Below are 85287 nucleotides of genomic sequence, written 5' to 3' on the forward strand. Positions count from 1 at the left end.
GTGTCGCGTCGTCGAGCTGTTCGGATCGCGACAGCACCGGCGCGGCGATCTCGATCCGGTCTTCGAAGGCGAGCTGGCGGATGATCCGCGGCGGCGCCTGGACCGGGGCGAGCCGCTGCGCCAGCAGCACCATGGCATTGCTCTCGATGTTCTCCACCAAACAGGTGAAGACGTCGTCGAACACCTCGATCTGCTCTTCGTTGTATTCGACGGCACCGAGAAACAGGTCGGTAACGCGCCGCAACGTCTCCACCCGGCGGGCCACGGTGCCATGGGCCAGCATCGCTTGCAATTCGTCGAGCAGACGGAGGGCGGGCCGCTTCGATCTCGAAATCATCACTCTGTCCTAGAGGGCTGACGCCTGCTTCTTCAGGCGCAGTCAATTCGTCGTCCGTTCAGGCCGTTTGTAAGTCGTCAGGCGTAGGCAATCTTGTTTCGTCCGTCGTGCTTGGCCTCGTACAGTGCCTGATCGGCACGCGACAGCACGGCTTCGGTGCTCTCGTCCAAGGTCATGGTGGTGATTCCCGCCGACAGCGTGACCGTCATGCTCGGCGAGAACGCGCTCCAATCCAGTTCAGCCACGATCATCCGCAGCCGCTCGATGATCAGCAGTGCCTCGCGCTTGTCGGTGTTGGGCAGGAGCAGCAGAAATTCTTCGCCGCCGTAGCGGCCGAAACGGTCGAAGTTGCGGATGTTGGCGAAGATCGTGATCGCGAAGGTGCGCAGCACCTCGTCGCCGATCGGGTGGCCGAAGGTGTCGTTGATCCGCTTGAACCAATCGAGATCGATCAGCGCCAGCGACAGCGGCTCGCCGTGCCGAGCCGCTCGCGCGATCTCGTTGTCGAGGTGCTGCATGATACAGCGGCGATTATAGGCACCGGTCAGTTCGTCGAGTTCGGCCAGTTCTTCGATGCGCTGATACGCCTCACGGAGCTGGACACCGCGTTTGTAGAGCGAATCTCGCATTGCCTTCGAGAAGGCGCCGATGAACATGCAACGGCCGACCGTCGATACCAGCGCCAGCAGGGTCGCAAACCGCTCCAGCGGCGATTGGTGCGGCAGGTCGATCGGCAAGTCGGTGAGCAGAAACAGCAGCGTCAATACGGACAGCAGAGCGGCCCAGCAGATCAGCGCCTGCCGCCGGTCCGCGCGCAGCGCTGCGAAGCCGAACACGACGAACAGCTCGAACAGCAAGACCGCGCCGATCTGCGGCGCCCAGGCGGCAAACCCGACGATCACGACCAGATGCGTGATGGTGGTCGGAACCGTCAGATAGTGGTCGGGGAAACGGTCGTTGAATCCGGATTCGGATAAGGCGAACAGGATGCTGCCCACGACGAGGCCGCAGACGGCAAAGGCCACTGCCACGACTGGTGGGATGGTGCCGGCCTGGACATAGATGATCAGGATGCCGGCATCGACCATGAAGCTGGCGGCGATCAGATCCAGCATGCGGCGTCTTTGCCGCATGCGTCGACCGCGGACGGCAGAGATTTGGGCGTCGTCTGCGCTGGTTGGCGCACCGGGCAGGGTGCCCGGAATCGCAGCAGTTGGTCCCATCGTCCGCCCGATCGTGTGTTTGTCTCGGGGAACCTACGGGGAAAAGCGTTTCGTTTTGGTATCTGCGCGGCGGCCTCAACCACAGCGCGCAGACGTTAGCCGTTTGATTCTGCCAGACTTCTTGTCAGGCCATGGGCCGGCGGAGGGCGCGCCGGCATCGAAAAATGTGGAAATGTCGCGCAGATCCGGTCTCGGCTTGCTAACGTCGCCCCGGTCAGAGCCGCCGACTCGCGGGGGCTGGCTGCGCGGTGCTGGTCGTCCCGAACCGGGGCGAACCGACTGCCTCGTTTCGCGTCACAATCTGGACCCTGCGACAATCCCGGGGATGTAAAATTTGCTTTTGTTTATCGAACCTTCCGCTGGGCCCGGTCGACCTAAGCCAAGAGATGGCCAGTGAGTACCAAGCAGGCTGCCACGGACGAGGTCCTGATCGCCAGGATCGCCCAGGGGGACCGGGTTGCGATGCAGGTTCTGTATGGCCGGCATCACGTCAAAGTCTTCCGTTTCGGACTGCGCTTGGTTCGGAACGAACAGATCGCCGAAGATCTTATCAACGAAGTGTTTCTCGACGTTTGGCGTCAGGCCGGCAAGTTCGAGGGGCGGTCTGCCGTTTCAACTTGGCTATTGGCGATCACGCGGTTCAAGGCGCTGTCGGCGCTGCGACGCCGTAAGGACGCTGAACTGGACGACGAGGCCGCCGCTGCAATCGAGGATCCTGCCGACGATCCCGAGATCGCAGTGCAGAAGAAGGATACGGGCGAAGCGTTACGGCAATGTCTGACGTCGCTGTCGCCCGAACATCGAGAGATCGTCGATCTGGTGTACTACCATGAGAAGTCCGTGCAAGAAGTCGCCGAGATCGTCGGAATTCCGGAGAACACCGTGAAAACCCGGCTGTTCTACGCGCGCAAGAAACTCGCCGACCTGCTGCTGGCGGCCGGTGTCCAGCGAGGCTGGCCATGATGGCGATGAGCAAGACGATGCCCGAGCACAGCGAGCCGGGCGATATTGAAGCATTGCTGCCGTGGTACGCTGCCGGGACGCTGGATCCGCGCGACACCCGCCGCGTCGCCGAGGCGCTCGACCGCGACCCGGAGTTGGCGCGGCAATATGCCGTGATCCTCGAGGAATATTCCGCGACGATCGAGTTGAACGAGAGTTTGGGAGCCCCTTCGTCGCGGACCATGCACAAGCTGTTCGCGGCGATCGACGCCGAGCCGGCGCAGCAGCCCGCCGGCGGTCCCGGTCTTGGAGAACGGTTCGCTGGCTTCTTTGCTGGTCTGTCGCCAAAAGCACTGGCCTGGTCGGCTGCGGCGGCCAGCGTCGCGCTGTTGCTGCAGGCCGGTCTGATCGGTGCGATGCTGGCTTGGCATCACCCCGGCACTGTGCAGACTGCCGCGTATCAGCCACAGAACGATGTCGCGCCGCCCGCCGCCGCGCCGCGCGAGCGCACCGCAGAAGCCGCGAAACCGGCGGCGCCGATGGTGATGGCGGAACGCTCGGGCGGCCCGGTGGTGCGCAGTCTGACGCCTCCGACAGCGCCGCGCGCCCTGGTCAAGTTCTCGCCCGACGCTCGTGCCGCCGAGATCTCGGCGCTGCTCGACCGCTATGATGCGGTGGTGGTCGATAGTTCGAGGGGCGGGGTGTTCCGGCTGCAGTTCGGCAATCACGCGCTGTCGAAGCAGGCTCAGGACGATCTGATCGCCCGCCTGCAGAAGGAGCCGATCGTCAACGTGGTGCTGTCCGCTCCCTAAACAGCGTCATCGAGCGAACGGTCCATCGCTTCGCTCGAAGGCAACACGTCGAAAGCAGGTCGAGGCCGCCCGATCAACGGATATCCGCGTCGAAACCGTCGCCGGACAGCCTCGGCGCGTGGGCGTTTTCCGTGTCCAAGCAGGGTGCGCGCTTCACCATGACGCGAGCTGCAAAAAAATCTGCAACTGGATTGAACGTCCGGCGTTGTCGACTGACCAATCGTTGTGGGAGCGGAGACCACCTCCCCAACGAGGCCGTATCCGGCGCGAGCGCCCATCCACCCCTGCGCTGATATGGCTTTTGACCCGCCCGGTTGTCCCCCCGGGCGGGTCTTTCATTTTAGGGGCGATTTGGCTTCCAGGTGAGCGCAGACGGCCGCATTCGGGTCATTTGATCCGCTTTGGCGAGGTCGGGCCGTTTCAAATTACCGTTGCGCTGGACATGGTAAATTTTTGTTAACAACATTGTCCTTAAGCTGCTCGTCGATTCGTAGGTTGCGTCGCGTTCCTTTCCCTCTCCTGGCGGACTGACCATGGAACAGACCGACGCCGAGCGCGGCCGTGCGCTCGTCGAGCGCTGGTGTGTGCTCGCCGAACAGCGGCTCGACTACCTGACTGAACTGTTCGAAAGCGGCCGGTGGCGCCGTTTCTTCGGCGAACGCGAATTTCTCACCAACGTCCAGGAAGCCAAGGCAGCGGTCGAGACGTGGCGCGATCTGTTGCGCCGCGAAGCGACGCTCGACAACCAGCCGGTCGATCTGTCCTGGCTCGGCCACAACAAGCAGGTTGCTCCTCGCGTCGCCTTCTATTTCGACGGCGAACCGGTCAACGCCTCGGCGTCACCGCCCAGGCCGTCAGCGGCCCGGACTGCGCGCGTCGCCGAGCCGGTCAAGCCGGTCGAACCGCCGGTGCGTCCGCGCCCGATCGCCGAATCTGCGCCGGCGATCGTGCCTGAAGACGTGCCGGTGTGGCTGCACGCGCTCGATCCGGAACGCCTCGAGCAGCGCTATTCGCTGTTGCGCAAAGCGGGCTGACGAGCACGCTGGAATCGAATCCCGCCTGTTCGACTATCCACAGGGTGGTCGACGCGACTTTCGTCTATTGGGTGGGGCGCCCATTGCGCGACCGATGCAATCTCCGCGGTCCCGCGTTCCTTTCTAACTTCAACTGCTGTTTCGGTTTTGTGACGACGGTCGAGGTCGATCGGTCGGTGCGCGCGATGCACCATGCCGCGATCGGTGCAAACTGGCGCCAATGATCGCCGAATTGTACCGCTGAGATTTAACCGATCGGAACGAATTCCGGCGCACCTGTTGCGTGCGGTCCGGTCCCGGAACCGTTCACAAGATGACATCTCAGAGGGGGGATTCGCGGCGACGTGCGCGGCATTGCCGTGCTGCGGATTTCCCTCTTATGCGCCGCTTCTCATGCGCCGCATGCAGCCACGCTTTCGAGCGTACTCATCGGGAAAGAGATCATGTCGCGTATCCCTTCGTCGCCCGTCCCGCCCAAAGTTGCGGGTCCGTTTTCGTTCTTCACCAACCGCAAGATCGGCGTCAAAATCGCCATCGGCTTCGCCGCCGTTCAGGTGCTGATGGCGGTGATGGCCGTGCTGAACTATTCGAGCTTCGGCAAAGTCGGCGTTGCCTTCACGGATTTCGATCAGCGCGTCGCTGTGGTCGACGCTGTGCGTAACGTCGAGCAGGACTTCAACGCCTTTCGCCGGGTCGTGCGCGAATACAGCCTCACCGGCGAGGACCACCTGATCGCCGAAGCCGGCAAGCGCAGCACCGAGCTGCAGGATCACATCAAGCAGGCGCTGCAGCAGATTCAAGCCGAGAACCGCCGCGTGGCGATGGTCGACCTGAGTAGCAAAGTCGATTCCTACGTGGCCCAGCTTGAAGGTCTCACGAAGGTGCGCCAGGACCAGAATAGGTTATCGCTGACGGTGCTGGGGCCTGTCGGGCAGCGTATCGTGGGCAAGCTCGAGCAATTGCAGGCCGCCACCATGCGCGGCGATGGCAACAGCGAGCAGGCACTGTTGGTCGGACAGTCGCTGAAGCAGTTCCTGCTGCTGCGGCTCGCCGCCAGCAAAGTGCTGGGAGTTCGGTTCGACAAGGCCGAGCAGGCCAACGCCGAGAAGGCGATGGGCGATTTCCGCACCACGCTGTCGACGATGAAGACCGTTCTGTCTGGCGCATCCGAACGCGAGCAACTGGCCGCGATCGAGTCCGACCTTGAGATCTACGCCGACGGCTTCCTGCAGTCGGTGCGCGACGTCAGCGAGATCGATACGACGATCGCGGCCATGATCAAGGTCGCAGAGTCGCTTGTGGGCGACGCGACCGCGATCAAGCAGTCCGGCATTGTCGATCAGAAGCAGATCGGCCACCAAACTGCAGCGCTGATTGGCGAGACCCAGAACCAGATCGTGTTCATCACCCTGGGAGCGATGGCGATCGGCCTGGTGCTCGCCTGGCTGATCGGGCGCGCGGTGTCGAAGCCGATCGTGGCGATGTCCGGCGTGATGAAGGAGCTCGCCGCCGGCAATAATAACGTGGAGATCGTCGGAGCCGGACGGCTCGATGAAATTGGGTTGATGGCGTGCACCGTAGAGGTGTTCAGGACGAACGCGATCGAATACGACCGGATGAAAGCCGAGCAGGAAGAGGCGGAGCGTCGCGTCGCTGCCGAGCACAAGGCGGAGATGCAGCGCCTCGCCGATCACTTCGAAAGCGCGGTCGGGGAGATCATCGATACCGTGACCTCGGCTTCGACCGAGCTCGAAGCCTCGGCCGGCACGCTGACGACGACCGCCGAACACGGACAGCAGCTCGCCGGCTCGGTCGCCGCGGCCTCCGAGCAAGCTACCGCCAATGTGCAGTCGGTGGCGTCGGCGACCGAGGAAATGGCGTCGTCGATCAACGAGATCAGCCGCCAGGTGCAGGAGGCGGCGCGCATCGCCAACGAGGCGGTGGAGCAGGCGCGCAAGACCAATGAACGGATCGGCACGCTGGCTCAGGCGGCGAATCGCATCGGCGACGTCGTCGAACTGATCAACACCATTGCCGGCCAGACCAATCTGCTGGCGCTCAACGCCACGATCGAGGCGGCGCGGGCCGGCGACGCCGGTCGCGGCTTCGCGGTGGTCGCCGCCGAGGTCAAGGCGCTCGCCGAACAGACCGGCAAGGCGACCGGCGAAATCAGCTCTCAGGTCGGCAGCATGCAGTCGGCGACGCAGGAGTCGGTTGGTGCCATCCGTGAGATCGGCGGCACCATCGAGCGGATGTCGGAGATCGCCTCGACCATTGCGTCGGCGGTGGAAGAGCAGGGCGCTGCCACGCAGGAGATCTCCCGCAACGTGCAGCAGGCGGCTCGCGGCACCCACGAGGTTTCGTCCAACATCGCCGACGTGCAGCGCGGCGCGACCGAGACCGGCTCGGCGTCGTCGCAGGTGCTGTCCGCCGCGCAGTCGCTGTCGCGCGACAGCACGCGCTTGAAGGACGAGGTCGATCGCTTCATGGAGACGGTGCGGGCGGCCTGACAGATCATTTGATCTGAGCCGGATTCGCTATTCGAAGCGTCGCGCCTGGGGTTCGCTCCGGGCGCGCGCTTGTGTCGACTGTGTTCAAATAGTGACATCTATTCCAAATGTCATGAAGTGCGGTATCACGTCACCGCACCGTATTGTTGCACCTTCGATGCTGTGATTACTTGGCCACGCAGACACTGGGGACGCGTGTGCTGAGGGCGTTACGGATGAGAGCGAAGGACAAGGCGTCGGCCGCGCATGCGCGTCGTCCGACCCTTGCGCTCGGGATGCGTCGCGATCGACCCTGGCCTGCGGTCGCAGTCCGCTTCGCGACCAGTTGGCTGGTCACCCTGGCTCTGCTGCTGCAGATTGCGCTGTCGGCGGCGCCGCTCCCGGGGGCAGGATCGCTCGACGTTCTCGCCAGCGCCGGCATCTGTCATTCGATCGACACCTCAGCCCCGGCAGACTCGCAGGATCGGGTCGTGGTGCACTTCAAGTGCATCGCCTGCGTTCTGGTGTGCAGCCTGCCGCCGCCGTCCTTGGTCGTCACCGCCGCGCCAAGCCTGTCCTGGGTCTGGCTGACGCAGCGTTGGCCGCTGACCGAGGCGGCGCCGCGCAGTGTCCCGGCTTCCTCTCATTCCGCCCGCGGACCTCCTGATCTTGCGTAACCGCACCGGTCGCTGATCGCGCGTCTTTCGCGCGGCGGCGATGCCTTGCCGTTTCGCTACTGCCACCGTCGCGTCCGCTTTGTCGCGCCGCACGGGGACAGATGTCCTGCGCCAGCCATGGGCTGCGCGCGCTCGATCTTCCGTGAGTTTCGTCATGTCATCCGTTCTGTCCGTCGGCTTGCGCCGGTCCTTGTTGCTGTCCACCTCGCTGCTGTCGTTGCCGTGTGCGGCGATCGCGTTCTCGGCCGTCTCGCTCTCGTCGGCGCCGGCTTCGGCCCAAACCGCGAGCACTCTGTCGACCGTCGTGGTCGAGCCCGCCACGCCGCGCGCCAAACCGCGTGTTCGTGCCACCACGCCGTCACCGCAGCGCGGGCCGGTGATCCGCGATGCTGCGGCGTCACCGCCGCCCGCCGCGCCATCGTCTGAGCCGGTGTCCGCCTCGGCCACGACGCTGCCGGGCTCGGCTGCGGTGACGCGCAGCCTCGGCACCAGCGACAGCGCCGCGCTGATCACCGACATTCCGGGCGGTGCAGTTTGGGGCGCCGGCGGCGTTTCCAGCCTGCCGGCGCTGAACGGCGTCGGTGCCGATCGTGTGCAAGTGGCGATCAACTCGATGCTGATCAGCCCGGCATGCCCGAACGAGATGAATCCGCCGCTGTCCTTCGTCAATCCACAGATGATCGCCAGCATGCGTGCCTATCTCGGCGTCGCGCCGGTCAGCGTAGGCGGCGACTACATCGGCGGCAAGATCGACGTCACCACCGCGCCGCCGCTGTTCGCAACGGGGCCGAGCCTTCTGACTACCGCGACGGTCTCCGGCTTCTATCGCAGCAACGGCAACGCCTACGGAGTCGATGCGCGTGCGACGATCGCCAATCAGGACACCAGCGTCACCTACACCGGCGGCTGGGCTCGTTCCGGCAACTACAAGGCCGGCAACGGCATGACCGTGAAGTCGACGCTGTGGGAGGTGCAGAACCACGCCGTCAGCATCTCGCGGCAGAGCGCCGGCAACCTGTTCACGCTGCAGGTCGGCGGGCAGTTCATCCCGTATCAGGGCTACGTCAACCAGTATATGGACATGGTGTCCAACCGTTCGATGTTTGTGAATGGACGTTATGACGGCGTGTTCGATTGGGGCAAGCTGGAGACGTCGGCGTTCTATCACCGCATCCGGCACACCATGGGCTTCATCGCGCCCGATAAGGTTGCGGACATGCCGATGGACACCCGCGGCACGGACCTCGGTTACAATATCAAGGCGTCGGTGATCGCCTCCGACCACGATCTGATCCGCATCGGCAACGAGACCCATGCGTATCGGCTCGACGATTGGTGGGATCCGGTGCCGGGCTCCGGCATGATGATGTCACCCAACACCTTCATCAATATCAACGACGGCCGTCGTACCCGGCTCGGCACCTTCGTCGAGTGGGAGCGGCACTGGAACCGGGAATGGACCACGCTGTTCGGCCTGCGTAACGACGTGGTGTGGATGGGCACCGGCAACGTCCAGGGCTACAGCTCGATGTACGCAGCCGATGCGTCGCGCTTCAATGGCCGCGACCGCGATCGCACCGACGTCAATTTCGACGGCTCGGCGCTGATCCGCTATGAACCCAACGCGATCAGCCAATTCGAACTCGGCTTCGCCCGCAAGACCCGCTCGCCGAACCTCTACGAGCGCTACACCTGGTCGAACACCGCGATGGCAATGAACATGATCGGCTGGTTCGGCGACGGTAACGGCTATGTCGGGAACGTCGATCTTGCTCCTGAGAAGGCTCACACGGTCAGCTTCACCGCAGCTTGGCACGATCCGGCCCAGAAGCTGTGGGAGGTCCGGGTCACACCGTATTACAGCTATGTGCAGGACTACATCGACGTGAACCGCTGCTTCATCGCGGGCAGCTCGACCTGCAATGCGGCGAACTTGACCAAGACCAACGCCTTCGTGTTCCTGCAATTCGCCAACCACGACGCCGAACTCTACGGCGTCAACCTCGACGGCCGGCTGACGGCGTGGGACAATGCAGCCTATGGCCGCGGCGTGCTGCGGGGGCAGTTCGCTTACGTACACGGCCAGCGCACCGACGGGATCAATTTGTATCGCGTGATGCCGGTCAACGCGAAGCTCGGGCTCGACCACGAGTTCGGCGGCTGGGTCAACGGCATCGAGCTGCAATTGGTCGGCGCCAAGACGCAGGTGAGCGAAGTGCGCAACGAGACCACGACCTCTGCCTACGCGCTGCTCAACCTGCGCACCGGCTATCGGTGGGAGAACGTGCGGCTCGACGTCGGCGTCGATAATGTGTTCGACAAGTTCTACACCCTGCCGCTCGGCGGAGCCGACCTCGTCGACTACCGCGCAGCCTCGATGATGGGTGGATCGTCGCCGATTTGGGGCTATGGCGTGCCGGGCATGGGGCGGTCGTTCAACACGCGTCTGACCGTGTCGTTCTGACCGCCCTCGGGGCCGCTTCCATTTGGGAGCGGCTTCGACTTGCGAGCCGGCGCATCGAGGGGCGGTTGCGGTCGACCCGCTCAACCGCCTTGCTCATTCGAACGAGACGCCGATCCGTTGTTCCTTTCGCCAGATCACGCGGCTGCGCCGCTTGATCTGATCGGTTGGGACATAGAGTGTGAAGCACTCGGGGATGGATAGTGGCGAGACGACATCCAGCGCCGCGCCGGCTTCCGAGATGTTCCTTACTTTGCAATCGATGGTGCCGCCGCCGAACTCGATCGTTGCAGCTTTCAGCACGCGCCGGCGCGGCGTTTTTCTCTGCTCATCCATTCTGCTGTTTGAGCACGGATATTTTATGTTTCTGTGAACGCATGCCTCAAAAGAACGACTGCAGTGCGACCGGCTGCGGACAACAAAGAACAAAGGCTGAGTTTCGTGCAGGATGCCGTCATGGCACTCGGTCACCTGGTGGTGTTGTGGCCGAGTGAAATCTGGGTGAACCGCGTCGCGCCCGGCGTCGTCAGATCCGGAGTCACGGGCTTCGCGTGATCGAGTCCGACCACTGCGCCGCGCGGGGCTTCGGCGATGACGTTGCCGGCGATCGTCGCGGTGCCTGCGCCGTCCATCACCGAGACGCCGATGCCGATGAAGGTCTTGCGCACGACGTTGCCGGTGATCGCGACGTCGCGCAGATATCTGCCCCAGCCGGCGACGATGCCGAACGAGGGAGCATTCTCGATTACGTTTCCCGAAACTGCGGTGTCGGCTTCGACATAGATGCCGATGCCGGCGTCGTCGTTCGGTGCGGTACCGATCGGCCGTTTCGGTCTCAGATTGCGGATGATGTTGCCCTGCACGGTGCTGAGCCGGCCGCCCTCATTGAAGTTGCAGACGGAGACGCCGAGCGCAGCGCCGTCGACGGTGTTGTTCGCGATCACCGCGCCTTCGAACGCGAACTCTGAATACAGCGCCACCTCGCGCACGTCGGACACGCTGTTGCCGGTGATCTGGATGTTCGAGGCCGAATTGCCGCGCACCGCGGAGTAATCGCAATTCTTGATGCGGTTGCCGCTGATCACCACGTTGCCGGCGCGAAATGCGTTGATCGCGTTGCCGTACTGGCCCGAGCCGCCGGGACCGGCTTTGATGTTCTCGATTCGATTGCCGGTGACGAGCGTGCCGTCGTCGCCGATTGCGGTGCGTAGGATTTCGATGCCGTTGTCGTTGGTGTCGATGATGGTGTTGTGGTCGACGCGCAGCTCCTTGGCGTCGAACGACACTACGCCGGTGACCGCTATTTTGGTCAGCGTGTTGTTGCTGATTGCGCCGGACGTTGCTTCGAGCCAGATGCCGGAGCCGCCGCTGGCGGTGATCGCGCAATCCTGGATTCGCAGATCCTGCGCGGCTATGCAGTGCACCAGTCCGCGCCGGCTCGGCAGCGCAATGCCGGCGCCGTCGAGCACGAGGCCGGACAGCGTCGCGTTCTCCGCGCCCTGGCTGTCGAACAGCGACGGTCCGCCGGTGAAGAGCAACGTGGTCGCGCCGCGAACGCCCGAGAGCTGGGCACCAGACGGCAGCCGCAAGGTCCCGGTGCGATAGGTGCCCGGGGGCAGCGCCAGCGGTACGCGGCGGGCGGCGGCATCATCGATGGCGCGCTGGAGCGCCGTGGTCTGGTCATCCGAGCTGTCGGGGCGGACGCCGGAGAGTGTGGCCTCGCGGCCGCGGCGCGAGGTCGGAGCGGCGGCCAGCGGCGGGGCGGCCAGAGCCAGCGCGCCGGTACTCGCCAAAGTGCCGAGGAAGTCGCGTCGGTGCAAAACCATGGCGCGCGTACTCCTATGCGACGACCTGCTATTGTCGAAACTAATGCAGAATCCGCCGTGGCGCTGTCGGTCGTGCTGCGCCGGAGCTGTGATGTTTGGCCGTAGGGTTAACCGGCTCAGCCGGTGGCGCCGCCTGCCGCGCGAGACAGCCTTATCAGCTCGAGCAGCATCGCTTCGCCGGCATCGACCAGTTGCTCTGCGGTGATACGGCTTCCCGGCCACGCCGTGCCGTCGCGGCTGATCAGCGGCACATGCACGAAGGCGGCGAGGCGAGGCCCGTTTGAGGCCCGCGTCGCTTCGATCGCCCGCCAGCACAGATAGTTGCAGAGATAGCGCCCGGCGTCGCGTGACAGCCGCGCGTCGATTCCGGTGAACTGCGCCGCGCGCGCCAACCGTGCGCTGTGCGGGCCAAAACTGCGCGCCTCTTCGCCCGGCGCGATGTGGCCGTGACGCAGGGTGACCTGGTCGGCGTCGGGCCACAGCGTCGTAAGGGCGTTGCGGGCGCGCGTCTCGATCCGGACGTGACGGGTCGAGGCGGCGAGGCCGAACATCAGCAGCGCGTCGGGACGGTGCTGCGCGAGGAGCGCCGGTAGGTCGCGATCGACCGCGCGGTAGCTGACGTTGAAGACGTGGCCGAGACGAGCCACGTCGTCGAACGCCGGCCGACGCAACTTGACGAGGCGATCGACCAAGGCTGGAGTCGGATTGAAGGGCGCACCGGGAAATGGCCCGAAACCGGTAATCAGAATGCGCAGGCCGCTCACCCGATCAGCTCCGCGATCTGGTCGGCGCCGAGCGTCGGCGTGATCGTGCCTTCGGCGACGGCGGCCTCAGTTGATCTGACCTTGGCGCGGATCGAAGGAACACTGCGCAGCTTCGCCTTCCAGCGGTCCTCCAGCAACGTCCACATCCATTTGACCTGCTGCTCGCGTCGCCGCGCGTCGAACTCGCCGGACGGTGTCGTCGCGGTGCGATGGTCGAGCACCGACTGCCACAGCTCTGCGATGCCGTTGCCGGTCGCGGCCGAATAGGTGATCACCGGCGGTTGCCAGTGCATCGAGCGCGGGGTGAGGATGTGCAGCGCCGCGCGATACTCGCCGGCAGCGAGATTGGCGCGGGCGATGTTGTCGCCGTCGGCCTTGTTGATGGCGATCATGTCGGCGAGCTCCACCAGGCCCTTCTTGATGCCCTGCAGCTCGTCGCCGGCGCCGGGCAGCATCAAAGCCAGGAAGAAGTCGGTCATGTCGCAGACAGCGGTTTCGGACTGTCCAATGCCGACGGTCTCGACCAGCACGACGTCGAAACCGGCAGCCTCGCACAGCAGCATCGCCTCGCGAGTCTTCGCCGCGACGCCGCCCAGCGTGCCGGAGGACGGCGAGGGGCGTATGAACGCTTCCGGCTCGGCGGACAGCCGCGCCATCCGGGTCTTGTCGCCGAGGATCGAGCCGCCGGTGCGTGCCGAGGACGGATCGACCGCCAGCACCGCGACCTTGTGACCCTGCTCGATCAGATACATGCCGAGCGCGTCGATCGTGGTCGACTTGCCGACGCCGGGTGAGCCGGTGATGCCGACGCGGATCGCACGGCCGGTTTCGGGCAGCAGATCCTGCACGAGCGCACGCGCGGAGGCCTGGTGGTCGCCGCGGCGGCTTTCGATCAGGGTGATGGCGCGCGCCAGCGCGGCGCGATGTCCGCTGCGGACCTCGCTGGCAAGATGGGCAATGTCGCCGGTGCGTCGGGCTGAATTCATGGCGCCCGTTTACAACGATTGGGCGCCAGGGGCGAGGGGAGTCCCGCGCGGAACGGCCGCGCGCCGATCTCCCTGTTGATGACGCCTCAGGCGGCAGGTTTGCCGGCGGCGCTGGCCTCGGCGACCTCGTCGAGCCGGCCGGTCTTCACGTCGTAGATGAAGCCGTAGATCGGGATGTGCTTCGGCACCAGCGGATGGCTGCGGATCCGCGCGACGTCCTCGGTGACGCTCTTGGCGTTGTCCTGGAACGTATGCCAATGCACGAAATGACCGGCGACCGAGCCGCCGCCGTGCTTCGGGTTGCTCCAATGGTGGCCGTCGAAGCTGGCGGTCTCGAGATTGTCCTCGAGCAGGTCGGCGATCACGTCACCAGTGAACAACTGCATCCCGCAATCGCTGTGATGGATCACGAACCATTCCTGGGTGCCGAGCAGCTTGTGGGAGATCACCAGCGACCGGATCGCGTCGTCGGAGGCGCGTCCGCCGGCGTTGCGGATGACGTGCGCGTCGCCTTCGGCGAGGCCGGCATATTTGGCAGGATCGAGCCGGGCGTCCATGCAGGTCAGGATCGCGAAATGCCGTGCCGGCGGCAGCGCCAGATTGGCCTTGTCGCCGAAGTCCTTCGCATACTGATTGTTGGCCGATAACACGGCGTCGTAATTGCCGGCTGGCTTGGTCATCTCGTCCACTCCGCAACATTGCTGAAAGCTCTCCATTCGCCACACCGCGCCGGCACAGCGAATGGAAATCGTCAGCGAATGAAGCAGACTTTGCGCAGAAGCGGCGTTCGTTGTTCGGCGCGGGGCAGAGGAGTTCTGCTGGAAAGCGCGCGCGCCACAGATGGCCTGTTCTCAACCGCCCGGGGACGTACCCTCTGGTTCATTCCGCCCTACGTTCCTGCTTCGGCCGGTCGCCACCGAAGATCGCTCGGCCTTCGTCCGACAGATACGGCTTCAACGCCGTCCACGGCACGAATGCCTCATATTCACCCTCCGCATAGGCTCCGACCGCGTAGGGTGCGTAGTGGAAGGTGAGGCCCGAGCTTTTCCCCGCGGTGGTCGACGGCGCCAGCGTCACCGGCCCGATCTTCAAAAGCTTCGGCTCGATGCTCTTGATGTAGGCGGCGTCCTCTTCATCGGCGCCGCGCTCCTTCTTTTCAGCCTTCAGCGCGGTGACGATGCCGTCGACCATCGCCCGCATTGCCGGGCTGCCGTCGGACAGGTCGGTGAAGAACGGGCGGATGCTGATACGCTTGCCGAGCTGCTTGTCCCACAGAATGGTGTCGATGTCGGTGTTGGGATGGGCGCCGCCGGTGTAGCTATAGTCGGTGCGCAGGATCGAGACGTAGCGATCCGCGACCAGAGAATCCGTCGTGTAGCTGCGCTCATAGGTCCACGGCCCGTTACGGAACAGCTCCGGATCGCTCTTGAATTCCGGCTCGGCCTCGGTGCGCCGCTCGGCGGTCCACTTCTTGCCCTCGGCCAGACAGTTCTCGGCCAGCTTGGCATCGGCCTTGATGCCGGCATCGAGCGTCACCGTGCCGTCGATCGCTTTGGTCTTCACGGCGAAGTCAGGCTTGGGCTTCGCCGGCTCGGCGAGGGCGGGGGAGAGGACGCAGACGCTGGCCAGAACCAGCACAGTGCGGAACAGGTTCGAAAAGCTCAACGGTCGGACTCCTTGCGTGCGCGAGAGACAAACTGCCGAAGTGGATCGAGATCACGCTGGATCATTTCCCACAACAGTCGGGCGTCTGTCGCGTGATAGGCATGTCGAAGCCAGTTGCCGAGGTCGGCCAATCGGCGCCAATTGATCGAGGGCTCACTCGCCTTCAATGCGTCGGGGATGTGTCTTGAAGATTCACTAATTCGCTCCAGAAATCTCTCGATTGCCGCCAGTACCAAACGGTCGGACTGGAAGTCGGCGAAATCCTTACCGCTCAGGACGTCGCGGATATTCTGGAGCTCTGTCTCGATATGACCCAGCCGATCGGAAATCGTCGGAGGCACCTCAAAACACCTCGACGAGGTCTTGTGCGATCCGTTCCGCGAATGCCGGCTCGATCGATCGGCGGATGGCGGCCTGAGCCCGGAGACCGGTCGCGTCGCTGACGATGTGCTCGACGCCGATGAGGTCGAGCAGGGAGAAGCGGGCCCCCGGAGCAGTGTCCACCAGCACGTCGAGGTCGCTGTCGGGGCGCGCATCGCCGCGCGCCCGAGAACCGAACACAAACAGCTTGGATACGCCTTCCGCACGCAATACGGCGGCCTGCTCGCGCAGCTTCGCGATGATCTTGTCCAGCGGTATGTCGGCGACGGCGGTCATCGTGTCAGTATAGCAGATTGCCTTTGGCGCTGCAGTCACACGGGAAGAATCTCGACGCCGCGCTGTCGCGCCGCTTTTCTCATCTGGCTGTCGAAGGTGAAGAGCGGAAGATTCCTGACTTCGGCCAGCCGGACATACAGCTCATCGTAATAGGTCAGTCCGGAATCCAGCGCCCTACGGACCGCACCGGCGATTTCGTCAAGTTCCGGGGGTGATTGCGTGATCATCTCGAGAATCTTCAGGTTGTGCAGCGCGTATTCGAGCTTGTCGGAAGGGAGCCGGCCGCGGCGCACGTTCGTGGTAAGCGCATTGCCGATTTCAGCATGCCAATGCGCCGGGACGACGAATTGCTGGTCCGCCAAGCTTTCAAACACCTCATCGTTGGCGAGGTGCTCGCGCTCATCCAGAAACATCGCCAGGGCGGCGGATGCGTCCATGACGATCAACGGCGTCCCTCGTTGATCCAGCTTTTGATCTCGTCGTGGGTCGGATTCAGCTTCAGGTCGCGCGCCAAGCTGCGCAAGTTGCGGATCGCCTGACGCCGTCGCGCGATCGTATCGGCCGACAACTCGCTACTCGCCTGAACCAGCCGTGCGACAGGCTTGCCGTGCCGCGTGATTGTCACTTCGGCGCCGTTTTCGACCTCGTCGAGAAGGCTCGACAGGTGGGTCTTCGCTTCGAAAATGCCGACCTGCTTCATGAAGACAAACTAGTCTGGTTAGACTAGTTCGTCAAATCAAGCCGGCATTGTCTTGAAGCCCGCAGCTACTCCGCCGCCTGGCTGGAGTGGCCGAGCCGGGCGTTGAGCTTGTGGATCAGCTCCTCGGCGGCGTCGGCGATCACGGTGCCGGGCGGGAAGATTGCCTCGGCGCCGGACTTGATCAGCGCGTCGTAGTCCTGCGGCGGGACCACGCCGCCGACGATGATCATGATGTCGTCGCGGCCCTGCTTCTTCAGCGCGGCCTTCAGTTCCGGCACCGCGGTGAGATGCGCGGCGGCGAGCGACGACACGCCGAGGATATGGACGTCGTTTTCGACCGCCTGCCGGGCGGCTTCCTCCGGCGTCGCGAACAGCGGCCCGATGTCGACGTCGAAGCCGATGTCGGCGAATGCCGAGGCGATCACTTTCTGGCCGCGGTCGTGGCCGTCCTGACCGATCTTGGCGACCAGGATGCGCGGGCGACGGCCCTCGGCGTCCTCGAACGCGTCGATCAGTGCCTGCACCTTCTCCATCCGGTCCGCCATCGATGCGACCTCCCGCTTGTAGACGCCGGTGATCGACTTGATCTCGGCGCGATGCCGGCCATAGACCTTCTCCAGCGCGTCGGAGATTTCGCCGACGGTGGCCTTCTTGCGCGCCGCGTCGATCGCCAGCGCCAGCAGGTTGCCGTTGCCTTCCGAAGCCGAGCGGGTCAGCGCCGACAGGGCGGCGTCGACGTCGGCCTGCACGCGCTCCTTCTTCAGCCGGGCGAGCTTGTCGATCTGCAGCCGGCGCACGGTCGAATTGTCGACCTTGAGCACGTCGATCGGAGCCTCGTCGGTCGGCTTGTACTTGTTGACGCCGATCACCGACTGCCGGCCGGTGTCGATGCGCGCCTGGGTCTTGGCGGCGGCTTCCTCGATGCGCAGCTTCGGCACGCCGGCTTCGATCGCCTTGGCCATGCCGCCGAGCGCTTCGACTTCCTGGATGTGAGCCCAAGCCTTGACGGCGATGTCGTGGGTCAGCCGCTCGACGTAGTACGAGCCACCCCACGGATCGATGATCCGGGTGGTGCCGCTCTCCTGCTGCAGGAACAACTGGGTGTTACGTGCGATCCGCGCCGAGAAGTCGGTCGGCAGCGCGAGCGCTTCGTCGAGCGCGTTGGTGTGGAGCGATTGGGTGTGGCCCTGAGTGGCCGCCATCGCTTCGATCGTGGTGCGCATCACGTTGTTGAACACATCCTGCGCGGTCAGCGACCAGCCGGAGGTCTGGCAGTGCGTGCGCAGGCTCAGCGACTTCTGCTGCTTCGGATCGAACTGCGTCAGCAGCTTGGCCCACAGCAGACGCGCGGCGCGCATCTTGGCGACTTCCATGAAGAAGTTCATGCCGATCGCCCAGAAGAACGACAGCCGCGGCGCGAACTTGTCGACGTCGAGACCGGCCGCGATGCCGGCGCGGACGTATTCGACGCCGTCGGCGAGCGTGTAGGCGAGCTCGAGGTCCTGCGTCGCGCCGGCTTCCTGCATGTGATAGCCGGAGATCGAAATCGAGTTGAACTTCGGCATCTTCTGCGAGGTGTAGGCGAAGATGTCGGAGATGATCCGCATCGAGGGCACCGGCGGATAGATGTAGGTGTTGCGCACCATGAACTCTTTCAGAATGTCGTTCTGAATGGTGCCCGACAGCTTCTCCGGGGAGACGCCCTGTTCCTCTGCGGCGGCGACATACAGCGCCAGGATCGGCAGCACCGCGCCGTTCATGGTCATCGACACGCTCATCTGGTCGAGCGGAATGCCGGCGAACAGCGTGCGCATGTCGTAGATCGAGTCGATCGCCACGCCGGCCATGCCGACGTCGCCGGCGACGCGCGGATGATCAGAGTCGTAGCCGCGGTGAGTGGCGAGGTCGAACGCCACCGACAGGCCCTTCTGACCGGCGGCGAGGTTGCGGCGATAGAACGCGTTGGAGTCCTCGGCGGTCGAGAAGCCGGCATATTGCCGGATCGTCCACGGCTGGTTGACGTACATGGTCGGGTAGGGGCCGCGCAGGAACGGCGCGACGCCCGGCCAGGTGTCGAGGAAATCGATGCCGGCGACATCCGCCTCGGAGTAGCCCGGCTTGACCAGAATGCCTTCGGGCGTCAGCCACGGCTGGGCCTCGCCTGCAGGAGCAGGGGCGGCGGTGGGCTGGAATGCGATCTCGGCGAAGTTCGGAATCTTGCTCATTTTTATCTGATCTCACTACAGCCCATCGTAGCACGGCTGCCGTTTCTCGTCATTTCGTCGGGTTAATCGTGGTCCGGCTGCTGATAGCTGAACACCTGTGCCAGCCTGTCGGGCCCGTAGTTCTGCAACGTGGTCTTGCTCGGCAGGTTCGCGATCGTGCCGGTCCAGCCGAGCCTCGCTTCTGTGCCGTATTGCATGGTCGGGACCACCCGGTCCGGCCGATCGAAAGTTCCGGTCAGGATCTCGATGCTGTCGCAGAACATCAGCCGATAGCCCAGCGGGGTGCCGCAGTCCTTGCAGAAGTCGCGCTCGGCCACCGAGGAGGAGCGGAACGACGCAGGCTGGCCGCGGGTCCAGGCAAAGTTGTCCTTGGCGACCTCGGCCATCGAGGCGAACGGTGCCCCGGTCGCCTTCTGGCACATTCGGCAATGGCACAGCGCCGTGCTCAGAGGCGGGGCCGACAGCGCGTAGCGGATCGCGCCGCACTGGCAGCCGCCGGAGAGCACCGCTTTGCCGGTCCCCGTCATGCCGCTTCGATGCCCTTCCAGGCGTCGCTGAGCGTCGCCAAGGCGTCGCCACCGGCGAACACGAACTCCTGCACCCCGGCTTCGCGCAGCGCGCTCTCCTGCTCGCCGGGGCGGCCGGCCAGATAGATCCGCTTCGCGCCCGCGGAGCGCAGCGCCTGGGCGGCGGCGGCCGCATAGGTCGGGTAGGTCTTGTCGGACGAGCACAGGCACGCGAACGCGGCGCCGGATGCCTTGAAGGCGTCGGCGAGCGCAGCGGCGTCGGTGAAGCCTTCGCTGTCGACCGCCTCGATGCCGCCGGTCTCGAAGAAGCTCTTGGTGAAGGTGGCGCGCGCGGTGAAGTCGGCGGGCGTGCCGAGATTGGCCAGGAACACCTTCGGCCGCGACGCCTTGGCGGCCAGCACGGCGTCGGACTTGTCACGCAGGGTCTCGAACGGGGTCGCCAGACGGATCGGCGTCAGCGCCGTGAAGCTGATCTTCGCCTCACCGGCGGGCGGCACCTCGGCCGGCTTGACGTCGAGCACCTTGGCCTGTGCCTCGTGCAGGTTCGGGAATTCGGAGGCGCCGGTCAGAACGTCGCGACGCTTGGCGATCGCCTTGTCGCGGGCCGCACGGCTGGCCGCGACCTTCGGCTGGATCAGCCCGGCCTGCAGGGCGGCCAGCGCGCCGCCGGCGCGCTCGATCTCCTGGAACTGGGCCCAGGCGGCGTCGCACAGCTCCTTGGTCAGCGCTTCGATGCCGCCGGCACCGGCAGCCGGATCGGCGACCTTATCGAGGTTGGATTCTTCCAGCAGGACCAGCTGCGTGTTGCGGGCGACGCGGCGGGCGAATGCGTCGGGCAGGCCGAGCGCCAGCGTGTGCGGCAGCACCTGCACCGAGTTCGCACCGCCGAGCGCGGCGGCGAAGGTCGCCATCGTGGCGCGCAGCATGTTCACGTAAGGATCGCGCTGGGTCAGCATCCGCCATGCGGTCTCGGCGGCGGCGACCAGCGGCTTCGGCGCGAGGCCGCAGGCCTGTTCGATCCGCGCCCACAAGAGGCGCAGCGCGCGGAACTTGGACAACGTCAGGAACTGATCGGCATCCGCGGACAGACGCGCATAGATCATGCCGCGGGCGGCATCCAGCGCGACGCCGGCGGCCTCCAGCGCGCGCAGATAGGCGACGCTGCAGCCGAGCACGTAGGCCAGCTCCTGCGCCTCCGAACCGCCGGCATCGTGGATCACGCGGCCGTCGGCGACCAGGAACGGGCCCTTGAAGCCGGCGCCGGCGAGGCCGGCGGCGACGTCGCCGAGGCCCTTGGCGATCTCGCTCCACTCGGTGGCGCTCGCGCCCTGCACGGCGCGCGCGCCGAGCGGATCGATGCCGAAGCGGATGTCACAGGCGGCCGGATCGGTGCCGCGGCTCTTGATCAGGTCGGCGAGGTGGCGGACCACGTCACAGGATTGCGGCGGGAACTGCAGTTCGATCGCGATGCCGGCGTCGAGGTGGACCCCCTCCAGCACCTGCGCGATCGCTTCCTGAGTGGCCGGCAGACCGAAGCCGCGCGCGCCGACGCTGCCCGCGAACACCAGCGTCAGGCCGGTGGCGCCGTTTTCGAGGTCCTGCAGAGCCTGCTTGTTGGCTTCCTTCGGCTCCGGGTGATCGACCCGCTGCATGATCCGCCACGGTGCCGCGGGAGCGCGGCCGGCGATCGGCGCGGCGTCGCGCGCCCGCACGTAGATCGGATCGATCTGGATGCCGTCGTAGCTCTTGCTGATAAGCTTCTCGAACGGTGCGCCCTTCAGCACGCCGTCGACCAGCTTGCGCCAGTCTTCATAGCCGGCCGGGGCGAAATCGGCGGCGAGCCGCAGCTCTTGGTTTGCAGAAGACATCGGTGAAATCGAACTCCCAGAATACCGGAACGTGATTTGGCCGGAAAATGCCACGTGCGGACGGCGATGCCAAACAGTTGTTTGAGGCAATAAGGACGAGATTGCGCCCTGTGCACTGCGGCGGACCGTGTTGCGGGATATTCCCAGAAGCAGCGGCTCAGCCGCGGTCCGGCAGCCGTTCGATCCCGGCCGTCGATAGCCCGGCGAGGACGTCTTTCAGCGAGCGGCCGGCGATCACCTGATCCGGCACGATGTCGAGCAGCGGCACCAGCACGAAGGCGCGCTCGAACAGCCGCGGATGCGGCAGCGTCAGGTCCGGCCGATTGATCACCGCGTCGTCGTAGGCGATCAGATCGAGATCGAGCGTCCGCGGTCCCCAGCGCCGTTCGTGGGCGCGGTCGCGACCGAAGCGCCTCTCGATCTTGTGCAGCGTAAATAAGAGCGCATGCGGATCGAGCGCAGTTTTGATTGCCACGCAGGCGTTGACGAAGCGGTCCTGCTGCTCATCGCCCCATGGCGGCGTCGCGTAGTCCGGGGAGCGCGCGAACAGTTCGGCCTGGGTCATGCCGCAGATGTTGGCGATCGCCTTGTCGAACGTGGCGCGGACGTCGCCGACATTGCCGCCGAGCGCGATCAGGGCGCGCGGCATCTCAGCTCCGCCTGCGGGTGATGATTACGCCGACGTCGTCGAAGATCGCGGGGATCGGTGCGTGCGGCTTGTGCACCGTCACCTTCACCGCGGTGATCTTGTCGAAGCTCGTCAGGATCGCATCGGCGACTGCGCCGGCTGCGCGTTCCAGCAGCCGGTAGTTGGCGTCCTTGAACGCCGCGGTGGTACACGCCACCACGTTCGAATACGATACTGTATCCGACAATTTGTCGGTACGAGAGGACTCGGACAGATCGGCGGTAAGCTCGAGGTCGATCACGAAGCGCTGGCCGACTTCGGTCTCGTGCTCCATCACGCCGTGGCGGGCGTGCAGCACCAGGCCTGTAACGAAGATGGTGTCGTTCATCGGCTGTCCCTGATGGCTTGTGCGACTTTCAATGCTTGCGACGTCGCGGCGACATCGTGCGCGCGGATGATCCTGGCGCCGTTCTCGACGGCGATCAGATGCGCGGCGAGCGAACCGCCGAGCCGCTGCTTCGGCTCGCTCGGCACGATCGTACTAATAAAGCGCTTGCGCGAGGCGCCGACCAACAGCGGCCTGCCGAACACTGCGAACTCGCGCAGCCGAGCCAGAGCGATCATGCTCTGCTGCGGCGTCTTGCCGAAGCCGATGCCGGGATCGAGCACGATCAGCTCCTCAGCGATGCCGGCCTTGGTGGCGATCGTCAGCGAGCGTTCGAAGAACGCGTTGATGTCGGCGACGATGTCGATGGCTGGATCGGCGGCGTCGCGGTTGTGCATCGCGATCACCGGGGTGCGGCGCGCAGCAATCACGCCCGCCATCTCCGGATCGCGCTGCAGTCCCCAGACGTCGTTGGCGATCGCCGCGCCATGGTCGAGCGCCCAGGCGGCGACCTCGGCCTTCATGGTGTCGATCGACACCGGCGTGCCGAGCGCAACCACCGCTTCCAGCACCGGCTGGAGCCGCCGCAGCTCTTCGGCCGCGGAGACCGGCTGGGAGCCGTAGGGGCGAGTGGACTCCGCACCGATGTCGATAATCTCGGCGCCATCCGCGATCATCTCGGCCGCATGGGCACGCGCCTGCTCGGGCGCGAGATAATCGCCGCCGTCGGAGAACGAGTCCGGCGTGACGTTGAGAATGCCCATCACCGCCGCGGCGGGACGCGCCAGCAGATCGCGCAGCTGTGGCGGCTTGGCCGGAGCGGCGGGCGATGCGGGCAGCGATGAGGAAGCGGTCATGCGCCAGCGCTTTGCGCGGTCCGCGAAAGCCTGTCAAGCGGTGGGCTGCGTGGGCGCGCCGGACCTTAGTAGGTGATTTTCAATGGCAGCTTGCGCGCCTGTTCGATCAGTTGACCGACTTCTTTCTCCGAGGGCAGCGAGCGCACCAGTTTGCGCTGGAGATTCGCCTCTTTCATATTTTGCGCCAGCCGCGCCGGGTTGCGGTGGGTGAACTCGCGCAGGGTCGAGACCCCGGCGGCGCGCAACAGGTCGGCCTTGGCCTTGCCGAGGCCGGGAACCCGCATGCAGTCGGCGAGGTTGGCCCATTGCAGCAATTGCTGCTCGGCCAGACCGGTCTTCGCGGCGAGCGCCTTGCGGCCCTTCACGGTCCGGGCGGCTTCGAGCAGCGCTTCGGTGGTGCGAATTCCTACCGATTTCAATTTGCTCGCGGCGACTTCGGTGATGCCGTCGAGCTGGGAAATTGGATATGTCATGGCACTCGATACGAGGTTCAGGTGAACTGGCGGAGCCCGGGCGTGCCTTCGATGATGGCGCCCATTTGATCCGCCCCGATTTTGTCGCGGCCGGCCTTGAATAGTTCGCGGGCAATCGTCTGGATTTCGGAGACGCTGAGTCCGAGCCCGAGCAGTCTGGTGCCCATCGCCATCACGCCGCCGCCGCCGATCAGGCGGCTCAATCCGCTGCGCGATGCGTCCGCAGCTTCGATTGCGGCTTCGGCGCCCGAAATGCTGTCGATCAAGGCCTGGACCGGTTGCTGCGGTCCTTCATTGCGGAGAAAGGCGAGAATAATGCCGATGGTTTTGCCGGCAACAGACCGGTCCAGACCGGCCTTGTCGGCCAGTCTTTCAATCAACTCGTCCATCACGCCCCCGCCACGCCGGCTGTTCGATGCCGGTCCATGTTGTCGGATCATCCTGATCCGCTCTGCCACGAAACACAAGCGACCCCCGTGATCGTGGCAGTCGCCGCGCGCGATTCGCTTCGTCAGTGTTGCAACATTGCAAAATCGCGGTGCCACATACTCTTTCGAGCAAGCGGGAATCTACGCACCAGACGTTGTTGCGCGTGGTAGGGTGAATATCGCGACAACGTCTCGCCGCGATCGTCGTTGAATGGTTCCGATGGCGCAGGCAGGATGCGTGCGGCACCGGGCGACCGATCGCCGGGAATTTCTGAGCGAGGAAACAACAAGATGGCGGCGAGCGGCATCGCGAGTGGTGATACCGACGGCAAGATTTTTATCGGGAAGGGCGAGCAGCCGGCGTGGCTGTCATTGAATCTCGCCAATCGCCACGGCTTGGTGACCGGGGCCACCGGCACCGGCAAAACCGTCTCGCTGCAGGTGATGGCGGAGGGCTTTGCCCGCGCCGGCGTGCCGGTGTTCGCGGCCGACATCAAAGGCGATCTGTCCGGCATCGCCGAGGTCGGCGAGGCCAAGGACTTCATCCTCAAGCGCGCCCAGGAGATCGGGCTGAAATTCCAGCCCGACCAGTTCACCACGGTGTTCTGGGACGTGTTCGGCGAGCAGGGCCATCCGGTGCGCGCCACCGTTTCCGAGATGGGACCGCTGCTGCTGTCGCGGATGCTCGATCTCAACGACGTGCAGGAGGGCGTGCTCAACGTCGCGTTCCGTGTCGCCGACGACATGGGCCTGCCGTTGATGGACATGAAGGATCTGCGCGCGATGCTCGATGCGATCGCGCCGATCGCGCAGAAGGTCGCCGAAGCCGGCGACGTCAATGCCGATATCCGCCAGGCCGCGCAGTCGCTGGGCAACGTCACCAAGCAGACCGTCGGCACCATCCAGCGTCAGCTTCTGGTCCTGGAAAATCAGGGCGGCGAGAAGTTCTTCGGCGAGCCGGCGCTGCAGCTCAAGGACTTCATCCGCACCGACAGCCAGGGCCGCGGCCTCGTCAACATTCTCGTCGCCGACAAGCTGATGAGTAATCCGCGGCTGTACGCCACGTTCCTGTTGTGGATGCTGTCGGAGCTGTTCGAGGAGCTGCCGGAAGTCGGCGATCCCGACAAGCCGAAGCTGGTGTTCTTCTTCGACGAGGCGCACCTGCTGTTCAATGACGCGCCGAAGCCGTTGATGGACAAAATTGAACAGGTGGTGCGGCTGATCCGCTCCAAGGGCGTCGGCGTGTACTTCATCACCCAGAACCCGATCGACGTGCCGGATCGGGTGCTGGCGCAGCTCGGCAATCGGGTGCAGCACGCGCTGCGTGCCTTCACGCCGCGCGATCAAAAATCAGTGGCGGCGGCCGCCGACACCTTCCGGCCGAACCCGAAGCTCGATACGGCGAAGGCGATCACCGAGCTCGGCAAGGGCGAGGCGCTGGTGTCGTTCCTCGAAGGCAACGGCACGCCGGCGATGGTCGAGCGCGTGCTGGTGCGGCCGCCGTCGGCGCGGATCGGACCGATCACGCCGGAGGAGCGCAAGGCGATCATCGCCGCGAGCCCGGTGCGAGGCAAATACGACACCGCGGTGGATTCAGAATCGGCCTATGAGAAGCTGCGCGCGCGGATCGAAGGCAAGTCCGCCGGTGACGAGGCCGAGCCCGGCAGCGGTGGCCTGTTCGGCCAGCTCGGCAGTATGGTCTCGACGATCTTTGGCACTAATACGCCGCGCGGCAAGCTCTCCACCGGCCAGGTGGTGGCGCGCAGCGTCGCCCGCACTGTCGCCACCACCGTGGTCGGCGGCCTCGCCGCCGAACTCGGCAAGAAGGTCGGCGGCTCGCTCGGCAGCTCGGTCGGCCGCTCGATCGTGCGGGGCACGCTGGGCGGAATGCTGCGACGGTGAGCGAGACGTCCGCGGTTTGGAAAGATGCGCGCGGCAGCATGGTTCGAGACGGCGCTGTGCGCCTCCTCACCATGAGGCTGTCCGAGATCGCCGCGTTCGCTGTTTGCGACATGTCGCAGCTTCCTCGTCCTGAGGAGCGGCCGTTACGCCGCGTCTCGAAGGGCGAGGCCGCGGTATCCGACACATCTGAAGAAGGAAGACACCATGTCCGCCAGCTCTCACGTTCAAACAGTGCTCGGCCGCGCCGATGCCGATTTCGACTCCGCCTTGCAGCGGCTGTTCGCACTGCTGCGGATCAAGTCGATCTCGGCTGATCCGGCGTTCGCGGCGGACTGTAAGGCGGCGGCGGAGCATCTTCGCGCCGACATCGCGTCGATCGGATTTGACGCCGAGGTGAGACCGACCGCCGGTCATCCGGCGATCGTGGCGAAGGCCAAGGGCAACACCGGCAACCGGCCGCACGCGCTGTTCTATGGCCACTACGACGTGCAGCCGGTCGATCCCCTGGAGCTGTGGCATCGGCCGCCATTCGAGCCGGTGATCGCCGACCATGCCGACGGCCGCAAGATCATCGTGGCGCGCGGTGCGCAGGACGACAAAGGCCAGCTCTCGACCTTCATCGAAGCTTGCCGGGCCTGGAAGGACGCCACCGGCGAACTGCCGATCGACCTGACCATCGTGATCGAGGGCGAGGAGGAGGTCGGCTCGAAGAACTTCGTGCCGTTCCTCGATTCGCATAAGAAGGACCTCGCCGCCGACTTCGCGCTGGTCTGCGACACCGGGATGTGGGACCCGGCGACGCCGGCGATCACCACCTCGCTGCGCGGCCTTGTCTATGAAGAGGTGAAGATCAAGGCGGCGAACCGCGATCTGCATTCCGGGGTTTATGGCGGCGGTGCGCAGAACCCGATCCGGGTGCTGACGCGGATTCTCGGCGGCTTGCACGACGAGCACGGCCGCATCACCATTCCGGGCTTCTACGACGGCGTGAAGGATTTGCCGCCGGAGATCCTGGCGCAGTGGAAGGGACTGAACCTGACCGCCGAGAGTTTTCTCGGCCCGATCGGGCTGTCGATTCCGGCCGGTGAGGACGATCGTCTGTTGATCGAGCAGCTGATCTCGCGACCGACCTGCGACATCAACGGCATCGTCGGCGGTTACACCGGCGAGGGATCGAAGACCGTGATCGCGGCGGAAGCCTCGGCCAAGGTGTCGTTCCGCATCGTCGAAGGGCAGGACCCCAACAAGATCCGCGATGCGTTCCGCGCTTATGTCACCGCCCGGCTGCCGGGCGATTGCCGCGCCGAGTTTCTCGATCACTCCAACGGCGCAGCGATCGCGCTGCCGTGGGACATGAAGCCGCTCACCGCGGCGAGCCGCGCGCTGACCGAGGAGTGGGGCAAGGAAGCGGTGCTGATCGGCTCCGGCGCGTCGATCCCGATCGTCGCCGATTTCAAGCGCACGCTCGGGCTCGACAGCGTGCTGATCGGCTTCGGTCTCGACGACGACAACATCCATTCGCCGAACGAGAAGTACAACCTCACCAGCTTCCAGAAGGGCATCCGTTCATGGGTGCGGATTCTCGGCGCGCTGGCTGACGCACCGCGCTGAAACACCTCCGCGTCAGATCGTCACCTCGCATTGCGCGAGTCCTGCTCCGGATTTGCGCCACCGCGCGCAAATCCGGAATCCTTCCAAATTGGTTCCATGGCTGTTTCGCTTCCGCGCGGTGAGTAGCAAACTGCGCGAAGCTGCGATGCGCCAAGGTGTTCCTTGGCGCCGGGTCGCCGCGTTGCATTCACCGGCGTGATACCGAGCGGAGAGGTCGTTTACTAGACTCGTTCTAAGCGCCGCGCGCTTGCTATGGGCGCGTGTATATCAATTCTAAATCGCATCCGTTGCCTCACCATCCCTCATCTCCTACCCGGACACCGACGAGTGACGGGGGCGTGGTGTGAGCAACTTCAAGGCTAGCAACAATCGTTTGTATTTGGGCGTCGCGACCGGCGTGCTGACGCTGTGCGCGGCCGGCCTCGCGCCATCCTCGGCACCTGCCCAGGAGTCCGAAGCGCGCGTGTTGCCGCCGGTCTCGGTCGACGCCCCGCAGCAGCGCGCGGCGACCCGCACCGCGCCGCCACGCGCCACGCCGCAGCGCGCCGCGCGGGTAGCGCCGCGCCGCGCCGCCGAGCCGCCGCCCCCACCGGCCGCGCCGCCGACAACGATGGGCTCGACCCGCACCATCGGCGCGCCGGCGCCGGCCTATGCGGGCGGCCAGGTGGCGCAGGGCGGCACGCTCGGCCTGCTCGGCGCGACCAGCGTGATGAACACGCCGTTCAGCACCGTCAATTTCACCTCGCAATTGATCGAGAACCAGCAGGCTCGCACCGCCGCCGACACGTTGATCAACGATTCCTCAGTGCGGCTGTCGACCGGTAGCGACGGCTTCGACGACACTTTCATCATCCGAGGCTTCGAGGTCAGGGCGACCGACGTTGGCCTCAACGGTCTGTATGGCCTCGCATCGTCGCAGCGCGTTCCGGCTCAGATCATCGAGCGGATCGAGTTGCTCAAGGGTCCAGGCGCGCTGATCAACGGCATCGCGCCGAGCGGAGCCGTCGGCGGCGGCATCAACATCGTCACCAAGCGTGCTACTGACGAGCCGTTCTCGCGACTGACGCCGTTCTTCATGAGCGCGGCGAATTACGGATTGCATCTCGAGACCAGCCAGCGGTTCGGCGCGAACAAGGAGTGGGGCGTTCGCTTCAACGGCGTTGGTCGTAACGGTGAAGCCTCGATCAGAGACGGAAATTTCCAGTCGGGTCTGGGTGCGGTGGCGATCGACTATCGCGGCGATCGGCTTCGCTGGACGCTCGATCTATTCTCGCAAAACGACAACACCGACAACTTCCGCCCGCAGATCAGCCTGCTGCCGACCGCCACCGCGATTCCGGCGCCGCCTGATGCACGCAGCAACTGGTATCCCGACACGAGGCTGCGCCAGAAGGACAACACGGCCGCAACCGCTTTGGAATACGACCTGACCGACTGGCTGACCGCCTATGCGGGCGTTGGCTATCGTGATGGCTCGAACTACCAGACCTTCCCGCGCTCGGCGACGGCGGTGGATGCGCTCGGCAATTTCAACGTCCAGAATACGTATTACGATTCTTACACCAAGACGGTTAGCGGCAATGTCGGCTTCCGTTCGCGGTTCGACACCGGCTTCATCGGTCACAAGCTCAACGTTGCCTATACCGGGTTCTTCCAGGAGGCGGGCAACGCCTACATCCAGGGCGGCACGACCGCGTCCAACATCTACAACCCAGCGCCGCTTCCGGCGGTGACACTCGACCGATACTCGCCGCGGCACGCCTCCGACAGCACGCTGACCAGCGTCGCGGTGGTCGACACCATGTCGTTCCTGAACGAGTCGGTACTGCTGACGCTCGGCGGTCGTCATCAGATGGTGAAGCAGGAGAGCTACGCCACCACCGGCACCAACATCGGCGCGTTGACCTCGACTTACGACGCTAGCGCTACGACACCGCTCGCCGGTATCGTCGTCAAGCCGTGGACCAACGTGTCGCTGTATGCCAACTACGCCGAGGGTCTCACGCGCGGCACCATCGTTGGCGGCAACTTCTCGAACGCTGGCACGATCCTGGCGCCGTACAAGTCGAAGCAACAGGAGGCCGGCGTCAAGGTCGACTGGGGCGCCATCACCACCACCGCAGCGGTGTTCCAGATCGCCCGTCCGAGCCTGATCACCACCGCGGCCAATGCGCAGGCCTACGACGGCGAGCAGCGCAACAGAGGCCTGGAGCTGAACCTCTAAGGCCTGATCCTGCCCGGGCTGCGTGGCATGGCGAGCGCGACGTTCATCAACCCCGAACTGACCAATCCGACCGACCCGACGCAGCGCGGCAACGCCGCGGCCGGCGTACCCGACAAGACGTTCTCCGCCGGGCTGGACTGGGATACGCCATGGGTCCGCGGGCTCGCGCTTAACGGTCGAGTGATCCACACCGGCAGCGCCTATCTGACCACGGCCAACACGCTGAGCTTCCCGGGCTGGACCCGTCTCGATATCGGCGCGCGCTACACCACGACGGCGCTCACGGGCAAGCCGGTCACCTTCCGCGCCAATATCGAGAACGTCACCGGCGAGACCTATTGGCTCACCACCGGCACTTACGTCACCGTGGGTGCGCCGCGCACCTATCTGCTCTCGGCGGCGTTCGATTTCTGATCGAACGCGCGCAGCGCACGCAACGACTTCATGCCCGGCCTTCGTGCCGGGCATCCACGTGTCGGATGCCTGTCGTCCGGCACGCGATCTCTAAGCCAACAAGGAGCACCGCATGAACAAGCTCTCTCTCGCCATTGTTGCGCTGCTCGGCGCCGCCGCGCCCGCGCAAGCGCATCAGATCTGGATCGAGCAGGCGGATGGGCAGGCCGTGGTGCGGTTCGGCGAGTTCGGCGAGAATCTGCGCGAAGCGTCGCCCGGGCTGCTCGACAAATTCGCCAAGGTGACGGCGACGCTGCTGTCGGCCAAGGGCGAGCAGAAGGCCGAGGCGAGCAAGGCTGCAACCGGATTCACGCTGCCGTTCGCCGCAAAGGCGGGCGACAGTATCGTGGCCGAGGATGCGAGCTATCCGCTGTACACCTGGAAGCAGCAGGACAGGGACGTGCGGAACTGGTTCTATCCGGCCGCGCGACTGATCACCGGCTTTGCCGCGCAGCAGCCGAAGCTGGTGCTCGATCTGGTGCCGACCGGTCAGCCCGGTCAGTTCAAGCTGGTGTTCAAGGATCAGCCGAAGCCGAAGACCAAGGTGACGCTGACGACGCAATCGGGTTGGGCCAAGGAAGCGCACACCGACGCGCAGGGGCTGGTCAGCTTCGACATGCCGTGGCAGGGCGTTTACGTCGCCGAAGTCAGCCACAACGACAAGACCGCGGGCGAGCGCGCCGGACCGAACGGCACTGAACCTTATGACGCGGTGAGCTACGCCACCACCGTCACCTATGAGAAGGCCGACGGGCTGCCGCCGCTTCCGCCTGGTCCGCCAGCGACGCCGGCCGCGCCGCGCAAATGACGGCGCGGGCGCATCGCCTCCGGTCGATCGGTGCGCTGACGTCGCGCATCGTTGCGGCGCTGTTCGGCGGCTACGGGCTTGCGGCGCTTTGCAGCGTCGCGGCGCTGGCGCTGCCGATCAGCAAGCCGCAGGCGGTGCTCACCGGCCAGCTCGCGAGCTTCGCGGTTTGTACGGCGGTCGTGATCTGGGCGTTCGCGGCGCGGAGTGCACTGGCCGTGTGGATCGGCCTTGCGCTGGTCGCCGCGGTGCTGGCGCCGCTGGCTTGGTCGGCCTCCTGATAAGACGCGAGGTGTGACGATGCCGCATGATCAGCACGCCAAAGGCCCCGGGTTCCGGCAGAGTATGTCCGGCCTGCATACCTGGACCGGGCTGCTACTCGGCTGGGTTCTGTACGCAATGTTCCTCACCGGCACGGTGTCGTTCTTCAAGGACGAGCTGTCGCAGTGGATGCGGCCGGAGCTGCCGCGTCTCACCCAGCCGCTCGATCCGGCGGTGGTGGCGCAACGGGTCGCCGACGAAATCGGACGGATCGCGCCGAACGCATCGCAGTGGAGCATCAAGCTCCCCGACGGGCGCAGCAACACCGTCTATGCGTTCTGGCGGACTCCCGGCGTCGGGAAGGGGGCACCTGGGTTCGGGCAGGATTATTTCGACCCGATCACCGGCCATCGCGCCGAGGCGCGGGAGACGCTCGGCGGCGATTTCTTCTACCGCTTCCATTTTCAGTTTTACTACATGTCTCCGTTCTGGGGACGATTGCTCGCGGGTCTCGCCGCAATGTCGATGCTGGTCGCGATCGTGGCCGGCGTGATCACCCACAAGAAGATCTTCACCGATTTCTTCACCTTCCGCTGGGGCAAGGGCCAGCGCTCCTGGCTCGATGCCCACAATGCGCTCTCGGTCTTCGGGCTGCCGTTCCATGTGATGATTACCTATACCGGGCTGGTGACGCTGATGGCGCTGTACGTGCCGTGGGGCGAGCGCACCGCCATCAAGACGCCGGCCGAGCGCCAGCAGCTCACGGCCGAACTCAGCGCGTTCATTCGCGCCGACAAGCCGGGCGGCGACAAGGTTCCGTTGGGGTCGATCGAGGCGATGGTTCGGCAAGCGCAGCAGCGCTGGGGGACGACCGATGTCGGGCGCGTCAACTCCGCCAATCCGGGCGACGCGACTGCTCGCGTCGCGGTGACCCGTGGCGATGCCGGGCGGGTATCGATGAGCCCGGACTATCTGGAGTTCGATGGCGTTACCGCAAAACTCCTTAAGGTGCACGATCACGTCGGCGCTGCGGCGGAAACCCGAGGCGTGCTCTACGCGCTGCATATCGGACGGTTCAGCGACCTCGAGACCCGGTGGCTGTACTTCATCGTCAGCTTCATGGGCACCGCGATGGTCGGCACGGGTCTGGTGATGTGGACGGTGAAGCGGCGGCAGAAGCTGCCTGATCCGGAGCGGCCGTTTTTCGGATTCCGCCTGGTCGAACGGCTCAACATCGCCAGCATCGCAGGCCTGTCGATCGCCATGACGGCGTTCCTGTGGGCGAACCGTCTGTTGCCGAACGCGATGGCGGATCGCGCGTTCTGGGAAATCCATGTGTTCTTTATCGTCTGGGGGCTGACCTTGCTCCACGCTTTGCTGCGGCCTGCAAAGTCGGCATGGGTCGAGCAGCTTTGGACGGCTGCTGCGCTGCTGGCGCTGATCCCGGTGCTGAATGCTGCGACCACGCAGCGCCCGCTGTGGCACAGTCTGGCGAGCGGCGACTGGGTGTTCGCCGGCATAGACCTGATGTGCGTGGCGCTGGCGCTGCTGCACGCGGTGCTGGCGATCCGCACTGCGCGAAATAGCGCAAGGCTACGTCCACCGCGGAGCGCATCGAAGCGGGGAGGGATCCCGGCCATGTCGCGCGAGGCCGCAACGTGAGCCATACTGTCGCGCAGCTTCTTTGCCTGGTGGGCTTTTCGGCTCTGGCGTTCGGATTGCGCCGGCCGCAGCACGACATCCTGCGTCGCTCGCTGCGGCGCCCGGTAGTCCTCGCGCTCCGCGCCGTCGGCGCCTGTGCGCTGCTGGCGGCGCTCGCCGTGCTGGTCGACGCCTCCGGCTGGGGCTTCGGTCTGGTAAAGTTCAGCGGCCATACCACGCTGGCGGCGGCCTTGGTTTATCTTGCGTTGATCGGCTATGGCCGCAGGTCCGCAATGCGGCAGTGATCGAAGCTCTTGGTCGGCGGCGCGCTAAGCCGAACGCACCGAGCCGAGGAAGCCTACGACCTCCCGCCGTAGCACGTCGCTATCGGTGGCCAGCGACTTTGCCGCAGCGAACACGTCGCGCGAGGCGCTCTCGACGTGTTCGGCACCGCGCTGGACCCGTTCGATACTGGTCCCGACGTGAGCCGTCTCAGCGGCGGCCTTGGTGACGTTGTCGGACATCGCCCGCGTCTCGTGGCCCTGCCGCTCGATCGCCGACGCGATGGTGGAGATGGTTTCGGAGATGCGTTCGATCAGGCCTACGATCTCGTCGATCGAGCCCGCCGACGAGCGAGTTGCATGCTGAATGTCGGCGACCTGCCGCTGGATGTCCTGGGTGGCCTTTGCGGTCTGTTCGGCGAGGGCTTTGACTTCGAAAGCGACCACCGCGAAACCGCGCCCGGCATCGCCGGCGCGCGCGGCCTCGATCGTGGCGTTGAGCGCCAAAAGATTGGTCTGCCGGGCGATGGTCTGAATCATCCCGACGATGTCGCCGATGCGATCGCCGGCGCGCGCGAGTTGAAGGACGTGCTCGCTGGTTTGCCGGGTCTGCTGCACCGCTGCGGCCGTCATCGTGGTCGACTCGACGATCCGTCGGCCGATGTCATCGACCGAGGCGAGCAATTGCTCGGCCGAAGCCGCCACCGTTCCGACACAGGCGCTGACTTCGGACGACACCGAAGCGGTGGCTATCGTGAGCTGGCGCGACGTCTCCGCGGTTTGCGTCAGCGAGCCTGCCGACGCTTCCAGCGAGGACGATGCTTGGAAGACGGTCTCGATCACTTTGCCGACCGCGACCTCGAAGCTGTCGGCCAACGTGCTCATGTCCGCCTTGCGACGGTTGGCTTCGACCTGCTGCTGCGCGATCTTGGCTTCAGTCTCGTCGCGCGCCGCTCGTTGCGATGCAGCCTTGAAGGCTTCGACAGCGCGCGCCATCTCGCCGATCTCGTCGCTGCGTTCCAACCCCGGCAGCACCGCCTCGAAATCCCCTGCGGCGAGCCGCTGCATCGCCGCGGTGGTGCGTGTCACCGAGTTGGCGATGCGCTGCCCCACCAGCAAGGCGAGCGCCGCCATTGCCAAGGTGACGCCGCCGACGATCCAGTTGAGCAGGCTTCGGACCTCGGCTGCGCTCGCCTGCGAGGCGCGATAGCGTGCCTCCGCGCTCGCCACCAGCGCATCCAGAGTCGGCCGGTTGCGGGCGAACACCGAGGCGAAGTCGTCGATTTCTTCGTTCAGACTCTGCTGGCTGACCATGAAGGCGAGGAAGCTCGATTTGTAGCCGCCGATCAGGGCAGTCAGTTCCTTCGCCTGGTCGGCAGCAAGATTGCTCTTGGTCAGCGCGGCGGCGAAGTCGGAGGCATGCTCGATCAGGGCATCGCCGTCCTTCTCACGTCCCTTCTGAATGAACTCTTTTTCCAGACGTCGCATCGTCAGCATCAGCACTGATAGGCGAGGATCGTCGATCTCGGCCAGCTTCGCTTCGAGCCGCCTGGTTGCATCGTGCAATCTGCCCTGCAAACCATCCTGCTCTCTGAGACCGAGCACGCGCTTGGCTGACAGCAGATTCTGGAAACGCGTGAGATACAGATTCAAGCCGGCCAGCAGTGCGGTCGATTGCTTGGTCGCTTCGTCGCCTTCCGATTGGCCGAGACGCCGCTCGATGTCCTGTAGTCTGCTCTTCGCCGACGCTGCGACGGCGTCATGCTTCGCGATCAGCTTTTCGTCGGATGTGCGCAGGAATTCGTGCGCGATCAGTCCGGCTTGCAGATAGTCCGACGACAGTTGCATCACGTCGAAGCGTAGCGCGACGCTTGCGTCGGACCGATGCTCCGCCTCGGCGGCCGATCGCAGGCCGACGAGGCAGGCCGCGCCAACCAGTGCGACCCCGATCAGTCCCAATAATGCGATCTGAATACGGAGGCCGATCTTGATGCGATTGAAGGGCGATTTCAGGAGGCGTTTCGAGGCGGAGTGCAACTGACGCATTGGGTGGCCGGAGCTCGTGACAGTTTTGCGAACGTTGTGTGTTCGTATCTCGCCGATTTGTTAGTTGTCGGCGCGCCACCCATGGACCGCAGACGACAACATTCGGTAAATCGACGAAGCAGATTTGTCGAAGAGAGGCAATTCGAGAAGCGATTGATTACTTGCGCGAGTGTACTGTGTCGCTGGCTAGCGCCGCGGTAGTGGCGGGGAGCGCGACGAAATAATTACGTCACAAATCGAGGCGGCTCGAGCCTGCGTGGCAGGCCGACGCAAAAACGCCGCCCGGAATTGGGCGGCGTTTGGATTCCGATAGCGTAGAGGGTGATGCAATAATCATATCATCGTGGCGTCGGATTTCAACCTTCGACGATCAGAGCGTCATTGCTGTGCGAGGATGAGAATCCGGCGAAGCAATCCATAGTCTTGGTGGACCGGCTGAATTGCTTCGCTGGCGCTCGCCATGACGGGGATAGGTCTCAGCTCCGATAGCTCGGATCGATGCGGTCGAGCTTGCGCAGCAGCGGCGGCCACACCAGCTTGGTCGAGCGCAGCTCCATCGCGTCGCGGTTGGCGATCAGGTCGTGGTTCTTGTCGATCACCATCTTTTCGAGCGGATAGGCGGTCGGGCCGAGCATCTTGGTGCGGACCTGCATCGTGCAGGCGCGCTCGAGATGATACATCCGCTCGAAAGCCGAGGCGACGGTGCGGCCGACCGTCAGCGTGCCGTGATTACGCAACAACATGTGGTTCTTGTCGCCGAGATCGCGCTGCAGGCGCGGACGCTCGTCGTGATCGAGCGCGACGCCTTCATAGTCGTGATAGGCAAGGTCGCCTGTGACGAAATGCGCGGTCTGGTTGATCGGCAGCAGGCCGTCCATGCAGCTCGCCACCGCGGTGCCGTCCGCGGTGTGCAGATGGATGACGCAACCGGCGTCCTCGCGTACCTCGTGGATCGCCGAATGGATGGTGAAGCCGGCCGGATTGATCTTGTACTGGCTCTGCGTGAGCTGGTTGCCGTCGAGATCGACCTTCACCAGGCTCGAAGCGGTGATCTCGTCGAACATCAGCCCGTAGGGGTTGATCAGGAAGTGATGCTCAGGACCGGGCACCCGCGCCGAGATGTGGGTGTCGACCAGATCGTCCCAGCCGTACAGCGCGACCAAGCGGTAGCAGGCGGCGAGGTTGACCCGCTGCTCCCATTCGGCCTCGGTCATGTCGGCGGGAACTTCTCTCAGGCGTGCGGCTTCGGCTGGCGACATGCGTTTCCTCTTCGTGTGGGCGCCGTTGCCCGGCGCGTTGACGTGGCGGAAGCCTAGTGCTGCGAATGTCTTGCAGCAAGCGTCGACCGAAGCGCGGCAGGCATGTGGCGGGGCGCTCCGAGCCGGCGGGAAGCCCCGGAGGCTTGCAACCGCGTGTCAACAAGTTGTTCGCAAAGCTCTGCGGCGATTGCCGATCTGGGACGGATGACGCTATCGTAACGAGGGTTGCCGTGGCGATCCGCCCCGGCGTGGAGTTGAGAATGGTATTGCTTCTGGTCGCCGGCATCGTCTTCCTGCTGGCCGGAGCGGCGTCGATTGTCGTCGGCGTCCCGGTCAAGGAGTTCAGCTTCGGCAACACGTTGATCTTGTCGGGCGTGGTGGGCGCATGCACCGGTGCGCTGCTGCTTGGGCTGTCGGCAGTGATCCGTGAGCTGCGGCTGATCGGCTCTGGCTTGGCTGCCGACGAGAGCGAACCGAGCGTTGCCAGGGCTCCGACGCGCGCGACGTTATCGTCGTTGCCCGTGGACACGGACAGCGACACGCTGTTTCCAGGCGAGCGGCCGGAGCCGTCATTGCCGCCAGCGCAGCCGCTGCCGGCGGCAGCGGAGCCAGCGGGAGCGGCGCCGTGGCAGCAGGAAGCCAGCGCGCGCGACCGGCTGCGCCAGCGCGCGGCCCCGCCACTCGAGATCAAGCCGCCTCCACCGCCGCCTGGCGACAGCGCGCGCCGAGCCGCCCTGGAAGCCGAGGAGGATGAGACGTCTCCGCCGAAGCGGCGCAATCTATTGTTTGCGTCGTCCCGGCGCGAGCGGGAACGGGCCGCCCAGACCGGCGGCGATGCGTCAACCGGAGATCTGCTCGGCGGGGCCGCGACCAGCTTTCACGAATCTTGGTCGCAGATGCGGACTGATGCGGACAGCAACGAGGCTGCGCCGGCACAGGAGCGCTCGGGTCTCTTGGAGCCGACCCCGGCGCCGCGCAGTGAGGAAATGCAGCAGGTGACGGTGCTGAAGTCCGGCGTCGTCGACGGCATGGCCTATTCGCTGTATTCCGACGGCTCGATCGAGGCGCAGATGCCGGAAGGCATGATGCGGTTCGAGTCGATCGACGAGCTTCGCGACCATCTCGAACAGCGCGGCTGATGCGCGCTCGGACCACGTTTCATCTATTAGTCTACCTTGCTCCATAGTATTGCCGACAATAGACTTCGGTATCGGCAAGGTTAGAGTCGTCGCCTGCTGGCGATGTGCCGTTGAGCCGAGTATCCCGGACAATTTGATCAACGCGCCCGCGGCCCGCCGCGCGCGCTCGGACGAGCGACGAAGGACGGCCGATGAGTGACACCACGGGCAAAAGCTATGTCGAGCTGACCGCATCGATCGTCTCGGCCTATGTCAGCCACAATACCACCCAGGCCAGCGAGATCCCGGCGCTGATCGCGCAGGTTCACGCCGCGCTGCAGCGGCTGTCTGCCGGCCGGCCGGAGGCGGCGCCGCAGGAGCCTTCGAAACCGGCAGTGCCGGTGAAGAAGTCGGTGACGCCCGAGTATCTGATCTGCCTGGAAGACGGCAAACGCTTCAAGTCGCTGAAGCGTCATCTGCGCACCCAGTACAAGATGACGCCGGAGCAGTACCGCGAGAAGTGGGGGCTTCCCGCGGACTACCCGATGGTGGCGCCGAACTACGCCGTCGAGCGCTCGCAGCTCGCCAAGAAGATGGGGCTCGGCCAGCAGCGCCGCCGACGCAAGTAACGCCGCGTCAAGCCGAGAAGCCGGCATCCGCGGTAATCATCGCGCCGGTGATCAGGCCGGCGGCCGGGCTGGCCAGGAAGGCGACCACGGCCGCGATCTCTTCCGCTTTGCCATAGCGGCCGAGCGCCGTCAGGCTGCGGAGCTGATCGGCCTGCTGGCCATCGGCCGGATTCATATCGGTATCGATCGATCCCGGCTGGACCAGATTGACGGTGACGCCCTGCGGTCCGAGCTCGCGCGACAGGCCACGCGTGAAGGCGTGCAGCGCCGACTTGGTCATCGCGTAGACAGTCGAACCCGCGAACGGCACCCGCTCGGCCAGCGTCGAACCGATCGAAATGATCCGTCCGCCCTGTCCGAGGTGCGGGATAGCGGCCTGCGACGCGAGCACCACCGCCCGCACGTTGATGTTCAGCAGCGCGTCGATGTCGGCGAGGCTGAGTTCGGTGATCGGCCCGACCCGGCCGATGCCGGCATTGTTGACCAGGATGTCGAGACCGCCGAGGCCGGACACTGCTGCCTCGACCGAATGCCGCACCGCGGCCGGGTCGGCGCTGTCGGCCTGGATCGCCACACCGCGGCGGCCCTTGGCCTCGATCGCCCGCACCACTTCGGCGGCGCGCTCGGCCGACCGCTCATAGGTGATCGCGACGTCTGCCCCCTTGGCGGCCAATTCGATCGCAATTCCCGCGCCGATGCCGCGCGAGGCACCCGTGACCAATGCCCGCTTGCCCGTCAGCTCAACCATGTTGTCCTCTATTTTGTAATGATCGATATGGAAATTGCTATGTGAATTGCCGGACGCCGGTCAAGTGATTTATATAGCGAGTGATGCAAAAATCAGATTCGACCTTGGACAATCGGGCCGCGCGGCCGCGTGGCAGGCCGCGGGCCTTCGACCGCGCACGTGCGCTGGCGGCGGCCACCCGGCTGTTCTGGGCGAAGGGCTATGAGGCGACCTCGATTGCCGATCTGACCGAGGCGATGGGCATCGGGGCGCCGAGCCTGTACGCCGCGTTCGGCGCCAAGGATGCGCTCTATGCCGAAGCGCTACGGTATTACGAGGCCACCTACGAGCATCTGGTCTGGGGCCGGTTCCGCACCGCGTCGACCGCGCGCGACGCGGTGACAGCCTATCTGCTGGATTCTGCTGCTGTGCTGACCGGGGGGCCGGACGATCATCCGCTCGGCTGTATGGTGACGCTGTCGGCGGTCGGTAGCGAGGGGCACGCGGAGCTGGGCGAGATGGTCCGCAAGGCCCGCGCCGTGACGCTGCAGCGGCTTGAGGCGTGCCTGAGCGCGGCGGTGGCGACCGGCGAGCTGCCGGCCTCGACCGACGTCCACGGCCAGGCCCGGCTTATCCAGGCGATCCAGGCCGGTATGTCGATCCTGGCCCGCGACGGTGCCAGCCGGGACGAGCTGGAGGCGGTGGCGCGCCGCGCCGTAGCCGGGTGGGGCGCTGGGTTCTGAAGCCACGGTTGACTTGCGGGGTAAGGAAAAAAATCCGAATATCGTGGGGTGGCGCCCTTGTCCCTGTTGGTGTGTTGTGAGAATATTTTCCTAGATCGAGTCTGGGAAAGGACGGACGACATGCACACCAAACGTCGCGGACGGAAGTCCGCCGCAGCACGCGGGCCGGGCAGGGCCGAAGTCGACAGCTTTCGCGCCAGTCATCTGGATCTTGCCGAGCGCGACATCATGACGGCCGAGGGGCTGGCGCGCGTCACCATCGACGATAGCGAAAGCCCGCTCGCCTGGCTGGCCCGCCGCAAAGGGCGCGACGGACAAGCGATGATCAGCGCCGAGCAGTTCGTCGCCGGCGAGCGGTTGCGCGCCGACTTCACCCGCGGCAACCTGACACCACGCGTGACGTCGAACTGGGGAGCGCCGACCGGGCGCGCCGGCAGCGGCGGCGCTGGAGAGATGACCGATCTGGTCGTGGCGGCGCGGCAGCGGGTGCAGCACGCCCTGGACGCCTGCGGGCCGGAGTTCTGCGGTATCCTGCTCGACGTCTGCTGCTTTCTGCGCGGCCTGGAGGACGTCGAGCGCGAACGCGGCTGGCCGTCGCGCTCCGCCAAGGTGGTACTGCAGCTCGCGCTCGATCGGCTCGCCCGGCACTACGGCCTTGCTCCGCGGACCGAACAGGCTAGGCCGCGGCCGCGGAGCTGGCTGGCGGACGATGCGGCGTTCGTGGTGCCGTAAAGCGGCGGAGCAGCCGGAGTCGATCGCGATCAGCTCGACGCGGCGAGTGTCTCGCGCGCGTCGGCCTTGATCCGCTCGATCATCGAGCGCAGGCCGTTGGAACGCTGCGGCGTCAGATGCTCGCGAAAGCCCAGCTCGTCGAACACCGCGATCGGCTCGGCGGCGAGGATCTGCTGCGGCGTGCGGCCGGAGACCAGCGTCAGCAGAATCGCGATCAGGCCGCGCACGATGTGCGCGTCGCTGTCGCCGAGATAGGTGAGCACCGGTTCGCCGGCCGCGTTACGCGTCAGCTTGCGCGACAGCCACACCTGGCTGGCGCAGCCCTGTACCTTGTTGGCAGAAGAGTGTTCGTCCTCGGGCATAGGTTCCAGCGTGCGGCCGAGTTCGATGACGTAGCGGTAGCGATCGTCCCACTCGTCGAGCAGCGCGAAATTGTCCCTGATCTCGTCAATCGTCATCGTGCCCCGTATCCGTCAGTCGCGGTTCGCGCGCAATGGAACCTGTGCCGACAGATATATGGGTTCGCGGGCGCGCTCGAAAGCGCGAATCGCCTGGTTCGATCGTCGAGTTCTGCTCTAATTGGTGGCAGTGGGCTTGGTGACCGCATTCGTCGATGCGGTTTCGGCGCCGGGCAGCTTCCACTCGATCTTGAGATCTTCGGCCGTCAGCGTGTCGCGCGGCGCCAGCGACGGATCGGGCGCGTCGCTCGCGCCGATCGCGCCGGTCGGCTCGCCGCGCTTCTCGGTGATGATCTGGTACAGCCTGCGCGCGCCTTCCTGAGCGCGATGACCGATCACCGTCGCGGCCTGTTCGCCGACCTCGCAAGCCGCCGGCTGGCGCTTGCAGAATTGACTGAAGTCCCACACCGCGGCACTCGCCGCAGACACCGCTTCGGAGGCGCCGATCTGCGGCAGCTTCTCCGAATCCGGTGTCGACTCGCGCGGCAGAAATACCAGGACCACTCCGATCCAAAACGCCAAGCGAAGCAGAAAGAACATCTCGCGACCCCGTCGTCCAATTCCCCGTTGCGATTGGCCTCGCAATCGAACTCCGTCGTATCGAGCGGCAATGAATTCGGGGTTTTTTGGTTACTTACAATTCGAGCGAAATCCGCGGAAAACTCCGCCGAAACGATTCGGCGTAAATATTCGATTGACGGAGCTGGGCTTCTCGATCGCCGGCCGTTCTGCGTCCACCAATTCGAAACCATATCGCTCCACGCTTCGAAACGATGCGTTCACCATGTGGTTTCGAATGCGCCCGGTGAAGGCACGTTGAGGCGGGCGCGGGCCACACTCTTCGATCGCCTTAGTGTTCGTTTAAGGTCGCTCTGACAGTTTCGGCCAACCACACGCGAGGCGCCGAACGCCTCCCGTTACGAGGCGACGAGCGAGCGCGAGCAGCGTGGCAGTATCCAGAATCATCGGTGAATGTCTCGATGCGTTGCTGCATCCGTCGGCGCGATACGACGCGCTCGCGCGGGCGCGGCATCGTGCCTTCATTGCACCGCGCATGCTCGGTAGTCTCGCGGCCTTCGCAGCCTTCCCGTTGTATCTGGTGTTGCGCGGCGCTCCGACGGCGCTCGAAGCCGCGGCGCTCGCCTGGCTGATCGTCCCAATCCTGGTGGCCTGGTTCCTTTCGCGCACCGGGCGCTACGAGGACGCACATTTCCTGTCGTCGCTAGCGCTCGCCGCGCTGGTGATCGGCGTCTCGGCATTCACCGGCGGCATCCAATCCTTCGCGGCCGTGTGGCTGGTTGTCATCCCGATCGAAGCCGCGCTGTCGGCATCGCGCCGCGTCGTCACCTTCGCGGTATCGCTGGCGCTCGGCGGTGCCGCGTTGTTGATCGGGCTCGACCTTCTCGGCGCATTGCCGATGCCCGCCAATGGCGCAGCTTCGAGCGCCACGCTGGCGGCATTCGGAATCGCCACGGCGACACTGTACGCGTCCGGCCTGGCTTACGGCGCCACCTGGCTCGCGCGCACCAACCGCGCCTTGCTCGATGTCGAGGAGGAGCGGTATCGACTGCTCGCCCGCAATATGAGCGATGTGATTTCGCGCCACAATCGCAACGGCGCGGTGAGCTTCATTTCGCCGGCGGCGGAGAGCCTGCTCGGCACCCCGACTTCGCAGCTCGCCGAGCATGGATTGTTCGATCGTGTCCATGTCGCCGATCGCCCTGCCTATCTGAAGGCGATGTCGGACGCGGCCCGCGGCCGCGAAACTGGCAGCGTCGAATTTCGGCTTCGCCGCCAGGTGGCGCGTGACGAGCGCGGCCGGCCGTCGGCCGCCGAATTCGTCTGGGTCGAGATGCGTTGCCGGCCGTTGGACGCGGTGCCGTCCACTGCCAGCGCGAGCGAGACTGAAGTCGTCGCCGTGATGCGAGACATCACCGATCGCAAGATGCAGGAGCAGGCGCTCGACGAGGCGCGGGCCGAAGCCGAGCGTGCCGACGCCGCCAAGGGCCGCTTCCTGGCCACCATGAGCCACGAGCTACGCACGCCGCTGAATGCGATCATCGGTTTTTCCGACATGATCGCGCAGGGCGACGAACTGATGCTCGGCGCCGAGCGACGCAAGGAATACGCCCAGCTCATCAACGATTCCGGACAGCATCTGTTGTCGGTGGTCAACGGCATCCTCGACATGTCGAAGATGGAGTCCGGCAATTTCGAAATCGTCCCGGAGCCGTTCGCGCCGCGGCCCGCGCTGCTGAATTGCTGCAATCTGCTGGCGCTCAAAGCACGCGACTGCGGCATCGACCTGATCACCCGCGCGCCGGAGAATTTGCCGGACGTCGTCGGCGATCCACGCTCGTTCAAGCAGATTCTGCTCAATCTGGTGTCCAACGCGATCAAGTTCACCGAGCGCGGCGGCTCGGTCACGGTGTCGGCCGCGGTCGAGGGCGTGCGGCTGGTGCTGCGCGTCAGCGACACCGGAGTCGGCATCGCCGAGGAAGACCTGAAGCGGCTGGGAGATCCGTTCTTCCAAGCCGGCAAGACCTATCAGCGACGCCACGAGGGGACTGGCCTCGGGCTGTCGATCGTCAAGAGCCTGGTGCGGATGCACGGCGGCGAGATCGAGGTGCAGAGCCAGATCGATTGCGGCACCACCGTCACCGTGTCGCTGCCTCTGGCGCTGCCCACATCCAGCAACGTCACGACGTTGAACCCGATGACGTCGGCGGATTCGCCGGCGCAAGACTACCAGGTGAAGAAGAGTGCCTAAGAAGCGAAAGGACGGCGGATCGTCGCGCCGCGGTGCCGCCGTGGCGGTCGCGGATAGTGAGGAGCGCGGTCTGGCGATGCGGCTGATGCTGTCGAGCCCGAAGGATTTCGTCGCGGCGATGTTCGCCTCGGCCGCGGTGATCGCGATCGTGACCAATGCGATCTTCATGCAGGCCGGGCAGCACCCGTCGCCGATGTTCGGCAAGGCGGCTTCGCCGGAGTCTGTGTCGATCGTCACGCTGCCGCGTCCGCGTCCGTTCGATGCCGAACAACGCTCCGACACCAAGGCACTCGATCAGAAGCTGCTGGAACCGACCGCGATCGAATTGAAGCCGTCTGAATCGCGCGCGGCGGAGACCAAGCCGGCCGAAACCAAGCCCGCCGAAACCAAGCCGGTTGAAGCGAAAGCCGCAGATGTCCGTCTACCGGAAGCGCGCCCGGCGCGAAGCCGCCCGGCCGAGAGCGACGATCCGCTCGGCAATCTGGTGCGAGCCACCACCTCGCGCGGCGCCAATGCTTCCGCCAACGTGCCGCGTCCACCGGCTGGCATCCCGAGCGCTGGACGAGATCCGGTCGGCGAGATGATTACGTCGTCACGGCGGATCGCAGCCGTGCAGCGCGCGCTGACGCAATACGGCTACGGCCAGCTCAAGCCGACCGGAACCGCCGGCTCCGACACCCACGCCGCGATCGCCCGGTTTGAACGCTCGCGCAACCTGCCGGTCACCGGACAGGTCTCCGACCGCGTGGTGCGCGAACTCGGATTGATGATCGGGCACTCGATCGACTAGCACGACACGCCGGGGGGACGCGCGTCGTGCCTCGGCGGAGCTGCGGAACAGTGAGTTCCGGTCTGCTCGTTTGACTCGCTTTCGTTGCGCGAAACGGCGGCGAACTCTTGCGATGAATGGATCTGGGGCTCGCCAATTCCCGCGCAGTCCCTGCGCGGGGGCAGGTTTGTCACCGCGATTTGCCAAGTTCCTGAAATCCTCTACAAGCCGCTCTATGAGACTGAAAAGTGCCATTTGGGTGTCGGCTTACTTGCGCCGCTGCCAGACGGAGGGCGTGTTCGGCGCGGTGAGCCGGCGCGGGGCCGAGGAGGCGGGTGCGGTATTCGTCAAGGTCGTGACCTTGGACCGGCAGGCGATGCTGTACGTACCGGCGCCGCAGACCGCTTACGACGATGAGCGCCCGTTCGAGCGGGTGTTCGTACCGGCATCGCCGACGCCGCAGCCGGAGGCAGACGTCGACGCGCGTCTCGCCAAGGAAATCCGGTTCGATCCCGACGCCTGGATCGTCGAGACCGAAGACCGCGCCGGGCGGCACTTTCTCGATCTGGCGAAGTAGCTAGAGCAGTTCTGTCTTTCATAGAATCAGAGCTGATCCACGCCGCCTGCCACACGCACAACCTCATGGTGAGGAGGCGCGTAGCGCCGTCTCGAACCATGTGACGCAGGGAATGCGTTGCCCCATCCTTCGAGACGCCCGGCTTCGCCAGGCTCTTCAGGATGAGGACTTTGGACCCTTGGCAAGGTCTAGATCCGTTTCAATGGATCGATGAAGCGCTCTAACCGCGCGTGGTGCCGATCCGCGGCGACCAAGTCGTGCCGGGCTGCACCGCGGGACGAGCCTGCGGCGTTGCGTGACGTGCGCGCTGCCGTTCGTCGTCGTAGAGCGTGGCGCGATATTTGGCGCGGGTGGAAGCGACGGTGGCACCGCGCCATGCCGCCAGCATGATCAGCGCCGCGCGTTCGCTCAAGCGATCGTACAGTCGCGACAGCCGGTACACCCACTCCACCGACGCACCCTTGGCGGGGTCGAGGAACATCAGCACCTGCTCGAACACCTGGCCCTTGATGCCGAGCGCTTTCAGCGCGCAGGCGAGCGCCTCTCCGCTCTCGTCGGCGACGACGCGCTCCGCGGTCGCCGCGGTGAGCAGCAGCGCTTCGCCGAGTTCGGCGGTGAAGTTCTCGACGTCTGACACGAAGGCCGCCATGTGCAGCACTTCCGCCGCGCGCATCGCCCGCGGCGGATGAATCCGCGCGGCCGGACGCAGCGGAGTCTCGGCGAGATTCTGCAGGATTTGCGCGCGCTCGGGGGCAGTCGCCGAGAAGAACATCTCGGACAATTGCGCGGCGTCTTCCGGCTGCATCGACAGGCTCGCAGCGCGCTGTTCGGCTTCGGTCGGAGCGCGCCGCGCCGGCCGGGCCGGGGAAGTGATATCAGCCGGTGGGATCGGCGCGGCCAGCGGCACACGCTGATCGGCCGAGGGCGTCAACGACAGCCGCAGCGCGATCGCGCGCGGGGTGTGCGGATAGATCGACAGCCGGGCGCGCACGACCGCGCGAGTGGCATCGTCGACCTCGTCGATCAGCCGCGATGTCAGCTCGACGAACTGCCGTTCCTCATCGTCGGTATGCGAAGGGCTCTGTACGTACAGATCAGTCAGCACCCTGAGCAACGTCGGGCGAATGTCGACGCCTTCGCGGCGCGACAGCGACATCAGCCCGTCGTATCCGGGAAAGGGTGTGAATGTGGCCATGGTGATGCAAAACGGTACGAGTTACCGGTAGATTAGTTCGGTCGATTTAACAGCACGTTAAGCTCAACGGTTTGTTAAGCCGCCGATACGCGAACGGGCGCTCCGCGCGCCCGTTCTGTCGAGATCCCACGTCGGGTCAGGGACGATTGCTAATCGACGGTGCGGATCACTTTGGCGATCGGCTTGGCGGCGCTGGCGGTGGGCTGGGCCGGGGCGACCTGGGCGTCGTATTCCGGCAGCGTCGTCACTTTGTCCTTGGCGGTGATGAATACCATCTTGTAGCCGCCGGCCTTGAGCTGGGCGAGTAGTTCGGGCAGCGCCTGCGCAGTCGACTTCTGGAAGTCGTGCATCAGCAGGATGCCTTTGCCGGCCTTCTTCAGCTTCGTCATCACGCCCGCGACGAGCTGGTCGGGCTTGTGAATCCGGAAATCCTCGGAATCGACGTCGATCGAGAACGCCGCGATGTTGCGCTCGCCGAGATACGTCTTCAGCTCCGGCGTCTGCCGCAGTTGCGGGAAGCGGAAGAACGGTGCGGTCGGCTGCCCGGCCGCCAGCGCCACGCCGCTGATGCCCTTCTCGATTTCGTTCTTGGCTTCGGCGAACGGCTTGCTGGCGAGATTGACGTGCGACCAGGTGTGCGAGCCCACGGTATGGCCGGCGGCAATCACCTGCTTGAGGATCGCCGGGTGCCAGCTCGCATGTTTGCCGATCGGGAAGAATACCGCCTTGACGCATTGCGCCGCGAGCGCGGCCAGCACTGCCGGGGTGTTCACCGGCCACGGTCCGTCGTCGAACGTCAGCGCGACTTCGCCGGGCTGCAGGAAGTCGTAGTCGCGATATTGCGACATGCCGAGCCCCGGGCCGCCGGTGGTGTCGATTTCGACGGTCCGCGAAATCCCGAGCGCGTTCGGATTGTTGCAGACCTGCCGCGACGGGGCGGGGGCGGGCGAGGGGAGCGCGGCGGGTTTGGCGCCGATCGCCGGATCTGTCGTGGCGCGGGCTGGCTGGATGGCCGGCGCAGGCTCCTGGGCAGCGCGCGGCGGCGCTCCGCCGGGAACCGGCCAGCGTGACGCGATGGTGCCGGTGATGACGTCTTCGGAAGTCGCCGAGGCGTGAGCTGCGTCGATCTTGCCAGAGGGGAGGCTGAACCACGCGCGGCCGGCGCCGAGTCCGACCAGAACGGCAAGCGTGCTACAGCCGGCCGCCAGCACCGCAAATTTACGCATCGTCAACTCCTACACATACTCGCTGCTTGACCTGCGAACTTGGTCGCAAATTGGTTAAGCGGCGGTGTGCAATTCGAGCTATCGGCGCGGTTTCACGGATTTACGTTGCGATTTGGCTGCGTGCGGTTTGGCCGCCCTGCTGCGGGTGGCGCGATGGGGGCGTGCGGCCGGCTTGCGGCGGATCGCCGGCCGTTCGGCGGTGTCGGCAGGCTGCGCCTGGGCGAAGGATTGGCGCAGACTGTCGAGGTCCGTGCCGATCTGCCCGACCTGTTCGGATAGTTTGCGGATCTCGCTGCGCTGCGCCGCGACCAGCGCCTGGATATCGTGGAGTTGATCCTGCAGGGCCTGCAACTGGTCGATCGATTGCTGCTGCGTCAGCTCCAGCCCCTTGGTGCGCTCCACGAGTTGTTCGGAGGTCTGCGCGACGCGGGCCTGCACTTGGCGTCCGTTGGCGATCCGCTCCTGTTCGGGGCTGGTTGTGCTGGCGATGCGCCACAGGAAGATCGTGCCGATCCCGGCGACGATCAGCAGCAGTGCGGCGGCCGCAATCGCGATCGGCTGGGCGCCCAAAGCAGGGAGTGTACGGGCACGGAGATCGGCTGGCGGAATCTCGATCATGGAGGTCACAAGCCTCACGTCGACGTCAGGTTCCCCATCCCCGACCGTGACGCTAACACCGCACCCGCCCCGGTTGCAACCGGGAGGCGCTCTGCCATTAACAGTGCATTAACCATAACGGCTCCTTAATGCGGCGCGCGGTGATCGGCTCGGGAAAGGACGCGGGAGAGACCGGAATGGGCACCATCATTGAATTTCCGGCAGATGCGGCAACGCGGCGGCCGGGCTCGCCCATGATCGCGTCGCCGGATCGCTCCGCCACCGTGACGATCCTTCCGGTGGTCCGGATCGAGCGCCATGCAGAAGCGGGCAGCGATGGCACACCGAAGCAGGGCGATGCGCCTGGCCGGCGTCGGCGCCGCCGCGCTCGCCCCTGAACCGGGGCGGTCGTCGATGTCCGCGGTCAGCCGTCCGGTCCTGATCCGGGGCGGGGCCGCCCGGGCGGCTCTCCTCATCTCCATCCTGGCAACCTTCGCGCTCGGCGGCTGCGCCGGCGGCGATTTCGGCCGCACCCGGCGCGATTTCGTTACCGACGACATGCACCGCTGGATCGGCGCGGAGGCGACCGGCAGCATCGGCCTGAAGGCGTCGGCGTTTCAGCTCACCGACCAAGAGCGCACGATGCGCGACATGGCGTATCCGCTGATCGAGCCGCCGCACGCGCGCCCGGCGTGGAAGAGCGTGTTCGGCGACTACCAGCCGATCGCCGCGCCGTGGCGGCAGCAGCCGCCGTTCGACCGCACTGCCTACGGCAAGCTGCTGATCGACGAGCCGCACCGCTCGCACGCCTCGCGCTACAACGAGCTGATCCAGGACGTGCGCAACGATCTGACGATGTTCGAGCCGTTTCAGTTCACCGCCGCGCGGGTACTCGAGCTCGACCAGAAGCGCAATGCCAGCCTGAAATACATCTCCGATCTGTCGCCGCGCGAGCGCGAGGACGCGGTGGCGCGAATGGAAGAGAACTCGCTCATCGTGCAATGGGTGCAGCAGTGCTTGCGCCGCCGCGCGTCGTCGTATCGCTGGGCACTGGAACGGCTGGTGATCATGGCGCCCGATGGCATCGCCGCTGACGCCGATCGCCTGATCGCCGAACTCGAAGCACAGGCCAACAACATCGGCCTCGTCGTCAGGCCGCCGGCGCAAGGCGCCGCTGTTGTGCGCAAGGGATAGAGCGGCGGATCTTTCTGTCGCGATCAGGCGAGATCGCAGCACCGTCTTCCGATCCCAGTCCTCAGCCTCTGTACGCAAGACCGTGCGCTGCTCAGCGAACCACTCTGTGCGTCGCTTTGGAGGAAGCGCCGATGATCGATTCCCTTGTGCCGCAGGTCACGAGCGCCGACGGACTGGCCGCGCCGGACGGCGCGCCCGAACTGGCAGAAGCCCAGCGCACCGTCTGGCGCCTGGCTCACATCGATTTTCCGTGGGACATCAACAAGGCGCTGGAGTTCGCGCTGCTCCGCACTTACGCGGTGCCGTCGATTTCCGGCCTTCTGGCGCGCACGGGCGAATTCTCAGAGCGCGTCTCGAAGCGCTACGACGACACCGCGCTGCTGATCCGCGAGGTGCTGCGCAACGGTCTCGACAGCGACCGAGCGCGTCGCTCGTTCGGTCGTATCAACGCGATGCATGGTCGCTTTCGCATCGCCAATGACGACTACCTGTACGTGCTGTCGACATTCGTGTTTTCGCCGATCGACTGGGTCGGCCGCTTCGGCCATCGGCCGATGACCGACGCCGAACAGCATCTGTGGTTCGTGTATTGGAACGAGTTCGGGCACCGGATGGGCATCGATGCTCTATATCCGGATATTCACTCGTTTCGCGCGTTCGCGGACGAGTTCGAGCGGACCCGGTTCGTCTATGCGCCGTCGAACCGGTTGATCTCGGAACGCACGATCGACCTGGTGCTGTCTGATTACTTCGTCCCGCGCATTCTGCATCGCGGCGGACGGCAGGTTGCGCTGGCCATCGTTGACCGGCCGCTCGTCGAGGCGCTCGGCTTCAAGTATCCGTCCCTTCCGTTGCGCGCGCTGGCGTTGGGCGGACTGGGCTTGCGCCGCGCGATCCTGAAGCTGTTGCCGAAGCGCCGGGCACCGAAGTGGCAGGAGATCGGTGGCCGGACCTATCCGGAAGGCTACAACATCGAGGAGCTGGGCACGTTTCCACGCGCCAAGGGCACCTGACGATCAGCGCCGAAGGGAGGCGCTCCTGCAATCAGGATTGCGACTTGGCCCGCGGCTCCGGCTGCACTTTGCAGGACGCGGCTTTGAGCGCGGCGCGCGCCTGCGGCATCAGACCGGGTTCTGAGGCAAGCGCCTTCATCACGATCAGACCGGTGGGAGTGGGAGAGTCGATGATCAGCCGGTCGGCCGCGGTGACGTCCTCTTCCTCGGGCATGTCGGCGTGCTGCTCGGCGGTCATCAGGTCGAGCTCGATCACCTTGCGGCCGGCGGAGCGGTCGTTGATCGCGTAGTAGGCGACTTCGTTGCGGGTGTAGAACGACACCGCGGTGTAGGCCTGGCTCACCGGCACTGCCAGCTTGATCGGACCGTTCGACAGATCGTAGCGGCACACCGCCATCGCGAACGCCGGATCGAGCAGCGGCAGCGGCGCGCCGTTCGGCGTGACGTCCGGCAGTTGCGTCACCGCGTTGACCTGGGTCAGCGGCGTCAGCCGGGCGTAGGCGTCCTGGCCGGCGATCCGCGGCAGCACCAGGATGGTGACCAGATGCACGATGCCGCCGAGCACCAGACCGGCGATGATGGCGATGGCGAAGCGGATCATGGGCAGCCGATGGTGGCGACCGCCGGCATCGGCGCGTCGCGTTGGGTCCGGGTGGCGATACCGACCGGCGTGTCGTACAGCCGCAGCATCAGCCAATAGCGGTCGACGCCGCCGGTCGGCAGCCAGTTGCCGCCGCGGGCGCGCGCCGCGATCCGGATCTTGAACTTGCCGTCGGCGTCGCGAATGATCTCCTGGCTGGTGAAGCCGTAACGCTCCAGCGTATTGGCGACCAGATTGCCGCGCGGATCGTACAGCGTCAGGGTCCAGAACCGGGCCGCCGGCGTCACGCCGCTGACTTCAACGTCGCAGCGGCCGTCGAGCGGGCGCTTGGCGTCGTCGGCGGTGGCAAGGAACGAGATGCCGTCGCCGGCGCCGACCGGCAATGTGCCGCTGCGCACGATCGCCGCGCGGGTGTAGGGGTCGACTTCGGCGGTGCCGACGCGCGGCCGCGCGGTCCAGGCGCCGATCGTCAGCGAACCGAGATCGGTGCCGATGGTGGCGGTGGTCCAGGTGGCGCCGAGGCCGACGCCGGCGGCGATCAGCAGCGTCAGGAGAGTGAGGATTATCAGGCGCACGTTGCAGCCATCCCCGATGTCGTCGCAGCCGCCATCGTTGCGTTTAGTTCTTGCGCGCGGCCGGCGCGTCGCTCGACGCAGCCGCCAGGCTGTCGGTGAATCCCGCCCCGTCCGACGAGACTTTGCGTCCGGTCTGGGCGGGTGTCGCAGCCGGACCTGTATCGAGCGAATGGAAGGTCTGGTCGAGCATTTTTTCGACACGCACCAGGATCTCGGCGCCGCGCCGTGTCAGCACCGGCGGCGCCTGCTTGACGTCTGCGGTCTCGGCGCCGGTGGGGCGTGTGCCGGGCTCTGCCGGCAGCTTCTCGCCCATGCCGACGCCGGCCAGCTCTTTGACCTCCACGCCCTGATGCGCGGCGGTCATAATGTCGTGCCAGGTCTGGGCCGGCAGCGAGCCGCCGGTCATCCGGTTGGTCGGCGAGTAGTCGTCGTTGCCGTACCACACCGCGCAGGCGAAATTGCCGGTGTAGCCGACGAACCAGGCGTCGCGATAATTGTTGGTGGTGCCGGTCTTACCGGCGGCCGGAATGCCGTCGAGGCGGGCGCGGCGCGCGGTGCCCTCGGTGACCACGTGGCTCATCATCCCGGCCATGTCGGCGGCGATGTTGGCCGGGATCGCCCGCTTCGGCTGCGGGCCGTCGCGGTCCCAGCGCCACACCAGATCGCCGGCGCCGGTGCGGATTTCCAGCACCGCATGCGGGGTCACCGCAATGCCCTTGTTGGGGAAGGTGACGTAGGCCACCGCGTGCTCGACGACGGTGACTTCGTCGGCGCCGATCGGCAGCGACGGCGTGTCCGGCAGCGGCGCGGTGAGGCCGAAGCGGCGCGCCACCTCGACGATCTTGGCGCGGCCCTTCTTGGCCGAGTCCCACTGGTTCTTCGGATTGCCGCCGATCGCGATCGACAGCTTCACCGGCACGACGTTGATCGAGCGGGTGATCGCCTGGGTCAGCGTCACCGAACCGGAATAGGAGTGGCCATAGTTCTGCGGGCACCAGTTGCCGAGGCAGACCGGGCCGTCGACCACGATCGAGTTCGGCTTGAAGCCGTTGAGCAGAGCGGTGGTGTAGACGTAAGGCTTGAACGACGAGCCGGGCTGGCGATAGGCGTCGACCGCGCGGTTGAACTGACTGGCGCCGTAGTCGCGGCCGCCGACCATGGCGCGGACGCCGCCGTCGAGATCGGCCACGACCGTCGCCGCCTGGGTCGCGTGGTAATCGCGCCCGAACTGGCGGAGCTGGTTCTCGATCGCACCCTCGGCGGCGCGCTGCACGTTCATGTCGATCGCGGTGCGAACCACGAACACGCGTTCAGTGTACGACTTCGGGAAAGTGTCGACGATCTTGCGGACCTCGTCGAACGCCCAGTCGAGATAGTAGTTCGGCGAATTCTCGTCGCGGCGGTCGACCACCGAGGCCGGATTGCGCCGGGCGCCGAACACCTGGCCCTCGGTCATGAAGCCGGCGTCGACCAGATTGTCGAGCACCTGGTTGGCGCGGGCACGCGCCGCCGGCAGGTTGATGTGCGGAGCGTATTTGGTCGGCGCCTTGAACAGGCCGGCGAGCATCGCCGCCTCGGCGAGGTTGATGTCGCGCACCGACTTGTTGAAGTAGAAATGCGCCGCACCGTCGGCGCCGAAGGTGCCGCCGCCCATATAGGCGCGGTCGAGATACAGCTTCAGGATCTCGTTCTTGGTCAGCCGGGTTTCCAGCCAGATCGCCAGGAACGCTTCGTTGATCTTGCGTTCGAGCGTGCGCTCGTTGGACAGGAACAGGTTCTTGGCGAGCTGCTGGCTGATCGAGGAGCCACCCTGGCGCACGCCGCCGGCCTGGGCGTTGGTCACCAGCGCGCGCAGCGTGCCGGCGACGTCGATGCCGAAATGGTCGTAGAACCGCCGGTCCTCGGTGGCGAGGGTGGCCTTGATCAGATTGTCAGGAAAGTCTTCGAGCGGGATCGCGTCGTTGTGTTTGATGCCGCGGCTGCCGATCGGATTACCGTAGCGGTCCAGAAACGTGACGGCGAGGTCAGACTTCTTCAGCCAGTCCTCGTCGGCGGTTTCGCGAAACGCCGGCTGCGCCAGCGCCAGCAGTGCGATCAGGCCGAGCAGGCCGATCGAGGCGGCTTCCGACAGCGGCTCGATGAACACCCAGCGCTTCCAGCCGCCGACATAGAAGCGGTCCATATAGGTCGAGAACCGCTCCCACAGTTCTCGGATACCGACGGCTGAGGAGAACAGCGTCGAATCGAGGCGAGCGTCGAGATCCAGAAACCAGTTCCGGACCCGCTGCTTCCAATTGTCTGGCAGAATCTTCGGCACCGGGTTCGACCAATCACATCAGCACGCCGCACAGGCGCTGTTCGTCTTGCGCAATGTTGCGGCGATCGCAAGGCGAGGCGACAGGCTTCGGGAATCTGATTCGTTGTAGCCGAGCATGCCCGATAAACCAATGGTGGTGCAGGGATTTTTCGGCGCCTCCGGGGGGCGGGGCAGCGGTTCCGCATGCCGCCATACCGGCTAAGCGCTTGCGCCGCCGGGCAAACTCCTCCTAGAACGGCGCTTCATCGCCGCAAAGCAGCATTCAGGTATGACCGCGCGCCCCAAGAAGCCGTCGGCCCAGGACGGTTTCTTCTGGAAGACCAAGACGTTGGAACAGCTCTCGCCGACCGAGTGGGAGAGCCTGTGCGACGGCTGCGCGCGCTGCTGCCTGGAAAAGCTCGAGGACGAGGACTCCGGGCGGATCTATTTCACCGAGGTCGGCTGCCGGCTGCTCGATGCGGGCGCCTGCGCCTGCCAGGACTATCCGAACCGGTCGGACCGGGTGCCGGACTGCGTGCGGCTCACTCCGAAAGAGGTTCGCGAGCTGACCTGGCTGCCGCCGAGCTGCGCCTACAAGCTCGTCGCCGAGGGGCGTGACCTGTACTGGTGGCACCCGCTGATCTCCGGCGATCCGAACACCGTGCACGAGGCCGGGGTCTCGGTGCGCGGGCGGGTGGAGCGGACCGAGACCGAGGTCCCGGTCGAGGAACTCGAAGATCACATCGTGTCGTGGCCGGCCCTGCTGCCGAAGCGCGCCAAGCTGAAACAACGGCCGAGGTAGCTCCGCTGCTCTCGCCGCCGGCGGCGCCCGCCGCTGCTTCTGACGAAGGACTTGCATGACCGCGCTGATCATCATCGCCGTCGCCGGCCTGTGGGCCGGCGTTCAGAACACGCTCGCGGGCGGCGGGTCGTTTGTGACCCTCCCGGCGCTGCTGTTCGCCGGGATGACGCCGCTGTCGGCGAATATCACCTCGACGGTCGCGCTGTTTCCCGGCCAGCTCGCATCCGGCTACGCCGGCCGCGGCATGGTCCGCGGCGTCGGCGAGGTCAGCTTCCGGGCGCTGGTGTTCACCAGCCTCGCCGGTGGTGCGGCCGGTGCGCTGCTGCTCTTGATCACGCCGCCGACGGTGTTCGCCAAGATGATCCCGTGGCTGGTGCTGTTCGCCACCGCGATGTTCGCCTGGGGCAGCTTCGGCCGCAAACCGACCGCGCAAGCCGGGCAGGTCGGCGCGCCGGTGCTGATCGGCATTCAGTTTTTGATCTCGATCTATGGCGGTTACTTCGGCGGCGGCATCGGCTTTCTGATGATGGCGGCGCTGTCGATCGCCGGCATGACGGCGCGCAACGCCGGCGCCACCAAGAATGCGCTGGCGGCGGCGATGAACGCCTCGGCGGTGGCGATGTTCGCGTTCTCGCCCGAGGTGAAGTGGCTGGAGGCGCTGGTGCTCGCGGTGTCCTCGACCGTCGGTTACTTGCTCGGCGTCTGGGTGCTGCGCCGGGTCAACGAAACCATGCTCAGAATCGGCGTCGTCGTGCTCGGCCTCGCGCTGACGATCGGGCTGTTCTGGCGGCAGATGTAGCCGGCCAATGCCGGTTACTGATCCAGTACCGGTATCCAAACTTCATTGGTGACTCATCGGTGATGCACGGAGCTTGTTCGCGCTTGCGAACGAGCCCGTCGCGCGTGCCGAAACACGCGCCAACTTATTCGTTGCCAAGGCAACTGATCTGTGAGAATTGTTCTGAACAAGAGCGACCCAGTCGCCGGTTTTGGGGAGGAGACATGCTCGGCAGCACAGCGGCCGGCTATCGCGGAGTCGCGTCCGCGATCAGGCGCAAGCAGGATGCACGGCGTGGAGCGCTGCGTCTCGGCTCAGGCGGTTTCGCCGGTGACCGCGCCGAGGTTGTTGTGCAGCCGGCGCAACAGATCGATCAGCACTTCCTGCTCGTCCGCACTCAGGCACGACATCAGCTTCCGTTCGCGCTCCAGCGCGGCGACGATCACCTTGTCGTGGGTGGCGCGACCCTTTCCGGTCAGCGAGATCGAATGCGTGCGGGCGTCGTTCGGATCGACGCGGATGGTGATCAGCCCGCGCGACTGCATGTCGGACAGCGTGCGGCTGACCGGTCCCTTGTTGAAGCCGATCACCTGACAGATCCGCGCCGCCGAAATGCCGGGCTCGATCGCCAGCAGCGACATGATCCGCCATTCCGTGACGTTGACGCCGAAATTGCCCTGATAGAACGCCGTGGCGCTGTTCGACAGCTTGTTGGCGATGAAGGTGATGAACGCCGGAACGTAACGCTCCAGATCGAGCGTAAGGCCTTCCGGGCTCGGCGCGGCCGCGGCAGATCGCCGGGATTTTGGCGGACGGGATGCACCAGTCATGGGGATGTCGGCTGCGAATGCATGCGCCGACATAAGGACATGCCACGGCATTTCACAAGTGGCGATTGAGGAGGACAACATGACCACGGCTCCCTCATCGGTGCCGGTTACCACGCCGTCCCACGACGGCGTCGGTGTTCCGCATCTCGGTATCGATCCGTTCGCGCTGGACTACTTCGCCGATCCCTATCCGGAGCAGGAGACGCTGCGCGAGGCGGGTCCGGTGGTCTATCTCGACAAGTGGAGCGTCTATGGCGTCGCGCGTTACGCCGAGGTCTATGCGGTGCTCAACGATCCGCTCACCTTCTGCTCCAGCCGCGGGGTCGGCCTGAGCGATTTCAAGAAGGAGAAGCCGTGGCGGCCGCCGAGCCTGATCCTCGAGGCCGATCCGCCGGCGCATACCCGCACCCGCGCGGTGCTGAGCAAGGTGCTGTCGCCGGCGACGATGAAGCGGCTGCGCGACGGCTTCGCGGCGGCGGCGGACGCCAAGATCGACGAGCTGCTGGGTCGCGGCGGCAATATCGATGCGATCGCCGATCTTGCCGAGGCCTATCCCTTGTCGGTGTTTCCCGATGCGATGGGCTTGAAGCAGGAGGGGCGCGAGAATCTGCTGCCCTATGCGGGTCTCGTGTTCAACGCGTTCGGACCGCCGAACGAATTGCGGCAGAGCGCGATCGAACGCTCGGCGCCGCATCAGGCCTATGTGGCCGAGCAGTGCCAGCGGCCGAACCTCGCGCCTGGCGGGTTCGGGGCCTGTATTCACGCCTTCAGCGACACCGGCGAGATCACGCCCGAGGAGGCCCCGCTGCTGGTGCGGTCGCTGCTCTCGGCGGGCCTCGACACCACCGTCAACGGCATCGCGGCGGCGGTGTACTGCCTGGCGCGTTTTCCGGACGAGTTCGCGCGGCTGCGCGCCGATGCGTCGCTGGCCCGCAACGCCTTCGAAGAAGCGGTGCGGTTCGAGAGTCCGGTGCAGACCTTCTTCCGCACCACGACGCGTGACGTCGAACTTGCAGGCGCCACGATCGGCGAGGGGGAGAAGGTGCTGATGTTCCTCGGCTCCGCCAATCGCGATCCGCGGCGCTGGGACGATCCGGACCGCTACGACATCACTCGCAAGACCTCGGGCCATGTCGGCTTCGGCTCGGGCGTGCACATGTGCGTCGGTCAGCTCGTCGCCCGGCTCGAGGGTGAGGTGGTGCTCGCCGCGCTGGCGCGGAAGGTCAAGGCGATCGAGATCGCCGGGCCTTTGAAGCGCCGCTTCAACAACACGCTGCGCGGGCTGGAAAACCTGCCGATCCAACTGACGCCTGCCTGAGAGAGCACCATGCCGAATATCACGTTCATTCTTCCCGATGGCGAACGCCGCACCGCCGAGGCCGCGGTCGGCGACACCGCGATGTATGCCGCGCTGAGCCTGGGGCTCGACGGCATCGTTGCCGAATGCGGCGGCAACGCCGTCTGCGCAACCTGCCACGTCTATGTCGACGAGGGGCTGAGCAAGCTGCCGCCGGTCGACGGCAACGAGGACGATCTGCTCGACGGCACGGCCGCCGAGCGGCTGCCGAACAGCCGGCTGTCATGCCAGATCAAGCTGACCGACGACCTCGACGGGCTGGTGGTGCGGATTCCGGACCGGCAGTTCTAGACGATTAGTTCCGAGACCACCGTCGCTGGCAACGACCGGCGGCGTCACCAAACGAACAACATCATCTCAGGGAGAGAGACATGACCATCACCAAGGGCCTGCTCGGCCTCGCGGCCGCGTGCCTGTTGTGCGGCACCGCCAACGCCGAGATCTCCGGAAACGTCGTGCGCGTCGGCGTGCTCAACGACATTTCCGGCATTTTCCAGGATACCAACGGCATGGGCTCGGTGGAAGCGGCGCGGATGGCCGCCGAAGACTTCGCCGGCGGCGGCAAGAACCTCAAGGTCGAGATCGTCTATTCCGATCACCAGAACAAGGCCGATGTCGGCAACGCCATCGCCCGCCGCTGGCTCGACAATGAGGGCGTCGATGCCATCGTCGACGTGCCGAATTCGGCGGTCGGGCTGTCGATCAACACGCTGCTGCGCGGCACCAAGATGACGTTCCTGGCGTCGTCGACGGCGAGCTCCGATCTCACCGGCAAGGCCTGCTCGCCCAACACCATCCAGTGGGTCAACGACACCTGGGCGACCGGCAACACCACCGCCGCTGCGATGATGCAGCGTGGCGGCAAGGATTGGTACTTCATCACGGTGGACTATGCGCTCGGCAAGGGCATCGAAGCCGAAGCCGCCAAGTACATCGAGGCGCATGGCGGCAAGGTGCTCGGCTCCGCCAAGCATCCGCTCGGTACGTCGGACTTCGCCTCGTTCCTGCTGCAGGCGCAATCTTCGAAGGCCGGCGTGATCGGCCTCGCCAATGCCGGCGGCGACACCATCAACAGCGTCAAGCAGGCGGCCGAATTCGGCATCCAGCAGAGCGGGCAGAAGCTGGTCGCGTTCCTATTGTTCATCAACGACATCCACGGCATGGGCCTGAAGGTGGCGCAGGGCCTGCAGCTGATGGAGGCGTTCTATTGGGACACGAACGATGACACGCGCGCCTTCGCCAAGCGGTTCGCGCAGCGGCCCGGCATGAACGGCAAGATGCCGAGCGGCAACCAAGCCGGCGTCTACGCCTCGACCTTGGCCTATCTCAACGCCGTCGCGGCCACCGGAAGCGACGATGCCAAGGATGTCGTCCCGCAGATGAAGAAATTCAGCGGCAAGGACAAGCTGTTCGGCGACGTCACCATCCGCCCGGACGGCCGCGTGGTGCATCCGATGTATCTGTTCGAGGTGAAGAAGCCGGAGGAGTCGAAATATCCTTACGACTACTATCGCCTGGTTTCGACGATCGCCGCCGACAAGGCCTTTCGGCCGATCGCGGAAGGCGGGTGTGAGCTGGTGAAGTAGTTAGAAGCCGTTGTCTCTCAACGCCGTCATGGCCGGGCTCGTCCCGGCCATCCACGTCTCGCCACGACGCTATGCCGAAGTTCGTGGATGCCCGGCACAAGGCCGGGCATGACGCGGGAAATTTGAGTCGAGCCTACCCCAACCCTAAGCCGTCATCCTCGCGAAAACGGGGATCCAGTATTCCAGAGCGATTGTCTTGCTCGCCGAGCTAGAGCGGTCCATCGTTTGATTGAACGATCCGACCTTTCCGAAGGCACTGAGTCCTCATCCTGAGGAGCCAGGCGAAGCCGGGCGTCTCGAAGGATGGGGCAACGCATTGCCTGCGTCACATGGTTCGAGACGGCGCTACGCGCCTCCTCACCATGAGGTTGTGCGTGTGGCAGGCGGCGTGGATCAGCTCGGATTCTATGACAAACAGAACTGCTCTAAACAGGCGGCGCTCTGCGATACTGGGTCGCCCGGACGAGCCGGGCGATGACGCATGGTGCGGGGATCACTTGAGGCTCTAACGAGGTTCGGCCCGCTTCGGGCCGATCTGCCAATAAACCACAGCCACCGCGACGGGCAAAGCTAGCGCGGCCCACGACATCCAGTCCCACAGTCCGTCGCCGAGCAGCGCCGTCGTCAGGCCGAGGGCGGTGATGACGCCGATCGCGAGCGGCGCGGCGAAGATCTGCGCGGTGGTGTGCGAGGCTCTGCGGGGCGGGGTCATGCCGGCCTCACATCGGATGGCGCCGCGGTGCGGCTGCGGACGCTGCCGCCGAAGCGCTGCTTTGCGACCCAGAGATAAAGTCCGGTGATCAGCACGACGATGCAGACGAGGTCGAGCAGCCCCCAGAGGACTTTGAGGGGCAGCCCACCATAGTCGCCGAAATGCAGCGGCCGCGACATCTGCAGCAGCGTCAAGTACCACGGCATCTGCGGCACCAGCACCGGCACGGTTTGATCGACATCGACCAGCGTCGGGGTGGCGATCAGAGCCGTGAGCGCGGAGTTGCCCTTCATCCAGACCACGAGATGGCGGGGGCTCCCAAAATTCTCCGCGGTCGGCATCGTGATCGAGGAAAGACGCCCCTCCGGCAGAGCGGCGCGAACCCGCGCGATCGCCTGATCCAGCGAGGAGGGGTGGGCCACCGGCGCACCGCGATAAGGTGCCAACAGAGGCGGCAGCACCTGGCCGCGCCAGTAGTCGTACATCGGCATGGCCAGCGTGTTGATCGCGCCTGTGATCCCGACCACGAACAGCCAGACTGTGGTGACGATGCCGAACAGATTGTGCAGGTCGAGCCATTTCAGCCGCCGCGAGCGCTGACGGACGGTGCCGAAGTCGAGCCGGCGCATGAACGGCGCGTAGACGACGACGCCGGAGACGATCGACACGACCAGCAAGAGGCCCATCGCGCCCAGGAACAATTCGCCCGGCAGCTCGAGCAGCATGTTCTTGTGGAGCAGCAGGATGATGTCCATCACGCCCTGCTGCGGCCGCTCTTCGCCGAGCACGGCTTTGGTGCGGCCGTCCATCACCAGGCGATAGAACTTGCCGCGCATCGGCTTTGGCGTCGGCGACATCGAGACCACGACCGTATCCGGTTGCTCGTCCCGCCAGGTGACGAACAGCACGTGGTCGCCGGGGCGGGCCTGCTGAGCAGCGCGCACAACGTCGTCGACCGGCGCTGCCGGGACGTTGCCCGGCAGGTTCGGCGCGGCGAATTGTTGCTGCGTCAGTTCCTCGATCTCCTCATGGAAGATCAACGGCAGGCCGGTGAGGCACAGCATCAGCATGAACAGCATGCTGATCAGTGAGGTCCAGGTGTGGACCTTGCTCCAGATCCTGAGTGCGCGTGTTCCGGTCACCAGCGATAGCTCGCGGTCGCGGTGACCACCCGCGGGGTGATGTACTGGCAGCCGCCGGTCACCGTGCACTGCGCATGGTCGTCGTTGCCGATGTTCTTGACGTTGAGCGCCAGATTGATGCCCTTCGGCTGGCGATAATGCAGCCCGGCGTCGAACACGGTGTAGGCGTCGTTGGTCAGCGTGTTGAGGATGTCCATGTAGGACTCGCCGACATAGCGGAAGCCGGCGCCGAAGCCCCAGCCGGCCAGCGGCCCGCTCTGCAGGGTGTAGTCGACGAACGCCGACGCCATATGGCGGGGGATCAGCACCGGCACCTTGCCGATGTCGCCGTTGTTGCTTTCGGTGTTCTTCAGGTTCTGCAGCGTATAGGTCGCCAGCAGGTTCAGGCCGGGCAACGGCTTGGCGAGCAGTTCGAGTTCGAAACCGCGCGATTTCACCTGGCCGGTCTGGATGCTGTAGTTGAGGTGCAGCGGATCGGCCGTCAGCACGTTGTCCTGGGTCAGGTCGAACACCGCCGCGGTGAACAGAAGATCGCGGTTCGGCTGGAACTTGACGCCGCCTTCGTACTGCTTGCCCTTGGTCGGCTTGAAGGCGTTGGAGCTGAAGTCGATGCCGGCGGTCGGCAGGAACGATTCGGAATAGCTGACATAGGGCGCAATGCCGTTGTCGAACACGTAGGTGAGGCCGGCGCGCTTGGTAAAGGCGGTGTCGTCGTTCGGCTGTGGCACGCCGTTGAGGCGGTTGATGGTGGTCTGCTGGGCGGCATCGTAGCGGCCGCCGAGCGTCAGGATCCAGTTCTGCAGCTTGATCTGGTCCTGCAGATAGATGCCGGCCTGGTTCAGATTCTGCTTGTAGCTCTGCAGCAGCGTCGTCGGAATCGCGATCTGCTGGCCGTATACCGGGTTGATCCGGCTCAGCGACGGTGCGGTGCCGCCGAACTGGTCGCCGCTCAGTTCGAACGCCTGATAATCGGTGCCGATCAGCACCGTGTGCTGCAGCGCGCCGGTCGAGGCCTTGGCGATGACGTGGTTGTCGATGTTGAAGCTGTCGGTGGTCTCCAGCACCTTGCGTGAGACCCGCGGAAATACGGTCTGGGTGTCGAGCGGCGTGCCGGCAAACGTGATGTAGCGATATTCCAGGTCGACATGGCCGTAGCGTGCACGCGAGCGCACGATCAGATCGTCGCTGAAGCGATGCTCGAACTGGTAGCCGATCCGATATTGGGTCTGATCGAAGGTGTTGTACGACGGGTCGCCGAGAAACAACGGCAGCGCCTTGACGTCGACGATCTTGCCGCCGCGCACGACGCCGACCGAAACCGGAAACGCATTGCCGAACACGTCGTGCTGAAAGTCGCTGAGGATCGTCAGCGTGGTATCGTTGGTCGGCCGCCAGGTCACCGCCGGCGCGATATAGGCGCGGTCGTCTTTGACCTTGTCGGAGAATTTGGCGATCTGCGCGTCGGAATCCCGCAGCACGCCGGTCAGCCGATAGAGCAGGGTCTTGTCCTTGTCGATCGGACCGCCGACGTCGAACGCGCCCTGCAGCCGGTCGGCGCTCCCGACCAGACCGACCACTTCGCCGAACGCCTGATCGGTCGGACGCTTGCTGATCAGATCGATCAGGCCGCCGGGCGGGCTCTGGCCGTACATCACCGAGCTCGGTCCCTTGACGACGTCGATTCTCTGCACGCCGTAGGGCTCGTTGCGGAACACCGAGAAATACGCCGAGCCGTTGGCGGTGTCGCGCAGGCCGTCGCGGAAATTGGAGAAGCCGTTGGTCTCGAAGCCGCGGATGCGGGCCTGATCGTAGCGCGGATCGGCGCCGCCGGTCTGCACCGCGACGCCGGCGGTGTACTGCAGCGCCTGCGCGACGGTGTCGATGCCGCGCGCGTCGAGATTGTCGCGGCTGATCACGGACACCGACTGCGGCGTCTCGATCAATTTGGTGTCGGTCTTGGTGCCGCTGGCGCTGACGCTGGGGACGAAGCCCGGCACCGGATCGGTGCCGCGTTCGAACACCGCGCGCTGCGTGGGCTGCGCTGGCTGCGGCGCTTGCGTGGCACGCTGCGCGGAGCGGCGCGACGGGCCCGCGGCGGCGCGATTCCGGTCGCGCGCAGGCTGCGCCTGGCGCCGGCTCGCCTCCGGGGCGGCGACTTCGACGGCGGGCAGCTGGGTCGCCTGCGGTTTGGCATCCTGCGCGGCGGCCTGCGCCGCAGGCCACGCCAATGGTGCAATCAATGCGCTGGTCAGCAACAGTGCGTTGGCCACAGAACCGCGACCGGCATTGGCGCCGGCATGGACGAATTTCATCGCTCACCCCTAAGTCGAGTGAGGGGGAGTAATCGAATGCCATTGCGTGTATCAACTCTGTTATAAAGCTATTGCGCGAAGCCAGTTTGGAATTGATCGAATGTCGTTGCGGCAAAGTGCTGCAGAGATCGACACGGTGGATCATCGCTTTGATTCCGTTGAGCCGATCGGGATTCGACGACAGCGCGCCGACGACGCGATCTTTCTTTGAATCTCTCCAATCAAGCTCTGACGTCCGGGGATAACGCCGCGTGGCCAGGCCGGAGATGTCGCCCTGTGAGCGGCGCTGCGTACCATGCGGACGAAGTTGTGTTTTGCCGGATCGTGGAATGCGATGGGGCCGTCGGTCGAAGCTGGACTGATCGGATCTGGCATGGGGCGGATCGCGACCGGACTTGCGCTGATGCTGCTTTGGGGCGCTTTGGCATTCACAGTCGGTAGCGGACAACTGTGGTCCAGTGCGGTGCGTGGTGGAGCTCAGCTGCCATGGCTTGCGATGCGGCGCGTTTGCGGTCTCGCGCGACTCCTGGGCGTTGCGATTACTTTACAGCAGGGATAGTCGGTGCTAATCTTCAATTATAAGTCGTATCTCAGTGCTTGATTGATAGTTATGTTGCTGGCGCAAGTTCGCGCCAATATTGCGAATTGAATTCACAGGTCGTCCAGCCGATTTGCGAGGGCAAGGGCATGACCGATTCACCCGTAGGACGTGTTCCGACCGAAATCGTCGCGCCGAAACTCGAGGACGGCGTCGCGCTGTGCCTCTCCGGTGGCGGTTACCGCGCGATGGTGTTTCATATCGGCGTGCTGTGGCGGCTGCACGAGGCCGGCATCCTGAAAACCGTCAAACGGATTTCCAGCGTATCGGGCGGTTCGATCACCGCCGGCCTGCTGGCACTGAAATGGCCGGCATTGAGTTTTGCGCCGGGCAGCACCACGACCGAGTTCGTGCGCGAGGTTGTGGCACCGTTGCGTGCCTTTGCGGGCGAGACCATCGATGCCGGCTCGATCCTGTGGGGCATTGCGCTGCCGGGAGTATCGATCGGCGACGAGATCGCCAAGGCCTACGACAACGGACTGTTTCACGGCGCCACGCTGCAGGATCTGCCGGACACGCCGCGCTTCGTCATCAACGCCACCAATGTGCAGTCGGGCGTGCTGTGGCGGTTCGCCAAGTCCTATATGCGAGACTATCGGGTCGGTGAAGTGCGGAATCCGACCGTAACGCTGGCGCAGGCGGTGACAGCGTCCTCGGCGTTTCCGCCGGTGTTGTCGCCGTTCCAATTGCGGCTCGACCCCACCAAATTCACGCCGAACTCGGGCGACGATCTGCAGCGCGAGCCGTTCACCAGCCGGGTGTTTCTGACCGACGGCGGCGTGTACGACAATCTCGGCTTGGAGACCGTGTGGAAACGTTACACCACCGTTCTGGTCAGCGATGCTGGCGGCCATGTGGCTGCCGAGGAGGAGCCGGCGACGGATTGGGCGCAGCACGCCTATCGGGTGCTCAATCTGGTCGACAATCAGGTGCGCTCGTTGCGTAAGCGGCAACTGATCGATTCGCTCAAATCGCATGTGCGCCGCGGCGCCTATTGGGGCATCCGCACCGACATCACCGACTATCAGCTCGCCGATGCGCTGCCGTGTCCGCACCTCCGAACCATGCAGCTTGCCGAGATCGCCACCCGGCTGAAGCGGCTCGACGATGTCACCCAGGATCGGCTGATCAATTGGGGTTACGCGGTGTGCGACGCGGCGCTGCGCAAGCATGTCGATGCCGGGTTGCCGACGCCGAAACAGTTTCCTTATCCGCAATCGGGCGTCTGAGACCGGCACGGTCGCGCCAGCTCCGCGGCCGGACAGGTGCAGGCCGTGTCGTGATCGAGGAGAGAGGCAATGGCGGAGCGCGAGGTGTCCTCATGGCCGAGCGGCGACGACGGCCGGCCGATGCAGTTCTCGCTGCCGGGCGAGATCGTCGAGACGATCCTGCTCGGTCCCGCCGACGATCGCCGGGTGCTGCAGGATTCGCCGCTGCTCGGCGATGTCTGGGCCGCCTATGCGCTCGATCCCGGCGCACGCCAGGATGTGCTGATCACCCCGCACTTCAAGGCGACTGCCGCCGATGTGGCCGGCATGATCCGCCTCGGCCGGCCGATTTGGAACAAATCGCGCAACCAGATGATCGACGAGCATCTGTCGCGCCCGCTCGCGTCCGCCAAGATCGCCTATCTGCAGGGGCTTGTCGCGGCCGAGCTGTATTTCGACGAGGTGCTGTGCATCCTGGTGCCGCTGACGCTGTGGTGGCAGCAGCAGGGGGGCGATCGAATCGAGGGGGTCGCTCACCGCCAAGCCGCGCTCGTCAAGCTGCTGCAGACGCCGCCCGGCGCCACCCGCAAAGCAGGCGTCAGCGTTGATCGCGAGAATTACTCCTCGCTCGAGCGTTACATCGCGCTCGCCGGGCTGATCTTCTGGATCAGTAAGCGCACGCGTCGCGTCGAAGACCATCTGCCGGCGCAGGCCGCAAGCAGCACGGCGACGCTGCTGGCCTTGCCCGAGCTCGACGAGGATCTGGCCTTCGCGCTGTATGCGCCTTATGCCGCCGAGATCATCAAGGAGATGTTCGACATCTATCCCATGGTCGAGGAGAATCGCGCCGAATTGGTCCGCAAGAGCGCCGAAATGGGAGAGCTCGACGACGAGGCGCTGGCCAGCGGCTTTATCTTTCAGGTGTCGCTGAACCGCCGGGCCGACACTGCGCTGGATCGCTCGGTCCCCGCGGTCAAGGCCGATGCGGCACAGTCGTTGTTTCGCGTGGCCTGCGACCGGATCGTCTGGGGCGTGATCGATTCCGGAATCGACGGCAGTCATCCGGCGCTGCAGATGGTCGACAAGCAGGCGACGACCGATCCGAACAATCCAGTCCTTACCAGTCGGGTCAGGAAGACCTTCGATTTCACCCGGATCCGCGAGATCGTCACCAGTGAGGTCGACGACGTTGGGCCTACCGAGGTCGATCGCATCGCGCGGACCACCGGCCTGTCGTTCGAGGCGACGCAGAAATATCTCAAACAGGTCGCCTCGGACGCTGAGAACCGGCGTCCGATCAATTGGGCCGATGTCGAGAAGCTGATCACGCTGAAAGATCCGCCGCCGCCGACCAATCCGCACGGCACTCACGTCGCCGGCATTATCGGTGCCGACGGCAAAAGGGACGGCGAGTCCTACAGCGGCATGTGTCCGGATATCCGGCTGTACGACTTCCGGGTGCTCGGCAAGACCGCAGCGGACACCGAATTCGCGGTGATCGCGGCGCTGCAATACATCCGCTACATCAACGACCGGCACAATTACATCACTGTCCACGGCGTCAATCTCAGCCTGTCGATCCCGCACAATGTCCGCAACTACGCCTGTGGCCGGACGCCGGTGTGCAACGAATGCGAACGGCTGGTGGAGGGTGGCGTTGTCGTGGTCGCAGCCGCAGGCAATCGCGGTTTTCAGAAATTCCAGACTGCCGACGGTCCGTTCGAGAACTATGCCGCCTTCAGCATCACCGATCCCGGCAACGGCGAGGGCGTTATCACCGTCGGCTCCACCCACGGCAATTGGCCGCAGACCTACGGCATCAGCTTCTTTTCCAGCCGCGGGCCGACCGGCGACGGTCGCCTGAAGCCCGATCTGGTGGCGCCGGGAGAGCGGGTCTACTCCACCGTGCTGAACCACGGATGGGCGCCGGAGTCTGGCACCAGCATGGCGGCGCCGCATGTCAGCGGCGCGGCGGCGATGCTGCTGGCGCGTTATGAAGAATTGGTCGGTCAGCCGCGGCGGGTGAAGCAGATCCTGTGCGCCAGCGCGACTGATCTCGGCCGCGAACGCAGTTTCCAGGGGCACGGCATGCTGGACGTGTTGCGCGCGTTCCAGTCGATCTGAAGGCACCAGCGCGCGGGAGCAGAGCGATGTATTTCAGTCTCGATGTGCTGAGGGCGAGACAGGGCGACTGCCTGATGCTGCATTACGGCACCGAGGACAGGCCGCGCTTGATGCTGATCGATGGCGGCCCGGCAACGGTGTACGCCAAGTCTCTCGAGCCGCGCCTGCAGAGGCTGCGCGCCGCGCGCGAGCGGGCCGGTCTGCTCGACACCGCCGATCCGCTGCCGGTCGACGTCGTGCTGGTCAGCCATATCGACGACGATCATATTCGCGGCATTCTCGATTTGACCCATGAGCAGCGCAGGCGGGCGGCAGGTCTGCGGCTCGCCGTGACCAGCCTTTGGCACAACAGCTTCGACGACCTGCTGTCGACCAAGCCGGACGAACTGACGAGCGGATTCGGTACGGCCTCGATCCTGGCCGGCACCGATGCCAATCTATTTGCTGGCGTCGAGATCGGCGACAGCGAGGAGGAGGCTGCGGCACAAGCCGTGCTGGCCAGCGTGCCGCAAGGGCGCACGCTGCGCGACGACGCTGCTGATCTCGGCTGGAAGCCGAACCACAAATTCAAGGGCAAGCTGATCCTGACTTCGCCGGACGTCGCGCCGGTCGATCTCAGCGGCGTGGCCATCACCGTTGCCGGCCCGATGCAAAAAGAACTCCAGGCTTTGCAGGACATGCACGATCAGTGGTTGCGGCAGCGCAAGAACGACGGCACCAGGCCGACCGCGTCGGCGATGCTGGCCGCCTTCGTCGACAAATCGGTGCCGAACCTGTCGAGCATCGTGCTTCTGGCCGAATGCGGCGACAAGACCATGCTGCTGACCGGCGACGCCCGCGGCGACAAGATCATCGAGGGGCTGGAGATGTCCGGTAAGCTGGCCAAAGGCGAGACGCTGCACGTCGACATTCTCAAGGTGCCGCATCACGGCAGCGACAATGACGTCGAGACCTCGTTCTTCGAGCGCATCACCGCCGATCACTACGTGTTCTCCGGCAATGGCGACTACGGCAACCCGGAGCGTGCCACCCTGCAGATGCTGCTCGATGCGCGCGGAGCCGACGACGCCTACACGATCCACCTGACTTATCCGATCGAAGAGATCGATGCGGGGCGCAAGGCCGATTGGGTCAAGCAGCAAGCGAAGGAGGCGAACCGGGCCAAGCCGCCGAAAGGCGGCGTGCGGCCGGACTGGTCGGCGCAGGAGCAGGGGCTGGCGGCACTCTTCGCCGACAATCCGAAGCTGGCGGCTAAGGTGCAGATCGTCGGCGACGGCAAGCCGCATCTGATCGATCTGCTCGATAAGGTCGTCTTCTGAGCCGGCAAAGGTCGTGCGAGTCCTCCGTAGAAATACCAATGGGACATTCCCGGACTCGGGATTTGCCTAAATAGAATACACGTGGGAAGTGTGTCACATACTGAACATCCGCGATGCGGTTCGTCGCGGTCCCCTTCCTTGGGGCGTTTCCTCCCTAGACTTGGCCCGGGCGCCGAATGGCGACCGGGCCTTCTTTATTCTCCATTTGTAGTTGGTTTGCTGTTTGGATCCTGCATCGCCGGCTCATCCGAGGCAGCGACGGAATTCCGGCAGCGCGCGATGTGTCATCGCCCAAGCGGCGTTATCGACTGCGGCGCCCTGTGACGACAGTTTGGCGATCACCAGCCGTCTGGCCGGATCCACGAACAGGTTCTGGCCGTGGATGCCCATCGCGAACATCGTCTTCGGCTCGTCGTGGATCACGTACCAGCCGCCACGGTAGCTGAAATTCCGGTACGGAAACAATTTCTGCCATTCGCCTCGCCGCCACGCATCCGGATCGCCGCCGCTCCACAGGTCGTCGATCCATGATGGCGGCACGATGGTGCGGCCGTCGCGGCAGCCGTCGTCGAGCATCATCTGTCCGATCCGGGCGAAATCACGCGCCACCATGCTGAAGCCACCGGTGGTGCGTGCCTGACCCTGCCGGTCGGTGGTGATCGAGGCCGGCTGCTCGGCGCCAAGTGGGCGCCACAACAGGTCGGAAACCAGCGCGGCGAAGCAGGTGCCGGTGACGCGTTCGATCGCCCAGCCGAGCAGATCGGTGTTGGCGGAGACGTAGCGGAACGGACCGCCATGTGGCTGCGGCTTGATCGCCAGATTGCGATAGAACGCTTTCAGATCGGTCGGCGGTTCGGTCGGCGACACCGGATCCCAGCCGGCTGCGGCCGCATAGGCGCGCTGGGCGTCGAGGTCGATCAGAATGCCGGTCCGCATGTCGAGCATCTGGCGCAGCGTCGCGCCCTGATACGCAGTGCCCGCCACTTCCGGGATCAGTGTCGTCACCTCGGCGTCGAGCTGCAGGTGGCCGCGCTCGCTGAGGATGCCGGCGATCAACCCGGTGATCGATTTCGACGCCGACATGATGATGTGCGGTGTCGTCGCGGTGGTGCCGTTGGCGTAAGCCTCAAAGGCGATCGTGCCGTCCTTGAGCACGACCAGCGCGTCGGTGTCGGTCGCTGTCAGAAAGCCCTCGAGGTCGAGCATTTCTCCGCCCTGGGCGCGGACGCGAAAGCCAGTGAGTTCGCGCGGGGCGGCAGGCAGGGGCCAGATATCGTCCGGCGCGTTGGGGATCGTCTCGGTCGGGATCAGGGCATCGATGTTGCGGAACGACCAGCGGCTGAACGGCAGCTCGCGCCAATTGGCGAGCGTGGCGCCGGCTGCGTCCTCAGGCGCGGCGAGATCTGAACGGGGCATGCAAACTCCAGGTGGGTACTCGGATGATGTAGGCGCTCGGCCGCTGATGGTCCATGCTGGCGGCCCGTCTGCTGCCGCTCGCCCAGCTTGACGCCGATTTTATTGTAGATACATTATAATGAGTTGATCGCCATGCGGATTGTCTGGGATGAGCACAAGCGGCTCGTCAATATCGACCGGCATGGGATGGACTTCGCCGATCTCGATGAGGCGTTTTTTGAACGTTCGGCGATCGTTCCAGCAAAGCTCGACCGAATGATCGCGGTCGGAGAATTGTTCAACGGAGTCATCGTCGTTGTATTTCTCAAGCTCGGCACTGAGGGCGTCAGCGTCATCAGTATGCGTCCTGCAAGTCGCAGGGAGAGGAGACTGATCGATGAATAAAAGGCTCTCGAAGACGTTTCAGCCCGGCCGAGGTTACAGCAAGCAGGATTGGGACGATGTTGAAAGTCCGGAACTGACGGCGGAGCAGATCAAAGAGCTTCGCCCCTTCGCCGAAGTATTTCCCGATCTCGCCGCTTCGATCCGCCGCGGGCGTGGACCGAACAAGGCGCCGACCAAGCGGCTGGTGTCGCTGCGGCTGTCGCCGGAAGTGATCGACACCTACAAGGCTGGAGGTCCCGGTTGGCAGTCGCGGATCGACGCCGATCTGCGTCGCATCAACAAGATCAAGTGACCCCGACGTTTCGTCTCCGGGAGAAGCTCTCGGAGACTGCAGTTCGTCCCTGTTGTTGCGCTGTCGACCGACCTCACAGCCCCTGAAACTTGAACGGTTCCGCCGGCTTGAAGCGATCGTGCACCTCGCCGGAGAAGATGTTGCGCTGACCGGGGCCGAGGTCGAGTTTCTTCACCATGCCCTTGTCGGCGGCAAACTCGATCTGGGTCAGATCGACCCAGAACACGTTCGGCGTCAGCGCGGATTCGAAGAAGTACAGTTTGCGCTTGTGGTCGGCGACGCTGCGCCAGCGGGTCGAGGAGATGTTCGGCTGATCGGGCGTCGAGATCCCGAACGGCACCGACACATTGCGGATCACGCTGAAGGCGGCGGCGATCGATTCCACCGGGTCGGGCGTCTTCGGAATAGCGCCGACATAGAAGGATGCGCGCGCGAAGCGGTCGGCCGCGCGATTGGTGCCCGGCAGCATCACCGTGCCGCCGATCTGCTGCCAGTAGGAATTCAGCGCGAGCTGCTGATCGAAGGTCGGCGAGTTGGTCATCACTTGGTATTGCCGGCCATGATGGATCACCTGCTTGCCCTCGATGTATTCGATGATGGCACTGTCGCCGGAGGCATCCGACAGGGCCAGGTGCACCGTGGCAAGGCGTTGCTCGCCCGGCATATTGTCAGTGACGACCGTGAACGGTTCCTTGGCCAGCGCATCGACCGCGTCGGCCACGGTGGCAAAGTTGTCGAGCGCATATTGTGCCCATAGCGACAGCGCCAGGCCCGGCTTGGAGCCGCCGAGCGGCGGATATTGCGATTCCGCCAACCACAGCACGCTCGCGACCAGACCCGCCTCGTTGATGCCGTCCGAGGTCGCGACGTCATAGGCCGACGCGATGACGCTGCCGTAGCGCGCGGTCCATTGGGCCGAATTGGGGCCGGCCTCGCCGGAACGTTTGATGCCGCGGGGGAAGATCCAAAGATTGGTGCCGATGTCACGCGCCCAGTCCATCGAGCGCGCTGTGATGACCTGATTCTCGGCACCGAGGTAAACCAAACGTGTGCACGCGTCGGCGACCCGCGGCGATAACAATCCCGCGATGGCCACTGCGCCGGCGCAGGTGGCGAGGAGACGTCGCTTGAACCCAATCATGCCTGACCTCCGATCCCAATAGCCGTGGGCAAATTTTGCTATGCGGAACACTTCACCGCGGGGTGATGATATCTCGAGTCAGCGGACTGGGAGCGGTACGCGGTGCACCCATGCGTTCACGTTGCTGTCGTTTCAGCAGGGGATGCGTTAGTAGGACGCACTGGCGAATTTCCTCCGCATCGTTCCAGCCCACGAGATTCCGCGCACGCATGAGCATGTCCGAACGCCAGAGCCGCAGGTCTGCGGACCCGACGCATCATCTGCTGTCCGACGAAGCTGCCGCCGAACTCTCCAGCATTCCCACCGAAGTGATCAATCTCGGCGACGCACCGCCGCTGGCGCCGGCCGGCGCGCTGACTCAGGGCGAAGTTCGTGCGATCTTGTTGAGCCTGCTGCTGGCGATGTTCCTCGCCGCGCTCGATCAGACGATCGTCGCTACGGCGTTGCCGACGATCGGACGGCAATTCGGCGACGTCGAGAGTCTGTCCTGGGTGATTACTGCCTATCTGCTGTCGTCGACAGCGGTGGCGCCGGTGTTCGGCAGTCTGGCCGACATCTATGGCCGGCGGGTGATGATCATCGTCTCGCTCAGCCTGTTCGTCGCCGGTTCGGTGATGTGCGCCCTGGCGCCGAGCCTGCTGGTCCTGATCCTCGGCCGCGCTCTGCAGGGGCTGGGCGGCGGCGGCATCATGCCGATCGTGCAGACCGTGATCTCCGATGTCGTCACGCCGCGCGAGCGGGGCAAGTATCAGGCGTATTTCTCCGGTGTGTGGGTGTCGGCCGGGATCGGCGGGCCGATCCTCGGCGGCTTCTTCGCCGAGCACCTGCATTGGTCGATGATCTTCTGGATCAATCTGCCGCTGGCGATCGCCGCGCTAGGGCTGCTGTTGCCGAAGATGGCGAAGATTCCAGTGTATCATCGCCGCCGCAAGGTCGACTGGCTCGGCGGTGTGTTGCTGATGTCCGCGGCGATGGCGGTGATGCTGGTGCTGACCTGGGGCGGCAACCGCTTCGCCTGGCTTTCGCCGACGATCCTGGCGCTGTCGGGGGCGGCGGTGCTGCTGGCGGCGAGCTTCGTCTGGCACGCGCTGCGGGCGCGCGAGCCGTTCCTGCCGCTGCCATTGATGAGCGGGACCGTGGTGCCATGGGCGATGGCCGGGGGCGCCTTCACCATGGGTGCGATGATTGCGCTGACCGTGCACATGCCGCTGTACTACGAGGCGGTGTACCACCTGACCGCGAGCCAATCCGGCTTGGCGCTGATCCCGATCGCGGCTGTCTCGGTGTTCGGCGCGGCGTTCACCGGTCGGGCGATGGTGCATGTCGAGCGCTACAAGCGGATCGCGATTCTCGGCACGGGCTTCGCGGCGCTGATGGCCTCGGCGATCGCGATTCTGACGCCGCTGCCGCTATGGCTGTTCCTGGCGCTGTTGTCGCTGTGTTCGCTCGGACTCGGCACGGTGTTTCCGGTCAGCGTCGTCTCGATCCAGAACGCAGTGCCGCGGCCGCAGATCGGCACCGCGACGGGCGCGATGAACTTCTTTCGGGCGCTGATGGCCTCGTTTACGGTCGCGGCGTTCACGGCGATCCTGCTGATCGCGCTGGGCGGTGACATCCAGCTCGGCGGCGGCGAGCATCGCCACGTCACCGGCAACGTTGCTGCTGCCGACATGGTGGCGGCATTCCGCTGGGTGTTCGGTGCGGCGGCGCTGATGTTGGCTGCGTCGGCGCTGTGCATTGTGGCGATGGAAGAGCGGAAGCTCGCCGGCCCTGAACCGACGCTCTCGCTTTCGGAATAGGGAGCCCAAAGGCCCTGGCATTTGCCGGTAGCCCGCAACTGAAAATTCAGTACTCTGCCGCACAACGGCCGTAAGCTCGGCGCAGGGCGTTGGCTGGCGCCGCTCGGGCGCGAGAAGCGGGTGACGGGATGGCATCCCCAGACGGCAATCGGAGCGATACTTTTCGCAATCGGCGCCGCCGCAATCGCGCCCGTTTCGCGCTGGCGGCAGTCCTGACTTTCATCCTGGTTGCAGTCGGTGTGCTGGCCGTCGTGTTCTACGAGCTACGGCCGGTGAGCTTGAAGATCGCGGTCGGGCCGGGCGGCGGCGAAGATCTGAAGCTGGTGCAAGCTCTGGCCCAGAGCTTTTCCCGAGACCGTGCCGCGGTCCGGCTGGTGCCGCTGGTCACCGGCGGGGCAACGCCGAGCATCGAAGCGTTTCGTAACCACAGGGCGGATCTCGCGGTGACCCGTGCCGATCTCGATCTGCCGGCGGATGCGCAGGCGGTGGCGGTGTTGCGCAAGAACGTCGTCGTGCTGTGGGCGCCAGCGTCGGCAGGGAAGGGCAAGAAGTCGGTCAAGACCATCGCGGATCTGGCCGGTCGTCGGGTCGGTGTGATTGGCCGGACGCCGGCCAACGTCAAATTGTTCGACATCATTCTGGCCGAGTCCGGAGTTGCTCCCGACAAGGTGCACAAGGAGCAGTTCGCCACCGGGCAGCTCGCCGAAATGGCGGGCGATCCCTCACTCGATGCGTTTCTGGCGGTCGGCCCGCTCGACAGCAAGATCACCGGCGAAGCCATCGCCGCGACCGCCAAAGCGCGCGGCGAACTGCGGTTTCTGCCGATCGATGTCGGCGATGCGATCGCCAAGAAGTATCCGATCTACGAGTCAGAGGAGATTCCGGGCAGCATCTTCTCGACGAAGCCGGCGCGTCCCGAGGACAAGGTCGACACCGTCAGCGTCAATCATCTGATCATCGCGCGACAGTCGCTGTCGTCGGTGACGGTCACCAAGCTGACGCGGCAGATCTTCGCCGCCCGTCAGCAGATCTCGCGCGAGATGCCGCTCGCCGGCAAGATCGAGGCGCCCGACACCGAGAAGGACGCGGCGATCCCGGCGCATCGCGGCGCGGCTGCATTCATCGACGGTACCGACCGTACCTTCATGGAGCGCAACAGCGATTACATCTGGGGATTGGTGCTGCTGCTGTCCGGCCTCGGCTCGGCCGGCGCCTGGTTCCGCAGTTACCTGACCCGCGACGAGCGAGAAGCCGGCGCCAAGATGCGGGATCACGCACTGGCGATGGTGGCAAAGGCGCGCAAGGCAGAGTCTCTGGAGGCCCTGGAGGCTCTGCAGCACGAGATCGACAAGATCCTGCGCGACACGCTCGATTGTTATGATGACGGCGCGATCGAGGATCTCGAGCCCTTCGGTCTGGTACTGGAGCAATTTCACCATGCGGTGCTGGATCGTCGTGCGGCCTTGACCGCGGCAGGGCCCGACCTGGTGCCAGGGCATCCGTTACCGCTTCCGAACGCCGATCCGTAACCGCCGTTTGGTCGGATCGACATCAAGATTCCTGTAACCTGTCACCGCTAGTGTTCGGCCAGGTTCCACCCAGTCGGGCCACGGGGCGTGCGAATACAGGAGAGTTCGGTGCGGCAGTTGATTGCCCGTTTTCAAGCCGACACGCGTGGCGCCACCGCGATCGAATATGCCCTGATCGCCGCAGGTATCAGCACTGTGATCGTCGTCGCCGTCAACGCGCTGGGCACCACCGTGACCGCCAAATACACTTCGGTCGGCGACGCGCTCAAAAAGCAGTAGCTGTCTCGGCCAGCCTACGCCTGGCCGAAGCGGACCGGCACATTTCCAACCGCGATCGAATTGGAATTCGAGCGACGGCCTTTTGGCAGGTTGTTTCACGCGAACCCAATTTGACTTCGTGTCAAAGGGCTTCGGCGGGAGCGATGAGCTCGCCGCGGTCGATCGCATGCCGATTTTCTGTTCCGAGCCGGCCAGAATTCGAGGGTTTCAAGCCCGCATCGCAACGAACGACTTCGGCAGACCGACGAAGTACTCGACGATGATCTTGGCGTTGGGGAACAGGCTGTCGACCATGGTGCGGTCGAGCATGCTGGCGTGCTCCACGGCCCACATTCCATCGGTCACCGTCTGCGCCTTGGTCTTGGCCCAACCGAGCCGGTGATGCCGTGCGATCCAGAGCTGCATCGGGGCTGGCAGCCAATGATAGAAAGCCATGCTCTGATGGGGCTCCCACGGGAACCAGAAATTCGGCGTCTGATGAAAGTAACGCGGCGCGACACGCGTCGTTTCACGCGCGAACGACAGCTTGTTGTGCCAATTGCCGACGTGCTCGATCACCGAATTGGAATGGCAGATATCGTAGGCGTTGTCGGGGAACGGAAGGTCGCAGCCATTGCCTTCGATCGCGCGAAAGAATTCCGGATTTTTGACGGGACGGATGTCGTCTTTCAGATTGAGCAGGTCGATGGTGACCTTGTGCTGTGCGAGGTAGTCCGGGCCAAGCATGTCCCAATAATATTCCATGCCGCCGACATCGAGAATTCGGACCGAGCCCTTTTCTGTGTGAACAGCTTCGATCATCTCTCGTAGTGGTGCGCTACGCCGCCGCCGGAACTTCGAACCGAGGCTGTTCGGATTGTCGTAGTCGCCGATGATCTGTCCGATGCTCCGCATGACCAAGCGCTCCAGTCTGGTTCGGTGACGTCTTGTTCGATGACGCCTTCGATTGAGCTATTTTCGTAGTATGCGCGTGTGTCGCGAATCAAGCGCAACGGTCGCGAGCGGACGGCTCGCATCGGCGTTTCTTGCCGAATGATTAACGTGGGCGCTGACCGCGATCCGCCAGCGAGCGGAACCCGCGATGGTTAACCGGTTCTTCGGCGTTGCCTGCTATCGATGAAGGCTCGTCCAATCAGCGCAACAGAGGCACGAACCATGCGGCTCGCCGATACGTCCGCTGTTCGTGATGCGCGCCCAGAAGCGCTCTCGAATGTCGATGTCGACCATGCGGGCGAACCGCTCGCCAGGATCGTTCTGACCTTCGTCGTCGCGGTGACTGCCACGGCATGTTCGCCGCTGCTGCACGTCGTCAGCCCGATGCTGGCGATCGCGGTCGAGACGCTGGTCGCGATCGCGATCGCGACCGCGATGCCGGCGCAGGGCCCGGTGATCGCGATCTTTCTGATGATGTTTCAGAACCTGTTCGTGTCGCTGTTCTCACCCCTCGTGGCTGAACCGTCCGAACTCGAATTTCTGAAGGGTTACAATTTCCTGATCTGTGCGGTGCTGTGGCTCGTCGCTTTCGCGCGTGCGGCGGTGTCGCAGCGATCGCCTGCGCTGAACCGGCTGCTGCTGACGAGCACCGCGGTGCTCGGCGTGATGGGTATCTACTTCATGATCGGGCTCGCCCGTGAGCCGAAGGCCGCGGCGATCTATCTCCGCAACATCGCACTGCCGATCCTACTGTTTCAACTCGCGCTGTTGGCCGCCGCGACCCACCGGATCCGGGTGACACCCTATGTGGTAACGATCGCCGTTCTGGTGCTGATCTGTGGCGGTATCGAATTTGCATTCCGTGACGCATGGCTGGATATCACCAACGGCCATGCTTACTGGCGGCTCGAAGAGATCAAGGCGACCAATTCCGGTGTGTGGGAGCGCGAAATGCGGGCCACCGGAAAGGTGATCGTCGGGATCAAGGATTTGTTCGTCGTCGACTTCTTCAACACGTCGTTGCTGAGCGGCCTAGGCCTCGGCCAAATGCTGCGGCTGTACGGACCGAACATCAGTCCGGTCAGCTTCGCCTATGGCGTCGGATTTTTCGCACTGTTTCTGCTGGCGGTGGGGCGCCGCGTACTTGGCGCGTTGGCGTTTGCGCTGATGTTGCTGTGCGGCGTCAAAGGCGCGGCGATCATGGTGCTGTTCGTCGTGGCCGCCTGGATCGGCACGGCTCTTGTCGGTCCAATCCTGGTACTCGGCGGCGCGGTCGTGGTGCTCGCGGTCTATGCGGCTGTCCTCATCCGCACCGGCCTGCAGATCGGCGACTATCACGTCATCGGCTTGATGGGCGGTGTGAACGGCTTCCTTCACGCGCCGCTCGGTCGTGGACTGGGATTGGGTGGCAATCTGACGGAAGGGTTCTCCGGCATCAATTGGCAGGCCGCACAGCAGGCCGGAGCGGTCGAAGGCGCTGCCGAAAGTTCGATCGGCGTGCTGCTGTACCAGATGGGTGTTGCCGCTCTGATACCGCTCGGCTTCTATGTGTTGGTGGCGCTGGCGTGCTGGCGGCTCTATGCGCGCTCCGGGATCCTGCTGCTCGGCCTCGCAGCCTTTGGCATTCTGGTGGTGCTGACCAACGGTCTGTTTCAGGAAGAAGCCATGTTCGCGCCGCCCGCGATGGGATTTCTGATGCTGCTGGCGGGCCTGCTGCTCGGCAGCCACGCTCGGCAGCAGACTGTTGCCGCGGTGAAGTCTGGATAAGAAAATAGTCCTTGACAGCGTGACGCTCGCCGCATAAGGTTGGGCCATGCTCCACAATTGGGTTCGAACGACGGCGCCGCATTGAGGTGTCGGAGCTTTGTTGTGTCGATTGCGCGCTCAGAGTGCATCGACGCCGATCTCCCCAGGCGCGTTTCTGGTTCCATGATCGTTGGCCGCATGCCTCTTGCCGACGGGATCGTCAGTCGGAACGGGTAAGCTAATGACGCGTTTGACTCCTCGATGACGTGCTGACAGCGCACGACCAGCTTGCGAGGAGGGATACATGGCGACCCACGAAAACGGCCGTATCGTTGAAAGTGCGATCGAGGCGAGGCAGGGGGAACGCGGGCCGTCGGTGCTTGCGTTGCTCACCATCAGTACTGGTTTGGCCGTGATGATAATGGGGCTGACTTGGTTCGTCTGGCTCAGCTAATCAACGTGTCGATCGAATGAAATTCGCGCATCGCGTGTGATGGTATCGATGCCGTCTTAAGTTCGAGGCCAGTCTCCGAGATAATTGGCTGTTGGCTGATCAATGCCGTCGACCGGTCGTTGGTACTTCTACGAGTTGCAGCATTAATCGATCATTACCGGATTCTTCCTCAGAGTGGTTACGAGTTTCATCGTCCGCGCCGCACGTCGGGAGAATCAATGTTCAGTCGTAAGTCCAAGAGCGATGCCGGCGGCTTGACGCTGATGGCGACGAAAGCTGTCCGTGCCAACATCATGGTCTCGGACGCCGATCTCAACATCGTTTACATGAACGACTCGGTCACTTCCCTGCTGCGCGATGCCGAGAGCGACCTTCGCAAGGAACTTCCGAAGTTCAATGTCGATACGCTGATCGGCACCAACATCGACAACTTCCACAAGAATCCAAGTCATCAGCGTCAGATGCTGAAGAGCCTCAGCTCGGTGCATCGCGCGACGATTCAGATCGGACCGCGGATCTTCGATCTGATCGCAACGCCGCTCAACAATGCGGACGGCAGTCGTGCAGGGGTGGTGGTCGAGTGGGCCGATGCAGCGATCCGGTTGCAGAATGTCGATTTCGCCGGGCAGGTGGCGGCGGCCAATCGCTCGCAGGCGGTGATCGAGTTCAACATGGACGGGACGGTCCGGACCGCGAACGAGAATTTTCTCAGAACCATCGGCTACAGCCTCGACGAGATCAAGGGCAAGCACCACAGCATGTTCGTCGAGCCGGCCGACCGAGACAGTGCCGGGTATGGCGAATTCTGGGCCGCGCTCAATCGCGGCGAATACCAGGCGTCTGAATACAAGCGGATCGGCAAAGGCGGCCGGGAAATCTGGCTGCAGGCGTCCTATAATCCGATCTTCGACGACAAGGGCCGGCCCGCCAAGGTGGTGAAATTCTCCACCGATGTCACCGAGCAAAAACTGCGTAATGCCGACATGGCCGGCCAAATCGCCGCGATCGGCAAGTCGCAGGCGGTGATCGAGTTCGACATGAACGGCACCGTGCTGACCGCCAACGACAATTTTTTGCATGCGCTGGGCTATACGCTGGGCGAGATCAAGGGCCGGTCCCATAGCATGTTCGTCGATCCGTCGGAGCGTGATGGCGCGGCGTATCGAGAGTTCTGGGCCGCGCTCAATCGCGGCGAATACCAGGCGGCCGAATACAAGCGGATCGGCAAGGGGGGGCGGGAGGTCTATATTCAGGCGTCCTATAATCCTATTCTTGATCTCAATGGCCGACCGTTCAAGGTCGTGAAGTTCGCCACCGATGTTACCAAGCAGGTGCTTGCCCGGATCGGCAACGAGCGGGTGCGCGGGATGATGGAGACGGTGGCTGCAGGTGCCGAAGAGCTGAATACGTCGGTGCGCGAAATCTCCTCGACCATGACCAAGTCGCGAGAGACCGCCTCCGGCGCCGTCGACCGGGTCTCGAACGCCGACGCCCAGGCGCAGCGACTCACCAGCGCAGCGCAATCGATGAGTGGCATCGTCGAACTGATCAACAACATTACTGGTCAGATCAACTTGCTGGCGCTCAATGCAACGATCGAGTCGGCGCGTGCCGGCGAGGCCGGTCGCGGCTTCGCAGTGGTCGCCGCCGAGGTCAAGAACCTTGCCAATCAGGCCAAGCAGGCCACCGACAAAATCGGCGAGGAAATCAGCAGCCTCAACACAATCTCGGGTGATGTCGCGAGTGCGCTGAACGCCATCAAGCAGGCGATCAACGAGGTCAGCGAATACGTCACCTCGACCGCTGCCGCTGTCGAAGAGCAGAGCACCGTGACGAGCGAGATGTCGAGCAGCATGCACCGTGCGGCCGCCGAGGCGGCTCGGATTGCGGCCGGTTGAACGCAGTCTGATCTCCTACATTAACTTCGACCTCGCGCCGCGCGGGTTTCGCGTGGCCGGGGCCGTTGTGTTTTCGGCCGCATCGATCTGAACGTGCCTGCCTCACGCTCAACATGCCTCCCCAGTGGCGAACCGGCAGGGCGCGTGTCCGCGCGCTGTAATGCCGGCGGCGCTGCGCTGCGGCTGTAAAGGACTGACTCATGTTCGATCGTCTCAAGGCCTATCTCGCGCCGCCCGAAGCCAAGGCGTCGCGCACCGCGCGGCTGTTGGCGTTCGAGTCGGGCGGCCTCGCGCGCTGGACGCCGCGCGACTATGCCGGGCTGGCCCGCGAGGGCTACGTGCGCAACGCGGTTGTGCATCGGTGTGTGCGGCTGATTGCCGAGCATGTCGGCGGCTGCGTGTACTCGATATTCGACGGCGCGCAGGAGAAGGAGGCGCATCCGCTGGCGCAGCTGCTGGCGCGGCCCAATCCGCGGCAGGACGGGGCGGCGCTGCGCGAGACGCTGGTGGCGCATCTGCTGCTCGCCGGCAACGCCTATCTCGAAGCGGTCGCACTCGGCGATCAGGTCCACGAACTTTACGCGCTGCGCCCCGACCGCATCAAGGTGGTGCCGGGTGCTGACGGCTGGGCGGAGGCTTACGACTACAGCGTCGGCGGTCGCAGCGTGCGGTTCGATCAGCACGGCGCGATCCCGCCGATCCTGCATCTGACGCTGTTCCATCCGCTCGACGATCACTACGGCCTGGCGCCGCTCGAAGCCGCCGCCGCCGCGGTCGACACCCACAACGCCGCCGCGCGCTGGAACAAGGCGCTACTCGACAATTCGGCGCGCCCCTCCGGTGCGCTGATGTATGCCGGGCCGGAAGGCGCGGTGCTGAATGAGACGCAGTTCGACCGCCTCAAGCGCGAGCTGGAGCAGACCTACGAAGGCGCCGCCAATGCCGGCCGGCCGCTGCTGCTCGAAGGCGGCCTCGACTGGAAGCCGATGGCGCTGTCGCCGAAGGACATGGATTTTCTCGAAGCCAAGCACGCCGCGGCGCGCGAGATCGCGCTCGCCTTCGGCGTGCCGCCGATGCTGCTCGGTATTCCGGGCGACAACACCTTCTCGAACTATCAGGAAGCGAACCGCAGCTTCGTGCGCCAGACCGTGCTGCCGCTGGCGACGCGCGTCGGCAACGCGCTGGCGCAGTGGCTGTCGCCGCAATTCGGAGACGGCGTCCGCCTGGTGATCGACACCGACCAGATCGACGCGCTGTCGCCCGACCGCACCGCGCTGTGGGACCGCGTCACGGCAGCGCCGTTCCTCAGCCTGAACGAAAAGCGCGAAGCCGTCGGCTACGCGCCGCTGGAGGGCGGCGACCGGCTGGGGTGAGGATTGGCGGCTCGCAGGCTGCAGCTGTTGCCGAAAGTCGGACTGCAATTGGGCAATCCGTATGTCACGATTCGCGAGCCCAAATCAGGCCGGGCGAGCGTGATGTGGCAGGGCGAATGACAAGTCTGGAGAACGAAGTGAGGAAGCGGATCTACTTTCAAGATCTGGATCCGGACGGTTGGCCCGAGCCCGGCGAGCTAGCGCCTTACTTCCTTTCGCCGAGCGAAAATCTCTGGTCTAGCGCTGTCGGTGGCAACGATGAGTGGGGGCTCGAGATTACCGGGCTCAATGGCACCGATGGCAAGCCGGAAGTCGATCAGGTCAACGTGCATCTCACAATGGTTGGGACACCTGATTTCGGCGTCTTCTTGCACTATTCGAAGTGGGATGGCCGGATCAGGCAGCCGCTTGATTGTTACTCCAAGGGTGACATGAGCAGGATCAAGGAGTGGTTGCGGACGCTGCAAGGCGATCTGCGGCCGGTCGGTCTGTTTATTCCCTACGCGCACGCGTGGCCCGCCGTGAAGGAGTTCATGGACCGGGACGGCGAACTACCGACCAGCATCGAATGGGTCGACGGCAAGGATCTGCCGCCCAAGACCTTTCGCTTTCCGGGCTTCTTCAAACCCGGGCCGGAGCCGCGCGTATTGCGGGATGAAGATATCAACGAGCAGCCTCCCGGCGACGGCTTCGGGTTTTTGCGCCGCTGAGCTGCGAGCGCGAGCATTCCTCTCACGATGAAGAACGACTGACGGCGCGAGGACGATTGTCCGCCACGCGGATGTCTGCGCGCGAGGGTGCTGATGTCCGATCTGATCAAGATTTTTTCCGAGCGCGGGGACCTCGCTCACGTGGCTTTGCTGCTGTGGGCAGTCGGCGCCAGTCTCGGGCTGTGGTTTGTACTTCGGGAGTGGGCGGCGGCGGTGCGGCGGTTCGACGACTTCGTCCACGCGCTGGAGCTGTTCAACCGCCGGGCCCGGCGGCGCCGGCGCGGCGCGCTGGAGCGTGACGACGACGGAGGGGCCCGATGACCGACCAGGCGCAATCGATGGACCGGCTGCACCGCGTGATGGCGTCGATCCGCCGCGAGACCAAATCGGCCAAGGATCCGTCCAAGGTGTTTCGCGAATTTCTCAGCCATCTCGATCAGGCGCACAGCGCCGTGCCGCGGCGCGCGCGGGCGAAGCCGATGCCGCGCCGGCCGGCCAAGAAGCGCGCGAAGTAGTTCGCTGCGGCGGGGAGGGCGTCGCGCCGCTTTGCTAAGCAGGCGCCGCGACGCGCGAACCTCGCCTCAGCCGACCTGACGAGCCGTCCATCTTCCCCGCAAAGGGGGGGGGGAGGGCCGGCGCCGCCTGCCGCTGATCGCGGCGCGGCGTGTCGGCACTCGATTCAGCAGATCGTTCTCTCCATCCATCGTTTTCACGAGGCGCTCATGCTTGCCCCGCTCACCGATGCCGTGCCGGCGCCGGCGCGATTTGTGCTGGCCGGCGACGGCAGCATCGAAGGCTATGCCAGCCTGTTCGGCGAGGTCGATCAGGCGCGCGACATGGTGATGCCCGGCGCCTTCACCCAGACGCTGAAGCAGCGCGGCCTGCGCAAAATCCCGATGCTGTTTCAGCACGATCCCGCCGAGCCGGTTGGTGTCTGGCTCGAACTGATCGAGGACTGGCGGGGCTTGCGCGCCCGTGGCCGGCTGATCCCGGACGTGGCGCGCGGCCGTGAACTCCTCGCCCTGCTGCGCGAAGGCGCGATCGACGGGCTGTCGATCGGCTATCGCACCGTGCGCGGCCGGATCGATCCGAAGACGCGGGTGCGGCGGCTGTATCAGGTCGATCTCTGGGAGATCTCGATCGTCACCTTTCCGCTGCTGAACGGCGCGCGCATCGCCACCGTCAAGCAGACGCCGCGGCCCTCGCCGCAGCGCGCCGCGGCGGAGGCGGCGTGGTGCCGCGTCCACGATGCGGCAGCGATGAGTTCCGACGATGCCGCGGAGGCACCGGCATCGCCGATCCGGCGCGGGAGGATCGCGGCGACGCTGTCCACCCGCGCCGGCCGCAAACAGGCGCTGGCGAGTATCACTGGCCGGGCGCGCCCGGACCTCGCCCCGCGCGCGCCCGCATCAGCACGGAGCGCCGACGCGGGCGATGGAGCGTCGTCCTGAGCCCCGACGCTGCGATGCCCGGCTGCCCTCACCCCAACCCTCTCCCGCAGGCGGGAGAGGGGGCGCGCTGCGGGGCGGGGCGACGACTTTTTTAAGACCGACCTCCTTCATCATCACCACAAGGGATCTCATGATGACCACGTTCGACCACGCTCCCGAGACCAAGGCCGGCCTTGCCGGCGACGATGCGCAGCAGGTGTTCGATGCCTTGATGCGCACCTTCGAGGACTACAAGGCCGAGAATGACGCGCGGCTGAAGGCGATCGAGGGCGGCCGCGGCGACGTCGTCGCCGAGGAGAAGCTGGCGCGGATCGACGCGGCGCTCGATCATCAGCAGCGCCGGCTCGACGAGCTGGCGCTGAAGGCGGCGCGGCCGCAACTGGCAACCGAGCGGCCGCCGGCGGCGGATCAGCGCGAGCACAACAGCGCGTTCGACGCCTATGTGCGCAGCGGCGATGCGAGCGGGCTGCGCCGGATCGAGACCAAGGCGATGTCGATCGGCTCGTCGCCGGACGGCGGCTATCTGGTGCCGAGCGAGCTGGAGCGCAGCATCTCGGCGCGGCTGGCGACGATCTCGCCGATCCGGGCGCTGGCCTCGGTGCGCGAGATCTCCGGCGGCGTCTACAAGAAGCCGTACACGATCGCCGGTCCGGCGACCGGCTGGGTCGGCGAGACCGATCCCCGGCCGCAGACCGCCTCGCCGTCGTTCGACGCGCTGTCGTTCCCGGCGATGGAGCTGTACGCGATGCCGGCCGCGACCGCGAATTTGCTCGACGACGCGGCGGTGAATCTCGACGACTGGCTGGCGGGCGAAATCGACCAGGTGTTCGCCGAGCAGGAGGGCCTCGCCTTCGTGGCCGGCGACGGCATCAACAAGCCGAAGGGCTTTCTGGCCGTGCCGACGGTGGACAACGGCGCCTGGAGCTGGGGCAAGCTCGGCACCATCGCCACCGGCGTCTCGTCGGGCTTTGCCTCCTCGGCGCCGGCCGACGTGCTGATCGATCTGATCTACGCGCTGCGGCCCGGCTATCGCCAGAACGCCAGCTTCGTGATGAACCGGCGCACCCAGGCGGCGATCCGCAAGTTCAAGGATTCCTCCGGCGCCTATATCTGGCAGCCGCCCGTCACCGCCGGCGGCCGCGCCAGCCTGGCCGGCTTCCCGCTCGCGGATGCCGAGGAGATGCCGGACATCGCCGCGGGCTCGCTCAGCATCGCGTTCGGCGATTTCCGCCGCGGCTATCTGATCGTCGATCGCCAGGGCGTGCGGGTGCTGCGCGATCCGTATTCGTCGAAGCCCTACGTGCTGTTCTACACCACCAAGCGCGTCGGCGGCGGCGTCCAGGATTTCGACGCCATCAAGCTGGTGAAGTTCGCAGCGAGCTGAAGCGCAGCGCCGGTTCTCCCTCTCCCGCCTGCGGGGAGAGGGCCGGGGTGAGGGCTGTAGGGT

At 65.0% G+C, this 85287-nt stretch carries 81 protein-coding genes and 2 pseudogenes; 45 read left to right on the top strand and 38 right to left on the bottom strand.

All coding sequences use genetic code 11. The features are described from left to right. Both DY468_RS04710 and DY468_RS04715 read right to left on the bottom strand, forming a co-directional pair. A pseudogene (locus DY468_RS04710) lies at positions 1–337 on the bottom strand (DUF2336 domain-containing protein); the annotation flags it as partial. A 77-nt stretch (positions 338–414) separates the two neighbouring features. Beyond that, positions 415–1560, bottom strand: coding sequence for a GGDEF domain-containing protein (locus DY468_RS04715; RefSeq protein WP_164602866.1), 1146 nt, complete (start codon positions 1558–1560; stop codon positions 415–417). Between the two features lie 393 nt (positions 1561–1953). On the opposite strand from DY468_RS04715, the gene DY468_RS04720 reads away from it, so the two are divergent. The 6 genes from DY468_RS04720 (at position 1954) to DY468_RS04745 (ending at position 9978) form a co-directional block, all read left to right on the top strand. Continuing rightward, positions 1954–2523 (top strand): sigma-70 family RNA polymerase sigma factor, encoded by a 570-nt coding sequence (locus tag DY468_RS04720; protein WP_164602868.1) that lies wholly within the window; start codon positions 1954–1956, stop codon positions 2521–2523. Further along, positions 2520–3314, top strand: a complete 795-nt coding sequence (locus DY468_RS04725) for a zf-HC2 domain-containing protein (RefSeq protein ID WP_164602870.1) — start codon at positions 2520–2522, stop codon at positions 3312–3314. Before DY468_RS04720 ends, DY468_RS04725 begins: the two co-directional genes overlap by 4 nt. A gap of 533 nt (positions 3315–3847) precedes the next feature. Then, a complete protein-coding gene (locus DY468_RS04730; RefSeq protein WP_164602872.1) occupies positions 3848–4348 on the top strand; it encodes a TIGR03809 family protein in 501 nt (166 codons plus the stop codon). A 443-nt stretch (positions 4349–4791) separates the two neighbouring features. Continuing rightward, positions 4792–6858, top strand: coding sequence for a methyl-accepting chemotaxis protein (locus DY468_RS04735; RefSeq protein ID WP_164602874.1), 2067 nt, complete (start codon positions 4792–4794; stop codon positions 6856–6858). A gap of 215 nt (positions 6859–7073) precedes the next feature. After that, positions 7074–7514: a hypothetical protein gene (locus DY468_RS04740; RefSeq protein WP_230761490.1), complete on the top strand. Its 441-nt coding sequence runs from the start codon at positions 7074–7076 to the stop codon at positions 7512–7514. A 154-nt stretch (positions 7515–7668) separates the two neighbouring features. Then, a complete protein-coding gene (locus tag DY468_RS04745; RefSeq protein WP_164602876.1) occupies positions 7669–9978 on the top strand; it encodes a TonB-dependent receptor in 2310 nt (769 codons plus the stop codon). Between the two features lie 93 nt (positions 9979–10071). Here DY468_RS04745 and DY468_RS04750 read toward each other — a convergent pair whose 3' ends face one another. The 18 genes from DY468_RS04750 to DY468_RS04835 all read right to left on the bottom strand — a co-directional run bounded on the left by DY468_RS04750 (position 10072) and on the right by DY468_RS04835 (position 23925). Continuing rightward, on the bottom strand, positions 10072–10311 hold the full coding sequence (locus DY468_RS04750) for a PilZ domain-containing protein (protein WP_164602879.1): 240 nt from the start codon (positions 10309–10311) through the stop codon (positions 10072–10074). Between the two features lie 131 nt (positions 10312–10442). Then, positions 10443–11801 (bottom strand): TIGR03808 family TAT-translocated repetitive protein, encoded by a 1359-nt coding sequence (locus DY468_RS04755; RefSeq protein WP_164602881.1) that lies wholly within the window; start codon positions 11799–11801, stop codon positions 10443–10445. Between the two features lie 116 nt (positions 11802–11917). Beyond that, a complete protein-coding gene (locus DY468_RS04760; RefSeq protein WP_164602883.1) occupies positions 11918–12565 on the bottom strand; it encodes a pyroglutamyl-peptidase I in 648 nt (215 codons plus the stop codon). Beyond that, positions 12562–13551 carry a methylmalonyl Co-A mutase-associated GTPase MeaB gene (meaB, locus tag DY468_RS04765; RefSeq protein ID WP_164602885.1) on the bottom strand — a complete coding sequence of 330 codons (990 nt, stop codon included), beginning with the start codon at positions 13549–13551 and terminating at the stop codon, positions 12562–12564. The genes DY468_RS04760 and meaB overlap by 4 nt, the downstream gene beginning before the upstream one ends. Positions 13552–13637: 86 nt before the next feature. Next, positions 13638–14231, bottom strand: coding sequence for a beta-class carbonic anhydrase (locus DY468_RS04770; protein ID WP_164602887.1), 594 nt, complete (start codon positions 14229–14231; stop codon positions 13638–13640). 199 nt (positions 14232–14430) lie between these two features. After that, positions 14431–15216 carry a DUF3298 and DUF4163 domain-containing protein gene (locus DY468_RS04775; RefSeq protein ID WP_164602888.1) on the bottom strand — a complete coding sequence of 262 codons (786 nt, stop codon included), beginning with the start codon at positions 15214–15216 and terminating at the stop codon, positions 14431–14433. After that, entirely contained in the window at positions 15213–15557 is a 345-nt protein-coding gene (locus DY468_RS04780) for a HepT-like ribonuclease domain-containing protein (RefSeq protein WP_164602890.1), read from the bottom strand. Before DY468_RS04780 ends, DY468_RS04775 begins: the two co-directional genes overlap by 4 nt. 1 nt (position 15558) lies before the next feature. Then, complete coding sequence (locus DY468_RS04785) at positions 15559–15873, bottom strand: nucleotidyltransferase family protein (RefSeq protein WP_164573676.1); 315 nt, start codon at positions 15871–15873, stop codon at positions 15559–15561. A 35-nt stretch (positions 15874–15908) separates the two neighbouring features. Then, positions 15909–16310 (bottom strand): type II toxin-antitoxin system VapC family toxin, encoded by a 402-nt coding sequence (locus DY468_RS04790; RefSeq protein WP_246700884.1) that lies wholly within the window; start codon positions 16308–16310, stop codon positions 15909–15911. A 5-nt stretch (positions 16311–16315) separates the two neighbouring features. Further along, positions 16316–16573, bottom strand: a complete 258-nt coding sequence (locus tag DY468_RS04795; protein ID WP_164602894.1) for a type II toxin-antitoxin system Phd/YefM family antitoxin — start codon at positions 16571–16573, stop codon at positions 16316–16318. A 65-nt stretch (positions 16574–16638) separates the two neighbouring features. Then, positions 16639–18798 carry a methylmalonyl-CoA mutase gene (gene scpA / locus DY468_RS04800; protein WP_164602896.1) on the bottom strand — a complete coding sequence of 720 codons (2160 nt, stop codon included), beginning with the start codon at positions 18796–18798 and terminating at the stop codon, positions 16639–16641. A gap of 62 nt (positions 18799–18860) precedes the next feature. Further along, positions 18861–19325 carry a GFA family protein gene (locus DY468_RS04805; RefSeq protein WP_011157342.1) on the bottom strand — a complete coding sequence of 155 codons (465 nt, stop codon included), beginning with the start codon at positions 19323–19325 and terminating at the stop codon, positions 18861–18863. Next, positions 19322–21193, bottom strand: coding sequence for a methylmalonyl-CoA mutase family protein (locus DY468_RS04810; RefSeq protein WP_164602898.1), 1872 nt, complete (start codon positions 21191–21193; stop codon positions 19322–19324). The genes DY468_RS04805 and DY468_RS04810 overlap by 4 nt, the downstream gene beginning before the upstream one ends. A gap of 157 nt (positions 21194–21350) precedes the next feature. Next, on the bottom strand, positions 21351–21842 hold the full coding sequence (folK, locus tag DY468_RS04815; RefSeq protein WP_164602900.1) for a 2-amino-4-hydroxy-6-hydroxymethyldihydropteridine diphosphokinase: 492 nt from the start codon (positions 21840–21842) through the stop codon (positions 21351–21353). 1 nt (position 21843) lies between these two features. After that, positions 21844–22209 carry a dihydroneopterin aldolase gene (gene folB, locus DY468_RS04820; protein WP_164602902.1) on the bottom strand — a complete coding sequence of 122 codons (366 nt, stop codon included), beginning with the start codon at positions 22207–22209 and terminating at the stop codon, positions 21844–21846. After that, on the bottom strand, positions 22206–23063 hold the full coding sequence (folP, locus tag DY468_RS04825; RefSeq protein WP_164602904.1) for a dihydropteroate synthase: 858 nt from the start codon (positions 23061–23063) through the stop codon (positions 22206–22208). The genes folB and folP overlap by 4 nt, the downstream gene beginning before the upstream one ends. Positions 23064–23128: 65 nt before the next feature. Next, positions 23129–23536, bottom strand: coding sequence for a DUF4332 domain-containing protein (locus DY468_RS04830; RefSeq protein ID WP_164602906.1), 408 nt, complete (start codon positions 23534–23536; stop codon positions 23129–23131). A gap of 17 nt (positions 23537–23553) precedes the next feature. After that, a complete protein-coding gene (locus DY468_RS04835) occupies positions 23554–23925 on the bottom strand; it encodes a DUF2267 domain-containing protein (RefSeq protein ID WP_164602907.1) in 372 nt (123 codons plus the stop codon). 330 nt (positions 23926–24255) lie between these two features. On the opposite strand from DY468_RS04835, the gene DY468_RS04840 reads away from it, so the two are divergent. The 7 genes and pseudogenes from DY468_RS04840 (at position 24256) to DY468_RS04870 (ending at position 33166) form a co-directional block, all read left to right on the top strand. After that, positions 24256–25866: a helicase HerA-like domain-containing protein gene (locus DY468_RS04840; protein ID WP_164602909.1), complete on the top strand. Its 1611-nt coding sequence runs from the start codon at positions 24256–24258 to the stop codon at positions 25864–25866. Between the two features lie 204 nt (positions 25867–26070). Further along, entirely contained in the window at positions 26071–27477 is a 1407-nt protein-coding gene (locus DY468_RS04845; protein WP_164602911.1) for a M20/M25/M40 family metallo-hydrolase, read from the top strand. A gap of 343 nt (positions 27478–27820) precedes the next feature. After that, positions 27821–30115 (top strand): annotated as a pseudogene (locus DY468_RS04850) (TonB-dependent receptor). A gap of 112 nt (positions 30116–30227) precedes the next feature. After that, positions 30228–30962 carry a DUF4198 domain-containing protein gene (locus tag DY468_RS04855; protein ID WP_164602913.1) on the top strand — a complete coding sequence of 245 codons (735 nt, stop codon included), beginning with the start codon at positions 30228–30230 and terminating at the stop codon, positions 30960–30962. Next, complete coding sequence (locus tag DY468_RS04860; protein ID WP_164602915.1) at positions 30959–31240, top strand: DUF3649 domain-containing protein; 282 nt, start codon at positions 30959–30961, stop codon at positions 31238–31240. Before DY468_RS04855 ends, DY468_RS04860 begins: the two co-directional genes overlap by 4 nt. Before the next feature lie 64 nt (positions 31241–31304). Further along, positions 31305–32882: a PepSY-associated TM helix domain-containing protein gene (locus DY468_RS04865; RefSeq protein ID WP_246700882.1), complete on the top strand. Its 1578-nt coding sequence runs from the start codon at positions 31305–31307 to the stop codon at positions 32880–32882. Beyond that, a complete protein-coding gene (locus DY468_RS04870; RefSeq protein WP_164602919.1) occupies positions 32879–33166 on the top strand; it encodes a DUF3325 family protein in 288 nt (95 codons plus the stop codon). The genes DY468_RS04865 and DY468_RS04870 overlap by 4 nt, the downstream gene beginning before the upstream one ends. Before the next feature lie 24 nt (positions 33167–33190). Here the strand turns inward: DY468_RS04870 and DY468_RS04875 are convergent, their stop codons facing one another. Continuing rightward, a complete protein-coding gene (locus DY468_RS04875) occupies positions 33191–35101 on the bottom strand; it encodes a methyl-accepting chemotaxis protein (RefSeq protein WP_246700883.1) in 1911 nt (636 codons plus the stop codon). Between the two features lie 563 nt (positions 35102–35664). Beyond that, on the bottom strand, positions 35665–36447 hold the full coding sequence (locus tag DY468_RS04880; protein ID WP_164602923.1) for a class II aldolase/adducin family protein: 783 nt from the start codon (positions 36445–36447) through the stop codon (positions 35665–35667). A 260-nt stretch (positions 36448–36707) separates the two neighbouring features. Here DY468_RS04880 and DY468_RS04885 point away from each other — a divergent pair, with 260 nt between their 5' ends. Further along, positions 36708–37586 (top strand): DUF308 domain-containing protein, encoded by an 879-nt coding sequence (locus DY468_RS04885; protein ID WP_164603010.1) that lies wholly within the window; start codon positions 36708–36710, stop codon positions 37584–37586. A 191-nt stretch (positions 37587–37777) separates the two neighbouring features. Continuing rightward, entirely contained in the window at positions 37778–38194 is a 417-nt protein-coding gene (locus tag DY468_RS04890; protein ID WP_164602925.1) for a Ros/MucR family transcriptional regulator, read from the top strand. A gap of 7 nt (positions 38195–38201) precedes the next feature. Here DY468_RS04890 and DY468_RS04895 read toward each other — a convergent pair whose 3' ends face one another. Continuing rightward, a complete protein-coding gene (locus DY468_RS04895) occupies positions 38202–38942 on the bottom strand; it encodes a 3-oxoacyl-ACP reductase family protein (protein ID WP_164602927.1) in 741 nt (246 codons plus the stop codon). An 83-nt stretch (positions 38943–39025) separates the two neighbouring features. Here DY468_RS04895 and DY468_RS04900 point away from each other — a divergent pair, with 83 nt between their 5' ends. Both DY468_RS04900 and DY468_RS04905 read left to right on the top strand, forming a co-directional pair. Next, positions 39026–39664 (top strand): TetR/AcrR family transcriptional regulator, encoded by a 639-nt coding sequence (locus DY468_RS04900; RefSeq protein WP_205511966.1) that lies wholly within the window; start codon positions 39026–39028, stop codon positions 39662–39664. A gap of 120 nt (positions 39665–39784) precedes the next feature. Next, positions 39785–40396, top strand: a complete 612-nt coding sequence (locus tag DY468_RS04905) for a DUF6456 domain-containing protein (protein ID WP_164602930.1) — start codon at positions 39785–39787, stop codon at positions 40394–40396. Between the two features lie 29 nt (positions 40397–40425). On the opposite strand, the gene DY468_RS04910 is transcribed toward DY468_RS04905, so the two are convergent. Then, positions 40426–40854, bottom strand: a complete 429-nt coding sequence (locus DY468_RS04910) for a SufE family protein (RefSeq protein ID WP_164602932.1) — start codon at positions 40852–40854, stop codon at positions 40426–40428. 117 nt (positions 40855–40971) lie between these two features. Continuing rightward, a complete protein-coding gene (locus DY468_RS04915; RefSeq protein WP_164602934.1) occupies positions 40972–41394 on the bottom strand; it encodes a DUF5330 domain-containing protein in 423 nt (140 codons plus the stop codon). A 406-nt stretch (positions 41395–41800) separates the two neighbouring features. On the opposite strand from DY468_RS04915, the gene DY468_RS04920 reads away from it, so the two are divergent. The 3 genes from DY468_RS04920 to DY468_RS04930 all read left to right on the top strand — a co-directional run bounded on the left by DY468_RS04920 (position 41801) and on the right by DY468_RS04930 (position 44970). Next, complete coding sequence (locus DY468_RS04920) at positions 41801–43624, top strand: ATP-binding protein (RefSeq protein WP_164602936.1); 1824 nt, start codon at positions 41801–41803, stop codon at positions 43622–43624. Next, on the top strand, positions 43617–44414 hold the full coding sequence (locus tag DY468_RS04925; protein ID WP_230761523.1) for a peptidoglycan-binding domain-containing protein: 798 nt from the start codon (positions 43617–43619) through the stop codon (positions 44412–44414). The genes DY468_RS04920 and DY468_RS04925 overlap by 8 nt, the downstream gene beginning before the upstream one ends. Positions 44415–44628: 214 nt before the next feature. Continuing rightward, the gene (locus DY468_RS04930; RefSeq protein WP_164602938.1) at positions 44629–44970 is read left to right on the top strand and encodes a DUF1491 family protein; all 342 of its coding nucleotides are present in this window, start codon (positions 44629–44631) and stop codon (positions 44968–44970) included. Positions 44971–45190: 220 nt separating this feature from the next. On the opposite strand, the gene DY468_RS04935 is transcribed toward DY468_RS04930, so the two are convergent. From DY468_RS04935 to DY468_RS04945, 3 genes are all read right to left on the bottom strand, one after another. Continuing rightward, positions 45191–46165 carry a DUF2336 domain-containing protein gene (locus DY468_RS04935; RefSeq protein WP_164602940.1) on the bottom strand — a complete coding sequence of 325 codons (975 nt, stop codon included), beginning with the start codon at positions 46163–46165 and terminating at the stop codon, positions 45191–45193. A 149-nt stretch (positions 46166–46314) separates the two neighbouring features. After that, positions 46315–47391, bottom strand: a complete 1077-nt coding sequence (locus tag DY468_RS04940; protein ID WP_164602942.1) for a polysaccharide deacetylase family protein — start codon at positions 47389–47391, stop codon at positions 46315–46317. 78 nt (positions 47392–47469) lie between these two features. Continuing rightward, positions 47470–48009, bottom strand: coding sequence for a DUF1664 domain-containing protein (locus DY468_RS04945; RefSeq protein ID WP_164602944.1), 540 nt, complete (start codon positions 48007–48009; stop codon positions 47470–47472). Positions 48010–48185: 176 nt separating this feature from the next. On the opposite strand from DY468_RS04945, the gene DY468_RS04950 reads away from it, so the two are divergent. The 3 genes from DY468_RS04950 (at position 48186) to DY468_RS04960 (ending at position 50195) form a co-directional block, all read left to right on the top strand. Beyond that, positions 48186–48386, top strand: coding sequence for a hypothetical protein (locus tag DY468_RS04950; protein ID WP_164602946.1), 201 nt, complete (start codon positions 48186–48188; stop codon positions 48384–48386). 16 nt (positions 48387–48402) lie between these two features. After that, on the top strand, positions 48403–49182 hold the full coding sequence (locus DY468_RS04955) for a hypothetical protein (RefSeq protein WP_164602948.1): 780 nt from the start codon (positions 48403–48405) through the stop codon (positions 49180–49182). A 131-nt stretch (positions 49183–49313) separates the two neighbouring features. Then, on the top strand, positions 49314–50195 hold the full coding sequence (locus DY468_RS04960; protein ID WP_164602950.1) for an oxygenase MpaB family protein: 882 nt from the start codon (positions 49314–49316) through the stop codon (positions 50193–50195). 31 nt (positions 50196–50226) lie between these two features. Here DY468_RS04960 and DY468_RS04965 read toward each other — a convergent pair whose 3' ends face one another. Genes DY468_RS04965 through DY468_RS04975 form a run of 3 tightly spaced genes read right to left on the bottom strand, consistent with a single transcriptional unit; the run spans position 50227 to position 53688 of the window. After that, positions 50227–50796, bottom strand: coding sequence for a DUF1254 domain-containing protein (locus DY468_RS04965; RefSeq protein WP_164602951.1), 570 nt, complete (start codon positions 50794–50796; stop codon positions 50227–50229). Further along, positions 50793–51371, bottom strand: a complete 579-nt coding sequence (locus tag DY468_RS04970; protein ID WP_164602953.1) for a DUF1214 domain-containing protein — start codon at positions 51369–51371, stop codon at positions 50793–50795. Before DY468_RS04970 ends, DY468_RS04965 begins: the two co-directional genes overlap by 4 nt. Before the next feature lie 43 nt (positions 51372–51414). Then, on the bottom strand, positions 51415–53688 hold the full coding sequence (locus tag DY468_RS04975; RefSeq protein ID WP_164602955.1) for a transglycosylase domain-containing protein: 2274 nt from the start codon (positions 53686–53688) through the stop codon (positions 51415–51417). 268 nt (positions 53689–53956) lie between these two features. Between DY468_RS04975 and DY468_RS04980 the strand changes: the two genes are divergently transcribed. After that, the gene (locus DY468_RS04980) at positions 53957–54469 is read left to right on the top strand and encodes a YcgN family cysteine cluster protein (RefSeq protein ID WP_164602957.1); all 513 of its coding nucleotides are present in this window, start codon (positions 53957–53959) and stop codon (positions 54467–54469) included. Between the two features lie 55 nt (positions 54470–54524). Further along, positions 54525–55268: a sulfite exporter TauE/SafE family protein gene (locus tag DY468_RS04985; protein WP_164602959.1), complete on the top strand. Its 744-nt coding sequence runs from the start codon at positions 54525–54527 to the stop codon at positions 55266–55268. Positions 55269–55561: 293 nt separating this feature from the next. On the opposite strand, the gene DY468_RS04990 is transcribed toward DY468_RS04985, so the two are convergent. Then, positions 55562–56077, bottom strand: a complete 516-nt coding sequence (locus DY468_RS04990; RefSeq protein WP_164602961.1) for a MarR family winged helix-turn-helix transcriptional regulator — start codon at positions 56075–56077, stop codon at positions 55562–55564. Between the two features lie 79 nt (positions 56078–56156). Between DY468_RS04990 and DY468_RS04995 the strand changes: the two genes are divergently transcribed. The 3 genes from DY468_RS04995 (at position 56157) to DY468_RS05005 (ending at position 59020) form a co-directional block, all read left to right on the top strand. After that, positions 56157–57395: a cytochrome P450 gene (locus tag DY468_RS04995; protein ID WP_164602963.1), complete on the top strand. Its 1239-nt coding sequence runs from the start codon at positions 56157–56159 to the stop codon at positions 57393–57395. Positions 57396–57404: 9 nt separating this feature from the next. Continuing rightward, the gene (locus tag DY468_RS05000) at positions 57405–57725 is read left to right on the top strand and encodes a 2Fe-2S iron-sulfur cluster-binding protein (RefSeq protein ID WP_164602965.1); all 321 of its coding nucleotides are present in this window, start codon (positions 57405–57407) and stop codon (positions 57723–57725) included. Positions 57726–57805: 80 nt separating this feature from the next. Beyond that, complete coding sequence (locus DY468_RS05005; protein ID WP_164602966.1) at positions 57806–59020, top strand: ABC transporter substrate-binding protein; 1215 nt, start codon at positions 57806–57808, stop codon at positions 59018–59020. A 505-nt stretch (positions 59021–59525) separates the two neighbouring features. Here DY468_RS05005 and DY468_RS05010 read toward each other — a convergent pair. The 3 genes from DY468_RS05010 to DY468_RS05020 are packed head-to-tail and all read right to left on the bottom strand — an operon-like array spanning position 59526 to position 63186. Next, entirely contained in the window at positions 59526–59732 is a 207-nt protein-coding gene (locus DY468_RS05010; RefSeq protein WP_164602968.1) for a hypothetical protein, read from the bottom strand. Then, a complete protein-coding gene (locus DY468_RS05015) occupies positions 59729–60874 on the bottom strand; it encodes a PepSY-associated TM helix domain-containing protein (RefSeq protein WP_164602970.1) in 1146 nt (381 codons plus the stop codon). Before DY468_RS05015 ends, DY468_RS05010 begins: the two co-directional genes overlap by 4 nt. Then, positions 60871–63186, bottom strand: a complete 2316-nt coding sequence (locus tag DY468_RS05020) for a TonB-dependent siderophore receptor (protein ID WP_164602972.1) — start codon at positions 63184–63186, stop codon at positions 60871–60873. The genes DY468_RS05015 and DY468_RS05020 overlap by 4 nt, the downstream gene beginning before the upstream one ends. A gap of 687 nt (positions 63187–63873) precedes the next feature. On the opposite strand from DY468_RS05020, the gene DY468_RS05025 reads away from it, so the two are divergent. From DY468_RS05025 to DY468_RS05035, 3 genes are all read left to right on the top strand, one after another. Continuing rightward, positions 63874–65013 carry a patatin-like phospholipase family protein gene (locus tag DY468_RS05025; protein ID WP_164602974.1) on the top strand — a complete coding sequence of 380 codons (1140 nt, stop codon included), beginning with the start codon at positions 63874–63876 and terminating at the stop codon, positions 65011–65013. Positions 65014–65082: 69 nt separating this feature from the next. Then, positions 65083–67116, top strand: a complete 2034-nt coding sequence (locus DY468_RS05030; protein ID WP_164602976.1) for a S8 family peptidase — start codon at positions 65083–65085, stop codon at positions 67114–67116. A 26-nt stretch (positions 67117–67142) separates the two neighbouring features. Then, entirely contained in the window at positions 67143–68435 is a 1293-nt protein-coding gene (locus DY468_RS05035) for a ComEC/Rec2 family competence protein (RefSeq protein WP_164602978.1), read from the top strand. Positions 68436–68678: 243 nt separating this feature from the next. Here the strand turns inward: DY468_RS05035 and DY468_RS05040 are convergent, their stop codons facing one another. Next, positions 68679–69851, bottom strand: coding sequence for a serine hydrolase domain-containing protein (locus DY468_RS05040; RefSeq protein WP_164602980.1), 1173 nt, complete (start codon positions 69849–69851; stop codon positions 68679–68681). A gap of 132 nt (positions 69852–69983) precedes the next feature. On the opposite strand from DY468_RS05040, the gene DY468_RS05045 reads away from it, so the two are divergent. Beyond that, complete coding sequence (locus DY468_RS05045; protein ID WP_164602981.1) at positions 69984–70235, top strand: BrnT family toxin; 252 nt, start codon at positions 69984–69986, stop codon at positions 70233–70235. Further along, the gene (locus DY468_RS05050) at positions 70228–70527 is read left to right on the top strand and encodes a BrnA antitoxin family protein (protein ID WP_164602983.1); all 300 of its coding nucleotides are present in this window, start codon (positions 70228–70230) and stop codon (positions 70525–70527) included. The genes DY468_RS05045 and DY468_RS05050 overlap by 8 nt, the downstream gene beginning before the upstream one ends. A 73-nt stretch (positions 70528–70600) precedes the next feature. Here DY468_RS05050 and DY468_RS05055 read toward each other — a convergent pair whose 3' ends face one another. After that, positions 70601–71668 (bottom strand): linear amide C-N hydrolase, encoded by a 1068-nt coding sequence (locus DY468_RS05055; RefSeq protein ID WP_164602984.1) that lies wholly within the window; start codon positions 71666–71668, stop codon positions 70601–70603. Positions 71669–71877: 209 nt separating this feature from the next. On the opposite strand from DY468_RS05055, the gene DY468_RS05060 reads away from it, so the two are divergent. The 3 genes from DY468_RS05060 (at position 71878) to DY468_RS05070 (ending at position 75275) form a co-directional block, all read left to right on the top strand. Further along, a complete protein-coding gene (locus DY468_RS05060) occupies positions 71878–73467 on the top strand; it encodes an MDR family MFS transporter (protein WP_205511969.1) in 1590 nt (529 codons plus the stop codon). Positions 73468–73595: 128 nt separating this feature from the next. Continuing rightward, a complete protein-coding gene (locus tag DY468_RS05065) occupies positions 73596–74996 on the top strand; it encodes a TAXI family TRAP transporter solute-binding subunit (RefSeq protein WP_164602988.1) in 1401 nt (466 codons plus the stop codon). Between the two features lie 108 nt (positions 74997–75104). Continuing rightward, the gene (locus DY468_RS05070; protein ID WP_164602990.1) at positions 75105–75275 is read left to right on the top strand and encodes a Flp family type IVb pilin; all 171 of its coding nucleotides are present in this window, start codon (positions 75105–75107) and stop codon (positions 75273–75275) included. 207 nt (positions 75276–75482) lie between these two features. Here the strand turns inward: DY468_RS05070 and DY468_RS05075 are convergent, their stop codons facing one another. Next, entirely contained in the window at positions 75483–76169 is a 687-nt protein-coding gene (locus DY468_RS05075) for a methyltransferase domain-containing protein (protein WP_164602992.1), read from the bottom strand. A gap of 261 nt (positions 76170–76430) precedes the next feature. On the opposite strand from DY468_RS05075, the gene DY468_RS05080 reads away from it, so the two are divergent. From DY468_RS05080 to DY468_RS05115, 9 genes are all read left to right on the top strand, one after another. Next, on the top strand, positions 76431–77975 hold the full coding sequence (locus tag DY468_RS05080; RefSeq protein WP_164602994.1) for a hypothetical protein: 1545 nt from the start codon (positions 76431–76433) through the stop codon (positions 77973–77975). 283 nt (positions 77976–78258) lie between these two features. Continuing rightward, positions 78259–78408, top strand: a complete 150-nt coding sequence (locus DY468_RS24585) for a hypothetical protein (protein ID WP_205511972.1) — start codon at positions 78259–78261, stop codon at positions 78406–78408. Between the two features lie 218 nt (positions 78409–78626). Then, a complete protein-coding gene (locus tag DY468_RS05085) occupies positions 78627–80306 on the top strand; it encodes a methyl-accepting chemotaxis protein (protein ID WP_164602996.1) in 1680 nt (559 codons plus the stop codon). 200 nt (positions 80307–80506) lie between these two features. Continuing rightward, positions 80507–81679, top strand: a complete 1173-nt coding sequence (locus DY468_RS05090; protein ID WP_164602998.1) for a phage portal protein — start codon at positions 80507–80509, stop codon at positions 81677–81679. A 137-nt stretch (positions 81680–81816) separates the two neighbouring features. Next, positions 81817–82389: a hypothetical protein gene (locus tag DY468_RS05095; protein WP_349644247.1), complete on the top strand. Its 573-nt coding sequence runs from the start codon at positions 81817–81819 to the stop codon at positions 82387–82389. Positions 82390–82482: 93 nt separating this feature from the next. Beyond that, positions 82483–82710 (top strand): hypothetical protein, encoded by a 228-nt coding sequence (locus DY468_RS05100; RefSeq protein WP_164603002.1) that lies wholly within the window; start codon positions 82483–82485, stop codon positions 82708–82710. Next, a complete protein-coding gene (locus tag DY468_RS05105; protein WP_164602864.1) occupies positions 82707–82904 on the top strand; it encodes a hypothetical protein in 198 nt (65 codons plus the stop codon). The genes DY468_RS05100 and DY468_RS05105 overlap by 4 nt, the downstream gene beginning before the upstream one ends. Before the next feature lie 207 nt (positions 82905–83111). Beyond that, on the top strand, positions 83112–83840 hold the full coding sequence (locus tag DY468_RS05110) for an HK97 family phage prohead protease (RefSeq protein WP_164603004.1): 729 nt from the start codon (positions 83112–83114) through the stop codon (positions 83838–83840). 130 nt (positions 83841–83970) lie between these two features. Continuing rightward, positions 83971–85224, top strand: a complete 1254-nt coding sequence (locus DY468_RS05115) for a phage major capsid protein (RefSeq protein ID WP_164603006.1) — start codon at positions 83971–83973, stop codon at positions 85222–85224. The last annotated feature ends 63 nt before the right edge of the window (positions 85225–85287 follow it).

Source organism: Rhodopseudomonas sp. BR0M22, assembly GCF_010907035.1.
In the GTDB taxonomy this organism is placed as follows: domain Bacteria; phylum Pseudomonadota; class Alphaproteobacteria; order Rhizobiales; family Xanthobacteraceae; genus Rhodopseudomonas.

Excerpts from the sequence above, each read along its gene's own strand:
- DY468_RS04715 (WP_164602866.1), bottom strand. The coding sequence starts at position 1,560 with ATGGGACCAACTGCTGCGATTCCGGGCACCCTGCCCGGTGCGCCAACC.
- DY468_RS04725 (WP_164602870.1), top strand. The coding sequence starts at position 2,520 with ATGATGGCGATGAGCAAGACGATGCCCGAGCACAGCGAGCCGGGCGAT.
- DY468_RS04730 (WP_164602872.1), top strand. The coding sequence starts at position 3,848 with ATGGAACAGACCGACGCCGAGCGCGGCCGTGCGCTCGTCGAGCGCTGG.
- DY468_RS04735 (WP_164602874.1), top strand. The coding sequence starts at position 4,792 with ATGTCGCGTATCCCTTCGTCGCCCGTCCCGCCCAAAGTTGCGGGTCCG.
- DY468_RS04740 (WP_230761490.1), top strand. The coding sequence starts at position 7,074 with ATGAGAGCGAAGGACAAGGCGTCGGCCGCGCATGCGCGTCGTCCGACC.
- DY468_RS04745 (WP_164602876.1), top strand. The coding sequence starts at position 7,669 with ATGTCATCCGTTCTGTCCGTCGGCTTGCGCCGGTCCTTGTTGCTGTCC.
- DY468_RS04750 (WP_164602879.1), bottom strand. The coding sequence starts at position 10,311 with ATGGATGAGCAGAGAAAAACGCCGCGCCGGCGCGTGCTGAAAGCTGCA.
- DY468_RS04755 (WP_164602881.1), bottom strand. The coding sequence starts at position 11,801 with ATGGTTTTGCACCGACGCGACTTCCTCGGCACTTTGGCGAGTACCGGC.
- meaB (WP_164602885.1), bottom strand. The coding sequence starts at position 13,551 with ATGAATTCAGCCCGACGCACCGGCGACATTGCCCATCTTGCCAGCGAG.
- DY468_RS04770 (WP_164602887.1), bottom strand. The coding sequence starts at position 14,231 with ATGACCAAGCCAGCCGGCAATTACGACGCCGTGTTATCGGCCAACAAT.
- DY468_RS04785 (WP_164573676.1), bottom strand. The coding sequence starts at position 15,873 with ATGACCGCCGTCGCCGACATACCGCTGGACAAGATCATCGCGAAGCTG.
- DY468_RS04790 (WP_246700884.1), bottom strand. The coding sequence starts at position 16,310 with ATGGACGCATCCGCCGCCCTGGCGATGTTTCTGGATGAGCGCGAGCAC.
- DY468_RS04795 (WP_164602894.1), bottom strand. The coding sequence starts at position 16,573 with ATGAAGCAGGTCGGCATTTTCGAAGCGAAGACCCACCTGTCGAGCCTT.
- scpA (WP_164602896.1), bottom strand. The coding sequence starts at position 18,798 with ATGAGCAAGATTCCGAACTTCGCCGAGATCGCATTCCAGCCCACCGCC.
- DY468_RS04805 (WP_011157342.1), bottom strand. The coding sequence starts at position 19,325 with ATGACGGGGACCGGCAAAGCGGTGCTCTCCGGCGGCTGCCAGTGCGGC.
- DY468_RS04810 (WP_164602898.1), bottom strand. The coding sequence starts at position 21,193 with ATGTCTTCTGCAAACCAAGAGCTGCGGCTCGCCGCCGATTTCGCCCCG.
- folK (WP_164602900.1), bottom strand. The coding sequence starts at position 21,842 with ATGCCGCGCGCCCTGATCGCGCTCGGCGGCAATGTCGGCGACGTCCGC.
- folB (WP_164602902.1), bottom strand. The coding sequence starts at position 22,209 with ATGAACGACACCATCTTCGTTACAGGCCTGGTGCTGCACGCCCGCCAC.
- folP (WP_164602904.1), bottom strand. The coding sequence starts at position 23,063 with ATGACCGCTTCCTCATCGCTGCCCGCATCGCCCGCCGCTCCGGCCAAG.
- DY468_RS04830 (WP_164602906.1), bottom strand. The coding sequence starts at position 23,536 with ATGACATATCCAATTTCCCAGCTCGACGGCATCACCGAAGTCGCCGCG.
- DY468_RS04835 (WP_164602907.1), bottom strand. The coding sequence starts at position 23,925 with ATGGACGAGTTGATTGAAAGACTGGCCGACAAGGCCGGTCTGGACCGG.
- DY468_RS04840 (WP_164602909.1), top strand. The coding sequence starts at position 24,256 with ATGGCGGCGAGCGGCATCGCGAGTGGTGATACCGACGGCAAGATTTTT.
- DY468_RS04845 (WP_164602911.1), top strand. The coding sequence starts at position 26,071 with ATGTCCGCCAGCTCTCACGTTCAAACAGTGCTCGGCCGCGCCGATGCC.
- DY468_RS04855 (WP_164602913.1), top strand. The coding sequence starts at position 30,228 with ATGAACAAGCTCTCTCTCGCCATTGTTGCGCTGCTCGGCGCCGCCGCG.
- DY468_RS04860 (WP_164602915.1), top strand. The coding sequence starts at position 30,959 with ATGACGGCGCGGGCGCATCGCCTCCGGTCGATCGGTGCGCTGACGTCG.
- DY468_RS04865 (WP_246700882.1), top strand. The coding sequence starts at position 31,305 with ATGTCCGGCCTGCATACCTGGACCGGGCTGCTACTCGGCTGGGTTCTG.
- DY468_RS04880 (WP_164602923.1), bottom strand. The coding sequence starts at position 36,447 with ATGTCGCCAGCCGAAGCCGCACGCCTGAGAGAAGTTCCCGCCGACATG.
- DY468_RS04885 (WP_164603010.1), top strand. The coding sequence starts at position 36,708 with ATGGTATTGCTTCTGGTCGCCGGCATCGTCTTCCTGCTGGCCGGAGCG.
- DY468_RS04890 (WP_164602925.1), top strand. The coding sequence starts at position 37,778 with ATGAGTGACACCACGGGCAAAAGCTATGTCGAGCTGACCGCATCGATC.
- DY468_RS04895 (WP_164602927.1), bottom strand. The coding sequence starts at position 38,942 with ATGGTTGAGCTGACGGGCAAGCGGGCATTGGTCACGGGTGCCTCGCGC.
- DY468_RS04900 (WP_205511966.1), top strand. The coding sequence starts at position 39,026 with ATGCAAAAATCAGATTCGACCTTGGACAATCGGGCCGCGCGGCCGCGT.
- DY468_RS04905 (WP_164602930.1), top strand. The coding sequence starts at position 39,785 with ATGCACACCAAACGTCGCGGACGGAAGTCCGCCGCAGCACGCGGGCCG.
- DY468_RS04910 (WP_164602932.1), bottom strand. The coding sequence starts at position 40,854 with ATGACGATTGACGAGATCAGGGACAATTTCGCGCTGCTCGACGAGTGG.
- DY468_RS04915 (WP_164602934.1), bottom strand. The coding sequence starts at position 41,394 with ATGTTCTTTCTGCTTCGCTTGGCGTTTTGGATCGGAGTGGTCCTGGTA.
- DY468_RS04930 (WP_164602938.1), top strand. The coding sequence starts at position 44,629 with ATGAGACTGAAAAGTGCCATTTGGGTGTCGGCTTACTTGCGCCGCTGC.
- DY468_RS04935 (WP_164602940.1), bottom strand. The coding sequence starts at position 46,165 with ATGGCCACATTCACACCCTTTCCCGGATACGACGGGCTGATGTCGCTG.
- DY468_RS04940 (WP_164602942.1), bottom strand. The coding sequence starts at position 47,391 with ATGCGTAAATTTGCGGTGCTGGCGGCCGGCTGTAGCACGCTTGCCGTT.
- DY468_RS04945 (WP_164602944.1), bottom strand. The coding sequence starts at position 48,009 with ATGATCGAGATTCCGCCAGCCGATCTCCGTGCCCGTACACTCCCTGCT.
- DY468_RS04950 (WP_164602946.1), top strand. The coding sequence starts at position 48,186 with ATGGGCACCATCATTGAATTTCCGGCAGATGCGGCAACGCGGCGGCCG.
- DY468_RS04955 (WP_164602948.1), top strand. The coding sequence starts at position 48,403 with ATGTCCGCGGTCAGCCGTCCGGTCCTGATCCGGGGCGGGGCCGCCCGG.
- DY468_RS04960 (WP_164602950.1), top strand. The coding sequence starts at position 49,314 with ATGATCGATTCCCTTGTGCCGCAGGTCACGAGCGCCGACGGACTGGCC.
- DY468_RS04965 (WP_164602951.1), bottom strand. The coding sequence starts at position 50,796 with ATGATCCGCTTCGCCATCGCCATCATCGCCGGTCTGGTGCTCGGCGGC.
- DY468_RS04980 (WP_164602957.1), top strand. The coding sequence starts at position 53,957 with ATGACCGCGCGCCCCAAGAAGCCGTCGGCCCAGGACGGTTTCTTCTGG.
- DY468_RS04985 (WP_164602959.1), top strand. The coding sequence starts at position 54,525 with ATGACCGCGCTGATCATCATCGCCGTCGCCGGCCTGTGGGCCGGCGTT.
- DY468_RS04990 (WP_164602961.1), bottom strand. The coding sequence starts at position 56,077 with ATGACTGGTGCATCCCGTCCGCCAAAATCCCGGCGATCTGCCGCGGCC.
- DY468_RS04995 (WP_164602963.1), top strand. The coding sequence starts at position 56,157 with ATGACCACGGCTCCCTCATCGGTGCCGGTTACCACGCCGTCCCACGAC.
- DY468_RS05000 (WP_164602965.1), top strand. The coding sequence starts at position 57,405 with ATGCCGAATATCACGTTCATTCTTCCCGATGGCGAACGCCGCACCGCC.
- DY468_RS05005 (WP_164602966.1), top strand. The coding sequence starts at position 57,806 with ATGACCATCACCAAGGGCCTGCTCGGCCTCGCGGCCGCGTGCCTGTTG.
- DY468_RS05010 (WP_164602968.1), bottom strand. The coding sequence starts at position 59,732 with ATGACCCCGCCCCGCAGAGCCTCGCACACCACCGCGCAGATCTTCGCC.
- DY468_RS05020 (WP_164602972.1), bottom strand. The coding sequence starts at position 63,186 with ATGAAATTCGTCCATGCCGGCGCCAATGCCGGTCGCGGTTCTGTGGCC.
- DY468_RS05025 (WP_164602974.1), top strand. The coding sequence starts at position 63,874 with ATGACCGATTCACCCGTAGGACGTGTTCCGACCGAAATCGTCGCGCCG.
- DY468_RS05030 (WP_164602976.1), top strand. The coding sequence starts at position 65,083 with ATGGCGGAGCGCGAGGTGTCCTCATGGCCGAGCGGCGACGACGGCCGG.
- DY468_RS05035 (WP_164602978.1), top strand. The coding sequence starts at position 67,143 with ATGTATTTCAGTCTCGATGTGCTGAGGGCGAGACAGGGCGACTGCCTG.
- DY468_RS05040 (WP_164602980.1), bottom strand. The coding sequence starts at position 69,851 with ATGCCCCGTTCAGATCTCGCCGCGCCTGAGGACGCAGCCGGCGCCACG.
- DY468_RS05045 (WP_164602981.1), top strand. The coding sequence starts at position 69,984 with ATGCGGATTGTCTGGGATGAGCACAAGCGGCTCGTCAATATCGACCGG.
- DY468_RS05050 (WP_164602983.1), top strand. The coding sequence starts at position 70,228 with ATGAATAAAAGGCTCTCGAAGACGTTTCAGCCCGGCCGAGGTTACAGC.
- DY468_RS05055 (WP_164602984.1), bottom strand. The coding sequence starts at position 71,668 with ATGATTGGGTTCAAGCGACGTCTCCTCGCCACCTGCGCCGGCGCAGTG.
- DY468_RS05060 (WP_205511969.1), top strand. The coding sequence starts at position 71,878 with ATGAGCATGTCCGAACGCCAGAGCCGCAGGTCTGCGGACCCGACGCAT.
- DY468_RS05065 (WP_164602988.1), top strand. The coding sequence starts at position 73,596 with ATGGCATCCCCAGACGGCAATCGGAGCGATACTTTTCGCAATCGGCGC.
- DY468_RS05075 (WP_164602992.1), bottom strand. The coding sequence starts at position 76,169 with ATGCGGAGCATCGGACAGATCATCGGCGACTACGACAATCCGAACAGC.
- DY468_RS05080 (WP_164602994.1), top strand. The coding sequence starts at position 76,431 with ATGCGGCTCGCCGATACGTCCGCTGTTCGTGATGCGCGCCCAGAAGCG.
- DY468_RS24585 (WP_205511972.1), top strand. The coding sequence starts at position 78,259 with ATGGCGACCCACGAAAACGGCCGTATCGTTGAAAGTGCGATCGAGGCG.
- DY468_RS05085 (WP_164602996.1), top strand. The coding sequence starts at position 78,627 with ATGTTCAGTCGTAAGTCCAAGAGCGATGCCGGCGGCTTGACGCTGATG.
- DY468_RS05090 (WP_164602998.1), top strand. The coding sequence starts at position 80,507 with ATGTTCGATCGTCTCAAGGCCTATCTCGCGCCGCCCGAAGCCAAGGCG.
- DY468_RS05100 (WP_164603002.1), top strand. The coding sequence starts at position 82,483 with ATGTCCGATCTGATCAAGATTTTTTCCGAGCGCGGGGACCTCGCTCAC.
- DY468_RS05105 (WP_164602864.1), top strand. The coding sequence starts at position 82,707 with ATGACCGACCAGGCGCAATCGATGGACCGGCTGCACCGCGTGATGGCG.
- DY468_RS05110 (WP_164603004.1), top strand. The coding sequence starts at position 83,112 with ATGCTTGCCCCGCTCACCGATGCCGTGCCGGCGCCGGCGCGATTTGTG.
- DY468_RS05115 (WP_164603006.1), top strand. The coding sequence starts at position 83,971 with ATGATGACCACGTTCGACCACGCTCCCGAGACCAAGGCCGGCCTTGCC.